The following is a 114,385-nucleotide window of genomic DNA, read 5'->3' on the forward strand; positions in this document are numbered from 1 at the left end:
CTCGGACCCCACAGCTCGACCATGAAGGTCGCATCAAAGGTACGCACCAGGCGCGCACCACGCGCATCGAAGGCAGCCTGGTACTGCTCTTCCACCACAGCGGGGTTGTACTGGGCCAACAGCTCCCGACCCAGCCGGGCGATGTGGGAGGTCGACATCGCCGGCTCCTTAGCCTTAGCAGCCACGATCCCGGCCTCCATCATCCGCCGAAACTCCCCGGCGTCGGGGTGGCGGCCGGTGTTGCGCGCCCCCACCGCCCTCTCAGCGGCCCGGCACACCGCCACCGCCTCCCCGATCGACAACAACCCAGAGTCCAAGCCCTGGCGGGTGGCGGGAAGCTCCAGGGCGAACAGGCGCCTGGCCAGCTCGGCGCGCCCGTTGGCCTCACCGGGGACCATCCCCACCGAGTGGATCAGCCAGTTCTGCACCGAGCTCTGCCCACCCGCCTCCAACAACGTGCCGGCCGCCTCCAGTTGGGCCAGACGCAGCAGCATCGCGAGCTGGGCCTGCTCCATGTCGTCGCACACCTGCGAGATCACGTCCAGGACCTCACCGGCCGCACCGGCCGGGGGCACCTCGCCCATTTCCGAAGCGATGTTCTTCCGGGCAGCACTCATGGCGGTCGCGGCGGGGGTATTGCCCGCCGTGTTCCCGCACTGCCCGAAAGAAGAAGTCATGGTTCAAGGATATCAATAACACTCCGGAAATGACCTATCCTGGGAGTGATAAAACACTTACCCGGCCACTCTAGCCCGCCTTTCTGTTTCCCAAGGAGAAGCTTTCCAGGAAAGGAGCGAACACCCCCCTTGCGCATTCCCAGGCAAAGCGGACATATGCACGCCAGGGCGGGAATGATCTTGCCCCTGTCTCCACTCTCGATGGTCGAGGGTGGAGACAGGGGCAAGATCATTGGGGTTTTCGCCTCCAGCATTGACCGGCCGCGACACCCGACCCGTCACCGCTCCGGCGGAATGGCCCACCCGGCCGCAGGCCACGCTGTTCGGCGTTCGCAGCAGAGCATGACCAGCCGCGACACCGCCAGGCGTCAACGCTCCGGCGCAGGGGCAGGCATCGGCCGCCAGGCCGACAGAATCAGTTTTCGGGCGAAGCCCGAAATGGCTTTGACCTCAACCACCCGGCCCCTCTTTCCCATAGACGCCAACCCGCCGTCGCAGCGAAGCGTGTCAAGGTGGAGCGCCAATGACGCGCGAAGCGCTCGATGGCGACGACCTTGACGCGCGCAGCGGAGACGGCCACAATCGGGCGGCGGGAAAGGAGGGAACCCAAACCATAGAGACTACCCCGCAAAACCGTTTTAGTTCCTCGTTCTTAGTTTTGCGTTTTCAGTGCGGCCAGCTAGGCATGGATCCGAATAGCGGGTTCTGCTTGAATCGGGTGTTTCGTGCAAACAGGTGGGCTTCGCTTGCCAGCATGAAATCCGAGGCCACCGCGAAAAGCCATGGAGGCATGGGTTCACGGCACGAGCCCGGCCAGGATCTGGGAGTCGTCGTCCTCCATGGTGACCACGAGCGAGCCCGGGACCGCCAAGGCGCCGTCGGTACTCCGCGCCTCCGGTTGGAACACGGACTCCTCGTTCCATTGGGAGGTCTCGCCGAAGGGGGCGACCAACACCGCAACCTGGATCTCCTCCCCATGGCCGTAGGTCCTGGCGACGACCAGGGCGCCGTCGAGTAGCGCGATGCCGCGGCTGCCGACGGTGTCGTGCAGGAAGGCCTCCTCCACCACGGCCGTGTCGGTGATCTCTCCTGAGGCGTCGGCCCGGTGGAACGTGGTCTGGAGGTCGTCGGTGTCGACCGCGACAACGGTCCCGGTCTCGTCGGCGTGGGCGAGGCCGATGTGGTCCTCGCTCTCTTCCAGGCCCTCGGGGAGAGCCACGAGCTCGCTCCCGTTGTCGGGGTCGAGCACCACGGTCCGTTCTTCGGGGCCGCGTTCCACGATGATCGGAGGATCGGCGGTATCCGCCGGGGCCTCGGTGAGGCGGGGAGCCCTGGCCGGGGCCGGGACCGACCACTCCGTGCGCCAGAGTTCGCTCTCCTCCTCGGGGTCCACCGCCACGATCATGGCCTCCACACCGGCCCCTTCCCAGCCGAAGGGGTCCCCGGCCTCGACCGCCGGCTCGGTGAACTCCTCGTCGACGCAGCCGACGACTCCGACCAGGCGGTATCCGTAGCCGGCGGTGCGCGCAACCACGCAGTTCTCGGGCAGTGACAGCGCCTCGTCCACCTGCTCCCTGCCGTATTCGTCCACCCAGCTGGGCGGCGGTGGCAGCGCGTCGGAGGCCTCTTCGGCCAGCTCACCGGTCGCAGCGTCCAGTTCCGCTGTCTCGAAGTGCTCCTGGCTCTCGCCGCCGTCATCGTCGTCGGTCCCGACCCGGTACCTCACATGGACGCGGCCGCCCTCCCGCCACACGTCGTTGACACTGTCGTAGGGGCGCCGGTAGGACCAGACTTCGGTGCCGTCCGATCCGTCCAGGGCCACGACACCGTTGCGGAGCAGCACGAGCGGTCCGTGGGTGCCCGGGTGTACTTCGACGATCTCGGTGTCCATCGGCGGCCGCCAGGTCCATCCGAAGTCCGACACCTCAGCAGGGACCGGTTCGGGCTCGCCCGCCCGGTCTGCCTCCCGGTGCGGTACCAGGGGAACGAGGAACTGGGCGACCATGGCACCGGCCAGTGCCACTGCCAACGCACCCGCGCCGAGGAAGGGCATGGTCCGGCGGAACGGCCGGGGGTCGGCCCTGCCCCACCCGGCCAGCATGAGGAGGCAGCCGAGGGCGATCGCGCAGACCACCAGCCACAGCTGCACGGCGGTCGGCGAGGGATCGAACGACCAAGGACCGTCCGTGGTGGCCTCGAACGAGTCCCGCGGGAACGCGAACCAGGTCATGAGCAGCCCGGTCCCGATCGCCGGGCACATCCAGAACACGAACGGGACGGTGTTGCGCTCCGTGCCGCGGTCCCAGCCCACACCGAACACGAGGACGAGGAGGGCGATGAGGGCAGAGACGGCCCACCAGCCGCCGAGTTCCTCGAGCACTCTCCCGTCGTTGGCGGTGACCACCACCGCGGCCCAGAGAAGGGCACCGGCCAGCAGCCCGGCGCCCGACCACACGAACACGTTCCGCAGCCGTCCGTGCTGCCTCTCCCCCGTCACCGGGCTCTCCCCCAACCGTCGTGTGCGCTGCGCCGCCGCAGAACCTAGCAGGGGGTCGGTGGCCGGCTACGCACCGGGGCCAGGGATCTCTCGGGGCACTCAGGCCGGCGGGGTGTCCGCGGCCCTCGGTTGCCCGGCCCGCGCCCGCCAGCCGCGGCACAGGACATAGGCGGCGCCGACGACCACGACGAGGGCGCTGTCGGCGATCGCGGCCGCACCCGCGTCGGCCACCTGTCCCGGGCCGAACCAGCCCATGGCGAACCCGGTCGCGGTCACGGCCAGCAGGAGTTTGTTCAGGATGACGATCTCCCACACCCAGGCGTAGGCCAGCGGCCGCAGCGCCAGCAGGGCGAAGAGGGCGGCGAAGACCAGGAACCCGTACAGCCGCCAGGTCTCGGCCATGAGCCGATCGGGACCGGCCTCCATGACCTCCGGCAGTCCACTGGCCGCTGCGGCCAGGGCACTCGCGCTGGCCAGCCACATGAGGACGGACGCGGTCGTTATCCGCCAGCGGGCAGGAGTAGGCGGACCACCAGAGGAAAGCGAAGCTTCTGCACGATTCATACCGACTCCCAGAACCTCTAGTTGATCGGGAACAGACGGTATCCGGTCATCAGGGTGCGGCGGAGCGTTCGGTGAGCCAAGCGAAGAGGCTGGGGTCGGTGCCCATCTCGGGGTGCCACTGCACACCGAGCACGTTGAACACGTCCGTGTACTCCAGCGCCTCCACCGTCCCGTCGTCGGCCCAGGCGGTCGCGGACACGTTCCGGCCCAGGTCGGCGACGGACTGGTGGTGGTAGGTGGGCACGTCGAGCATGGTGCGGCCCAGTACCTGTGCGGTGCGGGAGTGTTCGGCGACGGTGACCGGGTGGGGGTCGAACACCCCCGTCCGCTGGCGGTGCTCGGTGTTGCCCACCACGTCGGGTACGTGCTGGTGCAGGGTGCCGCCCCGGCACACGTTGAGCAGCTGCATGCCCCGGCAGATCCCGAGGACCGGCAGGCCGCGGGCCAGTGCCCCGGAGAGCAGGTCCACTTCGGCGGTGTCGCGGCCCGCCTGCACCCCGGCGGTGTGTGCGCCGGTCGGTGCGCCGTAGCGGCCGGGGTCGATGTCGCCGCCCCCGGCCAGCAGCAGCCCGTCCAGGCGGTCCACCACCCCGGCGATCCCGGCCACGGGCGGCAGCAGGAGGGGGATCGCCCCCGCGGCGGCCACGGAGTCGACGTAGTGCTGTGGCAGCAGGGTGGCGGGCAGCTCCCAGGCCTCGCCCCAGCGGGCGTGTTCGGCGTAGGCGGTGATCCCGACGACGGGCGGCACGGGTCCCTCCCCTTCCAGCGGTGCGGGCTCGGTGGTGGCGGATGCGGTGTGGCCGTTCCCTAGAGCGGGGTGACGTAGGCGCCGGAGATCCCGCCGTCGACCAGGAAGTTGGACGCGGTGATGAACGAGGCGTCGTCGCTGGCCAGGAAGGCGACGGCAGCGGCGATCTCGGTCGCCTCGGCGAAGCGGCCCAGCGGGACGTGGACCAGGCGGCGGGAGGCGAGTTCGGGATCCTTGGCGAACAGCTCCTGCAGCAGGGGCGTGTTCACCGGACCCGGGGAGAGCGCGTTGACGCGGATCCCCTCCTTGGCGAACTGCACGCCCAGCTCGCGGCTGAGCGCGAGCACACCGCCCTTGCTGGCGGTGTAGGACACCTGGGAGGTGGCCGCTCCCATCGTGGCGACGAACGACGCCGTGTTGACGATCGCCCCCTTGCCCCGCTCGCGCATGTGGGGCAGGGCGTACTTGCAGCACAGGTAGACGGAGGTGAGGTTGACTTCCTGGACGCGCTTCCAGGCGTCGATCCCGGTGGTGAGGATGGAGTCGTCGTCGGGCGGTGAGATCCCGGCGTTGTTGAAGGCCACGTCCACGCTGTCGTACTCGTCGCGGACCTGGGAGAACAGGGCCTCCACCGCGGCCTCGTCGGTGACGTCGGCCCGGATGAAACCTCCACCGGTCTCCTCGGCCACGCGTTTGCCGCCCTCCTCGTCCAGGTCGACGGCGACGACGGTCGCGCCCTCTTCGGAGAGCCGGTGCGCGGTGGCGCGGCCGATGCCGCCCGCCGCGCCGGTGACGACGGCGACACGGTGCTCGAATCGGTTCATGGCGGTCTCCTGATCAGGTGTCGTCGGCGAGGAAGACGGTCTTGGTGTCGGTGAACGCGTCCAGGGCGTCGGGGCCCAGCTCGCGGCCGATGCCGGACTGGCCCATCCCGCCGAAGGGCGTCCAGTACCGCACCGCCGCGTGCGAGTTGACCGAGAGGTTCCCGGCCCGGACCGCGCGGGAAACCCGCAGGGCGCGGCCGATGTCGCGGGTCCACACCGACCCGGCCAGCCCGAACTCGGTGTCGTTGGCGATGCGTACCGCGTCCTCCTCGGTGTCGAAGGGCAGTACGGACAGGACGGGGCCGAAGATCTCCTCCCGGAAGGCGGGTTCGGCGGGGTCGCGGGTGGTGAGCACGGTGGGCGGGAACCAGTACCCGGGACCTTGGGGCGCGCTCCCTTGGAAGGCGGTCTCGGCGCCGTCGACGTAGGCGGCGACGCGGTCGCGCTGGGCGGCGCTGATCAGCGGGCCCACAGCGGTGTCCGGGTCTCCGGGGTCGCCGACCGCGACCCCTTCCACGGCCGGGCGGAGGAGTTCCAGGAAGCGTTCGTACACGTCGGCTTGGACGAGCAGGCGGGAGCGGGCGCAGCAGTCCTGTCCGGCGTTGTCGAAGGCGGCCATGGGCGCGGCGGCCGCGGCCCGCTCAAGGTCGGCGTCGGCGAAGACGATGTTGGGGCTCTTGCCGCCGAGTTCGAGGGTCACGCGGGTGAGGTCCTCGGCGGCGGCCGCCATGATCCCCTTGCCGACCCGGGTGGAGCCGGTGAAGACGGTCTTGGCGACGTCGGGGTGGCGCACCAGGCGGTCCCCGGTCACCGGTCCAGCGCCGGGGAGGATCTGCAGGACCCCGTCGGGCAGGCCCGCTTCCCGGGCGAGTTCGCCGATGCGCAGCGCGGTGAGCGGGGTGAGTTCGGCGGGTTTGACCACGACGGTGTTGCCCGCGGCCAAGGCGGGTGCCGTGCCCCAGGACAGGACCGGCATGGGGAAGTTCCAGGGGACGATGACGCCGACCACCCCGAGGGGTTCGGCGAAGGTGACGCTCCAGCCCCCGGGGACGGGGATCTGGCGTCCCGCGGCGCGCTCCGGCGCACCGGCGAAGTACGCGAACACGTCGGAGACGTTGCCCGCCTCCCAGCGCGCCTGCCCGATCGGGTGCCCGGCGTTGCGTACCTCCAGGCGGGCGAGTTCCTCGCCGTGGGCCGCGACGCGGTCGGCGACGGCGCGCAGGAGCCGGGCGCGTTCACCGGGCGGGGTGTCCCGCCAGGCGGGGAAGGCAGCAGCGGCGCGGGCGACGGCGGCGTCGGTCTCGGCCGCGGAGGCGAGCGGGACGGTGGCGATGACCTCCTCGGTGGCCGGGTCGACCACTTTCTGCTCGCGCTGTCCGGCCGGTGTGCTGTCGCTGGTGTTCACTGGGTTTCCCTCCCTGATGCCGCTGCCTCCACTGCTTCGTCTGCCTCCACTGCCCCGTCCCCGCCTCCCGGAGGAGGATCGGCTACAGCCGTTCGAAGCCCCGGAACAGCTCCCAGTCGGTGACGGCCGCGTCGAAGGCGGCCAGCTCGACCCGGGCGTGGTTGGCGTAGTGGGCGACGACCTCCTTGCCGAAGGCCTCGCGGGCGAGTGCGCTGCCCTCCCACAGGCCCAGGGCCTCGCGCAGGGTGGTGGGGACGCTGCGCAGGTCCGAGGCGTAGGCGTTGCCGGTGAGGGGTTCGCCGGGTTCGATGGCGTGCTCGACCCCGTGGAGCCCGGCCGCGATCATCGCGGCGCTGGCCAGGTAGGGGTTGACGTCGCCGCCGGGGACCCGGTTCTCCACCCGCAGGGACGGGCCGTGGCCGACCAGGCGCAGGGCGCAGGTGCGGTTGTCCACGCCCCAGGCGACGGCGGTGGGCGCGAAGCTGTCCGGGACGTAGCGCTTGTAGGAGTTGATGTTGGGCGCGAACATCAGGGTGAACTCGCGCAGTGCGGCGAGCTGGCCGCCGAGGAAGTGGCGTCCGGTCTCGGAGAGGCCGGCCTCCGAAGCGGCCTCCGCGTCGGCCAGGACCGGGGTTCCGTCCTCGTCGCGCAGGGACAGGTGGATGTGGCAGGAGCTGCCCTCGCGCTCGTTGGGCTTGGCCATGAAGGTGAGCGCCATACCCTCCTGCGCGGCGATCTCCTTGGCCCCGTTCTTGTAGACGCTGTGCTGGTCGCAGGTGCGCTGGACCTCGTCGAAGCGGAAGGTGATCTCGTGCTGGCCGAGGTTGCACTCGCCCTTGGCCGACTCCACGTAGAGTCCGGCGCCGGTCATCTCGTTGCGGACGCGGCGCAGGAGGGGTTCGACGCGGGCGCCGCCCAGGACCGAGTAGTCGACGTTGTACTGGTTGGCGGGGGTGAGGTCCCGGTAGGCCTTGCTCCAGGCCTGCTCGTAGGAGTCCCGGTAGACGATGAACTCGAGTTCGGTGCCCGAGTGGGCCTGCCAGCCGCGTTCGGCCAGGCGTCGGCGCTGGTGGTCCAGGACCTGGCGGGGCGAGGCCGCGACGGGGGTGCCGTCGTGCCAGGCGAGGTCGGCGGTGACCATGACGGCGCCCTCGGCCCAGGGGGTGCGCCGCAGGGTGCTCAGGTCGGGGACCATCACGAAGTCGCCGTATCCGGTCTCCCAGGACGACATGGCGTAGCCGTCGACGGTGTTCATGTCCACGTCGACGGCGAGCAGGTAGTTGCAGCCCTCGGTTCCGTGGTCCAGTGCGTCCTCCAGGAAGAAGCGGGCGGAGAGCCGCTTGCCTTGGAGACGTCCCTGCATGTCGGTGAAGGCGACCAGGACGGTGTCCACCTCGCCTGAGGCGGCCTCGATCCTGAGCTGGTCCAGCGACAGTGGGGGGAGACTGTCGTTCGTCCGCACCTGGGGCTCCTTGTCCGCGCCGCGGCGCATGGGAGTATGGTTCGAGTTCAGACCAATGGTGGAACATGCAATCAGGGGCGACCGGGCGTGTCAATGGGGTGGTATACCCGGAACACGGAAAATTTCCACCCATCACAGCAGCAATAAGGAACGAGCGTGGACCTTTCAACCGACGGGGTGTCCGGGGCGGCCACCGAGGCCGTGTTCCGCACGGTCCGGACCGTCAACCCGTTCGAGGAGACGGTGGAGCGGCTGCTGTCGGCGATCAGGCTGGGCGTGGTCGGACACGGGGAGCGCTTCCCCGCGGAGCGGGAGCTCGCCGCGCGGCTCGGAGTCAGCCGGATCATCCTGCGTGACGCGCTGCGCGCCCTCCAGGAGGCCGGGTACGTGGAGTCGAGGCGCGGCCGCTTCGGCGGCACCTTCGTCACGTACGTGCGCCCGAAACCGAGCCGGAGCGAGGCCCAGCGGGTGCTCCGCGACAGCGGCACGGACCCGGACGACCTGTTCACCCACCGGCGGGCCCTGGAGACCGGCGCCGCCGTGCTGCTCGCCGAGACCGGGCTCACCCCCGCCCAGGAGGAGCTGCTCGCCGAACGGCTGGCAGCGGTGGAGGGTGCCGAGGTAGAGGACTACCGGCGCCCGGACACGGTCCTGCACCTGACGCTCGCCGAACTCACCGGTTCGGCCTCCCTGACCCGCGCGCTCACCGAGGTGCGCATGCGCGTCAACGACCTGCTGGATGCCATGCCCATGCTGGTCAGGAACCTGGAGCACAGCAACACCCAGCACCTGGAGCTGGTCCGGGCGATCCGGGAGCACGACCCCGAGGGCGCGCGGCGCGCGGTGCGCGAACACCTGGAGGGCAGCGAGGCGCTGATCAGGGGGTTCCTGGCCTGAGTCGGCCGGCGCGGAAAGCGGATCCGACCTACAGCTCCACCGGCATGTCCCCTTCCCTCGGCTGCTGGTAGCATCAAATTCTAACAAACGTTTGGTGGGAAGGAAGTGCATGAGTATCTCCTCCACAAGGCATCCGAACGGGGTCGTCGAGATCGTGGTCGACGCCCCGCCGGTGAACGCGCTGACGGTACGCGGGTGGTACGACCTCGCCGACGAACTCACAGCCGCCGGCGGTGACCCCGCGACCCGCGCCGTCCTCCTCCGTGCGGAGGGCCGCGGCTTCAACGCCGGGGTCGACATCAAGGAAATGCAGCGCACCTCCGGCTTCGACGCCCTCGTCGGCGCCAACCGGGGCTGCTACGCGGCCTTCGGGGCCGTCTACGACTGCGAGGTCCCCGTGGTCGCCGCCGTCCAGGGCTTCTGCCTCGGCGGAGGTATCGGACTGGTCGGCAACGCGGACGTCGTGATCGCCGCGGACGACGCGCGTTTCGGCCTGCCCGAGGTGGACCGCGGCGCCCTCGGTGCCGCCACCCACCTGGCCCGGCTCGTCCCCCAGCACCTGATGCGCGCCATGGTCTACACCTGCCGCGAGGCGACCGCCGCCGAGCTGCACGCCTTCGGTTCGGTGCTGTCCGTGGTCCCGAGCGACGACCTCCGCGACGCGGCCCTGGAGGTCGCGGACCGCATCGCGGAGAAGGACCCCCACGTCATCCGGCGCACCAAGGAGTCCCTGAACGGCATCGACCCGGTCGACGTCAAGCGCAGCTACCGGTTCGAGCAGGGGTTCACCTTCGAACTCAACCTGACCGGCGCCGGGGACCGGCACCGCGACGCGTTCGCCGGATCGGAGACACGATGAGCGAGGCCACGATGGACAAGGTGAAGACACCCGACGAGATCGCCGGATCGCTGAGCGACGGCATGACGATCGGTATCGGCGGCTGGGGCTCGCGCCGCAAACCGATGGCGCTGGTCCGCGCGATCTGCCGCTCCTCCCTGCGCGACCTCACCGTGGTCTCCTACGGAGGCCCGGACGTGGGCCTGTTGTGCGCCTACGGCAAGGTGCGGCGCGTGGTCGCCCCCTTCGTCACCATGGACTCGGTGCCCTTGGAGCCCTTCTTCCGCTCCGCCCGCCAGAGCGGCGGGATCGAGTTCACCGAGTACGACGAGGGCATGTTCATGTTCGGCCTGCTCGCCGCAGCGCACCGGCTGCCGTTCCTGCCCACGCCCGTGGGCCGCGGTTCCGACGTACTCCGCGTCAACCCCGGGCTGCGCACCGTCCGCTCCCCCTACCCCGCCGCCGCACCGGACGGCGAGGAGCTGGTAGCGATGCCGGCGCTCCGCCTCGACGCGGCGCTCGTGCACATGAACCGGGCCGACCGGCGCGGGAACGGGCAGTACCTCGGCCCCGACCCCTACATGGACGACCTCTTCGTGAAGGCGGCGGAGAGCTCGTACGTGTCCTGCGAGCAACTGGTGGACTCCTTCACCGGGCCGGTCCAGTCCCTGCTGGTCAGCCGGTCGATGGTCACCGGGGTCGCGGAGACCCCCCACGGCGCGCACTTCACCACGTGCGAGCCCGACTACGGGCGGGACGAGGCCTTCCAGAAGCGCTACGCCGAGGCCACCCGCGACCCGGAGCTCTGGCAGGAGTTCCGTGCGCGCTACCTGGACGCCGACGAGCCCACCTACCAGCGGGAGGTCAACCGATGACGACGACGCGAGCCGAAGTGTGCGTGACCGCCTGCGCGGACGCCTGGCGCGGCGACGGAGAGACCCTCGCCGCCGCCATGGGTACCTGCTCGGTCCTCGGGGCCAGACTGGCCCGGCTCACCTTCGAACCGGACCTGCTCACCACGGACGGAGGGCCGCTCGTCAGCCGGGACACGCTGCCGCTGGGACGCACCGCGGACCCCGACAGCGGCGAGGCCGAGGGGTGGCTGCCCTTCCGGGACCACCTGTGGCTCGTCCTGCACGGCCGCCGCCACGTCATGATGGGCGCCTCGCAGCTGGACCGCCGCGGCCGCAGCAACATCTCCTGCGTCGGTGACTGGGAGAAGCCGAAATCCCAGCTGCTCGGCGCGCGCGGGGCACCCGGCAACACCCTCCGCAACCCCACCAGCTACTGGATCCCCAAGCACTCCCGGCGGGTCTTCGTCGACGAGGTCGACATGGTCAGCGGGGTCGGCACCGAGCACGCCCACGACCTGCGCCGGATCGTCACCAACCTGGCGGTGCTGGACTTCGGCGGCCCCGAGGGGACGGTACGGCTGGTCTCCACCCACCCCGGTGTCACCGAGGAGGAGGTCCGGGACAGCACCGGCTTCGACCTCGCCGCCCCCGCGGGCGGTGCCACGGTCACCCGGACACCCTCCGACGAGGAGCTGCGCGTCCTGCGCGACGTCCTCGACCCGGGCGGCCTGCGCGACCGGGAGGTCCCCGCATGACCTCGTCCGCGCTGAGCACACCCCTCACCGAACTGGTGGGGTGCCGGTACCCGATCGTGCAGACCGGCATGGGCTGGGTGGCGGGGCCCCGGCTGGTCTCGGCGACGGCCAACGCCGGAGGGCTGGGCATCCTGGCCTCGGCGACCATGACGGTGGAGCAGCTCACCGAGGCCGTCCGCGAGGTGCACGAGCGCACCGACCAGCCCTTCGGGGTGAACCTGCGCGCGGACGCCGGCGACGCGGAGGAGCGCGTCGACCTGATCATCCGGGAGAGGGTGCGGGTGGCGTCCTTCGCGCTCGCGCCCAGGCCGGAGCTCATCGGCAGGCTGAAGGACGCCGGGGTGGTGGTCATCCCGTCGGTCGGGGCCCGGCGCCACGCCGAGAAGGTCGCGTCGTGGGGCGCGGACGCCGTGCTCGTGCAGGGAGGTGAGGGCGGCGACCACACCGGCTCGGTCGCCACCACCCTGCTCCTCCCCCAGGTCGTGGACGCCGTCGACATCCCGGTGGTCGCGGCCGGCGGGTTCTTCGACGGCCGAGGGCTGGTGGCCGCGCTCGCCTACGGGGCGGCGGGGATGGCGATGGGGACCCGGTTCCTGCTCACCTCCGACAGCGCGGTCCCGGACGAGGTCAAGCAGGTCTACCTGGAGACCGGGGACACGGTGGTGACCCGGCAGGTGGACGGGTTGCCGCACCGGGTGCTGCGTACCGGGCTGGTGGACGGCCTGGAGCGCTCGGGCCGGGGTAGGCGGCTGCTGCGCGCGCTGGGCAGCGCAGCGGCGTTCCGGAAGGTGTCGGGGATGTCCTGGACTTCGATGCTCCGGGACGGTGTCGCGATGCGGCGTTCCGGTGGGCTCAGCTGGTCGCAGGTCCTGATGGCGGCCAACACACCGATGCTGTTGAAGTCCGCGCTGGTGGACGGGCGCACGGACGCGGGTGTGATGGCGTCGGGGCAGGTGGCCGGGGTCGTCGACGACCTGCCGAGCTGCGCCGAGCTGATCGACGGCATCGTGGCCGAGGCGGAGAAGACGCTCTGCTCCCTGGTCCGCGGCTGACCGGGGCCCTTGGGCCCGTCGGGCCGGGGAGGCGCCCTCCCCCGAAGGGGGCCTCCCTGCTCCGGGGCCGGCGGTCAGGGGATCAGAGGCGTTCGACGATGGTGACGTTGGCCTGGCCGCCGCCCTCGCACATGGTCTGCAGGCCGTAGCGGCCGCCGGTGCGCTCCAGCTCACCGAGCAGGCTGGTCATGAGCCGCGCACCGGTCGCTCCGAGGGGGTGGCCGAGCGCGATGGCACCGCCGTTGGGGTTCACCCGTGCCGGGTCGGCGCCGGTCTCCCGCAGCCAGGCGAGCACCACCGAAGCGAAGGCCTCGTTGATCTCGACCGCGTCGATGTCCTCGATCCGCATGCCGGTCTTCTTCAGCGCGTGGGCGGTGGCCGGGATGGGCGCGGACAGCATCCGGATCGGGTCCTCCCCGCGTGCCGAGATGTGGCGGATCCGGGCCCGCGGGGTGAGACCGTGCTCGGCCACGGCCTGCTCGGAGGCGATGAGCAGGGCGGCGGCGCCGTCGGAGATCTGGGACGACACGGCCGCGGTGAGCCGTCCGCCCTCGACGAGGGGCTTCAGTTCGGCCATCTTCTCCAGGGTGCTGCCGCGTCGCGGCCCCTCGTCGGTGGTGACGTCGCCGTAGGGCTCGATCTCCTTGGTGAAGTGACCGGCATCGATGGCGCGCAGGGCCCTCTGGTGCGACTCGTACCCGAAGCGCTCCATCTCCTCCCTGGACAGGTCCCAGTCACGGGCGATGAGCTCCGCGCCCCGGAACTGGCTGACCTCCTGGTCCCCGTAGCGGTCCAGCCAGCCCCGCGAGCCGTGGAAGGGGCCGTCGGTGAGGCCGAACTGCTCCGGGGCGATGCGGGTGGCAGCACCGATGGGGATCTGCGACATGTTCTGCACGCCGCCGGCGACGACCAGGTCGGAGGTGCCCGACATCACCGCCTGGGCCGCGAAGTGGACCGCCTGCTGGGAGGAACCGCACTGGCGGTCGACGGTGACACCGGGGACCTCTTCGGGCAGACCGGCCGCCAGCCAGCTGGTGCGGGCGATGTCCCCGGCCTGGGGGCCGAGCGCGTCGACGCAGCCGAAGACCACGTCGTCCACGGCTGCGGGGTCGGCCCCCGAGCGGGTCATGAGGGCGCGCAGGACGTGCGCGCCCAGGTCGGCGGGGTGGGCTTCGGCAAGCCCGCCGCCGCGCTTGCCGACGGGGGTGCGGACTGCGTCGACGATGTAGGCGTCGGTCACCGGTGTCTCCTTCGTTGGTCAGCGCCGTTGGATCCCCTCAAGGACCATGGCGAGGTACTGCCTGGCGATCTCTTCGGACGTCAAGCGCCCTTGGGGCTGGTACCAGCTCGCGGCGACCCATACGGTGTCGCGGATGAACCGGTAGATGACGGGAGGGTCGAGGTCGGCGCGGAAGACGCCCTCTTCGACCCCGCTCTCCAGCAGGCCCACCCACATCTGCCGGAAGCGCTTCTGGCTGTCCAACAGGTAGCTGAACCGGTCGTTGGTCCCGAGGTGCTTGGACTCGTTCTGGTAGATGACGACGGCCGGCCGGTGCCGTTCGATCGAGTCGAAGGACGCGGTCACCAGCGCCTCGAGTGTTTCCCGGACGCCCATCCCCCGGCCGAGGATGTCGTCGTAGGCCTCCCACAGTTCGGTCAGGAAGGTGGAGAGGATCTCGTCGACCATCGACTCCTTGGAGTCGAAGTGGTAGTAGAGGCTGCCTCCGAGCATTCCGGCCGCGTCGGCGACCTGCCGGACCGTCGTGGTGGAGTACCCGCGGTTGGCGAACACCTCCGCGGCGGTCTCGAGTAGTTCCGCGCGCCTGCGCGCCCGTGCCGCCGCTGTTCCTGCCTCGTCGCGTCGCCGTGGACTCATCTGTTCGGTGGTGTTGCGGCCCGGTACGCGGACCGGGCCGGAGCACACCACGCCCTCCCATCGCTCTTCCTCGTCGCGTCGCGAACCGTTCGCGCCCGCCCGCCGCGGCGGACGCTGCGGTGTCCACTGGACACCCGTGTCTCAGGCCCGCTGGCTGGATACCGAAACCGTCTCACCCGTCATGTACGAGGAGTAGTCACTGGCAAGGAAGACGATAACGTTCGCGACCTCCCACGGTTGCGCGTAGCGCCCGAAGGCCTCCTTGTCGGTCAGTTCGGTCAGCAGATCGGGCGAGGTGACCTTCTCCAGGTGCGGGTGCATGGCCAGGCTCGGCGCGACGGCGTTCACCCGCACGCCGGACTCGGCGGCTTCGACGGCGGCGCACCTGGTGAGGCCCATGACCCCGGCCTTGGCGGCCGCGTAGTGCGCCTGTCCCTCTTGGGCGCGCCAGCCGATGACCGAGGCGTTGTTCACGATCACCCCGGTGCCCTGGCCGGACATCAGGCGCAGGGCGTGCCTGGTGCAGCGCATGGTGCCGGTCAGCGTCACGTCGAGGACCCGGTGCCACTGCTCGTCGGTCATCTCCACGAGTCGGGCGGTGCCGCCCAGTCCGGCGTTGTTCACGACGGTGTCGACACGGCCGAACTTGACCAGCGCCGCGTCGAACATGGCCGTCACCTGGTCCTCCCGGGTCACGTCGCAGGGGACGGCCGCCACCGAGTCCGCTCCGAACTCGGCGCTGAGCGCGCTCTCCGTCTCCCGCAGGCGCCGCTCATGGGCGTCGCTGACCAGGACCTTGGCGCCCTCTTCCAGCATGCGCCGGGCCGTGGCGCCGCCGATCCCGGCCCCCGCGGCGGCGGTCACCACCGCAACGCGGTCGCGGAGCAGGCCGTGGCCGGGGACGTAGGTCGGGGCTGCGCTCATTGTGTGGACCTTTCCGTGGGGCCTGCGCCGTGCGGGGCCTGCCGTGTTCTGCTCTCCCATGTTACTCTACCAAACACTTGTTAGAAAGAACCACGTTCCGTGCCAGTGAGGCTGAGACCTAGGAGGCCCGCATGGAGGAAGTCGTTCGCTTCGAACGGCGGGGCGAGGACGGTTCCGTAGCCGTCATCACGATGAACCGCCCCGACTACCGCAACGCGCAGAACTCGGAGATGACCTACGCGCTGGACTCCGCCTTCTACCGGGCGGCCGAGGACAACGGGATCAAGACCGTCGTGCTCGCCGGGGCGGGCAAGCACTTCTCCGCCGGGCACGACATCGGCACCCCGGGGCGCGACACCCACGAGAGCTTCGACCGCAGGGCCGGGCTGTGGTGGGACCACACGGACAAGGACGGCGCGGAGAGCCGCTTCGCCCGGGAGTCCGAGGTGTACCTGGGCATGTGCCGCCGCTGGCGCGACTTGCCCAAACCCACCATCGCGATGGTGCAGGGGGCGTGCGTCGCGGGCGGCCTCATGCTGGCCTGGTCGTGCGACCTGATCGTCGCCTCCGACGACGCCTTCTTCAGCGACCCGGTGCTGCGCATGGGCATCCCCGGCGTGGAGTACTTCGCCCACCCGTGGATGATGCCGCCGCGCGTGGCCAAGGAGTTCCTGTTCACCGGCGACCGGATGCCGGCCCGGCGCGCACACGAGGTCGGCATGGTCAACCGGGTGGTGGGCCGGGACGAGCTCGACCAGCACACCGTGGACCTGGCCGAGCGGATCGCCGCGATGCCCCGCTTCGGGCTCGCGCTGACCAAGAAGGCCGTCAACCAGGCCGAGGACTTCCAGGGGATGCGCAGCGGCATGGACGCGGCCTTCGGACTGCACCACCTCGCCCACGCCCACAACGCCGAGACCGGGACGGACTCCCTCGGCGGCATGGACCCCCGGAGCATGAGGAAGGCGGCCTCCGATGGATCTTGACTACACCGACGCCGAACACCGGTTCCGCGCCGAGATGCGCACGTGGCTGCGGGCGAACGTCCCCCCGTCGCCGCTCCCCTCTCTGGAGACCGAGGCGGGCTTCGCCGAGCACCGGAAGTGGGAACGCGTCCTGGACGGTGCGCGGCTGGCCGCGGTGTCCTGGCCCGAGGAGTACAGGGGCCGGGGCGTCTCACCCCTGGAGTGGCTGATCTTCGAGGAGGAGTACTACGCCGCCGGCGGCCCGGCGCGGCTCAACCAGATCGGCATCAACCTGCTCGCCCCCACCCTCTTCGCGCACGGAACGGACGAACAGCTCCGGCGGATCCTGCCCTCCATGGCCTCGGGTGAGGTCATCTGGGCGCAGGCGTGGTCGGAGCCGAACGCGGGCAGCGACCTCGCCGCGATCCGCTCGACCGCCACCCGGACCGACGGCGGCTGGCTGCTCAGCGGCCAGAAGATCTGGAGTTCGCGGGCGCCCTTCGCGGACCGGGCCTTCGGGATCTTCCGCTCCTCCGGCCAGCGGCACCAGGGGCTGACCTACCTCATGTTCCCGCTGGACGCCCCCGGCCTGACGGTCCGGCCGATCGGGCGGCTGGACGGCAAGCCCGCCTTCGCTGAACTGTTCTTCGACGACGTGTTCGTCCCCGACCACGACGTCATCGGCGCGCCCGACGACGGATGGCGGGTCGCGATGAGCACCGCCGGGGACGAGCGCGGCCTGACCCTGCGCAGCCCGGGCCGGTTCGTCGCCGCGGCGTCCCGCCTGATCGACCTGTGGCGGGAGCGCGCGGACCCGGCCGACACCGCGCTGCGCGACCGGGTGACCGACTGTCCTGGCTGCGCCAGCGGATCGAGGCGGTGATCTGGACGCTGAAGAACCAGCTCGGGTTGGAGCGGCACGCGGCCCGCAGCACCGAAGGGCTGTGGGCGCGTACCTGTCAGAGGATCTGCGCGCTCAACGCAGCGATCTGGCACAACTGGTTGATCGGTGCCCCGGTGAAGCGATCGTTGATCGCCTACGACCACTGACCAGGAAACCAAACTCCCATCAACGATCTAGGGGCATTAGGGCGGGGACTCCGGCGAAGTCGTAGCTGCGTGCCCGGTAGTGGGGCGTTCGGGGTGGCCGGAGAAGTAGTGGCGCTGGAAGGGGCGGATGAAGCTGGCCAGCGGGACCGTGGCCTGGCCCTGCACCGGGACGGCGGCGGGCGCGGGGGCGGTTTCGGGCATGACGAACACACTCCTTGGCATGGCTGGACACATGAGTCGGGGGGGTGCTGCTGAAGGTGCCCGTTGGAGGAGTCTCACGGTTGCCGTGATGCGCGGAACGGGCAAGGCATAGCCTGACCAAGATGAACCCTGGGTGATTCACCGGTCACTGCTACATCCCCATCTTGGTTTCTTGGAATCCCATAAGTCAAGTTAATCTTAAGAATCCCTGGAACTTGCTAGGCTCGCCCCATGAAACATAGTTTCAGCCCCACCATTCGCCGACGGCGCTTGGCCCGCATACTCCGTGACTTTCGCGAAGAATCCGGACATACGTTAGATGCAGCATCAAAAAAGTCAGGTGTCCCCCGGAGTACCATCGGACGACTCGAAGGCCATGAGGGCAAACGCATTCAGTCGACGCACCTGGACGCGCTGGCCCAGACTTACGGCATGGACGAGGACTCCTGGAAGAGCCTTCACCAGCTGGCCAAAGATGCGAGCGAGCGAGGCTGGTGGTCCAAGTACAAGGACGTGTTTAGCGCCAGCGGTCTGCCATCCTTCGAGGTTGAGGCCTCATGCATTCGGACATACCAAACACAGGTAATCCCTGGCCTGCTTCAAACCACCGCCTACACAAGGGCTGTCTTCACAGGCACCAGCATGGTTCGGGAGGAACAGATCCAGCGCCATGTCGACGGCCGTATGAAACGCCAGGAGATTCTCGACCGTCTCTACCCACCCGAGTACGTAGCGCTCATCGACGAAGCCGCTCTACTTCGATTCGCGGGAGGGCCGGAAGTCATGAGTGAGCAGCTTGTCCATCTCACGGACATGGCTGAGCGCCCAAGAGTATCCCTCCACATCTTGCCCTTCTCTTCAGGGATGCATTCAGCGAACCTTGGGAGCTTCCAGATCCTGGAGTTCCCGGAGCAGACAGACCCCACCATTGCTTACATGGAGACGCCAACCTGTAAAATCTTCTCAGAGGGGGACGAAGAGATTCGTCGCTATGAGACCTTGTGGCGCGAGGCCCACAATGCTGCACTCACCGCAGCTCAGAGCGTGAACTTCATCAGGGACATGATCACATCGCTGAAGGGCAACGCATGAACATTCTCAGATTCAAGAAGAGCAGATACAGCGGTACCGGTGAAGACTGCGTGGAGGTAGCCGAGCTCCCCTGTGGCGCGGCCGTCCGTGACTCCAAGCGTCCCACCGCCGGGCATCTCCCCTTCCCAGCCTCCGAGTGGACCGGCTTCCTCAGATCCACGCTCTCCCACTGACCCGAGACGCAACGAAGCCCGGCCAAGACCGCACACCTTGGCCGGGGCCATACAAGGTGGGAGGGTTCGGCTCGGTCAACCACCGATCCGGCCCCCACCAACCCGTCCAGCCAACTTAGGAAACCGCTGCCCGGCACGGAAGCCGTAGACCCACAGCTTCTCGGCCGCCGCCTCACCAGACTCCATGGCCGGTTTGCGGTCGAAGAACAGGACGTTCGCCTTCGCCCCGCCCGCGTAGACAATGCCCGTGGGTAGGCGCACAATCGTGTGCAGGTCGACTGCTGGCGCTGGTCAACGACGAAGACTCAGCAAGCGGGACACAACGCTCTGCCTTGACTACATCTACGGCGCCGGAGCCTCGATTGGACCGGTACCCGAACAGTCCCACAGCGAAGAGCCGCCGGATTGCGCGGCCGGAGCACAGGAGCCCTCCGATGACGAAGTACCTGATCTCGTTCCCCGGTGAGGCCATGGTGATCCCCGAGGAGGACTTCGAGGCGGTGGTCGAAGACTCGCATGCCGTCATCGAGGAGGCCAAGGCTGCGGGCGTGTACGTCTTCGGGGGCGGGATCGATGAGGACGTAGCCCCGGTGCTGGTGGCCGGTGACGGCAGCGTCACCGAGGGCACGCACCCGGGCCACACGGTGCCCAACGGCGGCTACACCGTTCTCGAGCTGCCCTCGCGGGAGGCGGCGCTCGAGTGGGCCGCGAAGTTCGCCGCCGCGTGCCGCTGCTCGCAGGAGGTCCGGCAGTTCGGATACGACCCCGCCAGCTGACGAGGGCGACCCCACCCCTGCTCACGTCAGATACCCGGCGCTGGGCGCGCGGCGGCGGGCACTCGGACCATCGAGGCGCCTCGGGCCGCGCCCCACCGTCCGGACACCGCGGTTGGACCTTCCGTTGGCCCTGCCCGCAACGGATGCCGACTTTCGTCGGGGTGCGGGTTGGTTCGCGAGGCCGATGTTTCCCGGGCTCCGGCTCCCTAGTTTTGGTGTCACACCGAGCAACGGTGCGACACCAGAGCGAAAGGATTGGGTATGTTCGACAGCCGCAAGAGCCTGACCAGGCATCTGCGTGGCCGCGGAACGGTGCTCGTCGGGTTGGTCGGGGCCGGGGCACTCATGGGGGCCACCGCCCTCGCGACTCCGGCCGGCGCGGTCATCGGTGGAAGCGACGCCAGCGAAGAGTACGGGTTCGTGGCGGCCCTGTACGACGACAACGGCGTGCATCTGTGCGGGGGCGCCCTGGTGGACGAGGAGTGGGTCCTCACCGCGGCGCACTGCACCGAACCGGAACAGCTCACCGTGCGTGTGGGCAGCACCGACCAGACCGAAGGCGGCAGCGAACGCGAGGTCAGCGAGGTCGTCGAACACCCCGACTTCGAGGCGATCGACGTGAGCGACGACCCCGACTACGAGTTCTCGCAGTACCTCCTGTACGACGACCTGGCGCTGCTGAAGCTGGACTCCCCGGTCGAGCAGACCCCCATCGGCATCGCCGACGACTCCGCCTCCCCCGGGACCGAGGTGCGCACCATGGGCTGGGGGATGCTCGACGAGTTCGGCGAGGAAGGCAAGCCGGACGTCCTGCAGGAGCTGGACACCGAAATCGTCGACCTGGACCGGTGCGCTGAGGTGGACGCCGACAGCGACCTGTGCTCCGAACACCCCACCGAGGAGGCCCAGGCCTGCACGGGCGACTCCGGCGGCCCCGCGGTGCGCGGCGAGGAAGGCGACTGGGAGCTGATCGGCGTGAACAGCCGCGACGGCGACTTCGACGAGAGCCCGCTCTGTGTCGGACCGATGGTCTTCACCGACCCCGTCGCGCACGCCGACTGGATCGACTCCACGATCGCGGACGGTGCCGCACCGCAGGCCTCCCGCGGTTGACCGACGAACGGCACGAGAGCCCCGGGTGGGCGGTGGAGCTCAGCGTTCTTCCGGTGAGGCGCCCGGTTGGGGATCCCCAGCCGGGCGCCTCGCGTGTGCGGGGCTTCGGGCCCACGCGCCGCCGCTCGGGCCTCTCGGGCCTCCCGGACTCAACCGCCGCAGCAGCCCGCGGACTCGGTAGCTGCGGGGACGGGCACGCCCTCGGCCTTGCCGCGCTGGCCGCTGTCGGCCTTGACCACGTACACCTCCCACGGCTCCTTGCCGGGGCCGCGCACCCACACCTTGTCCTGGACGGCGTAGCAGCACGAGGTGTCGTTCTCCTCGAAGGTGGCCAGTCCCGCTTCCTTGAGCCGGTCGGCGGCTGCGTCGACCCGGGCGGTGGACTCCACTTCCACGCCCAGGTGGTCCAGCCGGGTCTCCTGGCCGGGCTCGCCCTCGATGAGGACGAGCTTGAGCGGGGGCTCGGCGATGGCGAAGTTGGCGTATCCGGGACGGCGCTTGGCGGGCTCGACGCCGAAGAGCTTGGAGTAGAACAGGACCGACGTCTCGAGGTCGGCGACGTTGAGGGCGAGCTGGACACGGGACACGGGAATCTCCGCGGGCCTTGTATCGAAGTATGTCGATTCAAGGTTGCGCCCTGTTTTGATTCTTGTCAATATAGAAGCATGTCGAATCAAGAGAGTGGGGCCACCGCACAGCAGGGCACCGTCGCGGGCTGCTGCCCCGGTCTACTGAACACCCCGCTGGACGAGGGCGAGTCCGTGGAGCTGGCCCGGGTCTTCAAGGCCTTGGGCGACCCCGTGCGACTGCGACTACTGTCGATGATCGCCTCCCGCGACGGCGGTGAGATCTGCGTGTGCGACCTGACGCCCGCCTTCGACCTGTCCCAGCCCACCATCTCCCACCACCTCAAACTGCTGCGCGAGGCCGGGCTCATCGCTGCGGAGCGGCGCGGCACCTGGGTGTACTACCGGCTGCTCCCCGAGGCGACCGACCGCCTGGCCGCGGTCCTCACGCGCCGCACAGTCCCTAGCGGGTGGGATCGATGATGGTCATCCCGGCGACGGTGGCCCGGTCGAACCCTGGAAGCAGTTTCGCGGCCTCGCCGAGGCCGATGGTGCGTTCGGTGAGTCGCTGTGGTTGCAAGGCACCCTGCGCAATGAGGTCCATCATGTCCGGGTAGTCGACCGCGGCCATTCCGTGGCTGCCGCGCAGGTCGAGTTCCCAGCCGATCACCCGTTCCATCGGGACCCTGGGGTGACCCTCGACCGGGGGCAGCAGGCCGACCTGGACGTGCCGCCCCCGCCTGCGCAGTCCGAGGATCGCGTCGGCACAGGTCTGCTCACTGCCCACGGCATCGACCGCGACATGGCTGCCACCGCCGGTCAGTTCGCTGATGGCCGCAGGAATGTCCGTGCCGTCCGCGCCATCCGCGACCAGGGCGTGTTCGGCTCCCAGCTCCCGCGCGACGGCAAGGGCTTCGGGGTGGCGGTCCACGGCGATCACCCGGGCACCCAGCGCGCGGGCGATCATGACCGCGCTGAGCCCGACCCCGCCGGCACCGATGACGGTCACCCACTCACCTTCGCCGAGGTCGGCCCTGTCGGCCAGGGCCCGGTAGGCGGTGGCGAACCGGCACCCGAGCCCGGCCGCGGTAGCGAAATCCACGTGCTCGGGGACCGCCACCAGGTTCGCATCGGCGGCGTGCAGGGCCACGTATTCAGCGAACGAGCCCCAGTGGGTGAAGCCCGGCTGCTGCTGGTCGGGGCAGATCTGCGCCTGCCCGGCCCGGCACCACTCACACTGACCGCAGCCGCACACGAACGGCACCGTCACCCGGTCTCCGGGTTTCCACCGTTCCACCTGTGGGCCGGACTCGACGACGACCCCGGCCAGTTCGTGTCCGGGCACGTGCGGAAAGGTGATGTCCTCATGCCCGGCCCAGGCGTGCCAATCGCTGCGGCACATCCCGGTCGCCATCACCTGTACCAGCACCCCGTCGTCGGGCACCTTCGGCACCGCCACTGAACGAACCTCCGGGCGAGCCTGGGCCGCCTCCAACACCACCGCGCGCATCGCCCCATTGTTTCGCACCGGGTTTCCCGAGGCTCCGGCACGTACCGGGTTTGGCATACGCCCAGCGCACCGACCGGTGAGCACCTCCTATACGTCCCTGCGGAGCCCGGACCCGGATGTGCGGAGGTCGGGGTCCCTTGCCCGCCAGACCGGCATCACGCCCGTTCAGAGCCGCTTCTTTACGACGGCTCCTAGAAACCACCGTGCTCACACCGGCACAGCAGAGCACGACGCGACCCGGGACCCGCGCGGGAGCTTTACCGGGATTGCCTCTCTGGGTTGGGGTGTCCTCCTTTCCCGCCGCTCGATTGTTGCCGTCTCCGCTGCGCGCCTCAAGGTTGTCGCGGTGGGGGCTTCGCCCGCATGGGCGCTCCACCTTGACCCGCTCCGCTGCGACGGCGGGTTGGCGGCTATCGGGAAAGGGTGCCTCTATGTTTTTCGTCAAGCCCATTACGCGGCCAGATCGATCGCTAGCGTGCGTGATTGGTAGAAGGCGCCGTCCCGCAGCATCGCGAACAGCACATTGATGCGTTGGCGGGCCAAGCGCAGTAGCGCCTGGGTGTGGGTCTTGCCGCGGCTTCGTTGTTTGTCGTAGTAGGCCCGGGAGGCGGGATCGGCGTTCATGCAGGCGAATGCCGACAGGAACATGGCGCGTTTGAGCTGCCGATTCCCTGTCCGTGGGGCATGTTCGCCGTGGATGGAGGTGCCCGAGCTCTTGGTGGCCGGAGCCAGGCCGGCGTAGGACGCCAGATGAGCAGCGCTCGGGAAATCGGTGCCGTCCCCGACGGTCACCAGCAGCACGGCGGCGGTCCTGACCCCGACCCCGGGCATCGAGGTCAGGACCGGCGAAAGAGGGTGGGCCTCCAACAACTCGCTGATCTGCTCTGCGAGGCGGCGCCGCTGGGTGTGTACCGCGGCCAGAGACCGGGCCAGGGAGGGCACCACCAGGTCCAAGGTCTCGGTACCGGGCACCACGACGGTCTGCTCGTCCAACGCCTCGAAGACGTCATCGACCAGGCGTGAATCGCCCTGGGTGTGATGGAGACTCGAATCCTTGGATAGGTTGAGTCCGTTATGTCGAAGCGTTACCCCACTGAACTGCGTGAACGCGCCGTGCGCCTGGTCCAGCAGAGCCGGGGCGACTACGCCTCCACCAGCGCGGCGGTCAAGGCTGTCGCGGCGAAGCTGGGTGTGGGTGCCGAGAGTCGTGTTCAGCTGACGTTCGTACCCGGCCGGCTTTCGGAGCCGACCGGTGCTCGACACCCCTACAGCACTGCGGCACCCGCCTCAGCGCTGTTCAGCCCTGCTCCTCCAGAGGTGGGACTGCCTCTTCGGACGGGACCGGGCCGGGCGGGGTCCCCTGGCCGAAGGGGCTGCCGCCCAGCCGCTCCCGGCCGTGCTCGGTGAGCCACCCGCGCGGCTCGGGCCCCACCGCCACGATGCCGGTCGGGTTGATGGCGGTGTGCACCCGGTAGTAGTGGACGCGGATGTGCTCGAGGTTGGTGGTGTCGCCGAACCCGGGAGTCTGGAACAGGTCGCGGGCGTAGGCCCACAGCGCGGGGTACTCGATCAGTTTCCGGCGGTTGCACTTGAAGTGGCCGTGGTAGGCCGCGTCGAAACGGACCAGGGTCGCCCAGAGCCGCAGGTCGGCGAGGGTGATGTGGTCGCCCACCAGGTAGCGGCGGTCGGCGAGGCGCTCCTCCAGGGCGTCCAGCCGCTCGAACACGCCGCTGACCGCCCGGTCGTAGCGCCGCTGGTCCGGTGCGAAGCCGGAGCGGTAGACCCCGTTGTTGAGGTCCTGGTACACCTGCGCGCTCACAGCGTCGATCTCCTCGCGCAGCGCCTCCGGGTACAGGTCCGGGGCACCCTCCCGGGCCAGGCCGCCCCATTCGGTGGCCATGTCCACGCTGAGCTGGTCGTAGTCGTTGGAGACCAGGTGCCCGCTGGCCACGTCGACCAGGCCGGGCACGCTCACGCCGCCGTCGTAGCCGGGGTCCCGCGCCAGATAGGCCTCGCGCAGGGCGTGGATACCGAGGACCGGGTCCCGGCCCCCGGGACTACCGGTCTCCTCGGTGAACACCCAGTGCGGGTCGCCCTCGATGATCTCCTGGACCGGGTCGGTGACGGCCAGCGAGACGGCGCCCTCCAGCCCCATGAGCCGTCGGGTCATCACCACCCGGTGCGCCCACGGGCAGGCCCGGTTGATGACCAGCCGGTAGCGCCCGGGTTCGGCGGTCCGGTCGAAGCGGCCGTCCGCGGTGACCCGGTCGGCGAAGGCCGCCGGGTCCCGCTTGATCTCCTCGGTGGGAAGCTGATTGGCCCGCATACCGGTGACCTCCGACGCTCTGGAAACTGGTTCTGGCACGATCCTAAATCCCGGGCGAGCGCCGGAGGCGGTTGTCCACAGGGCGATCTCAGTCCTTAGCGCAGACGTAGTAGTTGTTGAACGGGTCGGTGTCGATACCCTTCACCTCCACCTCGTCGAAGCCCGCCTCGGTGAGCATGGCGAGGGCCTTCTGCTCTCCCCAGGCCGTTCCCAGCCCGTCACCGTCCAGAGCGAGGGATACCGTCATGCAGTGCATGAGCGACACCGTGTAGAGGAAGGTCCCCCAGGGCAGGTCCATGTTCTCCTGCAGCTTGCTGGAGGACCTGATGTCGACCATCAGGAAACTCCCTCCGGGCCGCAGCGCCCGGTGGATACCCGAGAGCACCTGTCCGGGGTGGGCCTGGTCGTGGATGGAGTCGAAGGCCGTCATGAAGTCGAACGACTCCTCCACCCCCAGGTCGGCGACGTCGCGCAGCTCGAACCGCACGTTGTCCAGGCGCATCGCGTCCGCCTCGCCCCGTGCGAACGTGACCCCCTCCTCGGAGAAGTCGTATCCGGTGAACCGGCTCCGGGGATAGGCCCGGCCCATCACGTTCACGGCGTGGCCGCGGCCGCAGCCGACGTCGGCCACGTCGATGCCGAGCGCGAGCCGTTCGGTGAGACCCTCCACCAGGGGCAGGGTGGCGCCGATGAGGGAGGCGTCCACCACCTCGCCGCTCTCTTCTGCCATGACTTCCTGGAAGCGGGGGTAGGAGCTGTAGGGCACCCCGCCGCCGCGGCGGAACGCCTCGCCCACCTGGTCCTCGACCAGCGCGAGCATGGGAAGCATGCCCACGAACCGGGAGAGGTTGTCCGGTCCGGCCGCTCGGGTCAGACAGGCCGCGTGCTCGGCGGGCAGGAGGTAGGTGTCGGCGAGCGGGTCGTACTCGATCAGCCGGGCGATGGTCGCACCGCTCAGCCACTCGCGCACGTAGCGCTCGTTCAAGCGCGCGGCTTCGGCGACTTCCGCACAGGTCATGGCGCCGCGGCCAGCCATGGTGTCGAACAGGCCCAACCGGTGGCCCAGGCTGCAGATGAGGGTGGCGCTGCCGCCCTCCAGGATGCCGATCATCCGACCGGTGAACGCTTCCACCTTGTCCTGGTCCAGCTCCGGCCCGGTGGTTTCGGTGGTCATCACGGACTCCTTCAGTGAAGGGAGGTTGTCCCGCGCGAGCGCAGGCTGTCGACCTGGTCGACGCCGAGGGTGGCCTGGGCCCGTGACCTGCCCCGCTGCTCTCAGGGCCGATTCCGGTCAACTTGGATAACCGGATATTTTACGCCTGGTTCCCCCGCTCCCAAAGGGTTCGGGAGGCGTCCGAACGACAGTGGCCACGTGCGGCCAACGTGGACCGACCGGTCGCGGCTGCCCACCCGGCACCCGTCGGTCTCAGGACCGGCCGAGCAGGCTCCGCACGCTGTCGTCAGCGACGTGCGGATACTCCCCGTACCACCGGTCGGCCTCCTGGAAGTCGACCGGCGCCATCAAGCACACGACCCGGTCGCACAGTTCCGAAAGCGAGCGAACCGCCTGCTGCTCACCCACCGGGGCCGCCAGTACCAGGGACGCCGGGGACCGCTCGCGCAGCGCCGTCAGCGCGGCCCGCGCGCTCATCCCGGTCACCAGTGCGTCGTCGACGACGATGACGTCCATACCCTCGATGTCGGACCCGGGTCCTGGCCCCCGGTAGAACGACTCCCTGCGCCGAACCTCCTCCCGCCCGGACTCGACCGTCTCCTCCAGGTCACCTTCGGACAGGCCGAGGACGTCCAGGGAATCACGTTCGAAGAACGCCGACCCCGCGGCCGCGACCGCGCCGATGGCCCGGTCGGGGTTGCGCGGCGAGGGGACCCGGTGGACGACCAGCGCGTCCAGCGCCCCGCCGAGCGCGTGCGCCACGCGTTCCGCGACGGGCACGCCCCCGGGTGCCAGCCCCAGCACCAGCAGGCGGTCGCGGTCCACCCCGACCAGGACCTCCGCCAGGCGGTCCCCCGCTTCCTCCCGGTTCGCGAACATCTGCCTCACCCCGTTCCTCGTACGCCCCGTGCAGGGGCCCTCTCCGCGGCGCTACCCGGAACCTGAGGTCACACACGTGTGGCAGCGGACGTCCCCTGGATCGAGCGGAGTTCGGCCACGACCTGGCGCGCCACCGTGCGGCCCGCGCGGTTGGCCCCGATCGTGCTCGCCTGAGGACCGAACCCCGCCAGGAACAGCCGCGGCTCGCGCGCCGAGCGCCCGTTCTCGACCCGCACTCCCCCGCCGGGTTCGCGCAGGCGCAGCGGAGCCAGGTGCGTGAGTTCGGCGCGGAACCCGGTAGCCCAGATGATGGCGTCGACCGGCTCGAACGAACCGTCCGGCCAGCGGACCCCGTCGGGTTCGATCCCGGTGAACATCGGCCGCGCCACCAGCAGGCCCCGGTCCCGCGCCGCGAGGTTCTCCGGGGTCGCGGGCAGCCCGGTACCGCTGATGATGCTCGGCTGCGGCCGCCCCGCCTTGGCGGCCTCGTCCGCCCGCTGAACGGCCCGGATCCCGCCCTTGGGGTCGTCGGCGAACTCCACGGGTCGGCGGGTGACCCACACAGTGCCCGCGGCCACGCCCTCCAGTTCGCGCAGGAACCCGACCGCGGACGTGCCTCCGCCCACAACCAGCACCTGCTGTCCCGCGAAGTCCTCCGCGGCACGGTAGTCGGGGGTGGAGATCTGCGCGCCGCGGAAGTCCGCTGCACCGGCGAAGTAGGGGCGGAAGGGCCTGGCCCAGGTCCCGCTGGCGTTGACGAGCACCCGCGCGGCGATGTCGCCCTTGTCCGTCGAGACAACGAACGCCTCGCCTTCGTCGCGCACCCGGTTCACCGCGACCGGCCGCACCACGTTCAGGCCGAACGCCTGCTCGTAGCGCGCGTAGTAGTCGCGCACCACGTCACGGGCGGGCCGCGTGGGGTCAGCGGTCTCGAAGCTCAGCCCGAGCTCGCGCATCCCGGGCAGGTCGTCGACCTTGTGCGCGTCGTCCAGGCGCAGCGAGTCCCAGCGGAACTGCCAGGCACCCCCGGTGTCGGGTCCCCGGTCCACCACCACGAAGTCCACACCCGGTTCGAGGCCCAGCCGCCGCAGGTGCCAGGCGACCGAGAGCCCGGCCTGCCCGGCCCCCACCACGACCACGTCCGCCGCCCCCGGCAGAGCGGATCCACGGACACCCTCCATGGCCCTCCTCCCGTCGTCCATCGACAGTCAAGAACAACGGGAGCCACCGGTTCATGCCGGAACCGGATGCCGGTCAGCGCACACCGCGGTGCCCGATCCACAGTGAGACCGGGCGGCGCATGGTGAACGGACCGGAGTCTTCGACCGACGCGAATACGCGCGCGCGAAATTCCGCTCTCCGCTCGGCGGGCAGGTCATCGAGGAAAGCGCGGCTTCCGTGCGTCAGCAGCCACTGCCACAGCGTCTCACCGTCGGGCACCGGAAGGGCCGTGGTGACCGTCGTGGCGGTGACCTTCGCTAACCCGGCCTCGGTGAGCAGGTTTCGGGGATCGTCGATCGGCCTCCCCATTCCGCCTCCTGGAGGCAGGTGCCGACCGAACTCCGTGAACAGAGCGGGGAGGGGGTCCTCGTTCTCTCCGGTCTCAGCCGCTGGTTCCCCGTCCGGGGAAGGCCCCGGGAGGGTGAGCGCGAGCCATCCCCGCGAGGTCAGGACGCGCCGAGCTTCGGCCAGGGCAGTAGGGGGGTCGTCCAAGAGGTGCAGGACGAAACCGGAGACCACCGCGTCGAAGTGCCCGTCCGGGAACTCCAGGCGGTGGGCGTCCATCAGACGGGCGGTTACGAACCGCGGGTCGTCGGAATGGGCTTCCCTGGTCCGGGCGACCATTGTGGGGGCGGCATCAATCGCCGTGACCAGGCAGCCCACGTCCAAAGCTCGGCTTGTGAGGGCGCCGTGCCCCGCACCGAGATCGAGCAGTCGGAGACCGGGCCTGAGAGGCAGAGCGGCGGCGGTCGCCTTCGCGGTCTCGGAGAAGAACGGCAGTACCTCGTCGTACTGACGGGCTACCCGGTCGAACAGTTCGATGTCTCTAGCGGTCATGCGAACGGATTCTCGCAGGGGCGGTGGCGCCCGGCATCTGGTTATCCCGCCCGAATGGGCGGTTGCGTTCGGGTGAACCCCGCGTGCGAGCACCTCCGGTTCATGCCGGAGGCAGGCCGACCGCGGCACGCATCAGGCGGCGGGCTCGGGCGGGGGCGGCCGGATCCTCCAGTAGCTGGATCTCTTGGTTCGCGGCCATGGACAACCCGACGAGCGCCGTGGCCAGGTCTTCCGGTGCCGCCCGGTCAGGGAGCCCTTGAGTGCGGGCTTCGGTGATCTCGGCGGCCAGGAAGCGGTGCCACTGCTCGGCGACCGTGCGGATCCGGTCGCGGAGCGGGCCGGGGCGGTGGTCGAGCTCGAAGGAGGCCGCGGTGACGAAGCACCCTCCCGGGAACGGGCAGTCGGCCAGGTAGTCGATCCACAGGTCGAGGAGGCGGCCGACCCTGGCCGGTCCGGGCGGGGTGCCGTCCAAGAGTGCCGGGACCGCCTCGCGGAAGACCTCGACCGCCCGGTCGAGCGTGTCCCCGAGGAGGGCCTCGCGGGATCCGAAGGGCCCGACCACCCCGGCCTTGCTCATCCCCACGTCGCCCGCGAGGGCACCAACCGTCACGCTCTCCAAGCCGTGGCGTGAGGCGCGGTCCACGGTGGCGTCGAGAATGCGGGCGCGTGAGCGGGCGGCCTCCGCCGTCGATTTCCTGGGTGCCATACCCCTATATTAACTTACGATCGTTCGCTATTTTGGAGGTCCGACGAGCTTACGGAGTACCCATGAGCGATCTGTTCCAGCTGGATGCGGCCGCGGTGACGTTGACGGGGCACGAGGTCCTGATGGTTCCGGCGGCATCACGGGCCGCACCGACCCCCTGTTCGGGCTGGGACGTGCTGGACCTCGTCCGCCACATGAACGACCAGCACGAGGCGGTCGCCGCCGGGGTGCTGCCAGCGCCGAACGGCCTCTCCGGGGACCCCGTGGCGGACTTTCCCCGCTACGCCGCCCGGTGGCTCGTCGCTCTCGACCAAGCAGGGGACACCGTGCACGTGCCGATGGTCGGCGGCGAGGTCCCGGTCGAACGGGTCCTCGCCGTCCACCTGGTCGACATGCTCGTGCACCGCTGGGACCTGCTGTCCGCGCTGGGCCTCGACCGCCCCACCCCTGACGAGCTCGTCCGGGCCGCCCTGCCCGTCGCCCGCTCCATCACCGGACCCGAAAGCCCGCTGAGCGGTCCGGACGGCGTCTACTCACCGCCCCTCCCCGAGGAGCCGGGGCTCTCCCCTCTTCAGAACCTCGCCGCACTCCTGGGCCGCGACCGCGGTGGTGACCCGGCCCAGGCAGCGGGGTCGACGCGTTCGCACCGCCCCTCAGGGCACCAGCCCCTCGATACGGTGGGCAGTAGCGATGGACGACTGGTACCGGGACAGGAGAGCCACGACCGACCCCGGCCCCGGGTACAGCGCGGCCACGCGCAGTCCCGTCTCGTACGGTTCGTCCCCCGGGGACAGCCGTTCGTCCTCGTCCGCCGCCAGGTGGATGCGGGGCCCCTCCCCCTGAGCGGTCTCCTCGCCGAAAGGCGCGACCACGACGTCCGCTCCCCCGATGGGCACGAGGGCTGCGTCGTCGACGGCGGTCGCCGCCCGGAGGTGCGCCCGGGGGATCCCGTCCTCCCAGAGGGCCTCGTCAACGGCCAGGTCCGCTGTCGCGACGGTCTCTGCGGACGCGTCCGCGCGGTGGTACCGCACCGGGGCGCCATCTTCCAAGAGGAAGGCCCCAGCGGTGTCCGCGTGCAGGAGTGCCGCGGCCGAGGACCCGCCCGGGCCCAGCTGTTCGGGGATGCCCGGCACCTCCTCGCCGGTGGCGGGATCGAACAGCGCGGTCGCACCCGCCCAGTCGCTGTGGCGCACGGCGACCACCGGCTCGCCGTCCCCCGACGAGCGGTCGGCTGGGACCAGCACGGGCTCCTCCGTACCAACACCCTCCCGCTCCCAGCTGTGTTCCCACACTTCCTCACCCGTTCCAACGTCCACGGCCACGAGCGTGGCGGCGGTCCGGGTATCGGGGTCCTCGAGCGCCTCACTGTGGTCACCGTGCTCCTCCACGGCGTCGGGGTCCACACATCTGATCTGCACGACCATGCGGTCGGGAAAGGGCACGATCCCGTTGGTGCCGCACCCGGAGCCGTACTCGTCGGCGTCGAACTCGCGGGACCAGTTCCACAGTCCCGCACCGGTGCGGGTGTCCGTGGCGGTCAACTCCACCGATCCGCCCTGGGACGAGCTGAACCGCTGGGCGATGTCGACATCGCCGAGGCGTGTCCGGGACGATCCGCCGTGCTCCGGGGGTTCCTCGACGTACTCGTCGACGATCGCCCCGGTGACGGGGTCCAGCACCGTGACGGTCCGCTCGGGTGCATCGTCCGACAACCCCTTCGGGGGCAGGTGGCGCACATACACCCGGCCGTCGTCCACCCACGCTTCGGACCACACCTCGTGATCGTCGTCCCGCGGGCGCCGGAAGGACCACAGCTCCTCCCCCGACCGCCCGTCCAGCGCGACCGCACCGTCCGCCAGGAGCAGCACGGGACCGTGCGGTCCGGTCCGCACCCCCGTGACCCAGGTGTCCGGAGGGGGTTCCCAGGACCAGCCGACCCGGGTCACCTCACCGGGGACCGGGGCGGGTTCCCCGAGGCCCTCGGCCACGGTGTGGGATTGCCTCGGGTACAGGTAGACCCCCGCCAGGGACACGGTGAGCACCACGGCCAGGGTTCCTGAGGCGAGGAAGGGCAGTGATCCGCGCCAGGGACGCGGCTCGACCGGACCCGGTGAGCCCAGCATGAGCAGCAGCCCGAGAGGGACGGCGCAGGCGGCCAGCCACATCCCCGTGGCACGTGGCGCGTGGCCGTAGGCGTCGGGGTTCTCCTCGATACCCAGGAGAAGGTCGGCGGGGAAGGCCGCGTACGCCAGTGCGGTCGCGAGCGCGAGGGCGACCGTCACCCAGAGCCGGAAGGACCGGCGCTGTCTCCGCCGCTGCCGCTCGACTGCTTCCGGCGGCTCACCTGGACGGGCGTCGGAAATCGTCCATGCGGTGTCCCAGTGGACCCCGCCGAAGAGAGCAACCACGGCCAGCAGGCCGGCTAGGACCCAGGCACCCTCCGCGTCCCAGTTGCCGCCCTCACCGGCGTGCAGGAACAGGACCGCGACCGCCATGAGCACGGCCCCGCCCAGAACCCCCGTACCGACCCGGGCAACAGCACGCGCCCACCGTTGTCCGACCGTACGCGCCGGACCACCCATGCACCCTCCTCGACCACGGAAAGCCCGAAGCCACCGCGGTTGCCGGCGGGAGAGGGCTCGCGGGGCGCCAGCCTAACAACGCCGGGTGTCACGGACGGCGGCGCGGGATCACCACGGCGCTCAGTACCGCGGTGGCCAGCAGGACCGCGGCGGCGACCCCGATGGCCGTGGTGTACCCCTCCACGGCGGCCTCCGCATGACCCGCCTCGCCACGTGAGGCCAGGTAAGCGGCGGTGGTCATGGCGGCCACGGTATTGAGCAGTGCGGTGCCCATGGCCCCACCGACCTGCTGGGCCGCGTTGACCATGGCCGACGCCACCCCCACGTCGGCGTGGTCGACCCCCGCGGTGGCCGTGCTCATCGCCGGCATCATCACCAGCCCCAACCCCAGGCCGATCGCGAGCTGCGCCGGGAGCAGGAACGTCAGGTAGACCGCGTCGCCGCCGACCCCGAGCTGGGTGAGCCAGGCCATGCCTGCGGCGCCGAGGAGCAGACCACCGACGATGAGCGGGCGCGGTCCGCTCCGGTGCAAGAGCAGAGCGGCGATCACGCTGGAGCCGACCACGGTCGCGGCCGTGAGCGGCAGGAACGCCAGGCCGGCCCGGACCGGCGAGTACCCCAGGATCACCTGCATGTAGTAGGTGATGAAAAGGAAGAACCCGAACAGGGCGACCTGGGACAGCGCGACGGCGAGGAACGATCCGCCCCGGGCCCGGTGGGTGAGTACGCGCAGCGGCAGCAGCGGCCTCGGGGCACGGGCCTCGACGCGCACCAGCAGCACCAGCAGCACGACCCCGCCCGCCAGCAGCGCCACGACGACCGGGGCAGTCCAGCCGTTCTCCTCCGCTTGGGCGAAACCGAGGACGACCGCCGACAGTCCGGCACAGCTCAGCACGGCCCCGGGCAGGTCGAGGCGGCCGACGGCCGCGGGCATGCTGGGCCGGACGGCGGCCAGCGCACCCAGCAGGGCGACCAGGGCGATCGGGACGTTGACGTACAGGCACCAGCGCCAGTCCAGGTACTCGGTGAGCAGGCCCCCGACCAGGAGACCCAAGGCTGCCCCGCCCCCGGAGAGCGCACCGTAGACGCCGAAGGCCGTACCCCGCTCCTTGGGGTCCTCGAACGCCTTGCTCAGGAGCGACAGCGCCGCCGGGGCGAGCAGCGCCGCGAACACGCCCTGTAGGGCCCGGGCGGCGAAGAGGACGGACCCGCTGGGGGCCGCGCCGCCCAGCATCGAGGCCGCCGCGAAGCCGACCAGGCCGACCAGGAGGATCCGCCGGGTTCCGAAACGGTCGGCGATGCGCCCGCCCAGGAGGAGCAGGCCGCCGAAGGCCAGGACGTAGGCGGTGATGACCCAGTGGCGGCCTCCGTCGGAGATGCCCAGGTCGGCTTGGGCTGAGGGCAGGGCGATGTTCACGATGGTCGCGTCCAGGACCACCATCAACTGCACCAGCCCGATCACCGCCAGTGCCCACCAGCGGCGCGGGTCGGGTGGTTCGTGGGCCGAACGCGGGGGTTGGGAACGGGAGCGCACCCCCTCAGCCCCCTCCGAGTTCGTCGGCTCCTTCGGGATCTTCGGTGTGCGGCTCGGATCGCGGTCCATGGGGTCCTCTCACGCCAGCATAAGAACAGTGATCGTAAAACCGATCAATGATCGGAATGGAGATCAATGTACTACACTGGTCGGCATGGAAAACGAAGCATCCCGCTCGCGATCCGCGAGCTCCGAGCCCACCGCGGGGCCCCGTTCCGCCACGACCGGCGCGGGACAGGTGTGGCTGCGTTCGGAGCGGCCGCGCAGGGAACGCGTGACCCGAGAACGCATCGTGGACGCCGCGCTGGCGCTCCTGGACGAGGAAGGCGCCGAGCGGTTGACCATGCGGCGCCTCGGCCAACGCCTCGGAACCGGTTCCACGACGCTGTACGGCCACGTCAGCACCAAGGACGACGTGCTCGATCTGGCTCTGGACGCCGTCTACGCGGAGGTGGCCCTGCCCGCCGAACCCAGCGCGGACTGGCGGGACGACATCATGGCCTTCATGGAGAACTGGCGCACTGCACTGCTGCGCCACCCGTGGTCGGCCGCCCTGCTGGGCCGCCCCATGCTCGGCCCCAACATGCTCGCCCGGGAGGAGTACCTGCACGCGGTACTGGCCAACGCCGGGTTCACTCCGCCAAAGCTCAACGACACGGCCTACGCCCTGTCCAACTACGTCATCGGCGCCACACTCATGCAGGCCTCGTGGCACAGCCAGGAGGCCGGGGCCCGGAAGGCGGCGGACGACCACGTCCAGGCCAACAGCGACCGCTACCCGAGCCTGGCCCGGAACCGCAGCGTGGCCGACACGGACTGGGGCGCCAGCTTCGCCCACGGGCTGGAGTCCCTCCTCGACGGGCTCAGCTCCCACGCCCGGACCGACACGGAGCGCTGAGGCGGACTGTCGGCGCTGCCGGGCGGCGGTGGACCCGTGACAGTGCCGGGCAACCGACGACGCCGGGCGGCGGGCACCCGTGAAAACCGACCGCCGCCGCCCGGCCGGCACACCTACGGTCGGGCCAGGCGGGACATGAGCGCGGCCAGCGCCGCCTTTACCCCGGTGGACAGGGTCGGCTCCATCACCGGTGCGAACTGGGGCGAGTGGTTGCTCGGCACCGGCTCGTCTGAGTCCACGACCTCGTCCGGCATCCCGCCGAAGAACCAGTACACGCCGGGCACCCCGATCGCGTCGGGCAGCAGACCGAAGTCCTCGCTGCCCATCTGCGCGGGCCGGTCCATGACCCGGTCCTCTCCCAGAGCCCCGGCGAGGGCCCCGCGCACGGCCTCGGTCTCCGCGGGGTCGTTGTGGAGCAGCGGGAAGTTGTACAGCTCCTCGATCTCCGGTTCCGGGGCATCCGAGGCCGCCGCTTCGGCCGCGATGACCCGGCGCAGCGCCGCGAGCACCCGTTCCCGGACCTCCGGATCGAGACTGCGCACGTTCAGGGTGAACTCGGCGGAGGCCGGGATGATGTTCTCCTTCAGCCCCGCGTGGAACGTGGCGACCGTGACGACCGCCGCCGACTGCGCCGCGACCTCCCGCGAAGTCACGCTCTGGATGCGCACGACCATGTGCGCGGCGATCACCACGGGGTCGATCGCCTCCTCCGGCCGGGAGCCGTGCCCGCCCCTGCCGTGCACCGTCACCCGCCAGGAGTCGGCCATCGCCATCGCCGGGCCGCTGGACAGTTCCACACTGCCGCTGCGGCCGCCCCACACGTGCTGGCCGTAGACCACCTCCGGCCGCGGTGCACGGTCCCACAGCCCGTCCTCGACCATGGCCTTGGCACCGGCCGCGGTCTCCTCACCCGGCTGGAACAGGAACACGACCGTGCCCGCCCACGACCCCGGGTTGGCGGCCAGCCTGGCGGCCGCGCCGATCGCGCAGGTGACGTGGGTGTCATGGCCACAAGCGTGCATAACCGGGACGTCGGTGCCGTCGGGGAGTGCGCCACGCGCCGTGGAGGCGTACTCCAGGCCGGTCTCCTCTGCCACGGGGAGGGCGTCGGTGTCGGCTCGGAAACCGACCACGGGGCCGTCGCCGTTGCGCAGCAGCGCGACCACCCCGGTCCCGCCGCACCGGAAGGTCTCGCACCCCAGGGCGCGCATGCGCTCCTCGATGAGCTCCGCGGTCCGGTGCTCCTGCATGGACAGTTCCGGGTTGCTGTGCAGGTGCACGTACAGCTGGTGCAGCTCGTCCCGCAGCTCGTCGGTGAGGTGTGCGACCGATTCCAACGTCGACAATGGTGCTCCTAGGGTTGCGGCGGTGCGGGTCGCGGGTTCTCCCGTCGCGGGTTCCTCCGTCAAGGGATCGCCCGGACCGTTCCTCGTGGGCGTTCGGTACTCATGTATCAGGACTGGTCCTTGGGGGCCGGGTCCGGTTCGGATTTCGAGGGCGACTCCCCACGACGGTTACGCAGTACCCAGGCCAGCACCACGGTGAACAGGACCACCAGGGCGGTGGAGAAGTTGGTGAACATCTCACCGAACAGGGGCACGAGACCCACCTGGAAGACGAGGGCGACCAGGACGGCGATCACCGTGATCCGGGGCTGTTTGGCGTAGGCCGCGAGCTGCACGACCACCGCCCCGATGATGGCGGGGAAGATGTATTCGCGGGAGACCTCGACCACGGACTCCGGCAGCAGGCTGATCAGCCAGGTACCCAGGAGTCCCACGAAGACCAGGAGCGACACGATGTGCACGATGGCCGCGCCGGCGATCGCCATCACCGCGCCGAACTCCGCCCGTCGCGTACCCGGTTTGGCGTCGATGGTCTGCTGCGCCACGATGGCGGCCGGTACCAGCTTGTTGGAGATGTTGCCGATCATGAACGCCTGGTACATCGCTGCCGGGCCGAGCACCGGGTAGTAGGTCAGCGGCTCGATCACCCACATCACGCCGTAAACCGCGGCCACGGCGAAGAACGCGGTAAGCAGCCCCCACGACGTGAACTGCATGTCGGTGCCGAAGATCAGGTAGAGCGGCCCGGCCATGGAGAAGACCAGAGCCGCGAGCATCGTGGCCCGGCCCCACCGGGACGTGGTGCGGTCATAGGCCGCGTAGGCGGTTTCCGCCTCGGACGATCCGGTTCCCTGTGACACGTCTGCTCCTTCAGGCGGGGCCCAGCGGGGACTGGTGTGCGAAGTAGGCGACGACCAAGCCGATGATGATGGCGATTCCGAGGGCCCATTCCCGCAGCCAGTTCAGCTTCAGTTGCCGGGCCAGGTACAGGCAGGCCGCCATGACCAGCGCGGACACGGCCACGATCAGGGCGTGGAGGCCGCTCTTGGGGAGCTCGGCAACGGCCAAGGAGGAGAAGGCGCCCAGCAGGGCGGCCGAGGGCACGATCGCCATCAGCACGGGGTTCACCCGCCGCAGCTTGGCATCACCCCGCTTCAGGACGGGTGTGAGCACGAGGGTGGCGACCATCCACATGATCCCGGAGAACGACATCGCGAAGAACGCTACGGTGAAGACCTCAGCGGTCCAGGTGTCGCCGCCGAGCTCCGCCCCCATGGTTCCCGCGGCCAGTTGGGCCGAGGCGGTCTCCGTCGCCGCGGACCCGACCAGTCCGATCCGCACCAGGATCGCGGGGGTGCCGAAGAGGGCGAGCAGGGCCACCGCCACGATCACGACGGCCAGGGAGGGTCCGATCGAGGCGATGGCCCCGGACCGGAAGGACGCCCGCAGGTCGGCCCGGGTGAACCCGTGCTCGGGACCGGCGAGGCTGGCTGCACGCATGTAGATGAGGCTCTGCACGCCGATCACGGCGAAGATCGCGATCGCGCAGACCCACAGGACGGGCGAGTTCATGATGTCCAACGCGGCTCCTGTCGGCAGGTGACGTGGCCCGAAGGCTCACACCAGGGGGTCGGCGTTGCGCTGCCGACCGCGCCGCGGGCGACCGCGACCTTGGATCGGGGGCGTCGCCGGAGCAGCGCGCCGCCGGTGGGAGTGGGGTCGGGGGCGGGAGTGGGAGTGGGGTCGGGGGTGGGGTACTGCCTTCGATCCAGTGCGGGGCGCGCTTGATCATGCGCGGCAGTCTAGGTCGCACCACCTGGCCACACAATGGGGTGATCGGGTGTATTCGCACCAGGAGCCCCACCCGCCCCCGCGCGACGCTCTGAGTGCCCCTACTCAGGACAGCGTGGCTGTTCTGCGTTGGGATGGGGGACGCTGGCCCCAGGCGCCGAGGCAGCCGCACCGCGGGGCCGGGCGCGGGCAGACGGCAGAGGGCGGTTCGTAGGCGATGGGAAGGCGGTGCCTGATGGGGGCTAGCGATGCGGCCCGCGCTGAGGCGTTGGGCAGGCTGGTCGAACAAGGGGTGATCGACCGCGGGCAGGCCGACGCGGTCGTCACCGCGTTGGAGGCGGCCGAGGGGCACTCTGGGGCGAGGGGCCGCTGGGCGGAGGTACTGGGCTATGTCGGCGGCGGGCTCGTGCTGGCGGCCGTGGGCACGTTCATGGCCACCGCATGGGACGTCTTGGACACCGGGGTCCGGATCACGCTGCTCGCGGTGGTCGCCGCCGTTCTCGCCGCCGCGGGGTTCGGGATGGCCGGCGGCCCAGCACTGCTGCGCCGGTCGGCGGAGATGGCCCCGGTCCGCCGCCGGATCGGCGGTGCCCTGTTCGCGTTGGCGGCACTCTCCGCGGCCTTCTCCGTCGCCGAAGGCGCGGGGGAAGCGCTGCCCCCGGGGTTCGTACCGAGCGCGCCCGTCTGGGCATCCGCTGCCGGGCTGGCCGTTGCCGTGGCCGCCTACGCGTTGCTGCGCTCCGCGCCCGGACTGCTGGCCGTTTGGGGCATGAGCGCATTCCTCGTCGGTTTCGGGGTCCAGGAGGTGGTCTACGAGTTCGTAGGCCAGGACAGTGGGGGCGGTTTCTCCTCGACCGGGTCGCAGATCGCGTCCTCAGCGGCCGGTGCGGGTCTGCTCCTCCTCGGTGCAGTGGGGGTGGCCCTCGCGGCGGTGGGCGTGCTGCGCGAGCAGGGGACCGCGGTCGGGCTCGGCGCGGTAACCGCCTACACGGGCGCCCTGATGCTGGAAACGCCGGTGAACCACGTCGCCGAGCTCACCGTCACGGCGGTCCTGTTCACCCTCTTCGCGCTCTGGCGCTCGGCGGCGCGGGGCCCCGGCTCGGCGCTCGTGTTCGGCGTGCTCGCTGCCACGGTCGCGGTTCCGCGGCTCGTCTGGGAGCTCACCGGCGGAGAGGTTTCGGCCGCCGGTGTCCTCCTCGTCGCCGGCACCGTGCTACTCATCGCCAGCGCGGTGGGCATCCGGATACGCCACCGGGCCGCCGCGAAACCGGCCCGCCCCCGCGAGGCAACGGACAACCCTTAGCCCCCGCGGTCGATCCTCGCGGACGCACGCAGAAAGAGGCCCACCAGATGGTGGACCCCTCTATGACCTGCAACTCCTCTGTCGGGACGGCGGGATTTGAACCCACGACCCCTTGACCCCCAGTCAAGTGCGCTACCAAACTGCGCTACGTCCCGGCCGCTGAGCGACCTCCGCCTCCGGCGTCGCCAACGGGGATGACTCTATCGCATCCCCAGGGGCCCTCGCACCACGCATCCCGCGCTTCGAACCGCGCAAGAACGGTCAAGCGGCGGGGAGGGCACCGGGAACATACTGGTCACATGACCGACCCCAGCACCGAACCGCCCTCAGGGCGTGACCGCCTGCGTGAACTGATCGACGCGGTCCTGGACGAGGCCAACCCGCGCCTGGACGACATGGCAGGGCAGGCCCACTCCTCTCCGTTCCACTTCAGCCGGATGCTGTCCCGGGACACCGGCGAGTCCCCGGTGGCCCTGCGCCGCCGGGTCCTGCTGGAGCGAGCCGCCTGGGAGATCGGGCAGGGCACCAGCGTCACCGACGCGGCCTTCGCGGCCGGATACGAGTCGGTGGAGGGGTTCACGCGCGCCTTCACCCGCGCTTTCGGCCATCCGCCCAGCGCCACCACGGCGGGCAGCGGCCGATGGCTGCCCGCGCCCAACGGCGTCCACTTCCACCCGCCCCTCCATCTGTGGGTGGAGGAGAACCCGAGGAGCCGACCCGGCATGGACCTGACCGCCCTGCAGACCCACCACGACGTCGACGACACCGCGTTCCTCATCAGAATGGCCGCTGACCTGCCCGAAGCGGAGTTCCGACGGGTCCGGGAGCCCGACCGGACCGTTCTGACGTGGGACGGGCCGGAGGGGTCGATCGCCGCCACCCTGGACCACCTGGTGTGGACCAAGGAGATCTGGCTCGCCTCGATCGAGGGCTCCGACGTGCCCGAGCGCGGGGCCGACGATCCGGCCTCGCTCCGGGCCCGCAATGAGGCGGCCGGGGCGCGCTGGCTCGCCGCCGTCGACGACATCGGGCGGCGCGGCGCATGGGGCGACCGGCTCATCGACGCCCTGTGCGACCCGCCGGAGAGCTTTGCGCTCGGCGGGGTGATCGCGCATGTCCTCACCTACTCCGCGCACCGCAGGCAGAGCATCCGCCACATGCTGCGCGCTGCGGGGGTCGAAGTGGGCCACGGGGACCCGCTGGAGTGGCTGCAGCACCGGCACCATGCACCGCAGGAACGGAAGAGCACGGGATGAGAAGGACCATCTACAACACCGCGACCAGCCTGGACGGGTTCATCGCCGACCAGGACCACTCACTGGAATATCTGTTCACCGCGGACAGAGAGGGCCGCGAGGAGGCCGGGGACGGCGAGAAGCCCGGGGCAAGCGAGGCCGAGCAGGAGATCGACACGTTCATGGCGCAGGCGGGGACCGTCGTCATGGGCGCCACCACCTACGAGTGGCTCCACCGGGAGATGCCCGACGAGCCCTGGCCGTACTCGATCCCCTCCTGGGTACTCACCCACCGGGAACTCCCCCGGTTCGACGGCGACATCCGCTTCGCCAGCGCCGACACCGACCAGGAACTGCGCGACCTGCACAAGGAGTGGGTCAAGGCCGCCGACGGGCGCAACGTGTGGCTGGTGGGCGGCGGCAACCTCGCCGCGGACCTGGCCCGGATCGACCTGCTCGACGAGGCCGTCGCGACCATCGCGCCGGTCACCCTGGGCGCGGGCGCACCCCTCATGGACGGGCGGGTGAAGCTCAAACTCCTGGACGTGCACAGAACAGGCCCCTTCGCTTCCACCCACTACGAGGTCGTCAAGGCCTGATCCGGACCCGGCAACAGTCACGAACTACGTGAGCCACGGAGGGATACACCATGGGAAAGACCGTCTACGAGACCGCCACCAGCCTGGACGGGTTCATCGCCGACCCCGAATACTCGCTGGACTGGCTGTTCGCAGTGGAGGGCGCGCAGTCCGGGGAAGCGGACAGCGAGGCCATCGACTCGACCGAAGAGTTCATCAAAGCCGCTGGCGCGATCGTGATGGGGGCCACCACCTACGAGTGGATTCGCCGCTACGAGGGAGACAAACCCTGGCCGTACGAGGCCCCCACCTGGGTGCTCACCCACCGGGAGATCCCCCGGCTCGAAGGTGACATCAGGTTCGCCAGTGCCGACACCGACCAGGAACTGCGCGACCTGCACTCGGAGCTGGTCAAGACCGCCGACGGCCGCGACATCTGGGTGGTCGGCGGCGGACGGATCGCCGCTGACCTGGCCCGGCTCGGCCTGCTGGACGAGGTGCGGGTGTCCATCGCGCCGGTCAGCCTGGGCGGCGGGGCTCCCCTGCTCGACGGGCGGGTCCAACTCCGCCCCTTGGAGGCCAAGCTCGTGGGCGCTTTCGCCTGCCTCAACTACGAGGTCGTCAAGGCCTGAGAAGCGCCCCCGACGGGGACGGCTACAGGGGCGCCGCCACCACGGCGGCGTCCCGCACCGCCACCACGGCGACGTCCCGCACCGCCTCCGCGGGCCTGCCCGGGACCCTCATCCCGCCTCCAGAACTCCCATCCGCTCCGCAGCCTCGGCGACCTCGTTCTCGGTGAACACGTCGATGCCGTGCTCGCGGAGCAGGTGCGCGGTCACGCCCTCGCCCGGCACCTTGCGGCCCTTGAAGGTTCCGTCGTAGACCTCGTGGAGGCCGCAGGACGGGCTGGACTCCTTGAACAGGGCCATCACCACCCCGTTGAACTGTGCGGTGGCCAGCGCGGACCGGGCTCCGGAGACGAAGTGGTCGGTCACGTCCGCGCCCGCGGGGGTGAGGATGCGGGCCCGCCCGGCCAGCACGTCAGCGGCGCCGGCGCCCGGCTCGATCTCAGCGGGCGGCCGGGGCACCGGCAGTCCGCCGGCGACCTCGGGGCAGTGCACGACCAAGCGGCCCTCCTCCCGCCAGCGGGCGACCGTGTCGTCCCCCACCGGCTTGGCCCGGCCGTCGTAGCGGACCCTGCGCCCCATCAGGCAGGCACTGACCAGCACTTTGCGCATGCGACCACGCTACCGCCGGGGCTACACGTCCACATCCCACAGCTTGCTCACTCGAAGTGCTTATCTGTGTACTTCAGGTGATTTCGCAGAGGGAGAGACGTGAGCGAGCAACCGCCCGAGGGCCCGCGGGCCTTGAAGACCGAGCACAGGACCACACGCAAGGCCGTCACCGCCGCCGCCATCGGCAACGCGACCGAGTGGTACGACTTCGGCGTCTACAGCTACCTGGCCGTCACCATCGGCCTGGTCTTCTACCCGTCCCAGTCGTCGGCCGTCCAGCTCATCGCCACCTTCACCACGTTCGCCGCGGCCTTCCTGGTCCGCCCGCTCGGCGGCATGTTCTTCGGCCCCCTCGGCGACCGCATCGGCCGCAAGCAGGTGCTCGCCTTCACCATGCTGCTCATGGCGGTCAGCACGTTCTCGATCGGGCTCATCCCCTCGGCCGCCACCATCGGTATCGCCGCCCCGATCCTGCTCCTGGTCGCCCGCATGCTCCAGGGCTTCTCCACCGGCGGCGAGTACGGCGGGGCCACGACGTTCATCGCCGAGTACGCGCCGGACCGGCGGCGCGGCTTCCTGGCCTCCTGGCTGGAGTTCGGCACGGTCAGCGGCTACGTCGGCGGCGCCGCCATCGTCACCCTGATGACCCTGGCCCTGGGCACCGAGGCCATGCAGGACTGGGGCTGGCGCATCCCGTTCCTGCTCGCCCTGCCGCTCGGCGCGATCGGCCTCTACCTGCGGCTCAAGCTGGAGGACACCCCGGTCTTCAACGAGAACACCGACGGCTTCGCCAAGGACTCACAGGGCGCACGCCGCAAGGGCCAGCTCCGCGAGACCGTCGTCGGCCAGTGGCGCCCGATCCTGCTCTGCATCGGACTGGTCCTGGCCTTCAACGTCAACAACTACATGGTCACCGCCTACATCCCCACCTACTTGGAGGCCGAGCTGGGCTACAGCTCCGCGATGGGACTGACCCTGGCCCTGTCGGCCATGGTGTTCATGCTGGCGACGGTGACGCTGTTCGGGCGCCTCAGCGACCGGGTGGGCCGCAGGCCCGTGCTGCTCTCCGGAAGCCTGTTCGCGATCGTGCTGTCCCTGCCCGCCTTCTGGCTGATGCAGCAGGGGAGCCTGTGGGCGGTCGCCTTCGGCGTGGTGGTCCTCGCCGTCACCTTGGTGCACTTCTCCGGCAGCGCGCCCTCCGCGCTGCCGGCGTTCTTCCCCACCAAGGTCCGCTACGGCGCCCTGGCCATCAGCTTCAACGTGTCGGTGGCGCTGTTCGGCGGCACCACCCCGCTGGTCGCCGAGTCGCTGGTGCAGTCCACCGGCAGCCTGTACGCACCCGCCTGGCTACTGATCCTCTCCGGCGTCGTGGGCGTGGTGGTGGTCTGGCGGATGCGGGAGAGCGCGAACCAGCCGCTTCCCGGCGCCCCGGCCATCCCCGTCCCCCGTGGAGCCTGACCGCAGAGCCGACCCACTACGCGCTGGGGCGCCCCGCACCACGGCGGGGCGCCCTTTGACGCGTGTCTGGAGAGGACCTCAGGCGGACTTTCCGCCGGACCTGTCGGCGTCGCCGCCGGGTCCCTCGGGACCGGACTGCTCCCCCGCCTCGCCCATCTGGTCCCGCACCGCGGACTTCAGGACCGGGGAGAGGTCCATGTTGCCCAGGAGCCGGTCGACCGTCATGAGGGCCAGACCCTGCGCGGGATCGCCCAGGACAAGAAGCTTGTCACCGGGTGAGATGCCCAGGTCGCGGCGGGCCTTGGCCGGGAGTGATATCTGGCCCCGCTCACTGACCGTCACCGCACCGTAGAAACCCCGACCCCCGGGGCCGTAGGGCGTGCCGTCCGCCTCGTCAGCCATCTGGACTCCACCTTCTCGCGCATGTTTTACACAGCGTATCAAGCAGATCATGTCCGGTTCCGGCCATGGACGGACACACGCATTACATGATTTGCATGTCATATCATGTGAGCAATCGTCCGCTGAGGAGGCCCAGTGACCACCAACGTGCCGCGATCGCTCGCCCCTGACTTGGCCAGGGGCGCCATGCTGCTGGCCATCGCCTTCGCCCACGCCCCGCTGTTCGTCCTGGCGGTCGACCACGGCCCCGCCCTGGCCAACCAGGTCTCCCTGGCCGTCCACGAACTGTTCGTCGGCAACCACGCCCGGCCGATGTTCGCGTTCCTGTTCGGTTACGCCCTGGTGCAGATGCTGGACCGGCGGACCGCCCGCGGGGCGGAGCCCGCGGACGTCCGCTCCATGCTGCGCCGCCGGGGCGGGTGGCTCGTCGTCTTCGGCCTCGTGCACACCCTGCTGGTGCCCATCGACATCCTCGCCGCCTACGGCCTGGCGTCACTCCTGCTCGTGGGGCTGCTGCGCGCGCGGAACCGCACCCTGCTGTGGCTCGGCGGCCTCACCCTGATCCCCGGGACCCTGCTCTCCGGTGTACCTCTGGGGCTGGCCCTGACCAGCGGGGTGTCCACCTTCGACATCGGCAGCCTGGCCGTGCCGGTCGGGGCGGACCCCGGCGCGCTCCACCTCGAACGGCTGCCGTTCACGCCGGTCGGGATGTTCATCGCGACGGTCCTGGTGGTGCCGGGGGTGATCGCGGGCATGTGGGCGGCCCGGCGCCGCCTCCTGGAGGAGCCCGAACGCAACCGGACCTTCCTGGTGCGCGCCATCGTGGTCACCATGGCGGTGTCCGCCCTCGGCGCCCTGCCGTCGATCCTCGCCCAGACCGGCGCGTGGGAGGCCTCCGCGGTCGCGGTGTGGGGCACGGCCATGCTCCAACCCCTGACCGGGTACTTCGGCGGCTTCGGGATGGCCGGGGTGATCGCGCTGGTCGCGATCCGGGCAGCACGCTCCCCCGGCCCCGTCACCACCGCCGTCCAAGCGCTGGGCCAGCGCTCGCTGACGTTCTACCTGGTCCAGAGCATCGCGTTCATGGCGGTCTTCTCCCCGCTCGCCCTGGGCCTGCAGGACCGCACGGGTCTGGCCGGAGCCTTCGGGGTGGCCACCGCGACCTGGATGGTGTCAGTGCTGGCCGCCGACCTGATGCGTCGCGGGGGCTACCGAGGCCCCGCCGAGAGCCTCCTGCGGCGACTCGTCGGACCGGTCCGGCCGCGGTCGAGGACGAGCGCCTCCGCCGCGCCCTGAGCGCCGGAGCCCGGACATGGGAAAGGAGGGCTCCCCGGATCCGGTGAGCCCTCCTCAGTTGCCGTTCCGCCGGTCAGCGGCGGCGGCCGCCCTGCCTGCGGTCGGGACGCACACTGCCCTTCGAAGCGCGGCCCGGAGCGCCCTTCTTCTCCCGGATCCGCATGCTGAGGCTCACCGGAGAGCCCTCGAAACCGAAGTCCTCACGCAGCCGGCGCTCGAGGAACCGGCGGTAGTTCTCCTCGAGGAAACCGGTGGTGAACAGGATGAAGTGCGGCGGACGCGAACCGGCCTGCGTCGCGAACAGGATCTTGGGCTGCTTGCCGCCGCGCACCGGCGGCGGGGTGGCGGCCACGATCTCCTTGAGCCAGTTGTTGAGCTGACCCGTCGAGATGCGCTGGTTCCAGCCGGCCAGACTGGTCTCGATCGCGGGGACGAGCCGCTCCATGTGACGGCCGGTCGCCGCGGAGATGTTCACCCGAGGCGCCCAGGAGACGCGGGACAGCTGGCGGTCGATCTCCTTCTCCAGGTAGATCCGGCGCTCCTCGTCGAGGATGTCCCACTTGTTGAACGCCAGGACAAGCCCGCGGCCGGACTCCACGACCTGCTCCACGACCCGGATGTCCTGCTCGGCGAGGGGCTCGCTGACGTCCATCAGCACCACGGCCACCTCGGCCCGGCTCAGGGCACTGCCGGTGCGCATGGTCGCGTAGTAGTCGGCGCCCTGCAGAGCGCGGAACCGCCGCCGGATACCGGCGGTGTCGATGAACTTCCAGGTCTGGCCGCCCAGCTCGATGAGTTCGTCGACCGCGTCACGGGTGGTACCCGCGACCGCGTCCACGACCACCCGGTCCTCACCGGCGAGCCGGTTCAGGAGGCTGGACTTGCCCACGTTGGGACGGCCCAGCAGGGCGATCCGGGGCGGACCGTCCTCGTCGGACTCGGCCTCGCCCGAGGGCGTCTCCGGGAAGGCCTCCACGATGGCGTCGAGCATGTCGCCGGTACCGCGGCCGTGCAGGGCGCTGATCGGGAAGGGCTGGCCCACACCGAGGTTCCACAGGTCGAGCGCGTCGGCCTCCTGCTTCTCGCCGTCGACCTTGTTGGCCGCCAGCACCACGGGCTTCTTGGTGGAGCGCAGCACCCGGGTGACGGCGGCGTCGGCGTCGGTGATGCCCACGGTCGCGTCGACCACGAACAGGACCACGTCGGCGGTCTGCGCCGCGTACTCGGCCTGGTGGGCGACCATCGCGGCGAGACCGCTGACACTGGTCTCCCAACCCCCGGTGTCCACCAGGGTGAACTCGTTGTTCTGCCACTCGGCGTCGTAGGCGACCCGGTCGCGGGTCACGCCCGGAACGTCCTCGACCACGGCCTCACGTCGGCCGATGATCCGGTTGACCAGGCTGGACTTGCCGACGTTGGGACGGCCGACGACGGCGACGACGGGCTGTACCGCGTCCTCGCCCTCGGGCTCGTGTCCCACGTCGGACACGTCGAAGTCACTCATGTTCTCTGTCTCCCGGTTCTAGGTCCCCACGCGCCCAGGATGCGTGCCGCGAGGATGCGAAAGGATTCGACGCGATCGCCACGTGAATCAACGGATACCGCTGAGGGGTTCCGCTTCCTGCCACGAGGGTGAAACCCCCGCGGATGTTCGTGTGTTCCCCCCTGACGGGGGTCCTGCTGCCCGAGGGGTTACTGGGCCTCGGTGACCGCGACCCGCGCCTCGTCGGCCAGGCCGACGACCAGGGCGATGACCTCGTCCAGGGTCAGACCGGTGGTGTCGAGCTCGGTGGCGTCGGCGGTCTGCGTCAGGGGCGAGTCCGCCCGGCTGGAGTCCAGCTTGTCGCGGCGCGCCAGGTCGGCCTGGGTCGCGGCGATGTCGCTGGCCCGGACCTCCTTGCTGCGGCGCTGGGCACGCGCCTGCGCGCTGGCCGTGATGAACAGTTTGACCGGGGCCTCGGGGGCGACGACGGTCGTGATGTCGCGGCCCTCGACCACGATGCCGGCGGACTCGGTCCGGGCGGCCTCGATGACCTCGCGCTGGGTCCGCACCAAGAGCGCGCGGGCCTCGGGGACGGCCGAAACGGCGCTGACGTTGGTGGTGACCTCCTTGCCGCGGATCTCGGCGGCCACGTCACGACCGTCCACGGCCACGGTGGGAGCGGACGGGTCGGTACCCATGGCGATGACGGGACGCCCGACGTTGGCCGCGACGGCCGCGGCGTCGTGCACGTCGATCCCGTGGTCCAGCATCCACCAGGTGAGGGCCCGGTACATGGCCCCGGTGTCGAGGTAGCGCAGCTCGCGCACCTTGGCGACACCTTTGGCCGTGCTCGACTTGCCCGACCCGGAGGGACCGTCGATGGCGATGACGATTCCCGTGCCCTGCGCGCTCACTGGTGCTGACTCCCCGAAAAACCGTGTACTACTGCCAACGCCCCAGCCTACCTTCGCCGCAGCGCCGCGACGCCACGCTCAGACCCCCGGGTGCACGGACCAACCGCCCGCCGACAGGGCGGCGGCGAGGGTCTCCACGGACTCGGGCAGCACGTACAGCTCGGCCACACCCAGGGGAAGGCCCGGTGAGTGCTCGATCCGCACGTCCTCGATGTTGACGCCCGCCGTGGCGGCCGCCGCGAACAGGCGGCCCAGCGCACCGGGCTCGTCCGGGATGACCACGGGGATGACCGTGTAGGCGGGGCGGCGCTGCGAACCGTGCTTGCCGGGGATCCTGCCCTGCCCCGAACGCCCGCGGGCCAGCAGGTCGCGGACCGGCTCGATGCCGCCGTCCGCGTCGGCGGTGTCGTTGTCGGAACCGGAGTCGGTGCCGGCTCCGGGGAGAGTGCGCAGCGCCTCAGCCGTGGCGGCCAGGTCGGCGGCCATCTCCCGCAGCACGTCGGCCACCGGAGCCGCGTTGTGCGTGAGGATCTCGGTCCACATAGCCGGGTCTCCCCCGGCCACCCGGGTGACATCGCGCACGCCCTGCCCGGCCAGGGTCAGCGCCGCTTCGTCGCCGCCCAGCAACCGCGCGGCCACCGCCGAGGACGCCACGTGCGGGGCGTGCGAGACCAGCGCCACGGCCCGGTCGTGCGCCTCGGCCGCCAACACCAGCGGGTCCGCGCCGCACAGGCGGGCCAGCTCGGTCACCGCCGCGACGGAGCCGGGGTCGGCCTTGCCCGTGGGGCACAGCGCCCAGGACCGGCCCAGGAACAGGTCGGCGCGGGCGGCGCCCGGGCCGTGCTTCTCCCGGCCGCCCATGGGGTGGCCGGGCACGAAGGTCGCCATGTCGCATCCGAGCCGCTCGGCCTCGTCCAGCACGCTCGCCTTGACGCTGGCCGCGTCGGTGTACACCTGCGCCAGGCCGCGGTTCTGGGCGTCGCGCAGCACCGCCGGGATGACGGCGGGCGGCGCGGCGATCACCGCGACGTCGGCCGGTGCGCTCTCCTCGGCCCCGTCCAGGGGGCGCCCGGCACCGAGGTCGCTGGCCAAGCGCAGCGAAGCGGGGTCGGGGTCGGCGAGGGTGACGTCGACGTCGCGGGCGCGCAGGGCCAGCGCGATCGACGTACCGATCAGGCCGGTGCCCACCACCGTGACCCGGCGCAGTTCCACCCCACGCGCCTCTGCGGCCGCCCCGTCGCTGCTGCTGCTCACTGCTCCCCCGCCTCTGGCACGTTCCCGGACTCCCAGCTTACGGCCACCCGGTCCGGACGGCCCCTTGGCTACTGCGCGATGTCCAAGCGCAGCGCCTGGGCTCCGCGCAGGTAGACGTGCTGGACCTCGGAGCGGGGACGGTCGGTGTCCACGTGCGCCATGAGCCGCACCACCCGGGGCAGGGCGTGCGCGACGTCGATCTCGGAGGCACACATCAGCGGGACGTCGGCGAACCCCAGCTTGCGCGCCGCCAGCGCGGGAAACTCACTGGTCAGGTCAGGCGTGGCGGTGAACACCACGCTGATCACGTCGTCCGGGGTGAGCTCGTTGCGCCGCATCACCTCGGAGACCAGCTCGGCCGTGGCCTCCAGCACCTGCTCGCGTTCGTCCGCGTCGACCTGCACCGCTCCACGAATGGCCCGTACCGCCACGTTCGTCCCCGCCTTGTCTTCGTCATCCGGACCGTCCCCGGGAAAAGGGAGACGGCGGCCACGCCCCGCAGGGTGTGACCGCCGTCAACTGTATCGACAGACCCCGTGGTTACAGGCCCGCGGTCTTGTACAGCTCGCCGACCTCACGCGAGCTCAACGCCCGCATCGTGCCCAACCTCAGGGTGTTGAGGTCGATGGGACCGACCTGGGTACGCGCCAAGTCCGCGATCGGGTGGCCCACAGCCTCCATGAGGCGGCGCACGATGTGCTTGCGCCCCTCGTGCAGGCGGATCTCCACCATCGCCTGGGTGTCGTCGTTGTCGACCACGCGGAAGGAGTCGACCCGGACCGGACCGTCCTCCAGCTCCACACCCTTCTGGATCTGGCGCACCACACGCTGCGGCACCGGCCCCGGCACCTTCGCGACGTAGGTCTTGACGACCTTGTAGCGCGGGTGCGTGAGCCGGTTGGCGAGGTCACCGTCGTTGGTCAGCAGGATGAGACCCTCGGTCTCGGTGTCCAGTCGGCCCACGTGGAAGATGCGCTCCGCGGTCTGACCGGCGTAGTCGGCCAGGTTGGGGCGCCCCTGCGGGTCCCACATGGTGCTGACGACACCCCGCGGCTTGTTCAGCGCGAAGTACAGCTTGTCCGGAGCGGTGACCACGCGCATGTCGTCGACGCGGATCTCGGAGACCTCCGGGTCCACGCGCGCGCCGAAGCGCCGCACGATCTGGCCGTCCACACTCACCCGGCCGGCCGCGATCATCTCCTCACTGGCCCGGCGGCTGGCGACACCGGCCGCGGCCAGCGCCTTCTGGAGCCGGATGCCGTCCTGCACGTCCGTGTAGGTGTCACGGGGCTCGCCGCTGCGGCGGTCCTCGTCACGCGGGTCGTAGTCCGCGCGCAGCGCGTTGAGCCGCTCGCGGGCCGCCTTGGAGAGCTGGTTCTCGCTCTTTCCGCCGCCAGCGGGGGCGGCGTGGCCGCGCCGCACCGGGCGCTGCCCGTGGCGCTGGTCGCGGCGGTCACGGTCGTCACGCCGATTGTTGTCGCGACGGTTGTCCCGGCCGCGCTTGTCGTCGCGACCCCGGTAGCCGCCGCGGCCCCGGTCGTCATCACGACGCCCGTCACGACGGTCATCACGTCCATGGGGACGACGGTCGTCGCGCCCGTGGGGACGGCGGTCGTCGCGCCCGTGGGGACGGCGGTCATCGCGCTCGAACCGGCCACCACCACGGCGGTCATCCCGGCGGTCGTCCCGGCCGCGCTTGTCGTCACGGCCCCGGTAACCACCGCGGCCCCGGTCGTCATCACGACGCCCGTCACGACGGTCATCACGTCCATGGGGACGACGGTCGTCGCGCCCGTGGGGACGGCGGTCATCGCGCTCGAACCGGCCACCACCACGGCGGTCATCCCGGCGGTCGTCCCGGCCGCGCTTGTCGTCACGGCCCCGGTAACCACCGCGGCCCCGGTCGTCATCACGACGCCCGTCACGACGGTCATCGCGCCCGTGGGGACGGCGGTCGTCCCCGCCCCTGCGTCCGCCGTCACGGCGGTCGTCTCGGCCTCGGTCGTCCTGGCGGCGGCCTCGGCCGCCGCGGTTGTCATAGTCGCCGCGCTCACCGCGCGGGGCGTATCCGTCCCGCTCACCGCGGGAACGCTCGTTTTTAGGTGTGCTCACCGGTGTCGTCAAGACCTTCGATGTCGTCGGGGAGGAACGGCGCCAGATCAGGCAGCTCGTCGAGGCCGCGCAGGCCCAGCCGCTCCAGGAAATAGGAAGTGGTCCGATACAGCAGCGCACCGGACTCGGAGTCGTGTCCAGCCTCTTCGATCAGGCCCCTCAGTACGAGGGTACGCATGACCCCGTCGCAGTTCACCCCGCGAACAGCGGAGACCCTGCCACGTGAGACCGGTTGGCGGTAGGCCACGACAGCCATCGTCTCGAGTGCGGCCTGGGTGAGCCGCACCTCCTGCCCTTCCTTGAGGAAGTGCTCGACGATCTCGGCGCATTCGGGCCGCGTGTACACACGCCAGCCCTCTGCCACCGCCCGTAGGTCGAAACCACGACCCTGTTCAGTGTATTCCCGGGAGAGCTCCTCCAGGGTGCGGGTGACCGTATCCAGCGGTACGTCCATCGCGCGGGCCAGGTCGTAGTCCGAGACCGGCTGGTCGACCACCATCAGCACCGCTTCCAGGTCACGGCGCAGGGTGGACGGGAGGTCGGCCCCTCCCGCGCTGGCGGTGTGCTCCGCGGTCATCAAGGCTCCCCCGGTGTTGTTTCGGCGGGCTGGGCCGCCTCGTCGTAGTCGGACTCCAGCTGGATCTCTTCTTCACCGCCGGTCCAGGTGACGGTCAGCTCAGCCAGCGGCTCGGGCTGGTCGAACTTCACGCTGGAGGCACGGTACAGCTCCAACAGCGCCAGGAACCGGGCGACGATCTCGAAGGTACCGGTGCACTCGACCGTCAGCTGCGCGAACGTCAACTGCCCGCTCTCGCGCAGCTCGGCCGCCATCAGTTCGCCCTGCTCCTTGACGGAGGTCTTGGTGAGGTGGATGTGCGTGACCGGGACACTGGGCGGCTCCTTTGGGGTGAACACCTGCCCGGCGAGCGCCGCGAACTCCTGCGGTCCGAGCTTGAACAGCACGTCCGGGCGCATGCCGGCGAACCGGTCCTCCAGCGGCACCGCGCGAGGGTACCGGCGCCCCTGGGAGGCCAGCCGTTCCCGCATGAACGAGGCGACCTCTTTGTACGCCCGGTACTGGAGCAGGCGGGCGAACAGCAGGTCGCGGGCCTCCAACAGCGCCAGGTCCGCCTCGTCCTCCACGTCGCCGCGCGGCAGCAGCCTGGCCGCCTTCAGGTCGAGCAAGGTGGCCGCCACCAGCAGGAAGTTGCTGGCCTGGTCCAGGTCCCAACCCTCGCCGTGCGCGCGGATGTGCGCGATGAACTCGTCGGTGACCTGCGACAACGCGACCTCGGTGATGTCCAGCTTGTGCTTGGAGATCAGCCCGAGGAGCAGGTCGAACGGGCCCTCGAAATTGTCCAGGTGCACCTGGAAGGCGTTCTCGTCGACCTCGTCGGCGTCCTCCGCCGACGGAGGTTTCCCTTCCCGGTCAGTCACCATGGCGGGCCCACGTCTTCTTCATCATCACACAAGGGTGTCACCGGCGGGGACCCGCCGGTGACACCCTTCGTATCCCTCTTACCCGGACCACTGCTCCCCCAGCAGTTCCGGGATTGTCAGTCCTCACTCAGCCGACGCACCAGCATGCTGCTCTCACCGTGCTCCTCGAAGTCGGCGAGCAGCAAGGCGACGGCCTCGCGAACGACGCGGCCGCGGTCGGCTGACAGCCCGTGCTCCGCGCGCAGCGAGAGCCGGGTCTGTTCCAGGGCCAGCAGTTCGGGACCAGAGACATAGACGGTGATCTTCTCGTCGTGTCGCTGACGGCCGCTCGGCTTGGGCGCCTGGCGCGCCTTCGACCTACCGCGCCCGTTCGACTTGGTCGACTTGCGGGCGGGCCGTTCCGACGAGGTCTCGACCGTGCTGTGTCGGTCCTGTTCCGGTACCTGGTACTGGCGTTCGGTCTCCTCCGGCTCCGTTTCGGGGCCGGAAGGGCGGAAGAACAGTTCGTCCGCCCCGGGTAGCGTCACGCGCCGTGACCGCTGAGAGGCCACCTCGCCAGCACCTCCTTGGCCAAGGACCGGTAGGCGTTGGCCCCGGCCGAGGACGAGTCGAACCTGGTGATCGGTTCGCCCGCCACGGTGGCGTCCGGGAAGCGCACGGTGCGGTTGATCACCGTGCCGTAGACCTTGTCGCCGAACCCGTCCACAATCGTGGACAGCACCTCGCGGGCGTGCAGGGTGCGCGGGTCGTACATGGTCCCGAGGAAGCCGTCGATCACCAGGTCCTCGTTGAGGCGCTCCTGCACCTTCTGGATGGTGTCCATCAGCAGCGCGACACCGCGCAGCGCGAAGAACTCGCACTCCAGCGGCACGACGACGCCGTCGGCGGCGGTCAGCGCGTTGACGGTGAGCAGGCCCAGCGACGGCTGGCAGTCGATCAGGACCACGTCGTAGTCGTTGATGATCGGACGTAGCGCGCGCCCCAGCATCTGCTCACGGGCGACCTCGCCGACCAACTGCACCTCGGCGGCCGACAGGTCGATATTGCTCGGAATGAGGTCCAGGCCCTCGATGTCCGTCTTGAGCAGGACGTCCTCGACCGACACGTCACGCTGCATGAGCAGGTTGTAGACGGTCAGGTCCAGCTCTCGCGGGTCGAGCCGGCCCAGGCCCACCGACAGCGCGCCCTGCGGGTCGAAGTCGACCAGCAGCACCCGTCTGCCGTACTCGGCGATGGCGGCACCGAGGTTGATGGTGGTGGTGGTCTTACCGACCCCACCCTTCTGGTTACAGAGTGCTACAATCCGCGCCGGGCCGTGCTCGTCGAGCGGTGCCGGCTCCGGATATGTACGCACGGGTCTCTTGGTGTGCAGATCCGCCCCCGTGTTGCGTGTCGTCCCCCAAGGGTTGCTCACCGGGTCGGCGTAGTCCTCCTCGCCAACGGATGCGGTGTTCGCCGCTTCGTCGTACTCCGACCAGTTCACAACCCTTGACCTCCCCTACGGACCGGCCACGGCCCGATGGGACTCATTGACGTCTCCCACGACTGGCCGCCGTCGGAAACTCAATATGTCGACAGCAACGTACCTCTGTGCGGCGACTCTAGAACGACGACACGTCGCACTTCAACATGATCAGACGAGGATTCCCCAACGCCGACCAGCAAGGGGGAGCCGCGCGCACTTACCCTTCCTTCTCGTAGGAGAAGGGTACACACGGCGCACGTCGGACACACCCCGAGCGCCCCACCGCGTCCACTACCGGCCTCAACGCCGCGCCCTCGGATGGCTCGACGCGTAGACCTCCCGCAACCGCTCCACCGTCACCAGTGTGTACACCTGCGTCGTAGTGACCGAACTGTGCCCCAACAACTCCTGCACGACCCGGATGTCGGCCCCGCCGTCGAGCAAGTGGGTGGCGAAGGAGTGCCGCAGGGTGTGGGGAGAGATACCCCCGATCCGAACGCGTTCGGCCACCGCCGACAGCAGCGCCCACCCGCCCTGACGGGTCAGTCGGCCGCCGCGCGCGTTCACGAACAGGGCCGGACCGCCCTTCCCCGACGCCGCCAGGGTCGGCCGCGCCCGCGTCAGGTACCCGCCCAGTGCCCGCCGCGCGTAGGAGCCGAGCGGTACCAGGCGCTCCCGGCCGCCCTTGCCTCGGAACCGCACCAACCCGACCGGACCGTCACCCGGGTCCGCGCCCCCCGCGCCCGTATCCACCGCGTCCGCGACGTCGTCCACGTCAAGACCCACCGCCTCCGACACCCGCGCCCCGGTGCCGTACAGCACCTCCAACAGGGCCCGGTCCCGCAGCGCCAACAGGTCCGCGCGCCCGGCTGAGGCGGGCGCCTCCGTGGGCCCGGCCGCCTCCAGCAACCGCTCCACCTCGTCCAAGGGGATCGCCTTGGGCAACCGCATCGGCGGGGCCGGAGGGACCACCTCCGCCGCCGGATCGGTGGCCGCCCACCCCTCGCGCACCGCGAACCGGTGCAACCCCCGCACCGCAGCCAAGGCGCGCCCGGCAGAGGCAGCGCTCAGCGGGGCGTGGTCGCCGTCTCCGTCGCGCAGAGCGCCCAGGAAGGCCCCCACCTGACCTGCACTCACCCCGGACAGGTCCGCGACCCCGAGACCGTCCAGGAACTCCGCATAGCGGCACAGGTCGCGCCGGTAGGCCATCAGGGTGTTGGCGGCAACGGCGCGCTCGGCGCTCAGATGGTCCAGGAAAGCGGCCCGCACACGCCCCAGCGAGTCCGCTTCACCATCGCCCCCCGCCACCGGATCACCCGTCCGAGGCAAGCGACAGGGAAGCGAACCCGTCCCCGGCCGCGGCGTGCGCGGCGAGGATCCCGATGATGGTCGCCCCGTTGTGCAGGCGCCCCGCCATGACGGCGTGCACCGCTTCCGGAAGCGGCAGCCACTCGCAGGCCAGATCGGTCTCCTCGTGCTCGCGCACGAAGTCGATCTCGTCCTCGGGCACCTCGGTCAGCCCTCGGGCGAGAAAGACGTGGATGCGCTCGTTGGAGAAGCCGGTACTCGGATAGAAGTCGGGCAGCTTGTGCCAGGTCTCGGCGCGCAGCCCCGCCTCCTCCACCAGCTCGCGCTGGGCGGTGGCCAGCGGCCCCTCGCCCTCGACGTCCAGGACCCCCGCGGGAAGCTCCCACAGGGTGTGCTGGGTGGCATGCCGGTACTGGCGCTGCAGGAGCACCCGGCCCGCACCGTCCAGGGCGAGGATCGCCGCCGCCCCGGGATGGTCCATGTAGTCGCGGGCCGCCACGGTGCGCCCCTCGCCGTTGGCGCCGGGCATCTCCACCCAGTCCGTGCGCAGACCGCACTTGGCCCCTCGGAAACGCTCCTCGGAACGTTCCACGGGCCACGACTCGGGGGCGTCCGCGATCTTCGCGGACGCCCCCGTCGTCTCATCGGCAACCGGGCGGGTGTCGTCGGCCATACGGCCCCTCTCAGGCTCGGACCCCACCCGCCGGATCCAGGACCGCTAGGAGACCTTGTGCTCCAACGAGGCGGAGATCAGGCCGCGGAAGAGCGGGTTGGCGTTGGTCGGGCGGGACCGCAGCTCCGGGTGCGCCTGCGTCGCAAGGAAGAACGGGTGCGCGTCCCGGTGCAGTTCCACGTACTCCACCAGCTTGCCATCCGGGGAGAGGCCGGAGAACACCAGACCCGCCTCCTCCAGCTTGGAGCGGTAGGAGTTGTTGACCTCGAACCGGTGGCGGTGGCGCTCAGACACCTGGGAAGCGCCGTCGTAGAGGTCACGGACCAGCGTGCCCTCGCCCAGGTCCGCCGGGTACATGCCCAGGCGCATGGTGCCGCCCATGTCGCGGTCGCCGGCGACGACGTCGGCCTGGTCCGCCATGGTCGCGATGACCGGGTCGACGGCCTTGTCGTCGAACTCGGTGCTGTTGGCGCCCTCAAGGCCGAGCACGTTGCGCGCGTACTCGATGACCAGGCCCTGGAGGCCCAGGCAGATGCCCATCAGCGGCACCTTGTTCTCGCGGGCGTAGCGGATTGCGCCGAGCTTGCCCTCGATACCGCGCACGCCGAAACCGCCGGGGATGAGGATGCCGTCGGCACCGTCCAGCTCTGCGGCCGCACCCGACGGGCTGGCGCAGTTGTCACTGGCCACCCAGCGGATGTTCACGCGGGTGTTGGTGGCGAAACCGCCGGCGCGCAGGGCCTCGCTGACCGACAGGTAGGCGTCGGGCAGGTCGATGTACTTGCCGACCATCGCGATGGTGACCTCGTGGTCCGGCTGGTGCACGCGGCGCAGCAGCTCGTCCCATTCCGTCCAGTCCACGTCCCGGAACGGCATGCCGAGACGACGCACGACGTAGGCGTCCAGACCCTCGCGGTGCAGGACCTTGGGGATGTCGTAGATGGAGGGTGCGTCCGGGGTGGAGACCACGCCGGCCTCGTCCACGTCGCACATGAGGCTGATCTTGGACTTCAGGCTCTGCGTGATGGGACGGTCCGAGCGGCAGACGATGGCGTCGGGCTGGATACCGATGCTGCGCAGCGCGGCGACCGAGTGCTGGGTCGGCTTGGTCTTCATCTCGCCGGACGGTCCGAGGAACGGGATGAGCGAGACGTGCAGGAAGAAGCAGTTCTCCCGGCCGATCTCGTGCCGGATCTGGCGGACCGCCTCCAGGAAGGGCTGCGACTCGATGTCGCCGACGGTGCCGCCGATCTCAGTGATGACGATGTCGACGTCGGGTGCGTCCATCGCGTAGATGCTGGACTTGATCTCGTTGGTGATGTGCGGGATCACCTGCACCGTGTCACCGAGGTAGGCGCCCTGGCGCTCCTTGGCGATCACGCTGGAGTAGATCTGCCCGGTGGTGACGTTGGCCGAGGCGGACAACTCGACGTCGAGGAAGCGCTCGTAGTGGCCCACGTCCAGGTCGGTCTCGGCACCGTCGTCGGTGACGAAGACCTCACCGTGCTGGAAGGGGTTCATCGTCCCCGGGTCCACGTTCAGGTAGGGGTCCAGCTTCTGCATGGTGACCCGCAGGCCCCGCGACTTCAGGAGTCGGCCCAGGCTGGAGGCGGTAAGGCCCTTACCAAGACTGGAGGCGACGCCGCCAGTAACGAAAAGGTGCTTGGTACTCGCGGCGGATGCCAAAGTGTTGCTCCCGTGGTTTGAGTGGCTACGGCGGGCTCGGACGAGCTGAGCGGCCGTGCGGCGGTCCGGTATCCGGACGGCAGGACTGCCGTCACAGGACGTCGGACTCCACGGGGCACCAGGATAACAGGCCCCCCGTCCGCCCACACCCGGGAACGTGAACCTCTCGTTCCCTGTTCCCCGCTCCGACCTGCACGATTGCCCCGCAGTACGCTACCCGCGGCACTCTGGTCCGAGCCACCTCCGCCCGGGTGGGGAAGGCGACACCGGGCCCAACCACCGAACCGGCATCCTGTCGAACCGTCGGCCCACCGGTACCCAGTACCTCAGGTCCCGGCCCTCAGGCAGGGAAGGCCCCGGCGCGGCCCAGGTAGGCGGGCGGCTGCTTGTCCAGGCGCTCGCCCATCCATTCTCCCAGCGCGGCCGCGCTCGACAGGCTCACCCCGGTGTGCAGGCCGCTGCGGTGCAGCATGTACAGCAGGTCCTCGGTGGCGATGTTGCCCGTGGCGGCCGGGGCGAAGGGACAGCCGCCGAACCCGCCCAGGCTGGAGTCCAGCACCCGGACCCCCTCCTCCGCTGCGGTGAGCGCGTTCGCGTAACCGGTGTTGCGCGTGTTGTGGAAGTGACAGCGCAGGGTCCGCCCCGGCGCTGCCTCGGCCGTGCGGCGCAGCAGGTCCCGCACCTGCGCGGGCACCCCGACCCCGATGGTGTCGGCCAGGGCGATCTCGACCGCGCCCGTGTCCGCGATCCGGCGTACGACCTCCACGACCCGTTCCGGAGCGACCTCTCCGTCGAACGGGCAGCCGAAGGCCGTGGACACGGTGACGCTCAACGGCACCCCGGTGCCCTCCATCGCCCGGTCCATGTCCGCCAGGGAGTCCAACATCTCGTCGACCGTGCTTCCCTGGTTGCGGGTGCAGAACCCGTCCGTGGCCGGAACCGCCACGTTCACCTCGGAGACCCCGGCCTCGAGCGCCCGGTCCAGGCCGCGCCGGTTGAGTGCCAGCCCGATGAAGGACACCCCCGGTTCCCGCTTGATCCCGGCCATGATCTCCTCGGCCCCGGCCATCTGCGGCACCCGCTTGGGGTTGACGAAGCTGACCGCCTCGATCCTGCGCGCCCCGGCGGCCGCCGCCCGGTCGATCAGCTCGATCCGGTCCTCGACCGACAGCACCGTGGCCTCGTTCTGGAGGCCGTCACGCGGCCCCACCTCGACGATCTCCACGTGTTCGGCACCCTCGGGCCCACGGTCGTTCGCGCTCAACAGATCCACCCCTCCCCTTCGCCTTTGCGCGTCCAGGCTAGGGCAGCACACGAGTGACCCACGTCACCGGGGTGGAGGCACGGGAGATCGCGCGCGGGAACAGCGGGCGCGGTGCCGCGCGGCCCTGTGCCGGTCAGCGCCGCGCCGGTCAGCCCTGCGTAGGTCGGCCCTGCGTAGGTCAGCCCTACGTGGGTCAGCCCCGCGTAGGTCAGCCCTGCGTAGGTCAGCGAAGGGCGAGGGCGGGGCGGACCTCCCAGGTCGTCCACACCGGCCGGTAGCCCATGCGGTGCCAGAACGGCCCGGACAGCGGGTTCATCGCCGCGTAGTTGAGCACGGACACCGCCACACCGTGGCTGTCCAGTGCCTGGTGCGCCTGACTGACCAGAGCGGTCCCGATTCCGTGGCCGCGCTCGGCCGCCGACACCACCCCGTACCCGATATGCGCGATCGGGCGCGCCTTGACCAGGGACTTCGCCCAGCGGGAGCGCTCGGGCGGCGAGACCCACAGCAGGCCCACGGCCCGACCGCGGCGCTCGGCCAGCCAGATCCACGAACGCGAGCGGTTGAGGGCGCGTGCGGCCACCTTGCGCGTCTGCTCGGCGGTGTCGGGTTGCAGGAACACTCCGCCGAAGTGCTGCTCGTAGCGGTGCTCCTCCATCAGCAGCCCCACCACCTGGGTCAGGTCGCTGATGTCGGCCAGCCGGATCGCCACGTCGCGCGGCGGCAGCGACGGCGGCACCCCGCGGCGGCGCTGGCGGGCCGCGAGGACGGTATAGGGCTGCAGGCCGTGGCGCTGCAGCGGGATGATGCCCGCCACGTCACGTGCGGGCCAGCTCACCAGGGCGGCGGACTCCGAACCGGTGCCCGTGGGCAGGTCCTCGAGCTGGTCGCGCCAACTGGTCAGCAGGGAGTCCAGAGCCCGTGCGGGATCGGGGCCGCCGACGATGGGGGTGAGCCAGTGCTGGTCGGGAACGCCCCAGATGCGACCGACTTCACCCGGCTGGTACCAGGTGTAGTGCATGCTGCCCGCCGCGACGGGACGGCCCTCCTCGTCACTGACGGTCAGGAGCGGCGAGGAGTTCGGCGCGAAGCCCACGGGCTCGGGAAGCAGGGGGTCGGACTCCGCCCAGCGCTGGGCAGCGGAGCGCACCAACGGGTCGAGTCCGATGTCGCCCCCGGGCGACTCATCATGTCGCACTCGCGCGACATAACCGCTCATCCACCCCTCCCCTAGCGGGTCATTCGTCAAGCGCACGCCCTCCGCCCGACCCGGACCCGGTCGACGGGCGCTGTCGCACAGCGGCGCCCCTCACAGTCATCGTGCCGTCCCTGAACTAAACCGGCGCGGAGGGACGGAATCGACCGTACCGCCTCAGCGCGGCACGGGTACACGGAAACGGAAAAGGGGTCTGCGGACCTCGCGGACCTTCACTCGACCACTCCCTGCGCGTGCGAGTGGACGCGCACCACGGTAGCTGATGGCAGGTCACACTCAGGCGGCGGGGCGGTCAAGGCACCAACACGCACTCGCCGTCAGGACAGGCGATCCAGGCCACGGGGTGAACGGGACACGAACGGGTGGGACGGGGTCGGCCCGGACCGCAGCAGCCCAGCGGGCGGAGCCTCAGTACTCGGCGGAGCCGCCCTCACCGACGGTGGTGTTGCGCCCCTGGTTGATGACCTCGGGCTCACCGGAGGCGAAGGAGATCTGGTTGTCCACGCCCGCCAGCACGATCTTGACGGCGGTACCCACCTCGACCACGGAACCGCGGCCGGTGGCACGGACCAGGTCGCAGTCGCCGTCCAGGACCACGTTGGCGTCGTCGGCCGAGACCACGACCTTGCGGTTCTCGCAGTCCTCGTGGACGTCGGTACCGTCGTCGACGACCAGGATCACCTCGTCGTTGGTGACGTTGCGCTCGGGGCGCTCCCGGTCCTCCTGGGCCTCGCCCAGGTCGGGGGTCTCGGCGACCTCGCCCGGGTCGTCGTCGGCGGTCCCGCCGCAGCCGACCAGGAGGGAGCCGAGCAGTACCGCACCACCCGCGGCCTGCAGAATCCGAGCTACCATGAACACCCCACGCCAAAAACGGCAAATGCGACATACAACGTGTGCAAAGCACAAGCGTATGTCACGTGAAGGTAACCACGCGACCCAAACGTTCTATGATCGTTATCATTTCGTGACTATTCGATGTCCAGGGGCGGGCGGCAGCTACCGCCAAGGCACCCCGCCCCAGCGGTCACCCCGTCACTTGATCCCGGCGTCGTCCATCCCGCGGAGCTCGCGCTTCAACTCACCGATCTCGTCACGCAACCGGGCCGCCAGCTCGAACTGCAGGTCGGTCGCGGCCTGGTGCATCTGCTCGCTCAGCTGCTCGATGAGCCCCGCCAGCTCCGCCCTGGGCATGCTCGTCACATCCGTGTGCTCACCCAGCGCCGGCACCGGTGCCTTGGCGGACTTGCCGCCCTGGCGGTAGCCCGTCGCCATGAGCTCCTCGGTGTCCACATCCTCCCGGTTCAGGGTGTCCAGGATGTCCGCGATCTGCTTGCGCAGCGGGGTCGGATCGATACCGTGCTCGGCGTTGTAAGCCAGCTGCTTCTCCCGGCGACGGTTGGTCTCGTCGATCGCCGCACGCATCGAGTCCGTGACGTTGTCCGCGTACATGTGCACCTGACCGGCGACGTTGCGCGCCGCACGGCCGATCGTCTGGATCAGAGACGTCTCCGAACGCAGGAAGCCCTCCTTGTCCGCGTCCAGGATCGCCACCAGAGACACCTCCGGCAGGTCCAGGCCCTCACGCAGCAGGTTGATGCCCACCAGCACGTCGAACTCGCCAACGCGCAGCTCACGCAGCAGCTCCACCCGGCGCAGGGTGTCCACCTCACTGTGCAGGTACCGCACCCGGATCCCCAACTCGGCGAAGTAGTCGGTGAGGTCCTCCGACATCTTCTTGGTCAGGGTGGTGACCAACACCCGCTCGGAGCGCTCCGCCCGCTCCCGGATCTCGTGCACCAGGTCGTCGATCTGCCCGTCGGTCGGTTTGACCAGCACCTCCGGGTCGACCAGCCCGGTGGGCCGGATGACCTGCTCGACCACGTCCCCGCCACTCTGCCGGAGCTCGTACTTGCCCGGCGTCGCCGACAGGTACACCGTCTGCCCGATCCGCTCCGTGAACTCCTCCCACCGCAGCGGCCGGTTGTCCATCGCCGACGGCAACCGGAAACCGTGGTCCACCAGGGTCCGCTTGCGCGCCGCGTCACCCTCGTACATCGCACCGATCTGCGGGACCGTCACGTGCGACTCGTCCAGGACCAGCAGGAAGTCCTCGGGGAAGTAGTCGAGCAGCGTGTTCGGCGCGCTCCCCGGGTCACGGCCGTCGAAGTGCCGCGAGTAGTTCTCGATCCCCGAGCACGAACCCAGCTGACGCATCATCTCCAGGTCGTGGGTGGTCCGCATCCGCAACCGCTGCGCCTCCAGCAGCTTGCCCTGCCCCTCCAGCCCGGACAGCCGCTCACCCAACTCCGCCTCGATCGTCGCGATCGCCCGCTCCGTGCGCTCCTCGCCGGCGACATAGTGCGACGCCGGGAAGATGAACATCTCCTGGCTCTCGCCCAGCACCTCGCCCGTCAACGGGTGCAGCGTCAGCAGCCGCTCGATCTCGTCACCGAACATCTCGATGCGGATCGCCAGCTCCTCGTACACCGGGATGATCTCGACGGTGTCCCCCCGCACCCGGAACGTGCCGCGGGTGAACGCCATGTCGTTGCGCGTGTACTGCATCTCCACCAGACGGCGCAGCAGATCGTCCCGGTCCACCTCCATACCCACCGCCAACTGGGCCATCCGGTCCACGTACTCCTGCGGCGTCCCCAGACCGTAGATGCACGACACCGAAGCCACCACGATCGTGTCCCGCCGAGTCAGCAGCGAGTTGGTCGCCGAGTGCCGCAACCGCTCCACCTCGTCGTTGATCGACGAGTCCTTCTCGATGAAGGTGTCACTCTGCGGGACGTAGGCCTCGGGCTGGTAGTAGTCGTAATACGAGACGAAGTACTCCACCGCGTTGTTCGGCAGCATCTGCCGCAACTCGTTGGCGAACTGCGCGGCCAGCGTCTTGTTGGGCTGCATGACCAGGGTCGGACGCTGCAGCTGCTCCACCGTCCACGCCACCGTCGCCGTCTTACCGGTACCGGTCGCTCCCAGCAGCACGGTGTGCCCGTCACCCTCCCGGACCCTCTTGCTGATCTCCTCGATCGCGGTCGGCTGGTCTCCCGCAGGCGTCATCTCCGAGATGACCTCGAAGGGTGCCTCACTCCGCTTGATGTCACTGACCGGTCGCACTTGCCCTCTTCTCCCGTCGAACGTCGGGCCGCACCCGCGCCCGCGTGCCTCACCACCACAACGCTACAGACGACCCACGACATCCCGGTTCGAACCGACCATCCCGAGTTACCATCGAAGGCAGAGCCCGGAAACCCTGTGCCCCACGAGCGAGGTGCACGCCGTGTCCCACCCCTCCAGACCCACCTTCGATCCGGTCCTCCCCAACAAGACCATCGCACGCCTGCGCGCCCACCCCGACCGGCTCATCCCGCACGCGAAGGGCCCACCGGGCCGACCCACATGGCGGGAAACAGCTCTCGCCCTCGCCCTGGGCTGCACCTCGGCCGCAGCGCTCTCGCTCCTCGTCTCCGCTCTCGTGGCCCCGCTCAGCATCCTGCTGTGCCTGGGAACCGCCGTCTTCCTCCTCGGTGTGGTTTCCTACCGGGGCGGATCCACCGACGACTGGGCCGACCTGGTCATGCACAGCTTCTGGGCCGTGCCCACGGCAACCGTCGGCGTCTTCGGCGCCCAACTGGCCTTCGACCAGATCCTCGGCCCGCTCAACGCCGTCCTGCCAGGCGACCCCGCGCTCGCCGCCCTCTACCTCACCGCGGCCGCCGCCGGAGGCGGCGCCATCATGCGGCCCGGCATGGCCGCACGGCTGTCCTCGGAGAACCACGACAGATACGTCCTCCCCGAAGACTTCGGCCGCCCCTCCAGCTACGCCACACGCAGAGAGGAGCCCGAAGCACACCTTTTCGCCCGCCTCCAACAGGCCACCGACAGAGTGGAGGAAGGCAGGTCCGTCCTCGGCGACTCCTTCGACGCCACGCAGACCCTCCCCCTGCTCAGAGAGGAGGAGTGGCGCCTGGCACTGGAACTCCTGCGCCTGCGCTCCCTGCGCAGGGAACTCGTCCAACGCCGCAAGGAAGCCGTCTCCGAGCAGGTCACCCAGGCCCTGATCCCCCAGGGCGAAGCCGTGACCCGCGCACACAAGGCCATCACCGCCCGGGTCGAGGTCCTGTCCTCCTACGGTGAGCGCGTCCACGCAGCGGTCACCGCCCACCGCGAATGGGAACAGTGCCAGGCGATCGCCGACCGGGCCGGGGACTACGCCGACCTCGCCTTGACATCCGGGCAGGAGTCCGTGCCCACCGACCAACTCGACTCCAGCCTCCTGAGCGTCCAGGCGGCGCACACCGTCCGTGAGGAACTGGTCCAGGAAGCCGTGGAGGCGGGCAGCTCCCTCACCGGCACCCTGCACTCCCAGGGCGGTGAGGGAAACCCGGAAACGCCGAAGGGCGACGGCGGCCAGAGCAGATCCTGACCATCGGGGCCGGGACCACGAGTAACCGGACCTCCGCTGATCCGTTACCCCGCGCTCCTGAAGGCCGCTTGAACGGCCTCACCGACCTGCCGCTGGATCGGGTCGGCCCCAGCGCCGAACAGCCGTTCGTCGACGCTGTCGACCGCACTCATCGCCTCGCGCAGGGTCCGGTGCCCCTCATCGGTGAGCGTGATGGTGGAGGCGGCCCCGGCGCGGGCCGTGTCGTCCCGCACCAGCCCGGCGGCCTTGAGCGCCTTCACCGCGGTGTGCGTGCTCTGGACCGTGATGCCCGACATCCGGGCCAGTTCGCTGAAGGAAGCACCCGGAACACCCTTGATGTGTCCGAGCAGCCCGAGTCGGCCCACGGTCAGCCCGAGTTCCGAGAGGGCATCGCTCAGCTCCGACTCGATCGTCCGGGCCAGCGTGAGCAGTAACACCGACGTGCTCGTCACGGGGGCGCCGGACCGCTCTTCTTCGTCCGCCATGGCGCCATTCTCCCCCAGCCGGGCCGTACTGCCGCCGTTGCTTGCCCCCACTGCTATGCTTCAGCCTGACTGAAGCTTGGGTGCGGCGAACCCGCCGCTTTCGCCATGCCAACGGGTGGTGCCAACGGCAGACGGAACGTGCCAACCACCCTTCCCGGACCTCCCCTCACCACTGAACGGGACCCCTATGCTCGACATCATCCGGCTGTTCCTGCTGACCGCCCACCTGCTCGGTATGGCAGCGATCGTCGGTACGTTCTTCCTGCAGATGCGCCAGCGGGCCGACTTCGGCACCGGCCTCATGCTCGGCGGGGCGACCGTCCAGGTCGCCACCGGCATCGCGCTGGTCGGCACACACCACGCGGCAGGCCTCGAGGTGAACTATGCCAAAATCGCCGTGAAGCTCGGTATCGGGGTTGCCGTACTCGTCGCGGCCGTCCTCGCCGCACGCGCGCAGAGCCGCGACGGCAGGGCCAAGCCCATGTTCCACACCGCGGGCGGACTGGCGACCGTGAACGTCCTCATCGCCGCGCTCTGGCAGTGACGCCCGCCGTCCTCGAACCCGCCAACCGCTAACCAGCGCGTTCCAGGAGCTCGCGCCACAGGTCCGCGACGCGCTCATGCAGGTCCTCCCGGCTCCCGGAGTTGTCCACCACCAGGTCCGCGGCGGCCAGACGGGTCGCCCGGTCGGCCTGCGCGTCGATCCGGGACCGCACCTGCTCACGCGGCATGCCGCGGTCCCGGGACACCCGCTCGATCCGCGTCTCGTCGGGGGTGTCCACCACGACCACCAGGTCGTACAGCGACGCCAGGTCGTTCTCCACCAGCAGGGGCACGTCGTAGACCACGACCTTGGCGTCGGAGTCCAACGCCTCCTCCATGAGCTGGCCGCTGCGTTCCCCGACCCGCGGGTGGACGATCGCGTTGAGGCTGGCCAGCCTGCTCTCGTCGGCGAAGACGATCTCGCCCAGCTTCGGCCGGTCCAACCGCCCCTCGGGGGTCAGCACCGCCTCCCCGAACTCGGCGACGATCTCCGCCAGACCCGGGGTTCCGGGCTCGACGACCTCCCGGGCGATGGCGTCGGCGTCGATCACCACCGCACCGAAGTCGGACAGCGCGGCCGAGACCGCACTCTTACCCGAACCGATCCCACCGGTGAGTCCCACTTTCAGCATGGCCCAAAGCCTAGAGGTCGAAGAACCCGACCGTCACGCCGACCCCACTGGCACCCGCTCCAACTCCTTGCGCATGTGCACCATCACCAGGTGGTCGGCGACCCGCTCCCGGTGCGTCTCCGCGTACCCGAGCGCCCGGTACAGCCGCTGGTTCTCCGGGTTCTGCGCCCCGGTGAACAGGGTGAGCGCGGCGAGGTCGGGCCTGCGCTCGCGCAGTTCCGCCTCCACCCGGACCAGCAGCGCCCTCGCGATCCCTTTACGGCGCAGATCAGGGGCGACCACCAGTCGGCCGACCAGCCCGGTGGTGTCAGTGGTCCCGGCCCGGACCGCCCCGACCAGACGGTGACCCACCACGGCCTTGAGGACCACGGCGTCGCCCTGGGCAAGCAGCCCCTCGATCCTGGACAGCCCTTCGGTGAGCGGCAGGATGAACGGGTCACCGCAGGCCTGGGCCTCGTCGACGTAGGCCGCACGCTGCAGTGTGAAGATCTCACCCGCGTCGGCGGGCACGGCCGGCTGGATGTCGAACACGTAGCCTCCTCAACGGCCCTCTCCCTCAAGGGCACAACCGCACCCTAGACCCCCTGCCCCGCAGTGCCCGGACAACACCGACAGCAGACGACGCAAAGAAGCAGACAGCGCCGGGAAGCGGACTGCGGGACAGCGGGACACCAGCCCCGGAATCGGCGAAGGGCCGCCCCCACACGAAGTGGGGACGGCCCTTCAACAAACCGTCACTCGGGCCGGAGCCCGACGGGGAGACCGCTTAGGCCTCGCCGCCCGCGAGCTTCTCGCGCAGAGCGGCCAGCGCCTCGTCGGAGGCGAGGGCGCCGCTGGTGGACTCGGAGCTGGCCGACGAACCGCCGCCGCCGGTGCTCTGCGCACCGCCACCGGTGTAGTCGCCTTCCTCCTCCTCCGGAGCAGGGGCGTTGGCGGCGTCGGCCTCGGCCGAGCGCGCCTCCTCCACCTGCTTGCGGTGCGCCTCGAAACGAGCCTGCGCCTCGGCGTAGCTGCGCTCCCACTCGTCCCGCTGAGCCTCGAAGCCCTCGAGCCACTCGCCGCTCTCGGGGTCGAAGCCCTCGGGGTACTTGTAGTTGCCCTGCTCGTCGTAGTCCGCGGCCATGCCGTACAGGGTGGGGTCGAAGTCCACCTGGTCGGGCGAAACGCTCTCGTTGGCCTGCTTCAGCGAAAGGCTGATGCGACGGCGGTCGAGGTCGATGTCGATGATCTTCACGAAGATCTCGGTGCCGACCTGGACAACCTGCTCCGGCACCTCGACGTGGCGCTCGGCCAGCTCCGAGATGTGGACCAGGCCCTCGATGCCCTCCTCGACGCGCACGAACGCACCGAACGGAACCAGCTTGGTGACCTTGCCGGGAACGACCTGGCCGATCTGGTGGGTCCGGGCGAACTGCTGCCACGGGTCTTCCTGGGTCGCCTTGAGCGACAGGGAGACGCGCTCGCGCTCCATGTCCACGTCGAGAACCTCGACGGTGACCTCCTGGCCGACCTCGACAACCTCGCTCGGGTGGTCGATGTGCTTCCAGGAGAGCTCGGAGACGTGCACCAGGCCGTCGACGCCACCCAGGTCCACGAAGGCACCGAAGTTGACGATCGAGGAGACGACGCCCTTGCGGATCTGACCCTTCTGCAGGGTGTTGAGGAACGTCTGGCGAACCTCGGACTGCGTCTGCTCGAGCCAGGCGCGACGGGACAGGACCACGTTGTTGCGGTTCTTGTCCAGCTCGATGATCTTCGCCTCGAGCTCGCGGCCGACGTACGGCTGCAGGTCGCGCACACGGCGCATCTCCACCAGCGACGCGGGGAGGAAGCCGCGCAGGCCGATGTCGAGGATGAGGCCGCCCTTGACGACCTCGATGACGGTGCCGGTGACGACGCCGTCCTCTTCCTTGATCTTCTCGATCGTGCCCCAGGCCCGCTCGTACTGAGCGCGCTTCTTGGACAGGATCAGACGGCCTTCCTTGTCCTCCTTCTGGAGAACGAGGGCTTCGACCTGGTCGCCGACAGCAACGACCTCACCGGGGTCGACGTCGTGCTTGATCGACAGTTCCCGGGAGGGGATCACACCCTCGGTCTTGTAGCCGATGTCGAGCAAGACCTCGTCTCGATCGACCTTCACGATGGTGCCCTCGACAATGTCACCGTCGTTGAAGTACTTGATGGTCTCGTCGATCGCCGCGAGGAAGGCTTCCTCGGACCCGATGTCATTGACCGCTACCTGGGGTGTCGAGGTGGCCTCGGTGCTGCTCGTCATTTGTGGGTGGACTCCGGATACGGACAGGTTCAGAAAATGGGCACGCCGCAGGTTCGAGCCCGTCGATCCGTCGTCCAGATGCAAGAAGCAGGGTCACATTACGGAACGAGCCGTCCGTGACCGCCAGCCGCCGGGTCCAGAGTGGTGACCGAAGCGGTGCAACCCACCCGCCTCCTACAGAGACGGCAGACGCCCGCACGAACCCACAACGCTGGAGCCAGAATATGAGACAAGGGCGTCCTGGTCAATCGGAACCCAGGGCCGCCAACCCGGCGAAGGCCGCAATGGCGGCAATTTACCTGAGCCGGGTGGGGAAGATCAACTACGCCCCCGCCCATGTCCGACAGGGCTTGCCGCCCCTCGGGCCACACCCCGCCGACACCCGGGAAAACCGTCCAAGAAAAGGCGAAAACGACGGCCTCAGCCGTCCGCCGGAGGCCGCGCACGCGACTTCTTCACGTCACTCCGACGGCGCTTGGCCTCCAACCGGCGCCGCTTCGCACCGCGGCTCGGCCGCCTCTTGCGCCGCTCCGGGGGCGGCGGAGCGATCGCCTCCGCCAGAATCCTGGCCAAACGCTCCCGCGCCTCCACCCGGTTGCGCACCTGCGAACGGTGCGACTGCGCCGACACCGTCAGCACCCCGTCCACCAGGCGCCCCTCCAGGTGCTCCAGAGCACGCGCCCGCCGTGTGGCACCCAACGCCCGGCAGGACGCCACGTCCAACGACAGCGACGCCCTGGTGTCCGACGTGTTGACGTGCTGGCCGCCCGGCCCCGAGGACCGGGAGAACCGCCACGTCAACGCGTCGGCGGGAACGGTCACGGGTCCCACGGCCAGTGCGCCCGTAGTCTCTTCGTGCCCCGTCACCGTTCCCACCTCCGATACCACCGCCGGCACTTACATGCTGTAGCTAGTGCGCGGCGTCGTGCCAGTTCTGTCCGCTGCCAACCGAAACACCCAGCGGAACACGCAGATCATAGGCGGAGCCCATCTCGTGGGTCACGAGGTTTTCGACCCCCTCGCGCTCCCCCTCGACGACCTCCACCACGAGCTCGTCGTGCACCTGCAACAGCACCCGGGAGCGGTACCCGCCCTCGGTCAGCGCCGCGTCCACCTGGAGCATCGCCACCTTGATGATGTCGGCCGCCGACCCCTGGATCGGAGCGTTCAGCGCCATCCGCTCCGCCATCTCCCGCCGCTGGCGGTTGTCACTCGTCAGGTCCGGCAGGTAACGCCGCCGCCCCAGGATCGTCTCGGTGTAACCCACCTTGCGGGCCTGGTCCACCACCTCGTTGAGGTAGTCACGCACCCCGCCGAACCGGGCGAAGTAGTCCTCCATCAAGCGCTTGGCCTCGTCCGGAGCGATCCCCAACTGCTGCGACAGGCCATAGGCGCTCAGCCCGTACGCCAACCCGTAGCTCATCGCCTTGATCCGGGACCGCGCCTCACCGTCGACCTCGTCCACACCGATACCGAATACCTGCGCGGCCATCTGCGCGTGGAAGTCGTAACCGCTGTTGAACGCGTCAATCAGCGCCTGCTCACCCGACAGGTGCGCCATGATGCGCAACTCGATCTGACTGTAGTCCGCAGTCAACAGCTCCTGGAAACCCTCCCCGACCACGAAGGCCCGCCGGATCCGCCGCCCCACGTCCGTACGCACCGGGATGTTCTGCAGGTTCGGGTCCGTGGAACTGAGCCGACCCGTCGCCGCCACCGTCTGGTTGAACGTGGTGTGGATGCGACCGTCGTCCGCGACCGTCTTGATCAGACCCTCGACAGTAGTACGCAGCTTCGTCTGATCCCGATGGTGCAACAGCACCCCCGGCAGCTCGTTGTCGGTCTGCGCCGCCAGCCACGCCAACGCGTCGGCGTCGGTCGTGTACCCGGTCTTGATCTTCTTCGTCTTCGGTAGCTCCAGGTCCTCGAACAGCACCTTCTGCAGCTGCTTGGGCGAACCCAGGTTGAACTCGTGCCCCACGACCTCCTGCGCCCGCTCCACCGCGCCGCGCGCGGCCGCAGCGAACTCCGCCTGGAGGCCCTCCAGGTACTCGCGATCCGCGGCGATCCCGACCCGCTCCATCCGGGCCAGCACGTCCACCAGCGGCAGCTCCACCTCCTGCAACAGATGGCTGCCGCCCCTCTTGTCCAGCTCCGCGGCGAGCACACCCGCCAGGTCCCGGGTGGCCGCGGCCCGCACCGCCAACCAGTGGCCGCGCCCCGCACCAGCCTCCTCACCCAGGTCCAGCGTCATCTGCGCACCGTCGGAGTCCTCCTCCAGCTCCCGGCCCAGGTACTTGCGGCACAGGTCGGCCAGGTCGAACCGGCGCTGCCCGGGCTGTGCCAGGTAGGCCGCCAGAGCCGTGTCGCTGACCACCCCGCCCAACGTCCACCCGTGCGCACCCAGCGCCAGCAGGGCGCCCTTGTACTCGTGCACGGTCTTGCGGCGCCCCGGGTCAGCCAGGAACGCCGCCAGCGCCTCGTTGTCGGCCGTATCCAACTGCGTGGGGTCCACGAACAACGACGCGCCGCTCGGCACCGTGACCGCCAGCGCGTCCACCCGCCCGGCGCCCTTGTCCCAGGTGCCGTCGATCGCCACCCCAGCCGGGGCCTCCGCGGTCAAGCCCTCGCCGGCGGCATGCTCGGCCAGCCACCCAGCGACCCCGCCCGTCACACCGACGGTCACGTCCACGGCGAAGCCCTCAGCGCCGTCGCCCTCAGCGTCTCCAGCGGAATCCTCGCCCGCGCGGATCACCGCGTACAGGCGCTCACGCAGGTTGGAGGCGAACTCCAGGTTGTCGAAAAGCGCGTCGATCCCCGCCCGGTCCGCCTCGCCCAAACCCAGCTCGGCCACACCGGAGTCCAACTCCACGTCCGTGGCCAACCGGTTCAGCCGCTGGTTGCGCAGCACGTCGTCCAGGTGATCGCGGAAGTTCTGCCCAGCCTTACCCGGAACCTCGTCCGCACGGGCCACCAACTCGTCCAGCGACCCGAACTTCGTGATCCACTTCGCCGCGGTCTTGGGCCCCACCCCCGGCACACCCGGAAGGTTGTCGGCCTTCTCCCCCACCAGCGCCGCCAGATCGCGGTACCGCTCAGGGACGACCCCGTACTTGTCCTCGACCGCGGCCGGATTCATCCGGCGCAGATCCGACAGGCTCTTGCCCGGATACAACACCGTGCAGTCCTCGGTCACCAACTGGAAGGCGTCCCGGTCACCGGAGGCGATCAACACCTCCATACCCGCGGCACCGCCCTGGTGCGCCAGCGTGGCGATCACGTCATCGGCCTCAAAACCCGGCGCCGACAGGTTCGCCACACCGATCAACCGCATCAGGTCCTGCGTCAACGGCACCTGCGACGGAAACTCCGGCGGCGTCTCCGACCGGCCGTCCTTGTACTCCTCATACTCCTCGTGCCGGAACGTCGGACCGGACAGGTCCCACGCCACCGCCACATGAGTGGGCTCCTCATCACGCAACAGCTTCACCAGCATCGACGCGAAGCCGTACACGGCGTTGGTGGACTGCCCGGTACTCGTACCGAAATTCTCCACCGGCAACGCGAAGAACGCGCGGAAGGCCATCGAATGGCCGTCCAAGAGAAGCAGACGGGGCCGCCCGCCGTCGGCCTGGGCTGATTGTTCGGGGGTCTCTCGCTTGGTCACCACAGAACAAATCCTAGGATGCGCTGCAGACACTCCGTGGCCAACAACGCGGGAACACCGCCACCGCCCGGCCGGTTCGACCGGGTACGGGGCCACCCGACCGGACCGAAAGGCACACCATGACCACAGACGCCGAGGCACTACGCGAACTCCTCGACACCGGAGCACTCGTCGGCGGCCTGGGACAGCACATGGGCATCGACATCACCGAGGCCTCCGCGGAACGCGTCGTGGGCCGCATGCCGGTCGAAGGCAACCGCCAACCCTTCGGGCTCCTCCACGGCGGCGCCTCCTGCGTACTCGCCGAATCCCTGGGATCCGTCGGCTCCACCATCCACGCCCAGACCTTCGGCCGCGTCGCCGTGGGCATCGAAATCAACGCGACCCACCACCGGTCCGCCACCAACGGCCACGTCACCGGGGTCGCCACCCCCGTCCACCTCGGCCGCACCCTCGCCACATGGGACATCACCATCACCGACGACCAAGGCAAGAAGGTGTGCACCTCCCGGCTCACCTGCATGCTGCGCGAAGCCCCCACGTCCTGACACACCGCGCCCCGGGCCAGATGACCACAGGTCCGGGGTAGCACCCCCTCGGCAGGCATAAGCAAACCCACCAAACGACGTGAAGCACCCCTAACGGAGCGAGCACCCACGCACACTCCAACACTGGACGAACACGCACTCACAGGCCACCAGCCCTAACACCCAGCTACCACACAGCCACAGTCAGGCCCGAACCTGTCGACCAGCCCCCACCACGGCTACAGACTCATAACAAGCCGAAGGCGACTAAGCCGCAACACCCCCATACACCTTCCACGGGAACCCGATACCTGATTAAGCTCCGCTAACGCTCCTGATTAAGGCACCCCGCACAACACGGGCCTCAGGACGCACTAGCACCAACTGCACCATCAGCACGCCTGCACCACGCAGACCGTGCAACGCCGGTTGAACGGAGCGACCACCATCATGGCAAGCAAGAAGGTCCTAGGACTCACTGCCGCCACCACGGCCCTGGTACTGGGGCTGTCCGCGTGCGGCAACGGCGACGCCGACGACGGCGGTAACGGTGGCGAGAACGGCGAAGCCGCCGAGGAGTTCTCCTTCGGCATCCTCTACCCCCAGACCGGCGCCCTCGCCTTCCTCGGCCCGCCCCAGATCACCGCCGCCGAATACGCGATCTCCGAGATCAACGAAGCGGGCGGCATCCTCGGCACCGAAGTCCCCGACATCGTCGAGGGCGACGAAGCCGGCGACGCGGCACAGGCCAACGAAGCCGCCAACAACCTCGTCGCGGAAGACGTCAACGCCGTCATCGGCGCCGCCGCCTCCGCCATGACCCAGGCCACCTACGACACCATCACCGCCGCCGAAACCGTCCAGTGCTCCGGGTCCAACACCGCACCCGACCTCAGCGAGATCGACGACAACGGCTACTTCTTCCGCACCGCACCCAGCGATCTCCTCTCCGGGCCCGTCATGGCCCGCCAGATGGTCGACGACGGCCACGTCAGCGTCGGCATCGTCGCCCGCGCCGACGACTACGGCGACGGCTACCTCGGCGCCGTCGAAGAAGAGCTCGAAGCCCTCGGCGCCGAAGTGGTCACCACCGAGACCTACGACCCCGACGCCACCAACTTCGACTCCACCGTCAACGCCATCAGCAGCGAAGACCCTGACGCCGTCGCCCTCATCTCCTTCGAAGAGGGCGCCCAGGTCATGGCTGAACTGCTCGAAGCAGGTGTCGAAGGCGACCAGCTCTACATCACCGACGGCCTCAACGACCCCGACCTCGGCGAAACCGTCAACGAGGACGACCCGGACGTCATCAACGGCACCACCGGCGTCGCCCCCGGTGCGGACAACCCCGAGTTCAACGACGGCCTCCGCGCGTTCAACGAAGACCTCGACGTCTTCCAGTTCGCCCCGCAGGTCTTCGACTGCGTCACCGCGATCGCCATCGCCGCCGAATCCGCCGGATCCGTCGAGCCCAACGAGTACGTCGAGCACCTCCCGGAGATCAGCCGCCCCGAGGGCACCGAGTGCTTCACCTTCGAGGAGTGCCGCGACCTCCTCAACGAAGACGAGGCCATCGACTTCCAGGGCACCAGCGGCGACATCGACTTCGACGACAACGGAGACCCCACCTCCGCCACCTTCGAGGTCTTCCACTACGGCGACGACGGCCACGAAATCCTCGGCTACGAGGAATACGCCGTCGACGAGGACTAAACCCGTAACCGCCAGAGAACACACCGTTCCCCGGTAGGAGACACCGTCAGCGACACGCACCGTGCGCACCACCCGGGGGTGCGGGCCAACAGCCCGCACCCCCGGGTACCGGTGTCCGACCTCTCCCACAGCGAACACCCCATCCCCCGGCACGGCAGCGCACCGGCGCTCCGTGCCTCGTCCATTTCGAACGGAGTGATCACGCCATGGCCCGAAGCAAGGCACTCGGCCTCACCGCGGCCACAACCGCACTCGTACTGGCACTGTCCGCGTGCGGAGACGGAGACGGAGACAACGGAGAAAGCGCAGCCGAGAACGGTGACACCCTCGACTTCGGCATCATCTACCCGCAGACCGGACCACTCGCCTTCCTAGGCCCACCCCAGGAAGCCTCAGCCGCCCACGCCATCAACGAAATCAACGAAGCCGGCGGAGTCCTCGGCACCGAACTCCCCGACCTCATCGAAGGCGACGAAGCAGGCGACGCCGGACAGGCCAACGAAGCCGCCAACAACCTCGTAGCCGAAGACGTCGACGCCGTCATCGGCGCCGGCGCCTCCGCCATGACCCAGGCCATCTACGACACCATCACCGGCGCCGAAACCGTCCAGTGCTCCGGGTCCAACACCGCACCCGACCTCACCGAGATCGACGACGGCGGCTACTACTTCCGCACCGCACCCAGCGACCTGATGGCCGGCCCCGTACTAGCCCAGCAGATCCAAGAGGACGGCCACGTCAGCGTCGGCATCGTCGCCCGCGCCGACGACTACGGCGACGGCTACCTCGCCGCCGTCGAAGAAGAACTCGAAGCCCTCGGCGCCGACATCGCCATGACCGACACCTACGACCCCGACGCCACCAACTTCGACGCGGTCGTCAACAACGTCTCCAGCGCCGACCCCGACGCCATCGCCCTCATCTCCTTCGAAGAGGGCGCCCAGCTGCTCGCCGAGCTCCTCGAATCCGGAATCGACGGCGACCAGCTCTACATCACCGACGGCCTCAACGACCCCGACCTCGGCGAAACCGTCAACGAAGACAACCCGGACATCATCACCGGCACCACCGGCGTCACACCCGGCGCGGACAACCCGCAGTTCAACGAAGGCCTCCTCGAGTTCCGCGACCTCGACGTCCTGCAGTTCGCCCCACAGATCTTCGACTGCGTCACCGTCATCGCCCTCGCCGCCGAAGCCGCCGAAAGCACCCAGTCCTCCGACTTCGTCGACCACATCGCCGACGTCACCCGCCCCGAAGGCACCGAATGCACCACCTTCGAAGAGTGCCGCGACCTCCTCAACGAAGGTGAGGACATCGACTACCAGGGCGTGAGCGGCGACATCGACCTCGACGACAACGGCGACCCCACCTCCGCCACCTTCGAGCTCTTCCACTTCGACGACGACGGCTACGACATCCTCGACTACGTCGAATTCACCTACGACGACTAACCCAGCCAGCCCAGCCAACCCAACCGACCCAGCCACCACGAGACAACGGGCCCGGCGCACGGCACCACGCGTCGGGCCCGCCCCGTCCCCGAGCACGCCCCCATCCCCCGCCACCCCCCGATACCCGACCAGAGGGCCCCTGCACCCGGCCCCGACCGCCTCGCGAACGGACCACCAACCATGCCCACCACCAAGGCCCTACCCCTGCCCCTGACCGCGGCCACCCTCACACTCGTCCTCACCCTCACCGCCTGCGGCGACGACGGCAACGGCCCCGACATCGGCAACGGCGACAACGGAGCATTCACCTACGGAATCCTCTACCCCCAGACCGGCAACCTCGCCTCCCTCGGCCCGCCCCAGCTCGCCGCCACCGAATACGCCATCTCCGAAATCAACGAAGCCGGCGGCATCCTCGGCAGCGAAGTCCCCGACCCCGTCCAAGCCGACGAGACCGCGGACCCCGGACAAGCCAACGAGGCAGCCAACAACCTCGTCGCGGAGGACGTCAACGCCGTCATCGGCGCCGCCGCCTCCGCCATGACCCAGGCCACCTACGCCAGCATCACCGGCTCCCAAATCGTCCAGTGCTCCGGCTCCAACACCGCACCCGACCTCACCGAGATCGACGACGACGGCTACTACTTCCGCACCGCACCCAGCGACCTCCTCGCCGGCCCCGTCCTCGCCCAACAGATCATCGAGGACGGCCACGACAGCGTCGCCGTCATCGCCCGCGCCGACGACTACGGCAGCGGCTACCTCACCGCCGTGGAAACCGAACTCGCGAGCCTGGGCGTAGACGTCGTCATGACCGAGTCCTACGACCCCGACGCCACCAACTACGGCGCCGTGATCGACGCCATCATCGAAGCGCAGGCCGACGCCATCGCCCTCATCTCCTTCGAGGAAGGCGGCGAGCTCATGGCCACCCTCCTCGAGAGCGGCCACGTCGACGGCGACCAGTTCTACCTCACCGACGGCCTCAACGACCCCGACCTCGACCAGACCATCGGCGCCGACGGGCCGGAGGCCATCAACGGCACCACGGGAGTCGCACCGAGCGCCGACAACCCCGAGTTCAACGACGGGCTCCGCGAGTTCAGCCCCGACCTCGAGATCTTCCAGTACGCGCCCCACGTCTTCGACTGCGTCACCGCGATCGCTCTCGCCGCCGAATCCGCCGGATCCGCCGAACCCAGCGAATACGTGGGACACCTCGCCGAGATCAGCCGTCCCGCAGGCACCGAGTGCCACAGCTTCCAGGAGTGCCGCGACCTCCTCAATGAAGACGAGGACATCGACTACCAAGGCGTGAGCGGCGACATCGACCTCGACGACAACGGCGACCCCACCTCCGCCACGTTCGAGCTCTTCCACTTCGGCGACGACGGATACGACACCCTCGGCTTCGAGGACTACTCCACGGACGACTAACTCGCCCGTAGACACAGGCATAGCTGTGGGCGTAGGAGTAGGCGTCGCTGCAGGCGTCGCTGTAGGCGTAGGCCTAGCTGTAGGAGTAGGCGTCGCTGTAGGAGTAGGCGTCGTTGCAGGGACGCGCACGTCAATAGGGGGCAGCTCCGCCGGGTAGCCCCGGGGAATCTCACCCCGGGGCCCCCACAGAACCGTGCGTAACAATCTCTCGTTACACGGCTCTTGTCGCTCTGGTCACCAGACCCGTGGGACGTGCGTGCTCCAAGCCCAGTGAGCGAAGAACCCGGGCCGTCTTGCGACCGCCTGATTCCACGCGTCCTGAGCCCGCTTGCGTCCCCGCAACCGCCTGTACTTCTTACGCATCCACCGCATCACGTAGGCATTGATACGTTCCAGGAGGGGATATAGGGCCGACCGATAGAAGGCCCCGTAGTAGGCCATCCAACCCCGCACGACCGGGTTGATCCTCTCGGCGAGGTCCGCCTCGCTCAGGTGAGTGCGATGGTGCAGCCTCCAGGACCGCACCCGGCCACCGATCCCCTTCAGAGCCTGTTTGCTGATCGCTGGTAGGAACGACAAGAACATCGTCCCGTCCCTGCGCTGCGCGGACCGACGACAGAACGTGAACCCCAAGAACGTGAACTCGGTGTGCTCATACGAGCCCCACCGGTTGGCGTCCTGGCAGTACACGATCCTGGTCTTGTCCGGATGCAGCTCCAGCCCGACCTGACCCATCCGCTCGGTGATCGCCGCGAGCACATGCCGTGCTTGGCGCTCACTGACGCAGTGAACCACCACATCATCCACATACCGCTCGAACGCGATGGTCGGGAAGGTCCGAGCCATCCACGCATCGAAGGCATAGTGCAGGAACACATTGGCCAGGATCGGTGAGACCGCTGACCCCTGGGGGTCCCACGGTCTCGCTCTTGCGTGGTCCCATCAGGTAGCAGCAGCGGGGCCTTGAGCCACCGCTGCACATACAACGCCACCCAGGATTGGGACTGGTCGGTGTGCGCGGCGACCGCTTTGAGGACCAGATCCCACGGGACGCTGTCGAAGAAGGCGCGGATGTCCAGGTCGATGACCCAGTCCGCTTTCCAGCAGCGCCTACGGCACTGGCCCACCGCGTCGATCGCCGACCGCCCCGGGCGGTACCCGTAGGAGTCGGGGTGGAAGGCGGGCTCGGCCGCCTCTTCCAACACCGACGCCACGACCGTCTGAGCGATCCGATCCGCCACCGTGGGTACGCCCAACAAGCGAACGCCCCCGTTCGGTTTGGGGATCGGCACCGCACGCACCGGAGGTGGAAAGTAGGAGCCTGAGGACATTCGGTTCCAGATCTTGTAGAGGTTGTTCCTCAGATCCTTCTCGAACTCCTCGATGGACACCTCGTCCACCCCCGGCGCACCCTTGTTCGCTCTTACCTGCTCATACGCCTCCCAGACAGAATGTTTGGAAATAGCGAACGGTTTGTCTGATGCTTTCAACTCGCTCATACGACTCCTTCCAGGATGACACCTGGTTGATCGAATAAACACAGTCACGAACGACCCGGCCCCTTCGCTCCGCCCCTATTACGGGGGTTTCACCACTACTACGGGCCGGTCCGCCAGCGCACCTGGCCTCGGTACTCAATCCCTTGCGGTTTCGGGCCGCTTGGGGGTCTCCCTCTCCCCTCCACCCCTGGGGGGTGGGGGCGTGTCCAGGTGCGCCTTCTCCTGTTCCGCGCGGAAGCCGCAGGTCGGGCTCGCGTCGCCTGTATGCCGGACACCGCTCGGCCAGTAGGCGGGTTCCCGCCGAGCTTGTCCCGGGATTGTGTTGACACCCCGGTTTTGATGCCAATTAACATTTTCGACACGTCAGCAGCGATTCACTTGCGTTCGCCTTCCCGACCCCTACCTGACACATCTTGTGTGCCTTTTCCTCATCGCTCACCACGACAGTCGTTAGCTAACGCGGCATGAGGTGGTTTGAAGCCTCCCCCCGCAGGGCGGCTCCGAAGGGCCACAAATCCTTCATCTTCCGTGCAGCACCGCTACAAGAAGAATTCCTACATACGTCTTCCTTTCACGTTCAGGACACAACAACACCGTTGTCTTTGGGCGTTGTGGGCTGCCCTCATGGGTTGGGGATTCCTTCCGGGCTGGGGTGTCCTCCTTTCCCGCCGCCCGATTGTGGCCGTCTCCGCTACGCGCCTCAAGGTCGTCGCCATCGAGCGCTTCGCGCGTCATTGGCGCTCCACCTTGACCCGCTCCGCTACGACGGCAGGTTGGCGGCTATCGGGAAAGGGGGACGGGTGGTTGAGGTCCGAGCGGCCCCGGCCTGGCGGCCGGGCAACCCCGGTCGGCCTGACGGCCGATACCTGCCACGCCGCCGGAGCGTTGACGAGTCGGGTGTCACGGCCGGTCATGGTGTGCGGCGAACCCCTCGGGAGGGCGCCAGGGCATCGGGGCGCGTGGGGGCGTGGGCCGGTAGGGCCTTGGCGGGGGTTACCGCTCCTCAGATGTGGGAGTGGGTGTGAGGGCTGGCTCTGGGTCGGGGTCCCCGTCCGGGTCCTTACCCTTGTTGTTGCTTCCCCGGTTGCGGTGGGAGGGGCGGCCCTGCCAGACGGGCTGGTCGGGGTTGGTCTCCCTGCGGTACTTCAACCGGTTGTGGTCTGAGCACAGTGGCTGGATGTTGTCCGCGCTCGTGGACCCGCCGGCCGAGAAGCTCCTCTTGTGGTCGGCCTCCGAGCCGCTGGCCGGGGTGTTGCAGCCCTGGTACCAGGCGCAGGTGGTGTGCCCGAACATCCCCGCATCCCGCAGGGCGCCCGTGGCGTTGCGCTGGGTGCGGCCCACATCCAACACCGTCTCCCCCTTCGGGGAGGTGATCATCCGACGCAGCACACTGTTGGGGGCCAGGGCACGGATCGCGGCCATGGAGACCACCTGCCCATCCTGCGTGGCCGCAGGACCCGCGCCCTCTTCCTGGTTCTGGAGGCCGAGGAAGGTGGGCAGGGGCACCATGATGTTGATCATCGCCACCGCAGCACGCTTGCGACCCCGACCGCCCTTGCCCTTGCTGTCCTTGCCCTCCCCGGTACCGGCCTCGGCACCCTCAGCGTCCCCGCCCTGGGCACCTTCGGCACCCTCAGCGTCCCCGGTGGGGTTGTGGGCGGAGCGGACCAGGTTCATGAACGCGTCATACATCCGCTCCGAAGCCGACACGTGCAGCCTCTCGGGGTCATAGGCCACCTCGTGGGCCTTGAGCTCACGCTGGATCTCCTCGGCGTGCTCACTCGGACCCCACAGCTCGACCAGGAAGCTCGCATCAAAGGTACGCACCAAACGCGCACCACGCGCATCGAAGGCAGCCTGGTACTGCTCTTCCACCACAGCAGGGTTGTACTGGGCCAACAGCTCCCGGCCCAGCCGAGCGATGTGGGAAGTCGACATCGCCGGCTCCTTAGCCTTAGCGGCCACGATCCCGGCCTCCATCATCCGCCGAAACTCCCCGGCATCGGGGTGGCGGCCGGTGTTGCGCGCCCCCACCGCCCTCTCAGCGGCCCGGCACACCGCCACCGCCTCCCCAATCGACAACAACCCAGAGTCCAACCCCTGGCGGGTGGCGGGCAGCTCCAGGGCGAAGAGCCGGCGGGCCAGCTCGGCGCGCCCGTTGGCCTCAACGGGGACCATCCCCACCGAGTGGATCAGCCAGTTCTGCACCGACCGCTGCCCACCGGCCTCCAACAGAGTGCCGGCCGCTTCCAGCTGGGCCAGGCGCAGCAGCATCGCCAGCTGGGCCTGTTCCATGTCCTCGCACACCTGCGAGATCACATCCAGGACCTGACCGGCCGCACCGGTCGGGGGCACTTCCGCCACTTCCGCAGCGATGTTCTTCCGGGCGGCACCCATGGCGGTCGCGGCGGGTGTATTGCCCGCCGTGTTCCCGCACTGCCCGAAAGAAGAAGTCATGGCTCAAGGATATCAAGAAGGGCGTAGAAAGGACCTACCCTGGGGGTGATAAAACACTTACCCGGCCACCCCGACCCGCCTTTCTGTTCCCCAAGGAGAAGCCTTCCAGAAAAGGGCCTCGGCCCCCCGTGCGCATTCCTGGGCAAAGCGGACATATGCGCGCCCGAATGGTGATGATCTTGCCTCTGTCTCCACTCTCGACGGCCGAGGGTGGAGACAGAGGCAAGATCATCGGGGTTTTCGCCTCCCGCATTGACCGGCCGCGACACCCGACCCGTCAACGCTCCGGCGGAGTGGCCCACCGGCCGCCAGGCCGCGCTGTTCGGGGTCCGCCGCACACCTTGACCGGCCGCGACACCGCCAGGCGTCAACGCTCCGGCGCAGGGGCAGGCATCGGCCGCCAGGCCGACAGAATCAGTTTTTCGGGCGAAGCCCGAATTCGCCACAGGCCTCAACCACCCGTCCCCCTTTCCTGATAGACGCCAACCCGCCGTCGCAGCGAAGCGGGTCAAGGTGGAGCGCCGTTGACGCGCGAAGCGCTCGATGGCGACGACCTTGACGCGCGTAGCGGAGACGGCCACAATCGGGCGGCGGGAAAGGAGGACACCCCAAAGAACAAAGGACAGCCCAACCAAAAGGCCGCCGAAAAAGAGGGCCACAGGAGCCAGAAAACAAAGAAAGGGGACGGATCCCATATTGAGATCCGCCCCTTCTCACGCCCACAGGGGGCGCTCAACACACCCACAGCAGGCGATAAAACCTCTACCCGGGCTGGCACTTTTTGGACCTTTTTGGCCCTTTTTAGCCCTTGGCGAGGGTTCCCAGGTACAGCTCGATCACGTTCGGGTCATTCAAAAGGTCCTGGCCCGAACCCGAATAGGCGTTGCGGCCCTGATCCAGCACATAACCGCGGTCGCAGATCTGGAGGCAACGGCGCGCATTCTGCTCCACCATCACCACGGAGACACCCGTTGCGTTGACTTCCTTCACACGCTGGAAGACCTCCGCCTGGAACATCGGCGACAGGCCCGCGGTCGGCTCGTCCAGCAACAGCACCGACGGGTTCATCATGAGCGCACGGCCCATGGCCACCATCTGGCGCTCACCGCCGGACAGCGAACCGGCCTTCGCACGGCGCCGCTTACCCAGCATGGGGAACAGGTCCGCGACCACCGAGAACTGCTCATGGAACGCCTTCGGCCGAAGGAACGCCCCCATCTGGAGGTTCTCCTCGATCGTCAACGACGGGAACACGTTACGCGTCTGCGGAACATAACCCACACCGCGCTCCACCAGCGTGTGCGCGGCCAACCCGGAAATACTCGATCCCCGCAGCGTCAGAGCACCGTCACGCACCGGAATCAGCCCGAAGATCGCCTTGATCAGCGTCGACTTGCCGGCACCGTTCGGACCGATGATCGCCACGACCTCACCCTCGGTGAGTGTCAGCGTGCACCCGTTCAGGATGTTCACGCCCGGCACATAACCCGCTACGATGTCCTTGGCCAACAGCAGGTAGTCCTCCGGACCACCCACCTCCACGGCCTCAGCCCGAGCCTGCTCCAGGATCTCCTCGCGGTGCTCCTGGACGACGACGGCCTCTTCGGCCTCCTCCGGCAGAACCTCGGGCTCCGGGCGTACGTCCCCGTTCTCAGTCATCAGCACTCCCCTGGGCCTCGACCTCGTCCTCCTCGACACCCAGGTAGGCGTCGATCACCTGCTGGTTGGACCGGATGTCCGAAGGACTACCCTCCGCGATGACCTGCCCCTGCGCCAACACGACGATCCAGTCACTGATCCCCATGATCACGTCCATGTCGTGCTCGACGAACAGGACCGTCTTACCCTCATCACGCAACGACGTGATGTGGTGCAACAACGACTGCACCAACGCCGGGTTCACACCCGCCATCGGCTCGTCCAACATGATCATGCTCGGATCGGTCATCAGCGCACGAGCCATCTCCAACAGCTTGCGCTGACCACCCGACAACGAACCCGCCATGTCCTGGCGCTTGTCGATCAGCCTGAACCGCTCCAGCAACTCCATCGCCTTCGCGGTGTTCGCCTTCTCCTGACCGCGCCAGGCGGGCCGCAGGAACGCCCCGGCCATCCGCTCGCCCAACTGACCGGGAGCACCCAACAACATGTTGTCGAGCACCGTCATCCGCGTCAGCGCCTTGGTCAGCTGAAAGGTCCGCACCATCCCGGCCCGCGCCACCTGGTGGCCGCGGCGGCCGTTGATCCGCCGACCCTCGAACGACCAGTTGCCGCCGTCGACCCGGTCGAACCCGGTCAACAGGTTGAACAGCGTCGACTTACCGGCACCGTTCGGACCGATCAGCGCCGTGATCGTCCCCCGCTGCACCTCCAGGTGACCCACGTCCACGGCGGTCAGACCACCGAACGAACGCTTCACACCATCGGCCACCAGGATCGGATCCGACTTCACCGAACCCGGCTCCGGAACGGCACCCGCCATCCGGTCGACCTCGACTGCCGCACCCGCGGAGGTGTTCACCTCGTCACTTGACATTGATCATCATCTCCTTGCGGTCACCGATGAGGCCCTGCGGCCGGAAGACGATCAACAGCACCAGCATCAGACCGACGAACGCCAACTGGATCGCACCGTAGTCCGGACCCGACAGGAACGGCAGGTAGCCCTCACGACCCAGCCCCCGCAGGAACCCGTCCGTGAACTGCATCAGGAACCAGAACGCCATCGAACCCAGGATCGGGCCGACCACACGACCAGCCCCGCCCAGCAGCAGGATCACCCAAAGGAAGAACGTCACCTGCGGCTTGAACTGGTCCGGCTGGATCGCACCCTGGTGCAGCGCCAGCATGCAACCCGCCAGCGCACCGATCATGCCTCCCAGCACCAGCACCTGCATCTTGTAGGCGAACACGTTCTTTCCGAGGCTGCGAACCGCATCCTCGTCCTCACGGATGCCCTTGATGACCCGACCCCAAGGGCTGTGGATCAACGCCCAGGTCAGCAGCGCCATCAGCGCCACCAGACCCCACGTCACCGTCATCAGCCACATGTGGTTGCCACTGAACGTGAACACACCGAAGCCGTAACGCTCACCCGGATCGAACAGTACGTTCCATGTGCGGAACTCCGCGGACAGGTTCTGCAGACCGTAGACACCCTTGGTCAACGGCTCCGCGAAACCCGCCCGGTACACCAGCCGCAGCACCTCGGCCGCGGCGATCGTCGTGATCGCCAGGTAGTCCGCACGCAACCTCAGCGTCGGGATACCCAACAACAGCGCCAACACCACCGAAGAGGCGAGGCCCACCAGGAACCCGACCACCAGCGGCAGGTCGAACACCGCGACGCTGATACCGACGCCGTAGGCGCCCACCAGCATGAAACCGACCTGACCGAAGTTCAGCAGGCCCGTATAACCGAAGTGCAGGTTCAGGCCGATGGCCGCCAACGCGTACACCGCGGCGACCGGCCCCACCGCGGATCTGGCGGCCTCGGCGAGGATCATGAAAATATCCATCTTCTACCTCTCCTAGCCGACCCGCTCGCGCCGACCGAGCAGACCCTGAGGCCTGACCAGCAGCATGAGGATCATCAGGGCCAGAGCCCACGCTTCCATGAGCTGTGTGGGGAACCACAGGGTGGACAGCATCGCCACCAGGCCGACGGCGATACCGCCGACCATCGCGCCGTAGGCCGTACCCAGGCCGCCGAGGATCACCGCGGCGAACATGAGCAGCAGCAGACGGAAGCCCATCTCGTAGTCCACGACCTGGTTCAGGCCGAAGAGCACACCACCCAGCGACGCCAGACCGCCGCCGAGGAACCACACGTACAGCGTCACCCGGTCCACGTCGATACCCGACGACTCCGCCAGGTCCCGGTTGTCCGAGACCGCGCGCATCGCCTTACCGATGCGGGTGAACTGCAGCAGGCACGCCACCAGCACCAGGACCGCCGTCGCCACCGCCATGATCACCAGGTCGCGCGGCGGCATCGACACCGGGCCGATGTGCACTAGGTCCTGCACCTGGTAACCGGCGTACCGCGTCCGGTTCGCCCCGAAGAGCGCCAGAAGAACGTGCCGCAGCACCAGCGCCAGACCGATCGAGACGATGAACATCTGGATCAGCGCAGCGTTCCGCCTCCTCAGCGGACGCCACAGGTAGCGCTCCATCGTGCCGCCCAGGACCGCGCCCATGACCACCGCGATACCGGCCGCCGCCCACAGCGGCACCCGCCAACCGAGGTCGTCACCGAGCACGCCCATGAGCGTCGCCAAGGCGATACCGCTGATGAGCGAAGACCACTGGAGGATGATCAGCGTCGTCCGGTTGAGCTTGCCCTCCAGGAAGGCACCCAACAGGACCGCGATCCCCAAACCGGCGAAGATCGCCAGCAGGGAGTTGCCCATCCCCGCGGCGCCGGTACTGAACAGCAGCGCCATCATCGCACCGAAGGTGACCATGTCCCCGTGCGAGAAGTTGATGACCTGCGTCGTACCGAAGATCAGCGAGAGACCGATCGCGGAGATCGCGATGACCAGGCCGAACAGGAGACCCGCGGCGGTGAGCTGCACGAAGCGCTCACCGAAGCCGCCGGTGACACCCTCGACCTCGACCCCCTCGTCGGCGGGCGAGCCGTCGTCCTCTTCCTCCACGGCCTCGTCGTCAGGCGAAGCCTCGTCCTCCACGGCGTCGTCCGGCTCGGCCGGGTCCTCCAAGGCGATGATGAGGGGCCGCTGTTCGTCGGTGCCGACCTCGATCTCTGCCTCACCGTCGGCGAGGAGCTCCGTCTCACGTACGGCGAACTCGCTGGGGACGGACTCCTGGTCCACCACTACGCGGTAGTCGCCCGGTCCGGGCAACTCCACTTCCCAATTTCCATCAGAGTCGGTTTCCACCGCATCGATCTCGTCATCACCCTCGAAGACCGTGATCTGGATGCCTTCGACACCCTGATCCCGGTCGTCCGGCTGACCGATCTGACCGTGCAGCGACTCACCGCCCTGTTCGTCTGCCGTCGCCACTGCCCCGGGGATCACCAGGAATGCGGTGATCAGGGCGAGCAACACGGTCACGAGGCGTGTGCGCACGCGCGCTCCTTGCGCATCTGAGGTTGGCGGGTCCCGGATGACAGGCATTCGGGGCCCGCTGTCCATTAGCTGTTCGGTGCGGCGAGTTTAGCCCGATTTAGGCTGGTCATTCAGCACCACTTAAGCCACGTGATCCAACCGTCACCCCATTGTGCGCTAGCGAGACCAAACCGGTACATGATCCGGGTTGACCCTGAACGTGTGTCTAACAATCGGGCCTTAGAATCAGCCGATCTGCGCACCATCCTCACTGTTCGTGCGCGAATGACGACACGGCAAGACCAGCAGGGGCCGCACCCGGTCGGGTACGGCCCCTGCGTCAGCACAACGGGGGGATCGGCCGGTCAGGCCTGCTGTCCCCCCAACGTCTCGACGACCGTCTCGGCGACCTTGCGCATGGTCAGCCGACGGTCCATGGAGTTCTTCTGGATCCACCTGAACGCCTCGGGCTCACTCATCCCGTGGCGGCTCTGCAGCAGCCCTTTGGCCTGCTCCACGAGCTTGCGCGTCTCGAGACGGTCCTGGAGGCTGCTGACCTCCGCCTCCAGCGCCGCCAGTTCGGCGTAGCGGGAGGTGGCCATCTCGATCGCCGGAACCAGGTCCGACTTGCTGAAGGGCTTGACCAGGTAGGCCATGGCCCCCGCTTCGCGCGCCCGCTCTACCAGCTCCCGCTGGGAGAAGGCAGTCAGGATCACCACCGGGGCGATACGCTCCCCGGCGATGCGCTCAGCGGCGGAGAGTCCGTCGAGCACCGGCATCTTGATGTCAGTGATCACCAGGTCCGGCTTCAGCTCCTGGGCAAGCCGGATAGCGGCCTCCCCGTCGCCGGCCTCCCCGACGACGGTGTAACCGTCCTCCTCGAGCATCTCCTTGAGATCCAGGCGGATCAGGGCCTCGTCTTCCGCGATCACCACACGGCTCTGCGTCCTCGTCACGTACACGAGGTTACAGAGATCAGCTAGTATGCTGTGCGTTGGCCCCGGCAATGCAGGTCAATCGTGACTTCACCGTTGACTGCCTGCCGCCGGACCAGCAGTAGAAATATTTCAGAGAATGACTTGACAAATCTACCTCGCCCCGGTAGGCCAAGGGCAGAGCCGATGGTCTCAAACACCATACAGTGTGGGTTCGAATCCCACCCGGGGCACCAAGGCCATCCGAAACGGATGGCTTTTTTGCTGTTCAGGGGTCCCCTAGCCTGGAAATGTCGGATGCGTGAGCAAACATGCACTCCATGTACTCACCGCATGTCAGGCGCGAAGCTACCTCCCTGATCGACTCCGGTATCTCCTACGCGGAAGTCAGCCGTCGTATGGGGATCAATCGGTCCACGCTCCGGAGCTGGGCCCTCGACCGGTCACTCGTTGACAAGTACGTGGGCACCGACCTCTGTCCTCGATGCGAACCCGTACCCGGCTTGCCCAAGCGAACGGATGCCTACGGCTATCTCTTGGGCCTCTACCTCGGCGACGGATGCCTCACCCCGGCTGGAGATCCCACAAAGGGGGTCTGGCGGCTGCGGGTGATGTGTTCCGGCACCTGGCCGGGGCTCATCGAGCTCTGCGCGGGGAGCATGGCGGCGATCCGTCCGGACCACAAGGTCTCCCGGGTTCCCGCCCCCGGTTGCACCGAAGTGCACAGCAATTGGAAGCACTGGCCCTGTCTGTTCCCCCAGCACGGGCCCGGCAAGAAGCACGATCGAACCATCGTCCTGGAGCCTTGGCAGCGGACCATCGTCGAGGAGCACACGGAGGAGTTCGTTCGAGGGCTGGTGCACTCTGACGGATGCCGGGTGGTCAACCGCATCAAACGCACTCTCCCAGGCGGCGGCGAGCGGCACTACGAGTACCCGCGGTACCACTTCACCAACGTCTCCAACGACATCATCGGGTTGTTCACCGACGCCCTGGACCGGCTGGATATCCCCTGGAAGGTCCACTCCAGCAAGGTGAAGGGAACTCACCGATACAAACACGTCGTGTCGGTCTCACAGCGGGACGCGGTCGCCCGGATGGACGCGTTCGTGGGCCCCAAGTACTGAGGGCCCAGCTGCCGCTCTCCGCGGGGCCGTCGAGGCGGCAGAGCTGGCTGAGGACGCCGCCGCGAACGGGTGACAAGACCGGCGCGGGGCAGTCTGGCCAGAACCCCCGTAACTACCCGACCTTTTCGGGCCTAAATGGGCCTTTTGTCACTTTATGTTGGCAAAAGCTGGCTGAACCGGTCACATCACGGCTACAACCTGAGTACAACCCGTGGGTATGGTCGCCCGGAAGGCCCCGCGTCCCTGATCCTGGAGGTCTGAAAGCCCTGACTGGAGGGGCTTGTTGAGGAGAGGGGCGAGGGGTGCTGACCGCGGTGGCCGGGGTGATCGGCGCGCTGGTGATCGGGGCGTGGGTCGTGGTGGCCTGGGGGTCCCCTCGGCGGCTTCCTTGGCTGTGGACCCCGGTGGCCCTGATCGCGGTCCTCCTCGTGGCGTTTGACCTCCCCGGGTGGTCGTTCCTGCCCCTGGTGGTGTTGGCGGCGGGTTCCTTCGCGGAGTTGGTGGTGGGGTCGCGCGAGTCGCCCATGATCCGCACCAAGGACCCTGACGCGCCGTTGAGTACCGAGCGGTGGGCCGCCGCGGTGGCGGCGCCGTTCCGGGTGGCCCTGGCCGAGCCCTGGGACGTGTTGGCGCGTCCGACGCTGCGTCGGCGCTACCGGCGGATGCTGGAGCGCCAGTGGGACGTGGTGGACCGGGAGTCGCTGTTGGCGGCCGTGGACACCCTCTTGGAGGAGTTGCACCGGGGTCCGACGCTGGATCTGGCGGTGGATCTGCGGGCGGGGACGGCCCGGTCGCGGTTGCCGTTGGCCCAGGGCGGGAGTGACACCGGTGCGACGGTGACGCTGGGCCCGGAGCAGGTGGCGCGGTTGCGCAGGGTGACGGGTCTGGCCGACGGCGATGAGACCGTGATCATCGGCGCCTACCAGTGGTGGAAGTCGGTGCACGTGATCCGGTTGGCGTGCGGTGGGGCCACTCTGGACTGGTTGAGTCCGGTGGAGACGCAGACGCTGTTGCGGCGGGTGGCGTCGGATCTGCAGCGCCGCTATTCGTCGTGGGGCCAGTTGTCGACGGCTTTCCACGCCGGTTACCTGTTGTGGCCGACGAAGGGTGTGGAGGGCGACCACGGGGACGCTGACCGGGTGTGGGTGGCGTTGGGTCTGTTGGACGAGGATCCGAGGAGCCCGTGGAACCTGTTGCCGTGGGACATGCCGTTGGACCGGGTGCCGTTCGAGGGTGGCGGGGTCTCCTCCAACCACGAGTGAGCCCGCCGGCGACGGCGGCGCTCCCCCTACTCCCCTGCTGCCCGTAGACGGCCCTGTTCTGTCCTCGGCTCCGGAAGCAGCCCCGGAAACGGCACTGGCCGCACCGGTCGGCCCGGAGAGGGCGGCGCGGCTCATACGCCGTCCTCCGGGCCGGACCTGATGCGGCCCGACGGTGGCGCCGTTCAGGGCGCCGGGTTGCGCGTCAGCTGTTGCCGAGGGCGACGGCGTCGCCGAGGCGGTGGACGCGCAGGGAGTTGGTGGAACCGGTGGTTCCGGGCGGGCTGCCGGCGACGATGACGACCTTGTCGCCCTTGTGGTAGTCGCCGAGCTGGAGCAGCTCGCTTTCGACCTGGCGGACCATGTCGTCGGTGTTGTCGACCCAGGGGACCTGGTTGCTTTCGGCTCCCCAGGTGAGGGAGAGCAGGCCGCGGGTGCTGTATTCGGTGGTGAACGCGATCAGCGGGATGGGTGACCGGTAGCGGGCGAGGCGCCGGGCGGTCTCGCCGGACATGGTGAAGGCGACGAGGGCCTTGGCGCCGACGGTGGCTCCGATTTCGGCGGCGGCGCGGGCGATGGCTCCGCCGGTGGTTTCGGGTACCCGGTTGAGGATGTGCGAGGCGCGCAGGGATTCCTGTTCGGCGGCGCTGACGATGCGTGCCATGGTCTCGACGGTTTCGACCGGGTAGGAGCCGACGCTGGTTTCGCCGGAGAGCATGACGGCGTCGGCGCCGTCGAGGACGGCGTTGGCGACGTCGGATGCTTCGGCGCGGGTGGGTCGGGGTGCGCTGATCATGGATTCGAGCATCTGTGTGGCGACGATGACGGGTTTGGCCTTGTCGCGGCAGCGTTCGATGGCTCGTTTCTGCACCATGGGGACGTTTTCGAGGGGGAGTTCGACGCCGAGGTCGCCTCGGGCGACCATGACTCCGTCGAAGACCTCGATGATGTCGTGGAGGCGTTCCACGGCTTGTGGTTTTTCGATTTTGGCGATGAGGGGGACGGTGATGCCCTCTTCGTCCATGATGCGGTGGCACTCTTCGGCGTCTGCGGGGCTGCGGACGAAGGAGAGGGCGACCATGTCGGCGCGGTTTCGGAGTGCCCAGCGCAGGTCGTCCTCGTCCTTTTGGGTGAGGGCGGGGACGCTGACGGCGACTCCGGGGAGGTTGAGTCCCTTGTGGTTGGAGACGGGTCCGCCGAAGATGACGCGGGTGTGGATGTCGGTGCTGGTGGTTTTGGTGCATTCCAGCACGACGCGGCCGTCGTCGATGAGGACGCGGTCGCCGGGTCGGACGTCTCCGGGGAGTCCTTTGTAGGTGGTGGAGACGCGTGTGGTGTCTCCGGGGATGTCTTCGGTGGTGATGGTGAACTCGTCGCCGTCGGCGAGTTCGATGGGGCCGTCGGGGAAGGTGCCGAGGCGGATTTTGGGTCCTTGGAGGTCGGCGAGGACTCCGACGGCGCGGTTGGCGTCTTGTGCGGCCTGCCTGAGGTTGGCGAGGCTCGCGTGGTGGTCGTCGTGGGTTCCGTGGCTGAGGTTGAGTCGGGCGACGTCCAGGCCTGCGTCGACGAGGCGCCGGAGGGTGTCCGGGCTCGAGGTGGCGGGTCCTAGGGTCGCAACGATCTTTGCTCGACGTGTCACGTCTATCACTTTAGAGCGTCTGGGGGATGGAGTGGTCTAAACCAGGTTGCGAATGCACGTATGTGAGGTGGAGTCGGGGCGAACTCGGTGACCGTGGGTGACGGTTTTCGGGTGGTGTGGGGCTGTTGGGGGGTGGGGTTGCGGGGGCTGGGGTGGTGGTTGGTCGTTAGTGTGTGGGCGTTTCGCGGTCGTGTGGAGGGTGGTTGGGGTGTTCGGTCGGGGTGTGGTGGTGGGGGCGCTGTCGGATGAGGTGGCGGCTTTGGCGGGGGTGCTGTTGGGGTTGTCGGAGGAGGAGGCGGTGTTGCCGACGCGTTGTGTGCCGTGGGATGTGGCGGCTTTGGCGGTGCACACGGTGGGTGCGTTGCACCAGGTGGGCGTGTCTCTGGATGGGGTGCTGCCGGAGCCGGGGCGCCCCTTTGTGTCGGCTGTGGGGTATTACTCGCCGGATGTGCGGTTTTCGCCTGAGGTGAACGCGGAGCGGGTCGAGGGGGCGGTGGCCGCGGCGGGGCGTCGGGCGGACGCCGGTGAGCCGGGGCGGGTGCTGCGTGCGGCGTGGCGGGACTTGGAGCCGCGGGTGGCGCGGGAGCCGGTGCGTCGGGCTCTGGTGACGCGGCACGGTGATCCGATGCTGTTGACGGATTTCTTGGTGACCCGGGTGGTGGAGCTGGTGCTGCACGGGGTGGATATGGCGGACGCGCTGGGGCGGGAGCCGTGGACGTCCGGCCGGGGGCTGGCTCTGGTGGACGAGGTGTTGTTCGGGGCGGCCGACCGGGAGGCGTTGGCGCGGGTGCTGTCGGGGGCTGGTGGCTCGGGTGGTCTGGGGGCGGTGCGTGTGGTGACGGGTCGTGCGGCGGTTCGTGTGGAGCGCGGGGTGCTGGAGGGTGTGGGGGTGCGTGCGCTGGCGTTGGGTTGAGGCGTGCGGGTCGGTTGGGGTCGGCCGTTCGGTGCTCGGGTGTCGGGTGCTCGCGCGTCAGTGCGCCCCACGTCGGGTGGCGGGGCGCTGGGGTTCCCGGTCCATTACGGGGAGCGGCGCGGGCGGGGCAGTTCGGGTTGGACGCGGCCGTAGGCGCGCAGGATGCGCAGGCGTTGGATGGTGCGCATGCCTTCGCGTTCGAGGGTGGCGCCGGTGTCCCAGTGGTCCCAGGAGGCGTCCCAGCCGCCGTCGGGGCGTTGCTGTTGTTCGAACGCTTCGAGGTTTCGTTCGATCTCGTTGTCGGTGAAGAGGGGTCGGGCGATGTGGTCGGGGTGGTTGGCGAGGTCGAGTGGGGTGTGGACGTGGCCGGCGGTGCGCGGGTGCACGTCGATGACGGCGCGGATCATCGTGGAGAGGTGGGTCATTGCGGCTATGGCGCGGTGGCGGTCGGGTGCGTATTGCAGGAATGTGCAGACGCCGATCGCTTCGTGGGGGTTGGTCCAGTGGAGTGCGTCGATGCGTTTCCAGCAGTAGGCGGTGGCGGTGTCGCGCCAGGGGTGGGCGATGTTGTTCTTGTGGAGTAGGCCGGTGATCATCGCGGTGGTGTCGAGGCGGCTGCGGAAGTCGGTGGTGTGCTGGTACCAGGGTGCGGCTTCGGTGAAGCGGACGCTGGGGCGGACGGCGGGGAGTCCGCCGTCGTCGTTGCTGGTGCTGGCGAGGTACTGGCAGATTCCGTTGCCGAGGCTTTCGGGGATGGTGCCGAGTTCGTCGAGGTAGCGCAGGGCGAGTTCGGTGGCGACGGGTTGGCTTGCGTGTCCGCGCAGGTCGGGGTCGAGCGCGTTGCCGTAGCCGCCGTCGAGGTTGCGGTAGGCGGCGAGTGTGGTGCGGATGGGTTCGGCTGGCCCTGCTTGGAAGAGGTAGGCGAAGCGGTGCCGGTCGATGAGCCGGGCACTGCGCAGGGTGAAGTGGTCGGCTGCACGGTAGGAGTCCCAGGTCACAACGGTCATGTTTCGACGGTACGGCCGCTTGTGGTCTGCGTGAATAGCGTGGCCGTGATCCATTCGCGATCTTTACGCGCGGGCCTGGGTTGTGGGGCGTCTGCGGCGCCGGTAGAGCAGGCCGAGCCAGGAGAGGATGACGGCGACTCCGACGAGGATCTGGATGGTGAGGAGGTGTTCGGCGGGGTAGATGACGCCGGTGAGGTAGTGGTCGATGAAGCCGACGTCGGGGAGCCCGGCCTGTCCGGCGTTCTCGCGGCCCCAGTTCTCGACGTGGGTGAGGGGGCATTCCCAGCCGATGACGGTGATGCCGAAGGCGTAGAGGGCGACGGGGAAGTGGATCCAGAAGGTGCGGGGCCAGCGCCAGGCGATGAATCCGCCGATGACGACGTAGATGAGGAAGGCCATGTGCAGGATCATGGCGCCTTCACCGATCAGTCGGTAGACCATGGCTTGATCGTAGAACGCGCGTCGGGCGCGGGATAGATCCCGCGCCCGACGGTGTTCTCTTGGGGTCTGCGCCGCGGTTTGGCCCGTGGTCGGTGCCCTGAGGCCTCCGCTAGACGAGGGGCCTCTCGGTGGGTGGGATGGCCACGGGCAGGGCGGTGTCGTCGGTGAGGTAGGCGTCGACGCCCGCGGCGGCGGAGCGGCCTTCGGCGATGGCCCAGACGATGAGCGACTGGCCGCGGCCCATGTCGCCGGCGCAGAAGACGCCGTCGACGGTGGTGCGGTAGTCGCTGTCGCGGACGACGTTGCCGCGGCCGTCGAGTTCGACGCCAAGCTGGTCGAGGAGGCCTTCCTTCTCGGGGCCGACGAAGCCCATGGCGAGGGTGACGAGGTCGGCGGGGATCTCGCGTTCGGTGCCCTCGACCGGTTCGAAGCCGTTCGGGCCGCGCTTGACCTCGACGAGCTTGATGCCGCAGACGTTGCCTTGGTCGTCGCTGACGAATTCGACGGTGTTGACGGAGTAGATCCGCTTGCCGCCTTCTTCGTGTGCGCTGGTGACCTTGTAGAGCATGGGCATGGTCGGCCAGGGCTGGTTGTCGGGCCGGTTGGCCGGGGGCTTGGGCATGATCTCGAGCTGGGTGACCGAGGCGGCTCCCTGGCGGTGGGCGGTGCCGACGCAGTCGGCGCCGGTGTCGCCGCCGCCGATGACGACGACGTGCTTGCCTTCGGCGTGGATAGGTGCCCGGTCGAGGTCGCCTTCCTGGACCTTGTTGGCCAGGGGCAGGTATTCCATGGCTTGGTAGATGCCCTTGAGTTCGCGGCCCTTGGCGGGCAGGTCGCGCCAGGCGGTGGCTCCGCCGGTGAGGACGACGGCGTCGTGGTCGGCCTTGAGCTGGTCGACGGTGATGTCGACGCCGATGTTGACGCTGGTGCGGAAGGTGGTGCCTTCGGCGGTCATCTGGGCGAGGCGGCGGTCGATGTGCCGCTTCTCCATCTTGAATTCGGGGATGCCGTAGCGGAGCAGGCCGCCGATGCGGTCGGCGCGCTCGTAGACGGTGACGTCGTGCCCGGCGCGGGTGAGCTGCTGTGCGGCGGCGAGTCCGGCGGGGCCGGAGCCGACGACGGCGACGGTCTTACCGGTGCGGGTGGTGGGGGGCAGGGGCTTGACCCAGCCTTCCTCCCACGCGCGGTCGATGATGGAGACCTCGACGTTCTTGATGGTGACGGCGGGCTGGTTGATGCCGAGCACGCACGCCGATTCGCAGGGCGCGGGGCAGAGGCGTCCGGTGAATTCGGGGAAGTTGTTGGTGGCGTGGAGCCGTTCGATCGCCTCGGCCCAGTCGTGGTTGTGGACGAGGTTGTTCCACTCGGGGATGAGGTTGCCGAGGGGGCAGCCGTTGTGGCAGAAGGGGATGCCGCAGTCCATGCAGCGTGAGGCCTGCTTGGTGACGGTTCCTCGGTCGAAGTCCTCCTGGACTTCGCGCCAGTCCTGGATGCGTACGTCGACGGGGCGGTGCTTGGGGAGCTCGCGCTCGGTGATCTTCAGGAATCCCTTGGGGTCAGCCATGGTTCTTCCTCCTTTCGTGGACTGGCGTTCAGGACTGCGCGGAGGCCATGACGGCCTCGTTGACGTCGCGTCCTTCTCGTTCGGCCTCGGCTTGGGCGAGTAGGACGCGCTTGTAATCGCGCGGCATGACCTTGGAGATGCGGTCGAGTCCCTTGTCGCCTTGGGCCAGGAGGCGTTCGGCGACCGTGGAGCCGGTGGCGGCCTGGTGGCGGGTGAGGACGTCGGTGAGGAACTCGCGGTCTTCGGTGGTGAGTTCCTCGATGTTGACCATTTCGCCGTTGACGTGGTCGCCGTCGAGGTCGAGGACGTAGGCGATGCCGCCGGACATGCCGGCCGCGAAGTTGCGTCCGGTGCGGCCGAGGACGATGGCGCGGCCGCCGGTCATGTATTCGCAGCCGTGGTCGCCGACGCCTTCGGCGACGGCGGTGGCGCCGGAGTTTCGGACACAGAAGCGTTCGCCGACGATGCCGCGGAGGAAGATCTCTCCGGAGGTGGCCCCGTAGCCGATGACGTTGCCGGCGATGATGTGGTCTTCGGCGGTCAGGGTGGAGCTGTCGGCGGGTCGGACGATGACGTGGCCGCCGGAGAGGCCCTTGCCGACGTAGTCGTTGGCGTCGCCGGACAGGCGCAGGGTGATGCCCTTGGGCACGAAGGCGCCGAAGGACTGGCCCGCGGATCCGGTGAAGGTCACGTCGATGGTGTTCTCGGGGAGGCCGTTGGCGCCGTAGCGCTTGGTGACCTCGTGGCCGAGCATGGTGCCGACGGTGCGGTTGACGTTGCGGACCGGGAGTTCGAGCTTGACGGGCTGGCCGAAGTCGAGTGCGCCCTCGCTGAGTTGGATGAGGGTGTTGTCCAGGGCCTTTTCGAGGCCGTGGTCCTGGCCGCGCCGGTGGGAGCGGTGGTCGCCGGTGATGGGTTCGACCTCGTGGAGGACGGGCGACAGGTCGAGGCCCTGTGCCTTCCAGTGGTCGACGGCTTCGGCCGTGTCGAGCAGGTCGACGGCGCCGATGGCTTCGTCGAGGCTGCGGAAGCCGAGCTGGGCGAGGTATTCGCGGACTTCTTCGGCGATGAACTCGAAGAAGTTGACGACGTGGTCGGCCTGGCCGGAGTAGCGCTCGCGCAGGGCGGGGTTCTGGGTGGCGACGCCGACGGGGCAGGTGTCGAGGTGGCAGACGCGCATCATGACGCAGCCGGACACGATGAGGGGCGCGGTGGCGAAGCCGTACTCTTCGGCGCCGAGCAGGGCGGCGATGACGACGTCGCGGCCGGTCTTCATCTGGCCGTCGGTCTGGACGACGATGCGGTCGCGCAGGCCGTTGAGCAGCAGGGTCTGCTGGGTTTCGGCGAGGCCGAGCTCCCAGGGTGTGCCGGCGTGCTTGAGGGAGGTGAGCGGCGAGGCGCCGGTGCCTCCGTCGTGGCCGGAGACGAGGACGACGTCGGCGTGGGCTTTGGAGACGCCCGCGGCGACGGTGCCGACGCCCGCTTCGGAGACCAGCTTGACGTGGACCCGCGCGGACGGGTTCGCGTTCTTGAGGTCGTGGATGAGCTGGGCGAGGTCCTCGATGGAGTAGATGTCGTGGTGGGGCGGCGGCGAGATGAGGCCGACGCCGGGGGTGGAGTGCCGGGTGTCGGCGACCCACGGGTAGACCTTGTGGCCGGGCAGCTGGCCGCCTTCGCCGGGCTTGGCGCCCTGGGCCATCTTGATCTGGATGTCGTCGGCGTTGCTGAGGTAGTGGGAGGTGACGCCGAAGCGGCCGGAGGCGACCTGCTTGATGGCGCTGCGGCGGAGGTCGCCGTTGGCGTCGCGGGTGAAGCGGTCCGGGTCCTCGCCGCCCTCGCCGGTGTTGGACTTGCCGCCGAGGCGGTTCATCGCGATGGCGAGGGTTTCGTGTGCCTCGGCGGAGATGGAGCCGTAGGACATGGCGCCGGTGGAGAAGCGCTTGACGATCGCGGAGGTGGGCTCGACCTCGTCGACGGAGATGGGTTCGCGCACGCCTTCCTTGAGGCGGAAGAGTCCGCGGAGGGTCATGAGCTTCTCGGCCTGGTCGTCGACCTTGTTCGTGTACTCCTTGAAGATCTCGTAGCTGCGGCTCCGGGTGGAGTGCTGGAGCTTGAAGACCGTCTCGGGGTTAAAGAGGTGGGGTTCGCCCTCGCGGCGCCACTGGTATTCGCCGCCGACCTCGAGCCGCCGGTGGGCGTTGGGGTTGGCGTTGTGGGCGCGGCGGTGGCGGATGGCGACCTCTTCGGCGAGGACGTCGAAGCCGACGCCACCGAGCCGGGATGTGGTGCCGGTGAAGCAGCGGTCGATGACGTCCTGGCCGAGGCCGAGGGCTTCGAAGATCTGGGCGCCGGTGTAGGAGCTGACCGTGGACACGCCGATCTTCGACATGATCTTGAGGACGCCCTTGGCGTAGGCCTTGGCGGTGTTGCGGACGGCGGTGTCGGCGTCGATGCCGCCGAGGGTGCCGCGCTCGACCATGTCGCGGACGGTTTCCAGGGCCAGGTACGGGCTCACCGCGGAGGCGCCGTATCCGATGAGGAGGGCCACGTGGTGGCATTCGCGGACGTCGGCGGCTTCGATGAGGAGGCCGACCTCGGTGCGGGTCTTCTCGCGGACGAGGTGGTGGTGCACCGATCCGGTGAGGAGCAGTGACGGGATGGGCGCGCGGGTGGCGTCGGCGGCCCGGTCGCTGAGGACGAGGATGTGGGCGCCGTCGGCGATGGCCGCGGAGACCTCGGTGTTGATCTCGGCCAGGCGGGCGGAGAGCGCGTCGCCGCCGCCGTCGACGGGGTAGGTGCCGTCGACGGTGAAGGTCGCGAGTGCCGGGTTGGTCTTGCCGGCGGCGGTGATGGCGGCGAGTTGGGCCTGGTCGACGACCGGGGTGGGCAGGACGAGGCGCTGGTTGTCGCCCGGTGTGTCGGCCAGGATGTTGTGTTCGGCGCCGAGGAGGGTGGCGAGGCTGGTGACCATTTCCTCGCGGATGGCGTCGAGCGGCGGGTTGGTGACCTGCGCGAAGTTCTGCGAGAAGTAGTCGAAGAGCTGGCGCGAGCGGTCGGAGAGGGCCGCCACCGGGGTGTCGGTGCCCATGGAGCCGATGGGTTCGGCGCCGGTGCGGGCCATCGGGGTGAGGATGATGCGGAGTTCTTCCTCGGTGTAGCCGAAGACCTGTTGGGCGAGGTTGAGTTCGGTGACGGGCGCGGGGTCGGCCTCGGGGAGGTCGGCCAGGCGCAGGACGCCGTTGTCGATCCACTCCTGGTAGGGGTGTTCGTTGGCGAGTTCGGCCTTGAGTTCCTCGTCTTCGATGATCCGGCCTTGGGCGGTGTCGACGACGAAGATACGGCCGGGCTGGAGTCGGCCCTTGCGGACGACGGTGGCGGGGTCGATGTCGAGGACGCCGGCTTCGGAGGCGAGGACGACGAGGCCGTCGTCGGTGACCCAGTAGCGTCCGGGGCGCAGGCCGTTGCGGTCCAGGACGGAGCCGACGAGGGTGCCGTCGGTGAAGGAGACGGACGCGGGGCCGTCCCAGGGCTCCATGAGGGTGGAGTGGTACTCGTAGAAGGCCCGTACGGCCGGGTCCATCTCGGTGTGGTTCTCCCAGGGTTCCGGGATCATCATGAGGACGGCGTGCGGGAGTGAGCGGCCGCCGAGGTGCAGGAGTTCGAGGGCGTCGTCGAAGGACGCGGTGTCGGAGTCGTCGGGGTCGACGATCGGGAAGATGCGGTCGAGGTCGCCGGGGATGCGGTCGGTGGCGAGCTTGGCTTCGCGGGACCGCATCATGTTCCGGTTGCCCTTGACGGTGTTGATCTCGCCGTTGTGTGCCACGTAGCGGAACGGGTGGGCGAGGGGCCAGGACGGGAACGTGTTGGTGGAGAACCGGGAGTGGACCAGGGCGAGGCCGGAGTTGTAGCGGCGGTCGGACAGGTCCGGGAAGAACGGTTCGAGCTGCGGGGTGGTGAGCATGCCCTTGTAGGCGATGGTGCGCGGGGACAGGCTCGGGAAGTAGACGTCGGTCTCGTGTTCGGCGCGCTTGCGGACGCAGTAGGCGTGGCGCTCGAGGTCGATTCCGGTGAGGCCCTCGGTGGGGGTTCCCTGGCGGCCGGTGATGAAGAGCTGCCCGAAGTAGGGCATGACGTCACGGGCGGCGGGGCCGCTGTACTGCGGTTCGAAGGGGACCTCGCGCCAGCCGAGGAGGGTGAGGCCTTCGTCGTCGACGATGGCGTTGATCTGCTCCACCGCGGCGGCGCGTTCGGCGGCGTCGGAGGGGAGGAATCCGATGCCGGTGGCGTAGGCGCCGGCTTCGGGGAGCGGGAAGTCGCAGACTTCGGTGTAGAGCTCGTGGGGTACCTGGGTGAGGATGCCCGCGCCGTCGCCGTCGTCGGGGTCGGCGCCGGCGGCTCCGCGGTGGTCCAGGTTGCGCAGGACCGTGAGCGCCTTTTGCACGATGTCGTGGCTGCGACGTCCAGTGAGGTCGGCTACGAATCCGACACCGCAGGCGTCGTGCTCGAAGGTGGGGTCGTACAGGCCCTGGGAAGTGGACTTCGCGTTCGTTGGGACGGTCGAACGCCGCACCTGGGCAGCAGGCATGTACCCTCCTGTCGTCTTCTGTCGGCTTCGTGAAAAGCGCATTCGGGACGACGTTGGCCCTGCTGCGTGATGCTGTTGTGTCCGCCGTGGGGCGGGGGTCCCGGCTGTGCGGGTGGTCCGGTCCGTTCACCGTGTCGCGGTCACGTCGTCGTGTCGCCGGTGTGGTCGGGTCTCCCGCTGCGGGCAGGTTCTCTTATACACGCTGGTCCAGCCCGGATGCGAATCGAGGGTCTAGACCAGGTGGCGCCGCGGTGCGCCGTTGGTTCCTGCGTGCCCGCCCCGTGGAAGGTGATACCTGTCCCACTCGGAGTCGCCTCCGATGCGGGCTGGCCTCGCTTGTTTTTCCACCTGGGAAACCGGCTAAACCTCCCAAACGGGATCAGAGTTCGACCGGGGTCTGCTCTGTCACCGCGGGCACACGGGCACAGTGCGTTGCTACGTCAGATTACCCCGGCGTCAACGGCCTACCCAAGTGGGAGGAAATGCACCGTTGCGTGATATCTCCCTCATCGCGCATGAACCGCACTGTCCCGCGTCACCGTGGTCCCCGCGGTGACGTGGGAGGATCTCCGCATGGCAGGACATCCGAATTCCCCCGGCCAGGACCGCTCCCGGGCCCACACCTCGGCCGAGCTCACCCGCGTGCCGGGCGTCCCGGTACTGGATACCCCGGCAGCAGCCCGCCCCGACGACCATCCTCCCCTACCTGCGGCCGCGGAGGCCTTCCTCCGCGAGCACGGGGCGGACGCGCCGCGTCCCCGGCTGATCCTGTCGCTGCTCTCCGACGGCCGGTGGTGGAGCGCCAACGACCTGGTGCGGGCGGGCGGTGTCGCCCATGCCGTGGTGGCGTCCCTGCTGGAGGCCCTGGACGAGGCCGGGGAGCTGGTGCGCGAGCCCGAACAGGACCGGTGCCGTCTGCTCCGTCCCGGCCGCTACACCGGAGCCACCGCACCGATGCTGGCCGACCCGGTGGCCCATCTGCTCTCCGGGCATCCCCGGGCCGCCGCGGAGCTGGTGCGCGCCGTCGCTGAGGGACCGGCTTCGGATCTGGACCTGGACCACGTGTCCGCGACCGCTGAGACCGCGCTGCGCCGGGCCCTGTTCCTGGCGACCCGCTTCGACCTGCGCCAGCGCGCGGTGCTGTGTGTGGGCGACCACGACCTGACGTCCCTGGCCCTTCCCCTGGTGCAGCCGGGTGTGCGGGTGGACGTGGTGGACCTGGACGAGCGGGTGCTGGCCCACATCGACGCGGTGGCCGAGCGGTTGGGCCTGCCGGTGTACACGTACAGCGCGGACCTGCGGTTGGGGCTGACCGCGAACGTGCGTGAGCGCGCCGACGTGGTCTTCACCGACCCGCCCTACACCCCGGACGGGGTGGAGTTGTTCGTGCGCCGCGGTGTGGAGGGGCTGGCCGACCCGAGGCGGGGGCGGGTCCTGGTGGCCTACGGTGCGAGCGAGACCACGCCCAAGCTGGCCGCCGCGACCCAGGCGCGCCTGGTGCGGTCGGGGTTGCTCTTGGAGGCGGTGTGGCCGGACTTCAACCGGTACCTGGGTGCGGAGTCGATCGGTGCGGCCAGTGACTTGTACGTGCTGCGTCCGCTGTCGCGCACGCTCCCCTCGGCCAGTGGTGACGCCTCCCGGGTGTACAGCCAGGGGGTGAACGCCAAGGAGGCGCGGGGCGGGTTGGATGTCGAGCGTGCCACCGCGGTGCTGGAGCGGATCACTGAGGACCTGGGGCCGGAGTCGGGCGCGCCCGCGCTGGTGGGTGACTGGCCCAAGGAGGTCACCAAGGAGGTTCGGGTGCGCCTGTCCACGTGGATGGACTCCCCCACCGCTGTGGGCAAGTGCGCGATCGTCAACGTTACCGGCGGGTGGGACCGGTTGGCGGCTCGGGCGGCGCTGGCCGCCACCACCGACCACACCTACGTGTTGGTGCCCTCGAACTCCGTGTGGGTGCGCGACGAGGCGGGTCAGAAGGAGTTTCGCGCCATGGTCGAGCCCGGGACGCGGGTGCGGTTCCTGCGGGGTGCGGGCGCCCCGGACCTGACCGCGATCCGGCTGACCCGCAACCCTGAGCCGGGTGGCAGCACCGGTCGGCTCCTGGCCCACCTGCAAGGGCGGGCGCACGGGACGCTCACGGCGACGTTGCGGACGGGGCTGATGGAGGTGGCGGCCTGGCGCGGGCGGTCGGTCAACAAGCGCACGGCCCGGCACGCGGTGGCTTCGGCGCCGGGGTGGCTGGCCGGGCACAGCCTGTTGGACCTGCCCGAGCACCGGTTCTCGGGGTTGCGGGTGCTGGCCTCTGAACTGGTCGCCCGGTTGGAGGAGATCCAGGTGCAGAACCAGGCCAAGGACCGGGAGAAGGACCGCGGTAGGGACCAGGACTTGGGTCAGGGGCAGAACTAGGGCGTCAGCTGGTGGAGAACGGGGCCGGGCCCGGTGGGACAGGTGTCCCGCCGGGCCCGGCCCCGTTCTCGGCCGGTGCGTTCGGCGTGCGGCCGCGGTGGGGCCGGGGTGCGGTCGCGGCGCTAGTCGGCGGGGACGACGGGCTCCTCCTCGACCGGCGCTTCCTCCACCGGCTCCTCCTCGAGCGGCTCTTCCTCGACCGGTGGTTCGACCGTTTCCTCTTCTCCGCCGGTGTCCTCGACAGTGTCGGAGAGTTCCACCATGCGGCGGTAGAGGGGGTCTCGGAAGTTGGCCAGGGCGACCAAGGGGCTGGCCAGGCTGACGCGGTCCTCGACCGAGTCGGAGTCGGTGGCCTGGACCCAGACCACGACCAGGTAGTGGCCGCTGACGATCGCGTCGGCGGCGCTGTAGCCCGAGCCGAGGCGGTCGAGGGGCTCCTCACCGGAGGGCGGAAGGATGAACCCGGGGTCGACAGGCTCCTCACCCTCCTCCTCGGGTTCGGGCAGGTCCATGGCGCTGGCCACGGCCCGGCTGTCCTCGACGTCGTCGAGGTTGAACACGGTGGCCGCACCGAAGTAGTTGTCGGCCATGTAGGTGGCGCTGCCCGCCTGGGTGCAGTCCGCGGCGGCCAGGGCCTCCTCGACCTCATCGCCCCAGACCGCTTCGGAACAGTCCTCGACCAGTTCGGAGTCGCGCAGGGCGAAATCGATGCTCTGGCTGGAGATTTCGGCGGTGCTGCGCTCGAACAGCTCGCCGGCGTTCAGTTCGCGGCTGTCGATGTCCCGGGAGGCGAGCACCTCGTTCATGTTGCCGGTGTCGACCACGCGGTAGACCGCCGGCCGGGACTCCTGAGCGGCCTCGTCCCCCGCGCCGTCCCCGGAGATCTGCACGTACAGGACCGCGCCCAGAGCGATGAGCGCCACGACGAGCGCGCCCACCAGGAGGGGCAGCATCCGGCCGAAGCGCTTGGGCTCCTTCTTGCGGCGCCCGCCGCCCTTGCGGCGCCCGCCCGCCCGGGTCGGGGCGGCCTCGGACGGGGTGGTCTCGGTCTGAGCCTCGTCGGGCTCGCTGGTTTTCCTCCGGCGGCCCGGCCTGCCAGGCGTCGAGGGTTCAGAAGGGGACACCCAATGGACCTTTCCGTGGATTCGGGCCGGCCACGTAACGTGACCGGCCCGGCTGCGCTCGGGAACCGAGGGGGAGCTCTGCCTCCTCGTTACGGCCCTGGAGGACGGGCCGATCTGACCGAGATCATATCGGGACGTCCGGCGGGGCCGGACAGTTCCGCTACCCCTCTTCCTCTTCCGGGGTGTGTGCGACGACCTCGTCGTAGACGAAGCTGAACGCGCTCATGGACGCCACGCTCAGGGTGGCCAGGTCCGCGTCGTCCCCGGGCTCGGAGCCGTCGGTGTCCGCGACCCAGAACACGGCGAGGTAGTGGCCCATGACCTGGGTGTTGGCCTGGCTGTACCCGTCCTCGAGACCCGGGATGTCGCCACCGGTCTGGCTCAGCAGGAACCCGGCGTCGGTGTCGCTGTTGGTCGGGTCCATGGCGGCGGCCACGTCGGTGGCGCCGTCGCTGTCGGACAGGTCGAACAGGGTCACCTGGGCGACGTGGTCCTCGTCGGCGTCGGTGTACACACCCGAGGCCGCGTTGAGGCAGTTGGCGTCCAGGAGGCTCTGCCCGAGCTCCTCGCCCCACACCAGCGAGGTGCAGGAGTCGGTGACCTCGGTGCTGCGCAGTTCCAGCTGCATGTCGGCCAGTTCCACCTCCTCGACCGGGCCGAAGACCGACTCCTCGGTCATGGGTTCGGCCTCGGCGGGGCGCTCCTCGATGGAGCCGAACACCTCAGGCTGGTCCGGTTCGAACAGGTAGAGCTCCGGGGTGATGGTGCTGTGCCCGTCCGGTGGTGCGGAGATGGAGTCCTCACCCCCGGCGCTGCTCCCGCCGGTACCCGTGACCAGCTGGAAGGACAGCACGCCCAGGAGGGCGACCAGCGCGATACTGAAGGCACCCAGCAGAACGCCGAGCACGGCGGTTCCGCGCTTGCGCTTGCTCTGTTCGGCCAGGGTGTACACGATCTGGTTGGGCCGGTCACCCAGGACCGACACCTTCTTGATCGCCGACGCGGAGAAGGCGGAGACGCGGCCCGGACCGCGCTTGTCCTTGCCCTTGCGTCGACCCTGGCGGCCGGCAGTGCGACCGGCCTCGTGGGCCCGGCCCTCCGCGTCGTCGTAGTCCTCCTCGTATACGCCGTCGGGGTCGTCGTACTCGTCGTACTCCGTTGCCCCGGGACGGGTGTGGGTGTGACCGTACTCGGCGGAGAAGTCCTCCTCCGGGTCGTACTCGTCCTCGTAGCCGTAGTCGTCGGCGTGGTCCTCGATGCGGGTGTTGTCAGCGCGGCGGGTACCACCACGCCGGCTTCTACCGGCTCTGCTCACGGTCTTTCTCAATCGTCAACCCGTGGTCTGCTCGACTGGTGCGGGATACGCCTTGCGGCGCCGTCGGCCACGGGCCGACACACCGGGGTAAGGCTCTTTCCCGCCATTTAATCGGGCTTCGACCCGGAGCCGTCCTCGGCGCCGTCTGCGCCGTCCTCCGTCGAGCCCTCGCTACTAGATCGCTCAGGCCTCGGGTGGTATTCCGTGCCGGCGCCTTCGGATGAGCCGCTGGCCTGGTCATACACCGAATCTTCCGTGTCCACGGCGCTGTAGACGGTGCCTTCGTCGGTTGTCTCACCGTCCTTTGTGTCGCCGAACACCTGGGTGCCCGCGTCGTGTCCGGGCGGGACGACGGCGGTGGAGAAGGAGTCGAGTCGGCGGCCGGCCCAGATGAAGTACGCGAGGGCACCGGCGAAGACCGCGATGGAGGTCCAGTTGTTGAGGCGCAGGCCGAAGAAGTCGTTGGCCGGGTCCACGCGCAGGTACTCGATCCAGAACCGGCCCACGCAGTAGCCCATCAGGTAGAGGGCGAAGAGGCGTCCGCCCTGGAGGGAGTTCTCGTAGCGGCGTCCGAGGTAGGCGAGGAGGACGGCAAGGACGAGGCACCAGAGGGACTCGTAGAGGAAGGTGGGGTGGTAGGTGGTGACACCCGGCTCCATGCCGGCGCGGAGGTAGCCCTCGGGGGTGAGGTTGATCTCCAGGGCCCAGGGCACGTCGGTGGGGCGGCCGAACAGTTCCTGGTTGAAGTAGTTGCCCCAGCGGCCGATGGCCTGGGCCAGGGGGATGGTGGGGGCGATGGCGAAGGCGAGCTTGGACATCGACAGTCCGCGCTTGCGGGCGACCAGCCACACGCCGACCGCTCCGAGGGGGATCGCGCCCCAGATTCCGAGGCCGCCCTCCCAGATGTAGAGGGCTCGGATGGGTTCCTTGCCCGGGCCGAAGTACAGTTGGGCGTCGCTGATGACGTGGTAGAGGCGGCCACCGATCAGGCCGAGGATCACGGCCCAGACGGCCATGTCCATGATGGTGCCGGGCTCGCCTCCCATCGCCTTCCAGCGGCGCTCGCTCCAGAACACGGCGACGATGACGCCGGCGAGGATGCACAGGGCGTAGAAGTGGATCTCCAGCGGTCCGATGGGGATCGAGTTGACCTCAGGACTGGGGATGGCCGCGAGGGCGCGGCCGTACTCGGCCGCGCCCTCGGAAGCTGTCGACGACAATGTCACTGCTCTGCTCTCGGGTTCGCCCCGCGTGCGGGGGGTCTGTTCAGGGGTTCTACTCCGCGTCACCCCCGTCGTCCTCGCCCATCGGCTCGGTGTCGACTTCGCCGTCGCCCGCTGAGGCGATCGCCTCGGACAGACCCCTGGCGGTCATGGCGGTGTTGTTGTCCAGCAACTCGCCGTTGACGTAGACGGATGGTGTACCGCGGAACTCGTTGTCTCCGCTGTAGCGAGTGTAGGCCGTTCCTGTGGCGTCGATGATCTCGCCCGTGTATGTGCCGTCCAGGAACGAGGAGTCGTGTCCCTGTTCCTCCCCCCAGGCGAGGAGGTCGCTCAGGACCATGGCTCCGAGGGATTCCTCGCCGATCTGTTCGGTGGCGTCGGCGGCGAGCACGGGCAGGTACTCCTCGGTGAATTCGGTGACCACGGCGGATTCGGCTTCGAGGCTCTCCTCGAAGTCGGTGGCCTGCTCCTCGTCGGCGTCGGTCTGGCGGAACCACGCGTTGAGGTCGGCGACGCTGTAACCCTCTTCCTCGGCGTTGGGCTGGTTCTCGAAGAGGAGGTCGTTGTACTCGACGAAGACGCCGTGGTCGGCGGCGGCGCGGCCCGCGGCGCCGGCCCGTAGCGAGTTGCTGCTGGTGGGCGCGGGCTCTTCGGCGAAGATGCTGACGGTGCGGTAGTGGACGACGGCTTCGCCTTCGGCCGCCTTCTCTTTGAGGACGTCACCGTTGTGGAGTTCGAACTGGCGGCAGGCCGGGCACTGGTAGTCGGCGTAGACCTCGACGACGGGGGCGGCGACGTCCTCGTCCGCCATGACGACGCTGCCGTCGTCTTGGAGGGTCTGGGCGGCCAGTGGCCCTTCGTAACCCTCGCTCCGGTCGGAGCTGAGGACGGCGTAGCCGATACCGACGACGAGCAGGACGACGGCGATGGCGGCGCCTGCCACGATGAGGTTCTTCTTGCGTTTGGCGGCCCGCCTCTCTTGCGCGCGCTGTTCCCTGAGCTTCTCGCGGCCGCGCTGGCGCGCTTCACTCCCCATGGTTTTCCCCTGTTTCCGTACTTCGGTTGGTTCGGCCGCGGCCTCGGAGGCGCCGGGGTTCAGCGGCGCCGTAGTCCCAGCGGCGCCGTGGTTCCACATGCGCCCGGGTCATCGGAAGAGCCCGAGGGCGCGGTCGAGGGCGAAGGGTGAGCGGGGCCAGAGGGCGATGAACGCGCCCATGGCCCCGAAGGCGATGTCGCGGGCGATGGAGATCCCGTATGTGGTCTCGCCTGGTTCGACCTGGCCGCCGGCGCCGAAGCAGCCGCAGTCGATGTTCAGTCCGCGGGCCATCGCGGAGACGATCCCGGCGATGAAGACGACCATGAGGAATGCGCTGGCGGCACCCGCGTAGCGGCTGGCGAGTCCGATGATCAGGAGTAGGGCCAAGGCGAGCTCGAAGAGGGGCAGAGTATAGCCGATGAGCTGGGCGAACTCTGGAGAGAAGAGGTCGTAGGCCTCGACCGCCTGGACGGACAGGGCCGGCGGGAACTTGGTGACGGCCGCGGTGATGAGGACGGCGGCGAGACCGGCTCTGCAGGCGAGGGTGAGCCAGGGTTGGACCTGCTCCCAGCGGGATCGCGGCGGGGCGGGGGCGTCATCGGTGGTGTCCGGCATGTCGGGCCTTCGGAGAGGGGTCGGTCATCCGCGAGCATGGCTTTGAGTAAGCAAGCCATTGCCCTGAGTGTCGACACTGAGCCTACTGTGTGTAGCGTCCTCGTGACACGGACCCGTGCGGTTCGGGGCCCTCTGTGCGCCCGCACCTGCCCGGACACAGAAAAACGGTGGGTCGCCCGTCGAGGGGCGACCCACCGCTGGCCTGGAGTCCGGCCGGTGGCCGTCCAACCGAAGGTCGGCGCTACCGGGAGCGGACCCCGGCGGCCAGCTCCTGAGCGAAGGAGCGCACGGCCACGAGACCGGTCTCCAGGTCGGGTGCGTCCAAGACGCGCTGACAGAAACCGGCGCCCACGATGACCCCGTCGGCGTACCCGGCGACCTCCGCGGCCTGTGCGGACGTGGAGATTCCCAGGCCCACGCAGATCGGCAGACGCGACTCACGGGTGACCTCGCGGGTGCGCCGCACCAGGGTCTCCGCGGTGTCGGCGACCTGGGCCCGGGTTCCGGTGACGCCCATGAGCGAAGCCGCGTACACGAAACCGCTGCTGGCTCCTGTGGTGAGCTCCAGCCGCCGCTCGGAGGAGGAGGGCGCCACGAGGAAGATCCGGTCCAGCCCGGCCCGGTCGGAGGCGGCGTACCACTCCTCGGCCTCTTCCGGGATGAGGTCGGGGGTGATGACCCCGGCTCCGCCCGCCTTGGCGAGTTCGGTGGCGAAGCGCTCCACGCCGTAGCGCTCGATCGGGTTCCAGTAGGACATGACCAGGGCGGCGGCGCCGGTGGCGGCGGTGGCCTCCACGACCGTGAAGACGTCGTCGGTGGTGGTGCCCGAGGCCAGTGCCTGGTCGGCGGCGCGCTGGATGGTGGGCCCGTCCATCATGGGGTCGGAGTAGGGCAGGCCGACCTCGATGACGTCGCACCCGCCCTCGACCATGGCCTGGACGACCCGGATCGAGGACTCCACGTCGGGGAACCCGGCGGGCAGGTAGCCGATGAGTGCGGCGCGGTCGGCCTCACGGGCCTGGGCCAGCTTGGTCTGCAGTGTGGTCGCGCCCATCACGCCTGTCCCTCCGAGTCGACGAGGCCGAAGTAGGTGGCCGCGGTGTTGACGTCCTTGTCGCCGCGCCCGGAGAGGTTCACCAGGATCACGGATCCGGTACCCAGGCGCTGGCCGAGCTTGAGGGCTCCGGCCAGGGCGTGGGCGCTCTCGATGGCGGGGATGATGCCTTCGGTGCGGCACAGCAGGCGGAAGGCGTCCATGGCCTCGGTGTCCGTGACGGGCTCGTAAACGGCGCGTCCGGTCTCGGCCAGGTGGGCGTGCTCGGGGCCCACCGCCGGGTAGTCGAGCCCCGCGGAGATCGAGTGGCTGGGCAGGGTCTGGCCGTAGTCGTCCTGGAGGACGAAGGTGCGGGCACCGTGGAAGACGCCCTGGCTGCCCGCGGTGATGGAGGCGGCGGTCTGGTCGGTGTCGGCCCCGTCTCCCCCGGCCTCGAAGCCGTAGAGGGCGACGCTCTCGTCGGGGATGAAGGCGGCGAAGATCGCGATGGCGTTGGAGCCGCCGCCGACGCAGGCGGCGACCGCGTCGGGAAGCCCGCCGGTGAGCTTGATGACCTGTTCGCGTGCCTCCGCGCCGACCGTGAAGTGGAGGTCGCGCACCAGCTTGGGGAAGGGGTGCGGGCCCGCGGCGGTGCCGAAGAGGTAGTGGGTGTGGTCGACGTTGGCGACCCAGTCCCGGAAGGTCTCGTTGATGGCGTCCTTGAGGGTGCGGCTACCGATGGTGACCGGGACGACCTCGGCGCCGAGCATGCGCATGCGGGCGACGTTGAGCGCCTGGCGTTCGGTGTCCTCCTCCCCCATGTAGATGACGCAGTCCAGCCCCATGAGGGCACAGGCGGTGGCGGTGGCCACGCCGTGCTGACCGGCGCCGGTCTCGGCGATCACGCGGGTCTTGCCCATGCGCTTGGTGAGCAGCGCCTGACCCAGCACGTTGTTGATCTTGTGCGAGCCGGTGTGGTTGAGGTCCTCGCGTTTGAGGAGGATCCGTGCGCCGCCGGCGTGCTCGGAGAGGTTGTGGGCCTCGGTGACGAGGCTGGGACGGCCCGCGTAGCCCTTGAGGAGCGCGTCGAACTCGCGCTGGAACTCGGGGTCGTTCTTGGCCTTGTCCCACTCGGCCTCGACCTCGTCGAGGGCGGCGATGAGGGCCTCGGGCGCGAACCGGCCGCCGAAGCGGCCGTAGTGCCCTCGAGCGTCGGGCACCGGTTGTTCGTGGCTCATGGGAAGTTCTCCTGGGATGCGGAGGCCGACCGCGGGTGCTCCCCCGGACCTCGATCCGCGGGAGGCCGCGCGCCGACCGGTGGTGCGCCGCCCGGCTCCGGCGGCGCGGTTGGTTCTGGGTCGAACGCGGCAGTGGGAACCCGCGGCTCGCGCCTACGGGCTCCCTAGAGCCATCGCCATCGGCGCACATGGTTCTGAGTCGCCTTCGTCGATCCCATCGTGAATCCCTGTCGGTTCCGCGCCGTCAGTTCCGGTCGCGCAGCGCGGGGTGGGCGCCGGCGGTCACGAGGTCGGCGACGGCCTCGCGCGGGTTCCCGCCGCGGACGAGGCTCTCGCCCACCAGGACGGCACCGGCTCCGGCACCGGCGTAGGCCAGCAGGTCGTGCGGGCCGCGTACCCCGGACTCGGCGATCCTGACGCGGTCCGCGGGGATGAGGGGCGCGAGCCGGGCGAAGGTGTCCCGGTCGACCTCGAGGGTTTTGAGGTTGCGCGCGTTGACGCCGATGACGGTGGCGCCGGCGTCCAGGGCCCGGGCGACCTCCTCCTCGTCGTGGACCTCGACCAGGGGGGTGAGGTCCAGCGAGCGGGCCCGCTCGACCAGGGACACCAGGGCCTCCTGGGGCAGGGCGGCGACGATGAGCAGGACCGCGGAGGCACCGAAGACGCGGGCCTCCCACAGCTGGTAGGAGCTGACGACGAAGTCCTTGCGCAGCAGGGGGGTCTCGACCGCGGCGTGCACCGCTTGGAGGTCTTCGAGGCTGCCGTTGAAGCGGCGCTGCTCGGTGAGGACGCTGATCAGGGTGGCCCCGCCGGCCTCGTAGTCGCGGGCCAGTTCCGCGGGGTCGCTGATGCTGGCGAGTGGCCCCTTGGAGGGGCTGGCGCGCTTGACCTCGGCGATCACGTGGACGCCGGGGCGGCGCAGGGCGGCTTCGGCGTCCTTCGGGACGGGCACCGACTCGGCTTGGGCCTTGAGGCGGTCCAGGGGGAGGGCCTCTTGCCGCTGCGCCAGGTCAGCGCGTACTCCGTCGAGGATCTCGTCGAGCACGCTCACCAGTTCTAGCTCCCTCGTCCATGGTTTCGGTACGCGGTGGCCGGTCCGTGGTCGGACGCGGTCGGCGGAGCGGACTCGGGCGCTCGGCCGTTACACCGTGTGCTCGTCATCGTATCGACCCTTGGCGGGCCGGGGGCCGCGGCCCCCGTGTCAGCGCCCCGGTTGGCCGCAGGTGGCCGCCCGGGACTGCTCCGGGTCACCACCCTGGCAGGAGCGGCGTCCCCGGTGCGAGGAAGGAGAACCAGGGCAGGTTGCGGGCCACCCAGAAGACGACGAAGGCCACCAGGATCGACCAGATCAGCCAGGTGGGGGTGAGGTTTCGCGGGCGTGTCCGGGGGCGCAGCGTACCGATCAGCCAGGTGGCGTAGGCGACGAGGATGTAGGGGACCAGCAGGAACAGCAGCGGGTTCATGCTGACGGCGCCGAGGATGTCCAGGTGGGTGACCAGGGCGATGGCGCGCATGGTGCCGCAGCCGGGGCAGAAGGTGCCGGTGAGCAGCAGCCAGGGGCAGGTGGGGTAGTTGCCCGGCTCGTTGGGGTCGACGAAGTGGAGCAGGGTCGCTCCGGCGAGGCCGAGGACGGCCAGGCCCAGCGGCCAGGTGGCCGGGTGGATCCGTCGGAGGACGCGCTCGATCCGGCCCGGGGACACCGCTGCCGTGTCCGGGGGGCTGGCGTACGGGGCCGCCGGGCTCGGGGCGGGGTCGGGCGCTGGGCTGCGCTTCTCGTCGTGCTGCACGCGTTCGAGCCTACCGCCGGGTCATGCCCGGCGCGTGAGGGGGGAAGACCCCGCTCCGCCCCCGGTGTGCCGGGGGCGGAGCGCGATGGGCCTGCTGCCGGAGTGTACGGACCGGGTTAGTACGTGGCGGTGCCGACAGCGAGCATGATCCCGAAGATGTAGATAATCCAGAAGGTCACATTGATGATGAAGCAGACCAGGCCGATGATGCCCAGGATCTTCGCTGTGTTGGCCGCGGATTCGGCGCCCGCGTAGTCGCCCATCTGCCACTTGCTGTTGACCTGGAGGGCGAAGACGAGGCCGATGATCCCCAGGACCATGCAGCCGAAGATGCCCAGAATGTTGAACAGAAGGTAGTTCTTGGGCGGCTCGGCCGGGGGCTGGCCACCGAAGCCGCCGTAGCCGCCGCTGGGCGGGCCGTAGCCGCCGCTCGGGGGGCCGTAGCCGCCGCTGGGCGGACCGTAGCCACCGGTGGGCGGGCCGTAGCCGCCGCCGGGAGGCGGGGGCGGCGGGCCGGGGTTACCGGGAGGCGGGGGACCATAGCTCATGAGTGAAGTGTCTTTCCGGAAGAGGACAAGGGGTTTGACGCGACGCGGCCAGACGCACACGTCGGCCCAACATGGGGCAGGGTTGGGTCACCGGGAACACTGGCCGCAAGCGAATTCGCATGATGCCAGATCAGCGAGACAGCACTGACCGGGTCCGAAGCGGCTGACAGGGCCGGTGGGGTGAATCTACCTGCCCCATGCGACCTTCGTCCATTTTCCGTTACTCATCCGTTGTGAGCTGCGGCTTTACCGGTTCTCCGGCCGGACGGGCTAGTTGCCGCCCGTGGCCGACACCTCACGGCCCGCTTCCCACTCCTCGCGCGTGGGCGGCACCGGGCGCGGCTCCGTGCGACCCAGACCGACCTTCTTCATAATCCCGGCGATGACGGCGAGCACGACGCTGGCACCCAGAGCGATGAACGTCCACAGCACCAGATCGCCGCCGAAAATGACGGCGACCGCGGCCACGGTCCAGGCGATGATCCAGGAGACGGTGAGGAACCAGGCGGACCAGGTGTTGCCGTGGTCGTCGTGCTCTTCGTGGTGCTCGTCGGCCATCAGGGGCTCTCCTTAGGTTGGGCCGGCCGTTCGGCCAGCGGTGCGGGTTCGGTGCCGCCCTCGGGTTCGGCCCGCGCCGCCGGTTCGTCTCCGGCGGGCGCGCCGTCGCCCGGGGCGTCAAGAGTGGGGTCGTCACCGGCATCCAGCGATTTCCACAGGTCGGCGGGTGTCTCAGCCTGGTGCGGACGCGGTGCGGCGGTCCGATCGTACCGGGTGCCCATGCCCGGCCAGGCAGGGGCACGCAGTACCGCGACCAGACCGGTGAGGACCAGGAGTACGCCTCCGGCCACGCCCAGTGCAGGACCGAGCGCGTGGAGCTCGGGCGTGCCGATGACCTGGCCGGTTCCGGCCGTGTCGGTGGTCGACGCGGAGACGGTGTCGACGAGTTCGCCGGTGCGGGTCGCCGCCCACACGGAGGTGATGGCGAAGGCGCCGCAGGCAGCGATGAGGAGCCCGACGAGGCGGCGGGCCCAGGAGCGCGCGGCGTACAGGCCCGCCAGCCCGGCGAGCCCGGCCCAGCCCAAGCCGGTGAGCGCACCGGTGAGGTCGCCGCCGGTGAGCTCGACCGGGACGGCGGCCACGTCCCCGGGCGAGCTGAGCTCACCGGTGACCCATTCCATACCGGAGGCGCCCAGCATGAGCCCGGCCCCGGAAGCCATGACGAGCATGGTGAGTCCGTACTCGCGGCGAAGCTTTGTGGCGGCGGCGGTTTTGGTGGAGGTCACAGAAGTCGTCCCGCGTCGAAGCACGTGGGGTCGCCGGTGTGACATGCGGCACCGGTCTGGTCGACACGGACCAGGAGGGTGTCGCCGTCACAGTCGAGTGCGACGGAAACCACACGTTGGGTGTGTCCTGAAGTGGCGCCCTTGACCCAGTACTCGCCCCGGCTGCGCGACCAGTACGTGGCCTCGCGTGTACTGAGGGTGCGGTGCAGGGCCTCGTCGTCCATCCATGCCAGCATGAGGACCTGCCCGCTGTCGTACTGCTGCACGATGACGGGGACGAGGCCGTCCGGGTTCCGCTTCAGCCGTGCGGCGATGCCCGGATCGAGGTTGGTGACGCTCATGCTTCCCAGGTTATGGCCGACGTCCACGCGGTGCTCACCGGGTACTGCTTGACAGCGGTCGGCGGCTGAGTGCTCCGGGAAACCGGTGCCAGGAATTAGAGTTCGTGGGTCCGTGACGTCGCCGCCGCGACAGTCCTGCCAGCTTGGGAGCCTGACGTGACCTCCGAGTCCCTGACCGCCGACCTGGCGGGGAAGCCCGCCGCGTTGACCGCGCTCGCCCAGCGTTTCCCGCGCTGGGACCCGTACGCCGCGCTGCCCGCGCTGCTGGAGGACGAACCCGCGGCGGTGAGGTTCCTGGGCCTGGGCGCGGCGCGGCACGTCTGCGCGGTGGC

At 69.3% G+C, this 114,385-nt stretch carries 101 protein-coding genes, 2 tRNA genes and 8 pseudogenes (1 of these 111 cut by a window edge); 33 read left to right on the plus strand and 78 right to left on the minus strand.

Annotated elements, in window-relative coordinates; all coding sequences use genetic code 11:
• The 7 genes and pseudogenes from ACYVDG_RS09280 to ACYVDG_RS09310 form a co-directional block, all read right to left on the minus strand.
• Window positions 1–677 (minus strand): annotated as a pseudogene (locus ACYVDG_RS09280) (HNH endonuclease signature motif containing protein); the annotation flags it as partial.
• 796 nt (window positions 678–1,473) lie between these two features.
• Window positions 1,474–3,174, minus strand: a complete 1,701-nt coding sequence (locus ACYVDG_RS09285; RefSeq protein WP_460748306.1) for a hypothetical protein — start codon at window positions 3,172–3,174, stop codon at window positions 1,474–1,476.
• A 99-nt stretch (window positions 3,175–3,273) separates the two neighbouring features.
• Entirely contained in the window at window positions 3,274–3,738 is a 465-nt protein-coding gene (locus tag ACYVDG_RS09290) for a hypothetical protein (protein ID WP_460748308.1), read from the minus strand.
• Between the two features lie 49 nt (window positions 3,739–3,787).
• Entirely contained in the window at window positions 3,788–4,486 is a 699-nt protein-coding gene (locus tag ACYVDG_RS09295; protein WP_460748310.1) for a gamma-glutamyl-gamma-aminobutyrate hydrolase family protein, read from the minus strand.
• A gap of 59 nt (window positions 4,487–4,545) precedes the next feature.
• Window positions 4,546–5,310: a 3-oxoacyl-ACP reductase gene (locus tag ACYVDG_RS09300; protein WP_460748312.1), complete on the minus strand. Its 765-nt coding sequence runs from the start codon at window positions 5,308–5,310 to the stop codon at window positions 4,546–4,548.
• Window positions 5,311–5,323: 13 nt separating this feature from the next.
• Window positions 5,324–6,715, minus strand: coding sequence for an aldehyde dehydrogenase family protein (locus ACYVDG_RS09305; protein ID WP_460748315.1), 1,392 nt, complete (start codon window positions 6,713–6,715; stop codon window positions 5,324–5,326).
• An 82-nt stretch (window positions 6,716–6,797) separates the two neighbouring features.
• Entirely contained in the window at window positions 6,798–8,177 is a 1,380-nt protein-coding gene (locus ACYVDG_RS09310; protein ID WP_460748317.1) for a glutamine synthetase family protein, read from the minus strand.
• 156 nt (window positions 8,178–8,333) lie between these two features.
• On the opposite strand from ACYVDG_RS09310, the gene ACYVDG_RS09315 reads away from it, so the two are divergent.
• The 5 genes from ACYVDG_RS09315 to ACYVDG_RS09335 all read left to right on the plus strand — a co-directional run bounded on the left by ACYVDG_RS09315 (window position 8,334) and on the right by ACYVDG_RS09335 (window position 12,573).
• On the plus strand, window positions 8,334–9,074 hold the full coding sequence (locus tag ACYVDG_RS09315; RefSeq protein ID WP_460748319.1) for a FadR/GntR family transcriptional regulator: 741 nt from the start codon (window positions 8,334–8,336) through the stop codon (window positions 9,072–9,074).
• A gap of 109 nt (window positions 9,075–9,183) precedes the next feature.
• Entirely contained in the window at window positions 9,184–9,933 is a 750-nt protein-coding gene (locus tag ACYVDG_RS09320; protein ID WP_460748321.1) for an enoyl-CoA hydratase family protein, read from the plus strand.
• Window positions 9,930–10,787, plus strand: coding sequence for a CoA transferase subunit A (locus ACYVDG_RS09325; protein WP_460748325.1), 858 nt, complete (start codon window positions 9,930–9,932; stop codon window positions 10,785–10,787). Before ACYVDG_RS09320 ends, ACYVDG_RS09325 begins: the two co-directional genes overlap by 4 nt.
• Complete coding sequence (locus ACYVDG_RS09330) at window positions 10,784–11,521, plus strand: CoA-transferase subunit beta (RefSeq protein WP_460748329.1); 738 nt, start codon at window positions 10,784–10,786, stop codon at window positions 11,519–11,521. The genes ACYVDG_RS09325 and ACYVDG_RS09330 overlap by 4 nt, the downstream gene beginning before the upstream one ends.
• The gene (locus ACYVDG_RS09335; protein ID WP_460748332.1) at window positions 11,518–12,573 is read left to right on the plus strand and encodes an NAD(P)H-dependent flavin oxidoreductase; all 1,056 of its coding nucleotides are present in this window, start codon (window positions 11,518–11,520) and stop codon (window positions 12,571–12,573) included. The genes ACYVDG_RS09330 and ACYVDG_RS09335 overlap by 4 nt, the downstream gene beginning before the upstream one ends.
• Before the next feature lie 82 nt (window positions 12,574–12,655).
• Here the strand turns inward: ACYVDG_RS09335 and ACYVDG_RS09340 are convergent, their stop codons facing one another.
• The 3 genes from ACYVDG_RS09340 to ACYVDG_RS09350 all read right to left on the minus strand — a co-directional run bounded on the left by ACYVDG_RS09340 (window position 12,656) and on the right by ACYVDG_RS09350 (window position 15,373).
• The gene (locus ACYVDG_RS09340) at window positions 12,656–13,813 is read right to left on the minus strand and encodes an acetyl-CoA C-acetyltransferase (protein ID WP_460748335.1); all 1,158 of its coding nucleotides are present in this window, start codon (window positions 13,811–13,813) and stop codon (window positions 12,656–12,658) included.
• Window positions 13,814–13,831: 18 nt separating this feature from the next.
• Window positions 13,832–14,449, minus strand: coding sequence for a TetR/AcrR family transcriptional regulator (locus ACYVDG_RS09345; protein ID WP_460748337.1), 618 nt, complete (start codon window positions 14,447–14,449; stop codon window positions 13,832–13,834).
• A 141-nt stretch (window positions 14,450–14,590) separates the two neighbouring features.
• A complete protein-coding gene (locus ACYVDG_RS09350; protein WP_460748340.1) occupies window positions 14,591–15,373 on the minus strand; it encodes an SDR family oxidoreductase in 783 nt (260 codons plus the stop codon).
• A gap of 131 nt (window positions 15,374–15,504) precedes the next feature.
• On the opposite strand from ACYVDG_RS09350, the gene ACYVDG_RS09355 reads away from it, so the two are divergent.
• The 3 genes and pseudogenes from ACYVDG_RS09355 to ACYVDG_RS09365 form a co-directional block, all read left to right on the plus strand.
• Window positions 15,505–16,359 carry an enoyl-CoA hydratase gene (locus ACYVDG_RS09355; protein WP_460748344.1) on the plus strand — a complete coding sequence of 285 codons (855 nt, stop codon included), beginning with the start codon at window positions 15,505–15,507 and terminating at the stop codon, window positions 16,357–16,359.
• Window positions 16,349–17,221 carry an acyl-CoA dehydrogenase family protein gene (locus tag ACYVDG_RS09360; protein WP_460748346.1) on the plus strand — a complete coding sequence of 291 codons (873 nt, stop codon included), beginning with the start codon at window positions 16,349–16,351 and terminating at the stop codon, window positions 17,219–17,221. The genes ACYVDG_RS09355 and ACYVDG_RS09360 overlap by 11 nt, the downstream gene beginning before the upstream one ends.
• A pseudogene (locus ACYVDG_RS09365) lies at window positions 17,188–17,388 on the plus strand (IS982 family transposase); the annotation flags it as partial. The gene ACYVDG_RS09360 and the pseudogene ACYVDG_RS09365, both read left to right, overlap by 34 nt.
• A gap of 22 nt (window positions 17,389–17,410) precedes the next feature.
• On the opposite strand, the pseudogene ACYVDG_RS09370 reads toward ACYVDG_RS09365, so the two are convergent.
• Window positions 17,411–17,589 (minus strand): annotated as a pseudogene (locus ACYVDG_RS09370) (ATP-binding protein); the annotation flags it as partial.
• Window positions 17,590–17,820: 231 nt separating this feature from the next.
• On the opposite strand from ACYVDG_RS09370, the gene ACYVDG_RS09375 reads away from it, so the two are divergent.
• The 4 genes from ACYVDG_RS09375 to ACYVDG_RS09390 all read left to right on the plus strand — a co-directional run bounded on the left by ACYVDG_RS09375 (window position 17,821) and on the right by ACYVDG_RS09390 (window position 20,743).
• Complete coding sequence (locus ACYVDG_RS09375; RefSeq protein ID WP_460748348.1) at window positions 17,821–18,681, plus strand: helix-turn-helix domain-containing protein; 861 nt, start codon at window positions 17,821–17,823, stop codon at window positions 18,679–18,681.
• Window positions 18,660–18,854 carry a DUF397 domain-containing protein gene (locus ACYVDG_RS09380; protein ID WP_460748638.1) on the plus strand — a complete coding sequence of 65 codons (195 nt, stop codon included), beginning with the start codon at window positions 18,660–18,662 and terminating at the stop codon, window positions 18,852–18,854. Before ACYVDG_RS09375 ends, ACYVDG_RS09380 begins: the two co-directional genes overlap by 22 nt.
• Window positions 18,855–19,288: 434 nt before the next feature.
• Complete coding sequence (locus ACYVDG_RS09385; protein WP_460748351.1) at window positions 19,289–19,630, plus strand: YciI family protein; 342 nt, start codon at window positions 19,289–19,291, stop codon at window positions 19,628–19,630.
• A 261-nt stretch (window positions 19,631–19,891) separates the two neighbouring features.
• Window positions 19,892–20,743, plus strand: coding sequence for a S1 family peptidase (locus ACYVDG_RS09390; protein ID WP_460748354.1), 852 nt, complete (start codon window positions 19,892–19,894; stop codon window positions 20,741–20,743).
• Window positions 20,744–20,892: 149 nt separating this feature from the next.
• Here the strand turns inward: ACYVDG_RS09390 and ACYVDG_RS09395 are convergent, their stop codons facing one another.
• A complete protein-coding gene (locus ACYVDG_RS09395) occupies window positions 20,893–21,330 on the minus strand; it encodes an ArsI/CadI family heavy metal resistance metalloenzyme (RefSeq protein WP_460748357.1) in 438 nt (145 codons plus the stop codon).
• Between the two features lie 78 nt (window positions 21,331–21,408).
• On the opposite strand from ACYVDG_RS09395, the gene ACYVDG_RS09400 reads away from it, so the two are divergent.
• Entirely contained in the window at window positions 21,409–21,792 is a 384-nt protein-coding gene (locus ACYVDG_RS09400; protein WP_460748360.1) for an ArsR/SmtB family transcription factor, read from the plus strand.
• Here the strand turns inward: ACYVDG_RS09400 and ACYVDG_RS09405 are convergent.
• The 8 genes and pseudogenes from ACYVDG_RS09405 to ACYVDG_RS09440 form a co-directional block, all read right to left on the minus strand.
• On the minus strand, window positions 21,773–22,819 hold the full coding sequence (locus tag ACYVDG_RS09405; RefSeq protein WP_460748362.1) for a zinc-dependent alcohol dehydrogenase family protein: 1,047 nt from the start codon (window positions 22,817–22,819) through the stop codon (window positions 21,773–21,775). The two genes, ACYVDG_RS09400 and ACYVDG_RS09405, sit on opposite strands and share 20 nt — an antisense overlap.
• Window positions 22,820–23,269: 450 nt before the next feature.
• Window positions 23,270–23,839: pseudogene (locus ACYVDG_RS09410) on the minus strand (transposase); the annotation flags it as partial.
• A gap of 277 nt (window positions 23,840–24,116) precedes the next feature.
• Window positions 24,117–25,145, minus strand: coding sequence for a glutathione S-transferase family protein (locus tag ACYVDG_RS09415; protein WP_460748364.1), 1,029 nt, complete (start codon window positions 25,143–25,145; stop codon window positions 24,117–24,119).
• An 88-nt stretch (window positions 25,146–25,233) separates the two neighbouring features.
• Entirely contained in the window at window positions 25,234–26,319 is a 1,086-nt protein-coding gene (locus tag ACYVDG_RS09420; RefSeq protein WP_460748366.1) for a class I SAM-dependent methyltransferase, read from the minus strand.
• Window positions 26,320–26,571: 252 nt separating this feature from the next.
• Window positions 26,572–27,198 carry a phosphoribosyltransferase gene (locus ACYVDG_RS09425; protein ID WP_460748369.1) on the minus strand — a complete coding sequence of 209 codons (627 nt, stop codon included), beginning with the start codon at window positions 27,196–27,198 and terminating at the stop codon, window positions 26,572–26,574.
• 68 nt (window positions 27,199–27,266) lie between these two features.
• Entirely contained in the window at window positions 27,267–28,379 is a 1,113-nt protein-coding gene (locus ACYVDG_RS09430; protein ID WP_460748371.1) for an FAD-dependent oxidoreductase, read from the minus strand.
• Window positions 28,380–28,452: 73 nt separating this feature from the next.
• Entirely contained in the window at window positions 28,453–29,256 is an 804-nt protein-coding gene (locus ACYVDG_RS09435; protein ID WP_460748373.1) for a class I SAM-dependent methyltransferase, read from the minus strand.
• Between the two features lie 100 nt (window positions 29,257–29,356).
• Window positions 29,357–29,962, minus strand: a complete 606-nt coding sequence (locus tag ACYVDG_RS09440; protein WP_460748376.1) for a TetR/AcrR family transcriptional regulator — start codon at window positions 29,960–29,962, stop codon at window positions 29,357–29,359.
• Between the two features lie 122 nt (window positions 29,963–30,084).
• Here ACYVDG_RS09440 and ACYVDG_RS09445 point away from each other — a divergent pair.
• Window positions 30,085–30,501: pseudogene (locus tag ACYVDG_RS09445) on the plus strand (maleylpyruvate isomerase family mycothiol-dependent enzyme); the annotation flags it as partial.
• Window positions 30,502–30,615: 114 nt separating this feature from the next.
• Here the strand turns inward: ACYVDG_RS09445 and ACYVDG_RS09450 are convergent.
• Together ACYVDG_RS09450 and ACYVDG_RS09455 are read right to left on the minus strand one after the other, a co-directional pair.
• Complete coding sequence (locus ACYVDG_RS09450; RefSeq protein WP_460748379.1) at window positions 30,616–32,544, minus strand: outer membrane protein assembly factor BamB family protein; 1,929 nt, start codon at window positions 32,542–32,544, stop codon at window positions 30,616–30,618.
• A gap of 88 nt (window positions 32,545–32,632) precedes the next feature.
• Window positions 32,633–34,147, minus strand: a complete 1,515-nt coding sequence (locus tag ACYVDG_RS09455; RefSeq protein WP_460748383.1) for an MFS transporter — start codon at window positions 34,145–34,147, stop codon at window positions 32,633–32,635.
• Window positions 34,148–34,232: 85 nt separating this feature from the next.
• Here ACYVDG_RS09455 and ACYVDG_RS09460 point away from each other — a divergent pair, with 85 nt between their 5' ends.
• Complete coding sequence (locus ACYVDG_RS09460) at window positions 34,233–34,976, plus strand: TetR/AcrR family transcriptional regulator C-terminal domain-containing protein (RefSeq protein ID WP_460748386.1); 744 nt, start codon at window positions 34,233–34,235, stop codon at window positions 34,974–34,976.
• A gap of 113 nt (window positions 34,977–35,089) precedes the next feature.
• Here ACYVDG_RS09460 and ACYVDG_RS09465 read toward each other — a convergent pair whose 3' ends face one another.
• The 3 genes from ACYVDG_RS09465 to ACYVDG_RS09475 all read right to left on the minus strand — a co-directional run bounded on the left by ACYVDG_RS09465 (window position 35,090) and on the right by ACYVDG_RS09475 (window position 37,894).
• Entirely contained in the window at window positions 35,090–36,322 is a 1,233-nt protein-coding gene (locus ACYVDG_RS09465) for an amidohydrolase (protein ID WP_460748389.1), read from the minus strand.
• A gap of 107 nt (window positions 36,323–36,429) precedes the next feature.
• The gene (locus tag ACYVDG_RS09470; RefSeq protein ID WP_460748392.1) at window positions 36,430–37,182 is read right to left on the minus strand and encodes a hypothetical protein; all 753 of its coding nucleotides are present in this window, start codon (window positions 37,180–37,182) and stop codon (window positions 36,430–36,432) included.
• Window positions 37,183–37,192: 10 nt separating this feature from the next.
• The gene (locus ACYVDG_RS09475; protein ID WP_460748395.1) at window positions 37,193–37,894 is read right to left on the minus strand and encodes a DUF5058 family protein; all 702 of its coding nucleotides are present in this window, start codon (window positions 37,892–37,894) and stop codon (window positions 37,193–37,195) included.
• A 454-nt stretch (window positions 37,895–38,348) separates the two neighbouring features.
• Between ACYVDG_RS09475 and ACYVDG_RS09480 the strand changes: the two genes are divergently transcribed.
• Entirely contained in the window at window positions 38,349–39,416 is a 1,068-nt protein-coding gene (locus ACYVDG_RS09480) for a DUF2157 domain-containing protein (protein ID WP_460748398.1), read from the plus strand.
• An 81-nt stretch (window positions 39,417–39,497) separates the two neighbouring features.
• Here ACYVDG_RS09480 and ACYVDG_RS09485 read toward each other — a convergent pair.
• Window positions 39,498–39,571: transfer RNA gene (locus ACYVDG_RS09485), tRNA-Pro, on the minus strand.
• A gap of 144 nt (window positions 39,572–39,715) precedes the next feature.
• Between ACYVDG_RS09485 and ACYVDG_RS09490 the strand changes: the two genes are divergently transcribed.
• Genes ACYVDG_RS09490 through ACYVDG_RS09500 form a run of 3 tightly spaced genes read left to right on the plus strand, consistent with a single transcriptional unit; the run spans window position 39,716 to window position 41,861 of the window.
• Entirely contained in the window at window positions 39,716–40,672 is a 957-nt protein-coding gene (locus tag ACYVDG_RS09490; RefSeq protein ID WP_460748400.1) for a helix-turn-helix domain-containing protein, read from the plus strand.
• Entirely contained in the window at window positions 40,669–41,250 is a 582-nt protein-coding gene (locus tag ACYVDG_RS09495; protein WP_460748404.1) for a dihydrofolate reductase family protein, read from the plus strand. Before ACYVDG_RS09490 ends, ACYVDG_RS09495 begins: the two co-directional genes overlap by 4 nt.
• Before the next feature lie 50 nt (window positions 41,251–41,300).
• Window positions 41,301–41,861: a dihydrofolate reductase family protein gene (locus ACYVDG_RS09500; RefSeq protein WP_460748408.1), complete on the plus strand. Its 561-nt coding sequence runs from the start codon at window positions 41,301–41,303 to the stop codon at window positions 41,859–41,861.
• Between the two features lie 108 nt (window positions 41,862–41,969).
• Here ACYVDG_RS09500 and ACYVDG_RS09505 read toward each other — a convergent pair whose 3' ends face one another.
• A complete protein-coding gene (locus ACYVDG_RS09505; protein ID WP_460748411.1) occupies window positions 41,970–42,467 on the minus strand; it encodes a 2-thiouracil desulfurase family protein in 498 nt (165 codons plus the stop codon).
• A gap of 99 nt (window positions 42,468–42,566) precedes the next feature.
• Between ACYVDG_RS09505 and ACYVDG_RS09510 the strand changes: the two genes are divergently transcribed.
• Entirely contained in the window at window positions 42,567–43,925 is a 1,359-nt protein-coding gene (locus ACYVDG_RS09510) for an MFS transporter (protein ID WP_460748414.1), read from the plus strand.
• Window positions 43,926–44,003: 78 nt separating this feature from the next.
• Here the strand turns inward: ACYVDG_RS09510 and ACYVDG_RS09515 are convergent, their stop codons facing one another.
• Complete coding sequence (locus ACYVDG_RS09515) at window positions 44,004–44,327, minus strand: AbrB/MazE/SpoVT family DNA-binding domain-containing protein (RefSeq protein ID WP_460748417.1); 324 nt, start codon at window positions 44,325–44,327, stop codon at window positions 44,004–44,006.
• Window positions 44,328–44,462: 135 nt separating this feature from the next.
• Between ACYVDG_RS09515 and ACYVDG_RS09520 the strand changes: the two genes are divergently transcribed.
• Window positions 44,463–45,623 (plus strand): DUF418 domain-containing protein, encoded by a 1,161-nt coding sequence (locus ACYVDG_RS09520; RefSeq protein ID WP_460748420.1) that lies wholly within the window; start codon window positions 44,463–44,465, stop codon window positions 45,621–45,623.
• A gap of 73 nt (window positions 45,624–45,696) precedes the next feature.
• On the opposite strand, the gene der is transcribed toward ACYVDG_RS09520, so the two are convergent.
• From der to uvrB, 17 genes and pseudogenes are all read right to left on the minus strand, one after another.
• Complete coding sequence (gene der / locus ACYVDG_RS09525; protein WP_460748423.1) at window positions 45,697–47,127, minus strand: ribosome biogenesis GTPase Der; 1,431 nt, start codon at window positions 47,125–47,127, stop codon at window positions 45,697–45,699.
• Between the two features lie 188 nt (window positions 47,128–47,315).
• Entirely contained in the window at window positions 47,316–48,020 is a 705-nt protein-coding gene (gene cmk / locus ACYVDG_RS09530) for a (d)CMP kinase (protein ID WP_460748425.1), read from the minus strand.
• A gap of 78 nt (window positions 48,021–48,098) precedes the next feature.
• Window positions 48,099–49,274, minus strand: a complete 1,176-nt coding sequence (locus ACYVDG_RS09535; RefSeq protein WP_460748428.1) for a prephenate dehydrogenase — start codon at window positions 49,272–49,274, stop codon at window positions 48,099–48,101.
• Between the two features lie 68 nt (window positions 49,275–49,342).
• The gene (gene aroH / locus ACYVDG_RS09540) at window positions 49,343–49,705 is read right to left on the minus strand and encodes a chorismate mutase (RefSeq protein WP_460748431.1); all 363 of its coding nucleotides are present in this window, start codon (window positions 49,703–49,705) and stop codon (window positions 49,343–49,345) included.
• 109 nt (window positions 49,706–49,814) lie between these two features.
• Entirely contained in the window at window positions 49,815–51,386 is a 1,572-nt protein-coding gene (locus ACYVDG_RS09545) for a pseudouridine synthase (protein ID WP_460748434.1), read from the minus strand.
• Window positions 51,373–51,963, minus strand: coding sequence for an SMC-Scp complex subunit ScpB (gene scpB, locus ACYVDG_RS09550; RefSeq protein ID WP_460748437.1), 591 nt, complete (start codon window positions 51,961–51,963; stop codon window positions 51,373–51,375). The genes ACYVDG_RS09545 and scpB overlap by 14 nt, the downstream gene beginning before the upstream one ends.
• Entirely contained in the window at window positions 51,963–52,826 is an 864-nt protein-coding gene (locus tag ACYVDG_RS09555; protein WP_460748440.1) for a segregation and condensation protein A, read from the minus strand. Before ACYVDG_RS09555 ends, scpB begins: the two co-directional genes overlap by 1 nt.
• Window positions 52,827–52,942: 116 nt before the next feature.
• Window positions 52,943–53,353 carry a hypothetical protein gene (locus tag ACYVDG_RS09560; protein ID WP_460748640.1) on the minus strand — a complete coding sequence of 137 codons (411 nt, stop codon included), beginning with the start codon at window positions 53,351–53,353 and terminating at the stop codon, window positions 52,943–52,945.
• Window positions 53,350–54,309: a ParA family protein gene (locus ACYVDG_RS09565; protein WP_460748442.1), complete on the minus strand. Its 960-nt coding sequence runs from the start codon at window positions 54,307–54,309 to the stop codon at window positions 53,350–53,352. The genes ACYVDG_RS09560 and ACYVDG_RS09565 overlap by 4 nt, the downstream gene beginning before the upstream one ends.
• Before the next feature lie 282 nt (window positions 54,310–54,591).
• Window positions 54,592–55,599, minus strand: a complete 1,008-nt coding sequence (locus tag ACYVDG_RS09570) for a site-specific tyrosine recombinase XerD (RefSeq protein WP_460748445.1) — start codon at window positions 55,597–55,599, stop codon at window positions 54,592–54,594.
• A gap of 4 nt (window positions 55,600–55,603) precedes the next feature.
• Window positions 55,604–56,272 carry an NUDIX domain-containing protein gene (locus ACYVDG_RS09575; RefSeq protein WP_460748448.1) on the minus strand — a complete coding sequence of 223 codons (669 nt, stop codon included), beginning with the start codon at window positions 56,270–56,272 and terminating at the stop codon, window positions 55,604–55,606.
• A gap of 45 nt (window positions 56,273–56,317) precedes the next feature.
• The gene (locus tag ACYVDG_RS09580; RefSeq protein ID WP_460748451.1) at window positions 56,318–57,958 is read right to left on the minus strand and encodes a CTP synthase; all 1,641 of its coding nucleotides are present in this window, start codon (window positions 57,956–57,958) and stop codon (window positions 56,318–56,320) included.
• A 340-nt stretch (window positions 57,959–58,298) separates the two neighbouring features.
• Window positions 58,299–59,222 (minus strand): hydroxymethylglutaryl-CoA lyase, encoded by a 924-nt coding sequence (locus ACYVDG_RS09585; protein WP_460748455.1) that lies wholly within the window; start codon window positions 59,220–59,222, stop codon window positions 58,299–58,301.
• A 63-nt stretch (window positions 59,223–59,285) separates the two neighbouring features.
• Window positions 59,286–59,405 (minus strand): annotated as a pseudogene (locus ACYVDG_RS09590) (hypothetical protein); the annotation flags it as partial.
• Between the two features lie 40 nt (window positions 59,406–59,445).
• Complete coding sequence (locus ACYVDG_RS09595; protein ID WP_460748457.1) at window positions 59,446–60,441, minus strand: GNAT family N-acetyltransferase; 996 nt, start codon at window positions 60,439–60,441, stop codon at window positions 59,446–59,448.
• Window positions 60,442–60,846: 405 nt separating this feature from the next.
• Window positions 60,847–61,290, minus strand: coding sequence for a DUF3060 domain-containing protein (locus ACYVDG_RS09600; protein WP_460748460.1), 444 nt, complete (start codon window positions 61,288–61,290; stop codon window positions 60,847–60,849).
• Between the two features lie 180 nt (window positions 61,291–61,470).
• Window positions 61,471–63,564, minus strand: a complete 2,094-nt coding sequence (gene uvrB / locus ACYVDG_RS09605; RefSeq protein ID WP_460748463.1) for an excinuclease ABC subunit UvrB — start codon at window positions 63,562–63,564, stop codon at window positions 61,471–61,473.
• Between the two features lie 163 nt (window positions 63,565–63,727).
• On the opposite strand from uvrB, the gene ACYVDG_RS09610 reads away from it, so the two are divergent.
• A complete protein-coding gene (locus ACYVDG_RS09610) occupies window positions 63,728–64,873 on the plus strand; it encodes a hypothetical protein (RefSeq protein WP_460748466.1) in 1,146 nt (381 codons plus the stop codon).
• A gap of 44 nt (window positions 64,874–64,917) precedes the next feature.
• On the opposite strand, the gene ACYVDG_RS09615 is transcribed toward ACYVDG_RS09610, so the two are convergent.
• Window positions 64,918–65,358: a MarR family winged helix-turn-helix transcriptional regulator gene (locus ACYVDG_RS09615; RefSeq protein ID WP_460748469.1), complete on the minus strand. Its 441-nt coding sequence runs from the start codon at window positions 65,356–65,358 to the stop codon at window positions 64,918–64,920.
• A 187-nt stretch (window positions 65,359–65,545) separates the two neighbouring features.
• On the opposite strand from ACYVDG_RS09615, the gene ACYVDG_RS09620 reads away from it, so the two are divergent.
• Window positions 65,546–65,902 carry a hypothetical protein gene (locus tag ACYVDG_RS09620; RefSeq protein ID WP_460748473.1) on the plus strand — a complete coding sequence of 119 codons (357 nt, stop codon included), beginning with the start codon at window positions 65,546–65,548 and terminating at the stop codon, window positions 65,900–65,902.
• A gap of 28 nt (window positions 65,903–65,930) precedes the next feature.
• Here the strand turns inward: ACYVDG_RS09620 and coaE are convergent, their stop codons facing one another.
• The 5 genes from coaE to polA all read right to left on the minus strand — a co-directional run bounded on the left by coaE (window position 65,931) and on the right by polA (window position 72,478).
• Window positions 65,931–66,533 carry a dephospho-CoA kinase gene (gene coaE / locus ACYVDG_RS09625; protein ID WP_460748477.1) on the minus strand — a complete coding sequence of 201 codons (603 nt, stop codon included), beginning with the start codon at window positions 66,531–66,533 and terminating at the stop codon, window positions 65,931–65,933.
• A gap of 33 nt (window positions 66,534–66,566) precedes the next feature.
• Window positions 66,567–67,064 (minus strand): GNAT family N-acetyltransferase, encoded by a 498-nt coding sequence (locus ACYVDG_RS09630; RefSeq protein ID WP_460748481.1) that lies wholly within the window; start codon window positions 67,062–67,064, stop codon window positions 66,567–66,569.
• A gap of 235 nt (window positions 67,065–67,299) precedes the next feature.
• The gene (gene rpsA, locus ACYVDG_RS09635) at window positions 67,300–68,808 is read right to left on the minus strand and encodes a 30S ribosomal protein S1 (RefSeq protein WP_460748485.1); all 1,509 of its coding nucleotides are present in this window, start codon (window positions 68,806–68,808) and stop codon (window positions 67,300–67,302) included.
• A 420-nt stretch (window positions 68,809–69,228) separates the two neighbouring features.
• On the minus strand, window positions 69,229–69,675 hold the full coding sequence (gene arfB / locus ACYVDG_RS09640) for an alternative ribosome rescue aminoacyl-tRNA hydrolase ArfB (protein WP_460748488.1): 447 nt from the start codon (window positions 69,673–69,675) through the stop codon (window positions 69,229–69,231).
• Window positions 69,676–69,718: 43 nt separating this feature from the next.
• A complete protein-coding gene (gene polA / locus ACYVDG_RS09645) occupies window positions 69,719–72,478 on the minus strand; it encodes a DNA polymerase I (protein ID WP_460748491.1) in 2,760 nt (919 codons plus the stop codon).
• 116 nt (window positions 72,479–72,594) lie between these two features.
• Between polA and ACYVDG_RS09650 the strand changes: the two genes are divergently transcribed.
• The 4 genes from ACYVDG_RS09650 to ACYVDG_RS09665 all read left to right on the plus strand — a co-directional run bounded on the left by ACYVDG_RS09650 (window position 72,595) and on the right by ACYVDG_RS09665 (window position 77,606).
• Window positions 72,595–73,023, plus strand: coding sequence for a PaaI family thioesterase (locus ACYVDG_RS09650; RefSeq protein WP_460748496.1), 429 nt, complete (start codon window positions 72,595–72,597; stop codon window positions 73,021–73,023).
• 429 nt (window positions 73,024–73,452) lie between these two features.
• On the plus strand, window positions 73,453–74,715 hold the full coding sequence (locus ACYVDG_RS09655) for an ABC transporter substrate-binding protein (protein WP_460748499.1): 1,263 nt from the start codon (window positions 73,453–73,455) through the stop codon (window positions 74,713–74,715).
• Window positions 74,716–74,921: 206 nt separating this feature from the next.
• Entirely contained in the window at window positions 74,922–76,169 is a 1,248-nt protein-coding gene (locus ACYVDG_RS09660) for an ABC transporter substrate-binding protein (RefSeq protein WP_460748502.1), read from the plus strand.
• 180 nt (window positions 76,170–76,349) lie between these two features.
• Window positions 76,350–77,606, plus strand: coding sequence for an ABC transporter substrate-binding protein (locus tag ACYVDG_RS09665; protein WP_460748505.1), 1,257 nt, complete (start codon window positions 76,350–76,352; stop codon window positions 77,604–77,606).
• 234 nt (window positions 77,607–77,840) lie between these two features.
• On the opposite strand, the gene ACYVDG_RS09670 is transcribed toward ACYVDG_RS09665, so the two are convergent.
• The 9 genes and pseudogenes from ACYVDG_RS09670 to ACYVDG_RS09710 form a co-directional block, all read right to left on the minus strand.
• Complete coding sequence (locus ACYVDG_RS09670) at window positions 77,841–78,191, minus strand: group II intron maturase-specific domain-containing protein (protein WP_460748510.1); 351 nt, start codon at window positions 78,189–78,191, stop codon at window positions 77,841–77,843.
• A 45-nt stretch (window positions 78,192–78,236) separates the two neighbouring features.
• Window positions 78,237–78,506 (minus strand): annotated as a pseudogene (locus ACYVDG_RS09675) (reverse transcriptase domain-containing protein); the annotation flags it as partial.
• An 83-nt stretch (window positions 78,507–78,589) separates the two neighbouring features.
• Window positions 78,590–79,105, minus strand: a pseudogene (locus tag ACYVDG_RS09680) (reverse transcriptase domain-containing protein); the annotation flags it as partial.
• A 993-nt stretch (window positions 79,106–80,098) separates the two neighbouring features.
• Window positions 80,099–81,562, minus strand: coding sequence for an HNH endonuclease signature motif containing protein (locus tag ACYVDG_RS09685; protein WP_460748515.1), 1,464 nt, complete (start codon window positions 81,560–81,562; stop codon window positions 80,099–80,101).
• 801 nt (window positions 81,563–82,363) lie between these two features.
• Complete coding sequence (locus ACYVDG_RS09690; protein ID WP_460748518.1) at window positions 82,364–83,221, minus strand: ABC transporter ATP-binding protein; 858 nt, start codon at window positions 83,219–83,221, stop codon at window positions 82,364–82,366.
• A complete protein-coding gene (locus ACYVDG_RS09695) occupies window positions 83,214–84,098 on the minus strand; it encodes an ABC transporter ATP-binding protein (protein ID WP_460748521.1) in 885 nt (294 codons plus the stop codon). The genes ACYVDG_RS09690 and ACYVDG_RS09695 overlap by 8 nt, the downstream gene beginning before the upstream one ends.
• Window positions 84,088–85,011: a branched-chain amino acid ABC transporter permease gene (locus ACYVDG_RS09700; protein WP_460748525.1), complete on the minus strand. Its 924-nt coding sequence runs from the start codon at window positions 85,009–85,011 to the stop codon at window positions 84,088–84,090. The genes ACYVDG_RS09695 and ACYVDG_RS09700 overlap by 11 nt, the downstream gene beginning before the upstream one ends.
• Before the next feature lie 81 nt (window positions 85,012–85,092).
• Entirely contained in the window at window positions 85,093–86,655 is a 1,563-nt protein-coding gene (locus ACYVDG_RS09705; RefSeq protein WP_460748529.1) for a branched-chain amino acid ABC transporter permease, read from the minus strand.
• 344 nt (window positions 86,656–86,999) lie between these two features.
• Window positions 87,000–87,569: an ANTAR domain-containing response regulator gene (locus ACYVDG_RS09710; RefSeq protein WP_460748642.1), complete on the minus strand. Its 570-nt coding sequence runs from the start codon at window positions 87,567–87,569 to the stop codon at window positions 87,000–87,002.
• Between the two features lie 160 nt (window positions 87,570–87,729).
• Between ACYVDG_RS09710 and ACYVDG_RS09715 the strand changes: the two genes are divergently transcribed.
• From ACYVDG_RS09715 to ACYVDG_RS09725, 3 genes are all read left to right on the plus strand, one after another.
• Window positions 87,730–87,805, plus strand: a tRNA-Leu gene (locus ACYVDG_RS09715).
• A gap of 84 nt (window positions 87,806–87,889) precedes the next feature.
• A complete protein-coding gene (locus tag ACYVDG_RS09720) occupies window positions 87,890–88,696 on the plus strand; it encodes a transposase (protein ID WP_460748534.1) in 807 nt (268 codons plus the stop codon).
• 302 nt (window positions 88,697–88,998) lie between these two features.
• A complete protein-coding gene (locus tag ACYVDG_RS09725) occupies window positions 88,999–89,958 on the plus strand; it encodes a DUF1266 domain-containing protein (RefSeq protein ID WP_460748537.1) in 960 nt (319 codons plus the stop codon).
• A gap of 202 nt (window positions 89,959–90,160) precedes the next feature.
• Here the strand turns inward: ACYVDG_RS09725 and pyk are convergent, their stop codons facing one another.
• Entirely contained in the window at window positions 90,161–91,594 is a 1,434-nt protein-coding gene (gene pyk / locus ACYVDG_RS09730) for a pyruvate kinase (protein ID WP_460748541.1), read from the minus strand.
• Between the two features lie 208 nt (window positions 91,595–91,802).
• Between pyk and ACYVDG_RS09735 the strand changes: the two genes are divergently transcribed.
• Complete coding sequence (locus tag ACYVDG_RS09735) at window positions 91,803–92,507, plus strand: maleylpyruvate isomerase N-terminal domain-containing protein (protein ID WP_460748544.1); 705 nt, start codon at window positions 91,803–91,805, stop codon at window positions 92,505–92,507.
• Window positions 92,508–92,611: 104 nt separating this feature from the next.
• Here the strand turns inward: ACYVDG_RS09735 and ACYVDG_RS09740 are convergent, their stop codons facing one another.
• The 4 genes from ACYVDG_RS09740 to gltB all read right to left on the minus strand — a co-directional run bounded on the left by ACYVDG_RS09740 (window position 92,612) and on the right by gltB (window position 100,104).
• The gene (locus tag ACYVDG_RS09740) at window positions 92,612–93,505 is read right to left on the minus strand and encodes a prenyltransferase (protein WP_460748644.1); all 894 of its coding nucleotides are present in this window, start codon (window positions 93,503–93,505) and stop codon (window positions 92,612–92,614) included.
• A 72-nt stretch (window positions 93,506–93,577) separates the two neighbouring features.
• The gene (locus tag ACYVDG_RS09745) at window positions 93,578–93,955 is read right to left on the minus strand and encodes a DUF2784 domain-containing protein (RefSeq protein WP_460748547.1); all 378 of its coding nucleotides are present in this window, start codon (window positions 93,953–93,955) and stop codon (window positions 93,578–93,580) included.
• 109 nt (window positions 93,956–94,064) lie between these two features.
• The gene (locus tag ACYVDG_RS09750) at window positions 94,065–95,519 is read right to left on the minus strand and encodes a glutamate synthase subunit beta (protein WP_460748549.1); all 1,455 of its coding nucleotides are present in this window, start codon (window positions 95,517–95,519) and stop codon (window positions 94,065–94,067) included.
• Between the two features lie 28 nt (window positions 95,520–95,547).
• The gene (gene gltB, locus ACYVDG_RS09755; protein WP_460748551.1) at window positions 95,548–100,104 is read right to left on the minus strand and encodes a glutamate synthase large subunit; all 4,557 of its coding nucleotides are present in this window, start codon (window positions 100,102–100,104) and stop codon (window positions 95,548–95,550) included.
• Between the two features lie 573 nt (window positions 100,105–100,677).
• Here gltB and ACYVDG_RS09760 point away from each other — a divergent pair.
• A complete protein-coding gene (locus ACYVDG_RS09760) occupies window positions 100,678–102,510 on the plus strand; it encodes a bis-aminopropyl spermidine synthase family protein (RefSeq protein ID WP_460748555.1) in 1,833 nt (610 codons plus the stop codon).
• 122 nt (window positions 102,511–102,632) lie between these two features.
• Here ACYVDG_RS09760 and ACYVDG_RS09765 read toward each other — a convergent pair whose 3' ends face one another.
• From ACYVDG_RS09765 to hisI, 13 genes are all read right to left on the minus strand, one after another.
• The gene (locus ACYVDG_RS09765) at window positions 102,633–103,634 is read right to left on the minus strand and encodes a hypothetical protein (RefSeq protein ID WP_460748558.1); all 1,002 of its coding nucleotides are present in this window, start codon (window positions 103,632–103,634) and stop codon (window positions 102,633–102,635) included.
• Window positions 103,635–103,794: 160 nt separating this feature from the next.
• Window positions 103,795–104,949: a hypothetical protein gene (locus tag ACYVDG_RS09770; protein WP_460748560.1), complete on the minus strand. Its 1,155-nt coding sequence runs from the start codon at window positions 104,947–104,949 to the stop codon at window positions 103,795–103,797.
• A gap of 107 nt (window positions 104,950–105,056) precedes the next feature.
• Window positions 105,057–106,169, minus strand: coding sequence for a prolipoprotein diacylglyceryl transferase (gene lgt, locus ACYVDG_RS09775; protein WP_460748562.1), 1,113 nt, complete (start codon window positions 106,167–106,169; stop codon window positions 105,057–105,059).
• A gap of 55 nt (window positions 106,170–106,224) precedes the next feature.
• Complete coding sequence (locus ACYVDG_RS09780) at window positions 106,225–107,208, minus strand: DsbA family protein (protein WP_460748565.1); 984 nt, start codon at window positions 107,206–107,208, stop codon at window positions 106,225–106,227.
• 108 nt (window positions 107,209–107,316) lie between these two features.
• Window positions 107,317–107,823 (minus strand): MauE/DoxX family redox-associated membrane protein, encoded by a 507-nt coding sequence (locus tag ACYVDG_RS09785; protein ID WP_460748568.1) that lies wholly within the window; start codon window positions 107,821–107,823, stop codon window positions 107,317–107,319.
• Between the two features lie 241 nt (window positions 107,824–108,064).
• Window positions 108,065–108,877 (minus strand): tryptophan synthase subunit alpha, encoded by an 813-nt coding sequence (trpA, locus tag ACYVDG_RS09790; protein ID WP_460748571.1) that lies wholly within the window; start codon window positions 108,875–108,877, stop codon window positions 108,065–108,067.
• A complete protein-coding gene (gene trpB, locus ACYVDG_RS09795) occupies window positions 108,877–110,094 on the minus strand; it encodes a tryptophan synthase subunit beta (RefSeq protein ID WP_460748573.1) in 1,218 nt (405 codons plus the stop codon). The genes trpA and trpB overlap by 1 nt, the downstream gene beginning before the upstream one ends.
• A gap of 244 nt (window positions 110,095–110,338) precedes the next feature.
• Window positions 110,339–111,145, minus strand: coding sequence for an indole-3-glycerol phosphate synthase TrpC (gene trpC, locus ACYVDG_RS09800; RefSeq protein ID WP_460748576.1), 807 nt, complete (start codon window positions 111,143–111,145; stop codon window positions 110,339–110,341).
• Window positions 111,146–111,341: 196 nt separating this feature from the next.
• On the minus strand, window positions 111,342–111,881 hold the full coding sequence (locus tag ACYVDG_RS09805) for a DUF2752 domain-containing protein (RefSeq protein WP_460748578.1): 540 nt from the start codon (window positions 111,879–111,881) through the stop codon (window positions 111,342–111,344).
• A 116-nt stretch (window positions 111,882–111,997) separates the two neighbouring features.
• Window positions 111,998–112,429, minus strand: a complete 432-nt coding sequence (locus ACYVDG_RS09810) for a CD225/dispanin family protein (protein ID WP_460748581.1) — start codon at window positions 112,427–112,429, stop codon at window positions 111,998–112,000.
• 270 nt (window positions 112,430–112,699) lie between these two features.
• Window positions 112,700–112,987, minus strand: a complete 288-nt coding sequence (locus ACYVDG_RS09815; protein ID WP_460748583.1) for an HGxxPAAW family protein — start codon at window positions 112,985–112,987, stop codon at window positions 112,700–112,702.
• Window positions 112,987–113,655 carry a Trp biosynthesis-associated membrane protein gene (locus tag ACYVDG_RS09820; RefSeq protein ID WP_460748646.1) on the minus strand — a complete coding sequence of 223 codons (669 nt, stop codon included), beginning with the start codon at window positions 113,653–113,655 and terminating at the stop codon, window positions 112,987–112,989. Before ACYVDG_RS09820 ends, ACYVDG_RS09815 begins: the two co-directional genes overlap by 1 nt.
• 53 nt (window positions 113,656–113,708) lie before the next feature.
• A complete protein-coding gene (gene hisI / locus ACYVDG_RS09825; protein ID WP_460748585.1) occupies window positions 113,709–114,053 on the minus strand; it encodes a phosphoribosyl-AMP cyclohydrolase in 345 nt (114 codons plus the stop codon).
• Window positions 114,054–114,209: 156 nt separating this feature from the next.
• On the opposite strand from hisI, the gene ACYVDG_RS09830 reads away from it, so the two are divergent.
• Window positions 114,210–114,385 carry the 5' end (the start) of a phosphoheptose isomerase family protein gene (locus tag ACYVDG_RS09830; RefSeq protein WP_460748587.1) on the plus strand. It continues 814 nt past the right edge of the window, so the window shows 176 of its 990 coding nt (coding positions 1–176); it begins with the start codon at window positions 114,210–114,212; its stop codon lies off the right edge, out of view.

The organism is Nocardiopsis oceani (assembly GCF_054777395.1).

Coding starts and splice junctions, on each gene's coding strand:
- ACYVDG_RS09655 (WP_460748499.1), top strand. CDS start 73,453: ATGGCAAGCAAGAAGGTCCTAGGACTCACTGCCGCCACCACGGCCCTG.
- der (WP_460748423.1), bottom strand. CDS start 47,127: ATGAGTGACTTCGACGTGTCCGACGTGGGACACGAGCCCGAGGGCGAG.
- ACYVDG_RS09615 (WP_460748469.1), bottom strand. CDS start 65,358: ATGGCGGACGAAGAAGAGCGGTCCGGCGCCCCCGTGACGAGCACGTCG.
- ACYVDG_RS09440 (WP_460748376.1), bottom strand. CDS start 29,962: ATGGCACCCAGGAAATCGACGGCGGAGGCCGCCCGCTCACGCGCCCGC.
- ACYVDG_RS09415 (WP_460748364.1), bottom strand. CDS start 25,145: ATGCGGGCCAATCAGCTTCCCACCGAGGAGATCAAGCGGGACCCGGCG.
- ACYVDG_RS09455 (WP_460748383.1), bottom strand. CDS start 34,147: ATGGACCGCGATCCGAGCCGCACACCGAAGATCCCGAAGGAGCCGACG.
- ACYVDG_RS09745 (WP_460748547.1), bottom strand. CDS start 93,955: ATGGTCTACCGACTGATCGGTGAAGGCGCCATGATCCTGCACATGGCC.
- ACYVDG_RS09685 (WP_460748515.1), bottom strand. CDS start 81,562: ATGACTTCTTCTTTCGGGCAGTGCGGGAACACGGCGGGCAATACACCC.
- ACYVDG_RS09390 (WP_460748354.1), top strand. CDS start 19,892: ATGTTCGACAGCCGCAAGAGCCTGACCAGGCATCTGCGTGGCCGCGGA.
- ACYVDG_RS09420 (WP_460748366.1), bottom strand. CDS start 26,319: ATGACCACCGAAACCACCGGGCCGGAGCTGGACCAGGACAAGGTGGAA.
- ACYVDG_RS09750 (WP_460748549.1), bottom strand. CDS start 95,519: ATGGCTGACCCCAAGGGATTCCTGAAGATCACCGAGCGCGAGCTCCCC.
- trpA (WP_460748571.1), bottom strand. CDS start 108,877: ATGGGCGCGACCACACTGCAGACCAAGCTGGCCCAGGCCCGTGAGGCC.
- ACYVDG_RS09760 (WP_460748555.1), top strand. CDS start 100,678: ATGGCAGGACATCCGAATTCCCCCGGCCAGGACCGCTCCCGGGCCCAC.
- ACYVDG_RS09505 (WP_460748411.1), bottom strand. CDS start 42,467: ATGCGCAAAGTGCTGGTCAGTGCCTGCCTGATGGGGCGCAGGGTCCGC.
- ACYVDG_RS09600 (WP_460748460.1), bottom strand. CDS start 61,290: ATGGTAGCTCGGATTCTGCAGGCCGCGGGTGGTGCGGTACTGCTCGGC.
- ACYVDG_RS09815 (WP_460748583.1), bottom strand. CDS start 112,987: ATGGCCGACGAGCACCACGAAGAGCACGACGACCACGGCAACACCTGG.
- ACYVDG_RS09450 (WP_460748379.1), bottom strand. CDS start 32,544: ATGGGTGGTCCGGCGCGTACGGTCGGACAACGGTGGGCGCGTGCTGTT.
- ACYVDG_RS09325 (WP_460748325.1), top strand. CDS start 9,930: ATGAGCGAGGCCACGATGGACAAGGTGAAGACACCCGACGAGATCGCC.
- ACYVDG_RS09430 (WP_460748371.1), bottom strand. CDS start 28,379: ATGGAGGGTGTCCGTGGATCCGCTCTGCCGGGGGCGGCGGACGTGGTC.
- ACYVDG_RS09490 (WP_460748400.1), top strand. CDS start 39,716: ATGACCGACCCCAGCACCGAACCGCCCTCAGGGCGTGACCGCCTGCGT.
- ACYVDG_RS09375 (WP_460748348.1), top strand. CDS start 17,821: ATGAAACATAGTTTCAGCCCCACCATTCGCCGACGGCGCTTGGCCCGC.
- ACYVDG_RS09660 (WP_460748502.1), top strand. CDS start 74,922: ATGGCCCGAAGCAAGGCACTCGGCCTCACCGCGGCCACAACCGCACTC.
- ACYVDG_RS09335 (WP_460748332.1), top strand. CDS start 11,518: ATGACCTCGTCCGCGCTGAGCACACCCCTCACCGAACTGGTGGGGTGC.
- ACYVDG_RS09405 (WP_460748362.1), bottom strand. CDS start 22,819: ATGCGCGCGGTGGTGTTGGAGGCGGCCCAGGCTCGCCCGGAGGTTCGT.
- ACYVDG_RS09650 (WP_460748496.1), top strand. CDS start 72,595: ATGACCACAGACGCCGAGGCACTACGCGAACTCCTCGACACCGGAGCA.
- ACYVDG_RS09435 (WP_460748373.1), bottom strand. CDS start 29,256: ATGACCGCTAGAGACATCGAACTGTTCGACCGGGTAGCCCGTCAGTAC.
- ACYVDG_RS09400 (WP_460748360.1), top strand. CDS start 21,409: ATGTCGAATCAAGAGAGTGGGGCCACCGCACAGCAGGGCACCGTCGCG.
- ACYVDG_RS09500 (WP_460748408.1), top strand. CDS start 41,301: ATGGGAAAGACCGTCTACGAGACCGCCACCAGCCTGGACGGGTTCATC.
- ACYVDG_RS09810 (WP_460748581.1), bottom strand. CDS start 112,429: ATGAGCTATGGTCCCCCGCCTCCCGGTAACCCCGGCCCGCCGCCCCCG.
- ACYVDG_RS09480 (WP_460748398.1), top strand. CDS start 38,349: ATGGGGGCTAGCGATGCGGCCCGCGCTGAGGCGTTGGGCAGGCTGGTC.
- ACYVDG_RS09475 (WP_460748395.1), bottom strand. CDS start 37,894: ATGAACTCGCCCGTCCTGTGGGTCTGCGCGATCGCGATCTTCGCCGTG.
- ACYVDG_RS09820 (WP_460748646.1), bottom strand. CDS start 113,655: ATGCTCGTCATGGCTTCCGGGGCCGGGCTCATGCTGGGCGCCTCCGGT.
- ACYVDG_RS09300 (WP_460748312.1), bottom strand. CDS start 5,310: ATGAACCGATTCGAGCACCGTGTCGCCGTCGTCACCGGCGCGGCGGGC.
- ACYVDG_RS09690 (WP_460748518.1), bottom strand. CDS start 83,221: ATGACTGAGAACGGGGACGTACGCCCGGAGCCCGAGGTTCTGCCGGAG.
- ACYVDG_RS09425 (WP_460748369.1), bottom strand. CDS start 27,198: ATGTTCGCGAACCGGGAGGAAGCGGGGGACCGCCTGGCGGAGGTCCTG.
- ACYVDG_RS09595 (WP_460748457.1), bottom strand. CDS start 60,441: ATGAGCGGTTATGTCGCGCGAGTGCGACATGATGAGTCGCCCGGGGGC.
- trpB (WP_460748573.1), bottom strand. CDS start 110,094: ATGAGCCACGAACAACCGGTGCCCGACGCTCGAGGGCACTACGGCCGC.
- hisI (WP_460748585.1), bottom strand. CDS start 114,053: ATGAGCGTCACCAACCTCGATCCGGGCATCGCCGCACGGCTGAAGCGG.
- ACYVDG_RS09670 (WP_460748510.1), bottom strand. CDS start 78,191: ATGTTCTTGTCGTTCCTACCAGCGATCAGCAAACAGGCTCTGAAGGGG.
- ACYVDG_RS09665 (WP_460748505.1), top strand. CDS start 76,350: ATGCCCACCACCAAGGCCCTACCCCTGCCCCTGACCGCGGCCACCCTC.
- ACYVDG_RS09360 (WP_460748346.1), top strand. CDS start 16,349: ATGGATCTTGACTACACCGACGCCGAACACCGGTTCCGCGCCGAGATG.
- ACYVDG_RS09320 (WP_460748321.1), top strand. CDS start 9,184: ATGAGTATCTCCTCCACAAGGCATCCGAACGGGGTCGTCGAGATCGTG.
- rpsA (WP_460748485.1), bottom strand. CDS start 68,808: ATGACGAGCAGCACCGAGGCCACCTCGACACCCCAGGTAGCGGTCAAT.
- ACYVDG_RS09345 (WP_460748337.1), bottom strand. CDS start 14,449: ATGAGTCCACGGCGACGCGACGAGGCAGGAACAGCGGCGGCACGGGCG.
- scpB (WP_460748437.1), bottom strand. CDS start 51,963: ATGACCGCGGAGCACACCGCCAGCGCGGGAGGGGCCGACCTCCCGTCC.
- ACYVDG_RS09495 (WP_460748404.1), top strand. CDS start 40,669: ATGAGAAGGACCATCTACAACACCGCGACCAGCCTGGACGGGTTCATC.
- ACYVDG_RS09515 (WP_460748417.1), bottom strand. CDS start 44,327: ATGGCTGACGAGGCGGACGGCACGCCCTACGGCCCCGGGGGTCGGGGT.
- gltB (WP_460748551.1), bottom strand. CDS start 100,104: ATGCCTGCTGCCCAGGTGCGGCGTTCGACCGTCCCAACGAACGCGAAG.
- ACYVDG_RS09350 (WP_460748340.1), bottom strand. CDS start 15,373: ATGAGCGCAGCCCCGACCTACGTCCCCGGCCACGGCCTGCTCCGCGAC.
- ACYVDG_RS09575 (WP_460748448.1), bottom strand. CDS start 56,272: ATGGCCGACGACACCCGCCCGGTTGCCGATGAGACGACGGGGGCGTCC.
- ACYVDG_RS09330 (WP_460748329.1), top strand. CDS start 10,784: ATGACGACGACGCGAGCCGAAGTGTGCGTGACCGCCTGCGCGGACGCC.
- ACYVDG_RS09780 (WP_460748565.1), bottom strand. CDS start 107,208: ATGGGGAGTGAAGCGCGCCAGCGCGGCCGCGAGAAGCTCAGGGAACAG.
- ACYVDG_RS09355 (WP_460748344.1), top strand. CDS start 15,505: ATGGAGGAAGTCGTTCGCTTCGAACGGCGGGGCGAGGACGGTTCCGTA.
- coaE (WP_460748477.1), bottom strand. CDS start 66,533: ATGCTGAAAGTGGGACTCACCGGTGGGATCGGTTCGGGTAAGAGTGCG.
- ACYVDG_RS09785 (WP_460748568.1), bottom strand. CDS start 107,823: ATGCCGGACACCACCGATGACGCCCCCGCCCCGCCGCGATCCCGCTGG.
- ACYVDG_RS09620 (WP_460748473.1), top strand. CDS start 65,546: ATGCTCGACATCATCCGGCTGTTCCTGCTGACCGCCCACCTGCTCGGT.
- ACYVDG_RS09555 (WP_460748440.1), bottom strand. CDS start 52,826: ATGGTGACTGACCGGGAAGGGAAACCTCCGTCGGCGGAGGACGCCGAC.
- ACYVDG_RS09460 (WP_460748386.1), top strand. CDS start 34,233: ATGGAAAACGAAGCATCCCGCTCGCGATCCGCGAGCTCCGAGCCCACC.
- ACYVDG_RS09695 (WP_460748521.1), bottom strand. CDS start 84,098: ATGTCAAGTGACGAGGTGAACACCTCCGCGGGTGCGGCAGTCGAGGTC.
- ACYVDG_RS09385 (WP_460748351.1), top strand. CDS start 19,289: ATGACGAAGTACCTGATCTCGTTCCCCGGTGAGGCCATGGTGATCCCC.
- ACYVDG_RS09290 (WP_460748308.1), bottom strand. CDS start 3,738: ATGAATCGTGCAGAAGCTTCGCTTTCCTCTGGTGGTCCGCCTACTCCT.
- ACYVDG_RS09720 (WP_460748534.1), top strand. CDS start 87,890: ATGTACTCACCGCATGTCAGGCGCGAAGCTACCTCCCTGATCGACTCC.